General features: G+C 29.9%; 97 protein-coding genes, 7 tRNA genes, 3 rRNA genes, 2 other RNA genes and 2 pseudogenes (1 of these 111 only partly in view). 19 read left to right on the top strand and 92 right to left on the bottom strand.

The features are described 5' to 3' along the window. Positions 1 to 550: 550 nt before the first annotated feature. From AXE85_RS03610 to AXE85_RS03470, 30 genes are all read right to left on the bottom strand, one after another. Positions 551 to 1846 carry an ISL3 family transposase gene (locus AXE85_RS03610; RefSeq protein ID WP_062173169.1) on the bottom strand — a complete coding sequence of 432 codons (1296 nt, stop codon included), beginning with the start codon at positions 1844 to 1846 and terminating at the stop codon, positions 551 to 553. Between the two features lie 604 nt (positions 1847 to 2450). Beyond that, complete coding sequence (locus tag AXE85_RS03605; RefSeq protein WP_062173168.1) at positions 2451 to 2645, bottom strand: hypothetical protein; 195 nt, start codon at positions 2643 to 2645, stop codon at positions 2451 to 2453. Between the two features lie 576 nt (positions 2646 to 3221). Further along, the gene (locus tag AXE85_RS03600) at positions 3222 to 3431 is read right to left on the bottom strand and encodes a hypothetical protein (protein WP_062173167.1); all 210 of its coding nucleotides are present in this window, start codon (positions 3429 to 3431) and stop codon (positions 3222 to 3224) included. Then, on the bottom strand, positions 3432 to 3563 hold the full coding sequence (locus tag AXE85_RS08820) for a hypothetical protein (RefSeq protein ID WP_256386956.1): 132 nt from the start codon (positions 3561 to 3563) through the stop codon (positions 3432 to 3434). It abuts the gene before it with no gap. A 105-nt stretch (positions 3564 to 3668) separates the two neighbouring features. After that, the gene (locus AXE85_RS03595; RefSeq protein WP_062173166.1) at positions 3669 to 3854 is read right to left on the bottom strand and encodes a hypothetical protein; all 186 of its coding nucleotides are present in this window, start codon (positions 3852 to 3854) and stop codon (positions 3669 to 3671) included. A gap of 99 nt (positions 3855 to 3953) precedes the next feature. Continuing rightward, a complete protein-coding gene (locus AXE85_RS03590) occupies positions 3954 to 4187 on the bottom strand; it encodes a hypothetical protein (RefSeq protein WP_062173165.1) in 234 nt (77 codons plus the stop codon). Next, complete coding sequence (locus tag AXE85_RS03585; protein ID WP_062173164.1) at positions 4159 to 4452, bottom strand: hypothetical protein; 294 nt, start codon at positions 4450 to 4452, stop codon at positions 4159 to 4161. The genes AXE85_RS03590 and AXE85_RS03585 overlap by 29 nt, the downstream gene beginning before the upstream one ends. Before the next feature lie 818 nt (positions 4453 to 5270). Further along, on the bottom strand, positions 5271 to 8000 hold the full coding sequence (gene ileS / locus AXE85_RS03580) for an isoleucine--tRNA ligase (protein WP_062173163.1): 2730 nt from the start codon (positions 7998 to 8000) through the stop codon (positions 5271 to 5273). Between the two features lie 448 nt (positions 8001 to 8448). Then, positions 8449 to 9540, bottom strand: coding sequence for a cell division protein FtsZ (gene ftsZ / locus AXE85_RS03575; protein ID WP_021752684.1), 1092 nt, complete (start codon positions 9538 to 9540; stop codon positions 8449 to 8451). Positions 9541 to 9563: 23 nt separating this feature from the next. Next, positions 9564 to 10928 carry a cell division protein FtsA gene (gene ftsA, locus AXE85_RS03570; protein ID WP_231723807.1) on the bottom strand — a complete coding sequence of 455 codons (1365 nt, stop codon included), beginning with the start codon at positions 10926 to 10928 and terminating at the stop codon, positions 9564 to 9566. 277 nt (positions 10929 to 11205) lie between these two features. After that, entirely contained in the window at positions 11206 to 12189 is a 984-nt protein-coding gene (locus tag AXE85_RS03565; RefSeq protein ID WP_062173161.1) for a cell division protein FtsQ/DivIB, read from the bottom strand. Positions 12190 to 12191: 2 nt separating this feature from the next. After that, on the bottom strand, positions 12192 to 13529 hold the full coding sequence (gene murD / locus AXE85_RS03560; RefSeq protein WP_062173160.1) for a UDP-N-acetylmuramoyl-L-alanine--D-glutamate ligase: 1338 nt from the start codon (positions 13527 to 13529) through the stop codon (positions 12192 to 12194). Between the two features lies 1 nt (position 13530). Next, a complete protein-coding gene (gene mraY / locus AXE85_RS03555) occupies positions 13531 to 14514 on the bottom strand; it encodes a phospho-N-acetylmuramoyl-pentapeptide-transferase (RefSeq protein WP_062173159.1) in 984 nt (327 codons plus the stop codon). 56 nt (positions 14515 to 14570) lie between these two features. Next, the gene (locus tag AXE85_RS03550) at positions 14571 to 16607 is read right to left on the bottom strand and encodes a penicillin-binding protein (protein ID WP_231723806.1); all 2037 of its coding nucleotides are present in this window, start codon (positions 16605 to 16607) and stop codon (positions 14571 to 14573) included. 162 nt (positions 16608 to 16769) lie between these two features. Further along, a complete protein-coding gene (locus AXE85_RS03545; protein WP_021752678.1) occupies positions 16770 to 17096 on the bottom strand; it encodes a cell division protein FtsL in 327 nt (108 codons plus the stop codon). Between the two features lie 23 nt (positions 17097 to 17119). Next, positions 17120 to 18052: a 16S rRNA (cytosine(1402)-N(4))-methyltransferase RsmH gene (gene rsmH, locus AXE85_RS03540; RefSeq protein ID WP_062173157.1), complete on the bottom strand. Its 933-nt coding sequence runs from the start codon at positions 18050 to 18052 to the stop codon at positions 17120 to 17122. 14 nt (positions 18053 to 18066) lie between these two features. Beyond that, positions 18067 to 18498: a division/cell wall cluster transcriptional repressor MraZ gene (mraZ, locus tag AXE85_RS03535; RefSeq protein ID WP_062173156.1), complete on the bottom strand. Its 432-nt coding sequence runs from the start codon at positions 18496 to 18498 to the stop codon at positions 18067 to 18069. A gap of 185 nt (positions 18499 to 18683) precedes the next feature. After that, entirely contained in the window at positions 18684 to 19031 is a 348-nt protein-coding gene (locus AXE85_RS03530; RefSeq protein WP_062173155.1) for a DUF6568 family protein, read from the bottom strand. A 285-nt stretch (positions 19032 to 19316) separates the two neighbouring features. Next, a complete protein-coding gene (gene ftsY, locus AXE85_RS03525) occupies positions 19317 to 20378 on the bottom strand; it encodes a signal recognition particle-docking protein FtsY (protein ID WP_072520497.1) in 1062 nt (353 codons plus the stop codon). Then, positions 20378 to 23926, bottom strand: a complete 3549-nt coding sequence (gene smc, locus AXE85_RS03520) for a chromosome segregation protein SMC (RefSeq protein WP_062173154.1) — start codon at positions 23924 to 23926, stop codon at positions 20378 to 20380. Before smc ends, ftsY begins: the two co-directional genes overlap by 1 nt. A gap of 21 nt (positions 23927 to 23947) precedes the next feature. Further along, positions 23948 to 24658: a ribonuclease III gene (gene rnc / locus AXE85_RS03515; protein WP_062173153.1), complete on the bottom strand. Its 711-nt coding sequence runs from the start codon at positions 24656 to 24658 to the stop codon at positions 23948 to 23950. Between the two features lie 68 nt (positions 24659 to 24726). After that, complete coding sequence (hemW, locus tag AXE85_RS03510; RefSeq protein ID WP_062173152.1) at positions 24727 to 25860, bottom strand: radical SAM family heme chaperone HemW; 1134 nt, start codon at positions 25858 to 25860, stop codon at positions 24727 to 24729. Further along, entirely contained in the window at positions 25860 to 27677 is a 1818-nt protein-coding gene (gene lepA, locus AXE85_RS03505; protein WP_062173151.1) for a translation elongation factor 4, read from the bottom strand. Before lepA ends, hemW begins: the two co-directional genes overlap by 1 nt. A 13-nt stretch (positions 27678 to 27690) precedes the next feature. Next, on the bottom strand, positions 27691 to 28476 hold the full coding sequence (locus AXE85_RS03500; protein WP_062173150.1) for a regulatory protein RecX: 786 nt from the start codon (positions 28474 to 28476) through the stop codon (positions 27691 to 27693). Positions 28477 to 28649: 173 nt separating this feature from the next. Next, positions 28650 to 29534: a primosomal protein DnaI gene (dnaI, locus tag AXE85_RS03495; RefSeq protein ID WP_062173149.1), complete on the bottom strand. Its 885-nt coding sequence runs from the start codon at positions 29532 to 29534 to the stop codon at positions 28650 to 28652. Beyond that, entirely contained in the window at positions 29531 to 30913 is a 1383-nt protein-coding gene (locus tag AXE85_RS03490; protein ID WP_062173148.1) for a DnaD domain protein, read from the bottom strand. Before AXE85_RS03490 ends, dnaI begins: the two co-directional genes overlap by 4 nt. Beyond that, positions 30903 to 31901: a hypothetical protein gene (locus tag AXE85_RS03485; protein ID WP_062173147.1), complete on the bottom strand. Its 999-nt coding sequence runs from the start codon at positions 31899 to 31901 to the stop codon at positions 30903 to 30905. Before AXE85_RS03485 ends, AXE85_RS03490 begins: the two co-directional genes overlap by 11 nt. A gap of 149 nt (positions 31902 to 32050) precedes the next feature. Next, a 5S ribosomal RNA gene (gene rrf, locus AXE85_RS03480) occupies positions 32051 to 32165 on the bottom strand. Between the two features lie 72 nt (positions 32166 to 32237). Further along, a 23S ribosomal RNA gene (locus AXE85_RS03475) occupies positions 32238 to 35118 on the bottom strand. Between the two features lie 213 nt (positions 35119 to 35331). After that, positions 35332 to 36887: ribosomal RNA gene (locus AXE85_RS03470) — 16S ribosomal RNA — on the bottom strand. Together the 16S, 23S and 5S rRNA genes form the textbook arrangement of a ribosomal RNA operon. Positions 36888 to 37279: 392 nt before the next feature. Here AXE85_RS03470 and AXE85_RS03465 point away from each other — a divergent pair. Next, entirely contained in the window at positions 37280 to 38263 is a 984-nt protein-coding gene (locus tag AXE85_RS03465; protein WP_062174673.1) for a DDE-type integrase/transposase/recombinase, read from the top strand. A gap of 412 nt (positions 38264 to 38675) precedes the next feature. Here the strand turns inward: AXE85_RS03465 and miaA are convergent, their stop codons facing one another. From miaA to mutS, 3 genes are read right to left on the bottom strand one after another with little or no spacing between them, the layout of a single operon-like run. After that, on the bottom strand, positions 38676 to 39572 hold the full coding sequence (gene miaA / locus AXE85_RS03460; protein WP_062173146.1) for a tRNA (adenosine(37)-N6)-dimethylallyltransferase MiaA: 897 nt from the start codon (positions 39570 to 39572) through the stop codon (positions 38676 to 38678). A 9-nt stretch (positions 39573 to 39581) separates the two neighbouring features. Then, the gene (gene mutL, locus AXE85_RS03455; RefSeq protein ID WP_062173145.1) at positions 39582 to 41555 is read right to left on the bottom strand and encodes a DNA mismatch repair endonuclease MutL; all 1974 of its coding nucleotides are present in this window, start codon (positions 41553 to 41555) and stop codon (positions 39582 to 39584) included. A 4-nt stretch (positions 41556 to 41559) separates the two neighbouring features. Then, positions 41560 to 44232 carry a DNA mismatch repair protein MutS gene (gene mutS, locus AXE85_RS03450; RefSeq protein ID WP_062173144.1) on the bottom strand — a complete coding sequence of 891 codons (2673 nt, stop codon included), beginning with the start codon at positions 44230 to 44232 and terminating at the stop codon, positions 41560 to 41562. Positions 44233 to 44765: 533 nt separating this feature from the next. On the opposite strand from mutS, the gene AXE85_RS03445 reads away from it, so the two are divergent. Then, positions 44766 to 45953 carry an FtsW/RodA/SpoVE family cell cycle protein gene (locus tag AXE85_RS03445; RefSeq protein ID WP_072520181.1) on the top strand — a complete coding sequence of 396 codons (1188 nt, stop codon included), beginning with the start codon at positions 44766 to 44768 and terminating at the stop codon, positions 45951 to 45953. Positions 45954 to 46041: 88 nt separating this feature from the next. Here the strand turns inward: AXE85_RS03445 and AXE85_RS03440 are convergent. The 16 genes from AXE85_RS03440 to ssrA all read right to left on the bottom strand — a co-directional run bounded on the left by AXE85_RS03440 (position 46042) and on the right by ssrA (position 57901). Further along, positions 46042 to 46115, bottom strand: a tRNA-Arg gene (locus tag AXE85_RS03440). A 101-nt stretch (positions 46116 to 46216) separates the two neighbouring features. Then, complete coding sequence (gene rpsO / locus AXE85_RS03435; RefSeq protein ID WP_027130682.1) at positions 46217 to 46489, bottom strand: 30S ribosomal protein S15; 273 nt, start codon at positions 46487 to 46489, stop codon at positions 46217 to 46219. Positions 46490 to 46639: 150 nt separating this feature from the next. Beyond that, positions 46640 to 47554 carry a bifunctional riboflavin kinase/FAD synthetase gene (locus tag AXE85_RS03430; RefSeq protein ID WP_062173143.1) on the bottom strand — a complete coding sequence of 305 codons (915 nt, stop codon included), beginning with the start codon at positions 47552 to 47554 and terminating at the stop codon, positions 46640 to 46642. Positions 47555 to 47570: 16 nt separating this feature from the next. Continuing rightward, on the bottom strand, positions 47571 to 48494 hold the full coding sequence (truB, locus tag AXE85_RS03425; RefSeq protein WP_062173142.1) for a tRNA pseudouridine(55) synthase TruB: 924 nt from the start codon (positions 48492 to 48494) through the stop codon (positions 47571 to 47573). Then, positions 48494 to 48943 carry a Fur family transcriptional regulator gene (locus AXE85_RS03420; RefSeq protein WP_062173141.1) on the bottom strand — a complete coding sequence of 150 codons (450 nt, stop codon included), beginning with the start codon at positions 48941 to 48943 and terminating at the stop codon, positions 48494 to 48496. The genes truB and AXE85_RS03420 overlap by 1 nt, the downstream gene beginning before the upstream one ends. A gap of 12 nt (positions 48944 to 48955) precedes the next feature. Continuing rightward, positions 48956 to 49840, bottom strand: a complete 885-nt coding sequence (locus AXE85_RS03415; protein WP_062173140.1) for a deoxyribonuclease IV — start codon at positions 49838 to 49840, stop codon at positions 48956 to 48958. After that, positions 49840 to 51171, bottom strand: coding sequence for a DEAD/DEAH box helicase (locus AXE85_RS03410; RefSeq protein WP_062173139.1), 1332 nt, complete (start codon positions 51169 to 51171; stop codon positions 49840 to 49842). The genes AXE85_RS03415 and AXE85_RS03410 overlap by 1 nt, the downstream gene beginning before the upstream one ends. Before the next feature lie 356 nt (positions 51172 to 51527). After that, positions 51528 to 52166 carry a deoxyribose-phosphate aldolase gene (deoC, locus tag AXE85_RS03405; RefSeq protein ID WP_062173138.1) on the bottom strand — a complete coding sequence of 213 codons (639 nt, stop codon included), beginning with the start codon at positions 52164 to 52166 and terminating at the stop codon, positions 51528 to 51530. 24 nt (positions 52167 to 52190) lie between these two features. Continuing rightward, entirely contained in the window at positions 52191 to 53480 is a 1290-nt protein-coding gene (locus tag AXE85_RS03400; protein WP_062173137.1) for a thymidine phosphorylase, read from the bottom strand. Positions 53481 to 53497: 17 nt separating this feature from the next. Next, positions 53498 to 54046 carry a hypothetical protein gene (locus AXE85_RS03395; RefSeq protein WP_062173136.1) on the bottom strand — a complete coding sequence of 183 codons (549 nt, stop codon included), beginning with the start codon at positions 54044 to 54046 and terminating at the stop codon, positions 53498 to 53500. 19 nt (positions 54047 to 54065) lie between these two features. Further along, positions 54066 to 54395: a hypothetical protein gene (locus tag AXE85_RS03390; RefSeq protein ID WP_062173135.1), complete on the bottom strand. Its 330-nt coding sequence runs from the start codon at positions 54393 to 54395 to the stop codon at positions 54066 to 54068. Positions 54396 to 54397: 2 nt separating this feature from the next. Then, positions 54398 to 54883, bottom strand: a complete 486-nt coding sequence (locus tag AXE85_RS03385; RefSeq protein ID WP_062173134.1) for a hypothetical protein — start codon at positions 54881 to 54883, stop codon at positions 54398 to 54400. A 24-nt stretch (positions 54884 to 54907) separates the two neighbouring features. Next, positions 54908 to 55897, bottom strand: a complete 990-nt coding sequence (gene floA, locus AXE85_RS03380) for a flotillin-like protein FloA (RefSeq protein WP_062173133.1) — start codon at positions 55895 to 55897, stop codon at positions 54908 to 54910. Between the two features lie 25 nt (positions 55898 to 55922). Continuing rightward, complete coding sequence (locus AXE85_RS03375) at positions 55923 to 56549, bottom strand: NfeD family protein (RefSeq protein WP_062173132.1); 627 nt, start codon at positions 56547 to 56549, stop codon at positions 55923 to 55925. A 5-nt stretch (positions 56550 to 56554) separates the two neighbouring features. Continuing rightward, positions 56555 to 57274 (bottom strand): MBL fold metallo-hydrolase, encoded by a 720-nt coding sequence (locus AXE85_RS03370; protein WP_062173131.1) that lies wholly within the window; start codon positions 57272 to 57274, stop codon positions 56555 to 56557. Between the two features lie 268 nt (positions 57275 to 57542). After that, positions 57543 to 57901, bottom strand: a transfer-messenger RNA (tmRNA) gene (gene ssrA, locus AXE85_RS03365). A gap of 97 nt (positions 57902 to 57998) precedes the next feature. Between ssrA and AXE85_RS03360 the strand changes: the two genes are divergently transcribed. Further along, entirely contained in the window at positions 57999 to 59246 is a 1248-nt protein-coding gene (locus tag AXE85_RS03360; protein WP_062173130.1) for a replication-associated recombination protein A, read from the top strand. Positions 59247 to 59292: 46 nt separating this feature from the next. After that, positions 59293 to 59589, top strand: a pseudogene (locus tag AXE85_RS03355) (TfoX/Sxy family protein). A 99-nt stretch (positions 59590 to 59688) separates the two neighbouring features. Here AXE85_RS03355 and murB read toward each other — a convergent pair. From murB to AXE85_RS03325, 6 genes are all read right to left on the bottom strand, one after another. Beyond that, entirely contained in the window at positions 59689 to 60588 is a 900-nt protein-coding gene (gene murB, locus AXE85_RS03350; protein ID WP_062173129.1) for a UDP-N-acetylmuramate dehydrogenase, read from the bottom strand. Then, positions 60572 to 61102 (bottom strand): GrpB family protein, encoded by a 531-nt coding sequence (locus tag AXE85_RS03345; protein ID WP_062173128.1) that lies wholly within the window; start codon positions 61100 to 61102, stop codon positions 60572 to 60574. Before AXE85_RS03345 ends, murB begins: the two co-directional genes overlap by 17 nt. A 219-nt stretch (positions 61103 to 61321) precedes the next feature. Further along, on the bottom strand, positions 61322 to 61888 hold the full coding sequence (locus AXE85_RS03340) for a DNA-3-methyladenine glycosylase I (RefSeq protein ID WP_062173127.1): 567 nt from the start codon (positions 61886 to 61888) through the stop codon (positions 61322 to 61324). After that, positions 61878 to 65438 carry a transcription-repair coupling factor gene (mfd, locus tag AXE85_RS03335; protein WP_062173126.1) on the bottom strand — a complete coding sequence of 1187 codons (3561 nt, stop codon included), beginning with the start codon at positions 65436 to 65438 and terminating at the stop codon, positions 61878 to 61880. Before mfd ends, AXE85_RS03340 begins: the two co-directional genes overlap by 11 nt. Before the next feature lie 308 nt (positions 65439 to 65746). Beyond that, positions 65747 to 66304, bottom strand: coding sequence for an aminoacyl-tRNA hydrolase (pth, locus tag AXE85_RS03330; protein WP_062173125.1), 558 nt, complete (start codon positions 66302 to 66304; stop codon positions 65747 to 65749). 75 nt (positions 66305 to 66379) lie between these two features. Next, positions 66380 to 67330: a ribose-phosphate diphosphokinase gene (locus tag AXE85_RS03325; RefSeq protein WP_062173124.1), complete on the bottom strand. Its 951-nt coding sequence runs from the start codon at positions 67328 to 67330 to the stop codon at positions 66380 to 66382. Between the two features lie 207 nt (positions 67331 to 67537). Here AXE85_RS03325 and glyA point away from each other — a divergent pair, with 207 nt between their 5' ends. Further along, on the top strand, positions 67538 to 68755 hold the full coding sequence (gene glyA / locus AXE85_RS03320; protein ID WP_062173123.1) for a serine hydroxymethyltransferase: 1218 nt from the start codon (positions 67538 to 67540) through the stop codon (positions 68753 to 68755). Between the two features lie 135 nt (positions 68756 to 68890). Beyond that, entirely contained in the window at positions 68891 to 69361 is a 471-nt protein-coding gene (locus tag AXE85_RS03315) for an S-ribosylhomocysteine lyase (protein WP_062173122.1), read from the top strand. 72 nt (positions 69362 to 69433) lie between these two features. On the opposite strand, the gene yajC is transcribed toward AXE85_RS03315, so the two are convergent. The 8 genes from yajC to AXE85_RS03275 form a co-directional block, all read right to left on the bottom strand. Next, a complete protein-coding gene (gene yajC / locus AXE85_RS03310; RefSeq protein ID WP_062173121.1) occupies positions 69434 to 69697 on the bottom strand; it encodes a preprotein translocase subunit YajC in 264 nt (87 codons plus the stop codon). A gap of 78 nt (positions 69698 to 69775) precedes the next feature. After that, positions 69776 to 70930: a tRNA guanosine(34) transglycosylase Tgt gene (gene tgt / locus AXE85_RS03305; protein ID WP_062173120.1), complete on the bottom strand. Its 1155-nt coding sequence runs from the start codon at positions 70928 to 70930 to the stop codon at positions 69776 to 69778. 21 nt (positions 70931 to 70951) lie between these two features. After that, positions 70952 to 71980, bottom strand: a complete 1029-nt coding sequence (queA, locus tag AXE85_RS03300; RefSeq protein ID WP_062173119.1) for a tRNA preQ1(34) S-adenosylmethionine ribosyltransferase-isomerase QueA — start codon at positions 71978 to 71980, stop codon at positions 70952 to 70954. Positions 71981 to 72303: 323 nt separating this feature from the next. Next, the gene (locus AXE85_RS03295; protein WP_062173118.1) at positions 72304 to 73515 is read right to left on the bottom strand and encodes an FtsW/RodA/SpoVE family cell cycle protein; all 1212 of its coding nucleotides are present in this window, start codon (positions 73513 to 73515) and stop codon (positions 72304 to 72306) included. 3 nt (positions 73516 to 73518) lie between these two features. Further along, positions 73519 to 73803: a DUF1507 family protein gene (locus AXE85_RS03290; RefSeq protein ID WP_062173117.1), complete on the bottom strand. Its 285-nt coding sequence runs from the start codon at positions 73801 to 73803 to the stop codon at positions 73519 to 73521. Between the two features lie 9 nt (positions 73804 to 73812). Next, a complete protein-coding gene (locus tag AXE85_RS03285; protein ID WP_062173116.1) occupies positions 73813 to 74013 on the bottom strand; it encodes a YqgQ family protein in 201 nt (66 codons plus the stop codon). An 11-nt stretch (positions 74014 to 74024) separates the two neighbouring features. After that, positions 74025 to 75464, bottom strand: a complete 1440-nt coding sequence (locus tag AXE85_RS03280) for a hypothetical protein (RefSeq protein WP_062173115.1) — start codon at positions 75462 to 75464, stop codon at positions 74025 to 74027. A 35-nt stretch (positions 75465 to 75499) separates the two neighbouring features. After that, positions 75500 to 76003 carry a PTS sugar transporter subunit IIA gene (locus AXE85_RS03275; RefSeq protein WP_062173114.1) on the bottom strand — a complete coding sequence of 168 codons (504 nt, stop codon included), beginning with the start codon at positions 76001 to 76003 and terminating at the stop codon, positions 75500 to 75502. A 259-nt stretch (positions 76004 to 76262) separates the two neighbouring features. Between AXE85_RS03275 and AXE85_RS03270 the strand changes: the two genes are divergently transcribed. Continuing rightward, positions 76263 to 77639, top strand: coding sequence for an ISL3 family transposase (locus AXE85_RS03270; protein WP_062173096.1), 1377 nt, complete (start codon positions 76263 to 76265; stop codon positions 77637 to 77639). 95 nt (positions 77640 to 77734) lie between these two features. Here the strand turns inward: AXE85_RS03270 and AXE85_RS03265 are convergent, their stop codons facing one another. From AXE85_RS03265 to AXE85_RS03225, 9 genes are all read right to left on the bottom strand, one after another. Next, positions 77735 to 78673 (bottom strand): serine hydrolase, encoded by a 939-nt coding sequence (locus AXE85_RS03265; RefSeq protein ID WP_062173113.1) that lies wholly within the window; start codon positions 78671 to 78673, stop codon positions 77735 to 77737. 153 nt (positions 78674 to 78826) lie between these two features. Next, positions 78827 to 79585 (bottom strand): GNAT family N-acetyltransferase, encoded by a 759-nt coding sequence (locus AXE85_RS03260; protein WP_062173112.1) that lies wholly within the window; start codon positions 79583 to 79585, stop codon positions 78827 to 78829. Between the two features lie 93 nt (positions 79586 to 79678). Continuing rightward, the gene (locus AXE85_RS03255) at positions 79679 to 80353 is read right to left on the bottom strand and encodes a tRNA (adenine(22)-N(1))-methyltransferase (RefSeq protein ID WP_231723805.1); all 675 of its coding nucleotides are present in this window, start codon (positions 80351 to 80353) and stop codon (positions 79679 to 79681) included. 32 nt (positions 80354 to 80385) lie between these two features. Continuing rightward, the gene (locus AXE85_RS03250) at positions 80386 to 81597 is read right to left on the bottom strand and encodes a DNA polymerase IV (protein ID WP_062173110.1); all 1212 of its coding nucleotides are present in this window, start codon (positions 81595 to 81597) and stop codon (positions 80386 to 80388) included. Between the two features lie 64 nt (positions 81598 to 81661). Continuing rightward, positions 81662 to 83449, bottom strand: coding sequence for a ribonuclease J (locus AXE85_RS03245; protein WP_062173109.1), 1788 nt, complete (start codon positions 83447 to 83449; stop codon positions 81662 to 81664). Next, the gene (locus tag AXE85_RS03240; protein WP_062174694.1) at positions 83430 to 84218 is read right to left on the bottom strand and encodes a ribonuclease HII; all 789 of its coding nucleotides are present in this window, start codon (positions 84216 to 84218) and stop codon (positions 83430 to 83432) included. Before AXE85_RS03240 ends, AXE85_RS03245 begins: the two co-directional genes overlap by 20 nt. Next, entirely contained in the window at positions 84208 to 85080 is an 873-nt protein-coding gene (ylqF, locus tag AXE85_RS03235) for a ribosome biogenesis GTPase YlqF (RefSeq protein WP_062173108.1), read from the bottom strand. The genes AXE85_RS03240 and ylqF overlap by 11 nt, the downstream gene beginning before the upstream one ends. Before the next feature lie 587 nt (positions 85081 to 85667). After that, entirely contained in the window at positions 85668 to 86741 is a 1074-nt protein-coding gene (locus AXE85_RS03230; RefSeq protein WP_062173107.1) for a PTS sugar transporter subunit IIC, read from the bottom strand. 103 nt (positions 86742 to 86844) lie between these two features. Continuing rightward, positions 86845 to 87171, bottom strand: a complete 327-nt coding sequence (locus AXE85_RS03225) for a winged helix-turn-helix transcriptional regulator (RefSeq protein WP_062173106.1) — start codon at positions 87169 to 87171, stop codon at positions 86845 to 86847. A 179-nt stretch (positions 87172 to 87350) separates the two neighbouring features. On the opposite strand from AXE85_RS03225, the gene AXE85_RS03220 reads away from it, so the two are divergent. Next, on the top strand, positions 87351 to 87980 hold the full coding sequence (locus AXE85_RS03220) for an NAD(P)-dependent oxidoreductase (RefSeq protein ID WP_062173105.1): 630 nt from the start codon (positions 87351 to 87353) through the stop codon (positions 87978 to 87980). Positions 87981 to 88079: 99 nt separating this feature from the next. On the opposite strand, the gene AXE85_RS08760 is transcribed toward AXE85_RS03220, so the two are convergent. From AXE85_RS08760 to ffs, 5 genes are all read right to left on the bottom strand, one after another. Continuing rightward, on the bottom strand, positions 88080 to 88553 hold the full coding sequence (locus tag AXE85_RS08760; RefSeq protein WP_250636704.1) for a DegV family protein: 474 nt from the start codon (positions 88551 to 88553) through the stop codon (positions 88080 to 88082). Beyond that, complete coding sequence (locus AXE85_RS08755; RefSeq protein WP_250636703.1) at positions 88541 to 88924, bottom strand: DegV family protein; 384 nt, start codon at positions 88922 to 88924, stop codon at positions 88541 to 88543. Before AXE85_RS08755 ends, AXE85_RS08760 begins: the two co-directional genes overlap by 13 nt. Positions 88925 to 88939: 15 nt before the next feature. Then, positions 88940 to 89386, bottom strand: a complete 447-nt coding sequence (locus tag AXE85_RS03210; RefSeq protein WP_062173104.1) for a DUF1836 domain-containing protein — start codon at positions 89384 to 89386, stop codon at positions 88940 to 88942. A 151-nt stretch (positions 89387 to 89537) separates the two neighbouring features. Further along, positions 89538 to 90896 carry an MATE family efflux transporter gene (locus AXE85_RS03205; RefSeq protein ID WP_062173103.1) on the bottom strand — a complete coding sequence of 453 codons (1359 nt, stop codon included), beginning with the start codon at positions 90894 to 90896 and terminating at the stop codon, positions 89538 to 89540. 96 nt (positions 90897 to 90992) lie between these two features. Beyond that, positions 90993 to 91257, bottom strand: an RNA gene (gene ffs, locus AXE85_RS03200) — signal recognition particle sRNA large type. A 161-nt stretch (positions 91258 to 91418) separates the two neighbouring features. Here ffs and AXE85_RS03195 point away from each other — a divergent pair. The 7 genes from AXE85_RS03195 (at position 91419) to AXE85_RS03165 (ending at position 93346) form a co-directional block, all read left to right on the top strand. Continuing rightward, positions 91419 to 92402 carry a DDE-type integrase/transposase/recombinase gene (locus AXE85_RS03195; protein WP_062174691.1) on the top strand — a complete coding sequence of 328 codons (984 nt, stop codon included), beginning with the start codon at positions 91419 to 91421 and terminating at the stop codon, positions 92400 to 92402. Between the two features lie 428 nt (positions 92403 to 92830). Further along, positions 92831 to 92904 (top strand) — tRNA-Asn (locus tag AXE85_RS03190). 2 nt (positions 92905 to 92906) lie between these two features. After that, positions 92907 to 92994, top strand: a tRNA-Ser gene (locus tag AXE85_RS03185). 10 nt (positions 92995 to 93004) lie between these two features. Continuing rightward, a tRNA-Glu gene (locus AXE85_RS03180) sits at positions 93005 to 93079 on the top strand. A gap of 27 nt (positions 93080 to 93106) precedes the next feature. Next, positions 93107 to 93182 (top strand) — tRNA-Asp (locus tag AXE85_RS03175). Between the two features lie 4 nt (positions 93183 to 93186). Next, positions 93187 to 93259, top strand: a tRNA-Phe gene (locus AXE85_RS03170). An 11-nt stretch (positions 93260 to 93270) separates the two neighbouring features. Then, positions 93271 to 93346 (top strand) — tRNA-His (locus tag AXE85_RS03165). 176 nt (positions 93347 to 93522) lie between these two features. Here AXE85_RS03165 and AXE85_RS03160 read toward each other — a convergent pair. The 3 genes from AXE85_RS03160 to rapZ are packed head-to-tail and all read right to left on the bottom strand — an operon-like array spanning position 93523 to position 96742. Further along, on the bottom strand, positions 93523 to 94872 hold the full coding sequence (locus AXE85_RS03160) for a glucose-6-phosphate isomerase (RefSeq protein ID WP_062173102.1): 1350 nt from the start codon (positions 94870 to 94872) through the stop codon (positions 93523 to 93525). A 21-nt stretch (positions 94873 to 94893) separates the two neighbouring features. Continuing rightward, positions 94894 to 95877, bottom strand: coding sequence for a gluconeogenesis factor YvcK family protein (locus AXE85_RS03155; protein ID WP_062173101.1), 984 nt, complete (start codon positions 95875 to 95877; stop codon positions 94894 to 94896). Positions 95878 to 95881: 4 nt separating this feature from the next. Beyond that, entirely contained in the window at positions 95882 to 96742 is an 861-nt protein-coding gene (gene rapZ, locus AXE85_RS03150; RefSeq protein WP_062173100.1) for an RNase adapter RapZ, read from the bottom strand. 266 nt (positions 96743 to 97008) lie between these two features. On the opposite strand from rapZ, the gene AXE85_RS08620 reads away from it, so the two are divergent. Beyond that, positions 97009 to 97833, top strand: a complete 825-nt coding sequence (locus AXE85_RS08620) for an ISL3 family transposase (RefSeq protein WP_062172723.1) — start codon at positions 97009 to 97011, stop codon at positions 97831 to 97833. Further along, positions 97802 to 98410, top strand: a complete 609-nt coding sequence (locus tag AXE85_RS08615) for a transposase (protein WP_231723804.1) — start codon at positions 97802 to 97804, stop codon at positions 98408 to 98410. Before AXE85_RS08620 ends, AXE85_RS08615 begins: the two co-directional genes overlap by 32 nt. A 59-nt stretch (positions 98411 to 98469) precedes the next feature. Here AXE85_RS08615 and AXE85_RS03135 read toward each other — a convergent pair whose 3' ends face one another. Further along, entirely contained in the window at positions 98470 to 100902 is a 2433-nt protein-coding gene (locus tag AXE85_RS03135; protein WP_062173099.1) for a transglycosylase domain-containing protein, read from the bottom strand. A gap of 346 nt (positions 100903 to 101248) precedes the next feature. Between AXE85_RS03135 and AXE85_RS03130 the strand changes: the two genes are divergently transcribed. Next, positions 101249 to 101548, top strand: a complete 300-nt coding sequence (locus AXE85_RS03130; RefSeq protein ID WP_062173098.1) for a hypothetical protein — start codon at positions 101249 to 101251, stop codon at positions 101546 to 101548. A 157-nt stretch (positions 101549 to 101705) separates the two neighbouring features. On the opposite strand, the pseudogene AXE85_RS03125 reads toward AXE85_RS03130, so the two are convergent. The 4 genes and pseudogenes from AXE85_RS03125 to AXE85_RS03115 all read right to left on the bottom strand — a co-directional run bounded on the left by AXE85_RS03125 (position 101706) and on the right by AXE85_RS03115 (position 106078). Next, a pseudogene (locus AXE85_RS03125) lies at positions 101706 to 103495 on the bottom strand (ABC transporter ATP-binding protein). Next, positions 103488 to 104177 (bottom strand): ABC transporter ATP-binding protein, encoded by a 690-nt coding sequence (locus tag AXE85_RS08610; RefSeq protein WP_231723803.1) that lies wholly within the window; start codon positions 104175 to 104177, stop codon positions 103488 to 103490. The pseudogene AXE85_RS03125 and the gene AXE85_RS08610 overlap by 8 nt, the downstream one beginning before the upstream one ends. Then, positions 104128 to 105639: an ABC transporter permease gene (locus tag AXE85_RS03120; RefSeq protein WP_231723802.1), complete on the bottom strand. Its 1512-nt coding sequence runs from the start codon at positions 105637 to 105639 to the stop codon at positions 104128 to 104130. The genes AXE85_RS08610 and AXE85_RS03120 overlap by 50 nt, the downstream gene beginning before the upstream one ends. A gap of 4 nt (positions 105640 to 105643) precedes the next feature. After that, positions 105644 to 106078 (bottom strand): MarR family winged helix-turn-helix transcriptional regulator, encoded by a 435-nt coding sequence (locus tag AXE85_RS03115; RefSeq protein WP_062173097.1) that lies wholly within the window; start codon positions 106076 to 106078, stop codon positions 105644 to 105646. A gap of 171 nt (positions 106079 to 106249) precedes the next feature. On the opposite strand from AXE85_RS03115, the gene AXE85_RS03110 reads away from it, so the two are divergent. Beyond that, positions 106250 to 107626: an ISL3 family transposase gene (locus AXE85_RS03110; RefSeq protein WP_062173096.1), complete on the top strand. Its 1377-nt coding sequence runs from the start codon at positions 106250 to 106252 to the stop codon at positions 107624 to 107626. 128 nt (positions 107627 to 107754) lie between these two features. Here the strand turns inward: AXE85_RS03110 and AXE85_RS03105 are convergent, their stop codons facing one another. The 7 genes from AXE85_RS03105 to AXE85_RS03070 form a co-directional block, all read right to left on the bottom strand. Further along, positions 107755 to 108360, bottom strand: coding sequence for an ATP-binding cassette domain-containing protein (locus AXE85_RS03105; RefSeq protein ID WP_062173095.1), 606 nt, complete (start codon positions 108358 to 108360; stop codon positions 107755 to 107757). Positions 108361 to 108749: 389 nt separating this feature from the next. Next, positions 108750 to 108992, bottom strand: a complete 243-nt coding sequence (locus AXE85_RS03095; protein ID WP_062173093.1) for a hypothetical protein — start codon at positions 108990 to 108992, stop codon at positions 108750 to 108752. 379 nt (positions 108993 to 109371) lie between these two features. Further along, positions 109372 to 109773 carry a hypothetical protein gene (locus AXE85_RS03090; RefSeq protein WP_062173092.1) on the bottom strand — a complete coding sequence of 134 codons (402 nt, stop codon included), beginning with the start codon at positions 109771 to 109773 and terminating at the stop codon, positions 109372 to 109374. 247 nt (positions 109774 to 110020) lie between these two features. Beyond that, complete coding sequence (locus tag AXE85_RS03085; RefSeq protein ID WP_062173091.1) at positions 110021 to 111466, bottom strand: N-acetylmuramoyl-L-alanine amidase; 1446 nt, start codon at positions 111464 to 111466, stop codon at positions 110021 to 110023. 3 nt (positions 111467 to 111469) lie between these two features. After that, positions 111470 to 111922: a D-aminoacyl-tRNA deacylase gene (dtd, locus tag AXE85_RS03080; protein ID WP_062173090.1), complete on the bottom strand. Its 453-nt coding sequence runs from the start codon at positions 111920 to 111922 to the stop codon at positions 111470 to 111472. Between the two features lie 7 nt (positions 111923 to 111929). After that, positions 111930 to 114110 (bottom strand): RelA/SpoT family protein, encoded by a 2181-nt coding sequence (locus AXE85_RS03075; RefSeq protein WP_062173089.1) that lies wholly within the window; start codon positions 114108 to 114110, stop codon positions 111930 to 111932. Between the two features lie 181 nt (positions 114111 to 114291). Then, on the bottom strand, positions 114292 to 115343 hold the 3' portion of the coding sequence (locus AXE85_RS03070) for an amino acid permease (RefSeq protein ID WP_062173088.1). It continues 439 nt past the right edge of the window; only the last 1052 of its 1491 coding nucleotides appear in the window; its start codon lies beyond the right edge, outside the window; it ends in the stop codon at positions 114292 to 114294.

Below are 115343 nucleotides of genomic sequence, written 5' to 3'. Positions count from 1 at the left end.
TTAGCACATTATTTATAATATATCTTTTATGAGTAATTGTCAAGTTAATAAAGTAATAAAGTTCTGTTTTTTTTGTATTTTTTTAATTATATACTTCTAATGAACGGTTTTAGTTTTATTTTTTTATTTTAATATTTTACTTATTAGATTTTTATCAGTTTTTCACGAATTATTATGTTTTCTATTTATATTATTATTTAAAATAATTATTTCTTTATAAATATTAGCTTTTATGTCTTATATTGCTATTTATCTAAATTTTATATATTTTCTATAGAAAATAAAAAAGGAGCAACTCAAAAATCATAATTTAATGGTTCTTTGTCAATAGATGTTGATAAAAAAATTCATAAAAAAATATTTAACTCATAAAAAGATTGATATTACTAACTTAATTCAATCTTTTTTATGAGTTATTTCTTTGTTTTTTACCATATTTTTAAATTTTTTAACGACAAATAAACCTACCAAATAGAAATTTTTGACTTTTATTGACTATTTCTACTCTTATATAGGTTGACTTTATTTATTCTTTTTTATCTTCTATGTTTTATCCTGCCCTTATAGTTTTAGGTACTTTTTTACTATTTTTTACTTTTTCTTCTGATAAATAATTAAATATCATAAATATTCTTGTTCTGAAATTTTGAAAATTTCTATACCCACAAGCATTGTTTTTTAATCTTTTTATATTTCTATTTGCAGCTTCCACTACTCCATTTGAATATGGATATTTTATTGAATTTATTATATATTCTTGATATTTTATATATGTTTTTATTGTTGATTTTATTTTCCAATGGCTTATATTAGTATTTTGAAATATTTCATCTAATTTCTTTTCATTTTTTTTATCAAATATTTCAACTACTGCCTGCATTAAATAATATGCTTCTTCTAATTCTTCTGATAATGATAATATGTATTTTATTACATCATAATCTGAATAAAAGTTATATCCTCTGTATTTTCTATAATTAGTTGTTATTTTTTCTGATTTTAATTTTATCAAATTTCTAAATCTATAGAGAACTCTATAATTAAAATCAGTTACTTTATATTTATTCATAACTTCTATTCTTATCTTATTTAATGTTTCTATCGCTAATTTTATTATATGAAATCTATCTATTATTATTTTAGCGTTTTTAAAATGCTTCTTACCTGATGATATATAAGTATCCCACATATCCGTTACAAAATATTTTACTTGCTCTTTTGCTTCTTCTGTATAATTTGAAAAATAATTATCTAAATATTGCTTTCTACGTGTTATTAAAAAATCTTTTACTTTTCTTTTTTCTATATCATAGATTAAACAATTATATTTCCCTTGATATGTTTTAACTCCGTTTATTTCATCTATTCCTAAAACTTTTGGTAATGTATCCTTTCTAACTTTTATATTTTTCTTATATCTCGATATTTGTTTTTGTACATAAGACGTTGATATTTCATTACTATTAGCTATATCATTTAATGAATTTTTTGTCCTTGCTAATTGATAATCTACTATATTTGATACTACTCTTACTTTCCTACAATGCTTTTTACAATCTTTAAACCTTACACTAAAACAATAATTACATTTTGTACAAAGTATTCTTTGTTTTTCTAAAATTAAATAGGATTTTATTCCACATATATTAAGTATTTGTAATTTTACCGTATCTGTCCCATTTTTTAATAACTTTATTTCTTTACATTTAGGACATCTTTTTGGAACATAACTTATATTCCCATATATATAATTTACTTGCTTATTATCCTCTTTAACTTTTTCAGAGTGATATAATTTTAATCTTTTTTCTTTGAAGTTTAAAAGTTCTAATATATTTATCGGCATACTTCCTCTTTTCTTATTAACTAAATAAAAGTAAAGGGAAGGGTAAGAGTATTTTTTAAAATTTTTATTCACTTCGTTTCTAAAATTTTTAAAAAATCTTCCTTACTCTTCCTTGACTTTTATTTTTTTATGCCTTCTTTTCGCTTTGCGATAGCAGACGGAAAAACAAAAAATTTCCCTTCTATCGCTTTGCTATTTTACGGCATAAAACCGTAATTTTATTTTCTCTTTTCCTGTTTTTGCTCTAGCTCCGGAAAAAACTGGGTTGGGCTTTCTCTTTTATTTTAACACATTATATACTTTTTATATTTTCTTTACCTTAGTTTTTTAGTTTTTAAATAAAAAATTTAGAAAAATATATTTTAAAAAATTGTTTTAATTAAAAAAGAGAGTTTTTACACTCTCTCTTAATAATATTTACTTTCTATTAATACTTCACCTTCATTATAATGATTTAAATACTGAAAATCATTCAATTTTATATATTCTTTAATTGTTTTTCTAATCTTCTTCATCAAATTCTACATTACAAATTTTTACTTTTTATTACCATTCGCATAATATAACTTTTTATTTTCTAATTTTTACATTTTTTATTCTCTTTTTATTTTCTATTTTTTCCCAAATAATATACGTGAAGTTTTTTAGCAACTTTCAAAGTCATATTTTCAATAGAATATTTTCCACTTCTATAATTTTGAATAACACTTAACGCAATTCCAGTATCTTTTGATATTCTATAATCAGTTATTTTCAGATTAAATAATTTTTCTATATCCTCTATTACTTTTTCTATCATAAATCCTCCTAAGTAAATATTAAAATTATTGAAATTATAGTTGCTGCAATTCCTAATAGCAATATTAACATTTGTATTTTTTCTTTACCCATGCTATAATGTGAGTAATAGGGGTACTTGGAGCTGTTATTAAGCTCCTTTCCCTTATGATAATTTAGAAGATTTTATCAAGTAATTCTACTAACGTCTTGACTATTTGAGCAATCGCTAAGACTATCGAAATTTTAACTAGAATTTCTTGATTAAGATCTTCTTTTTTTTTCTCTTACTCACTTTCTCACCTCCTTATATTTATATTGTACATTATATAAGGTGCAAGGTAAATCCCTTTTTTTAAAATTTCCTAAATAACAGAAATACCTCAAAATGTTTATTTTAAAAACAAAAAATAACCCCTACACTGATCTGACCCCAAAAAGTTAGACTTAGGATAGCGTAGTAGTTGTAATGACTGCTACGCTATCTTTTTATATTTATACAGTCATATGTTTAATTCTATATTGCTTAGGACTTAACCATCCTAATTTCTCTTTTTCTCCTCTTTTTTAAAAAAAGAGGAATATGAGTTCAAAACTCTTATTCCTCTTCATCAGTCCTATATTTTGTAGACCCATAATATTTACTTTCTATTAATACTTCACCTTCATTATAATGGTCTAAATACTGAAAATCATTCAATTTTATATAATCTTTAATTGTTTTTCTAATTATTTTCGAATCTTCTTTAAAATTATCTTTTACTGGTTTTACTTCATAACTCATATAATTATAAGGGGTTCTTTCCACTCATATTTCCTGAATCCAAATACTTTTATCAGTCATTTTCACAATTTGATAAAAATCGCAATTTGTTTGCTCATATCCCCAACAACTTGATAAAATTTCTCCTACTTGTAATTTTTCTTTTTGTATTAACATTTTAAAACTCCTTTGAAATTATTTTTTTGTTAGCTTGTATTTATTGTTGTTTAGCTAACTTATATTTATATTATAACGTAATTACGTTGTTCTGTCAAGTGTTTTTTATAATTTTCTAGATATTTTTTCCTGAATTAATAATTTTTCTAATTCTAATAAATGTTCATCTGTAGCCATTTCTAAAAATCTTTTTGAACCACTTTTCAAATTCGTATATATTCTTTTTTTCTTAGTTTCTTCATTATTTCTATAAAGTTCTCTATCTCGCTTATTTCTTTTTTCTTTATCCATTTTAAAAACTCCTTTTTTCTAATTTACTTTATTATATCGTATTTACGTTAAATTTTGCAAATAAAAAAAGGATAAGGCTTTTACACCTTACCCTCTAGCCTAATTATCTTCAAGTTTTATTTCTAATTGCTCATATAATTTAACATCTTCTGTATATAATCTTTCATTAAAATCTACTTTTACTTTTCCTGTAGATAATAACTTTTTATTTACTCTATCTAAATCTTTATAATTATATTTTAAATTATCATATTCTACTATTTCATCAAAATAATATACATTATGATACTGAATTAAATAATCTTTAATATCTTGTCCATAAAAAAATATCATCTATAAAATCTTTATAATTTCCTTCACAAATAAACTTTTTCATTAAATTCCAATATTCATTCGCTTTTTCCGAATCTTCTTCAAACAATTTTTTATAATATTCATTATCAAATTGTTCTAAATCTTCAATAAATCTATCTTCTTGAAATGTAGGTTCCATTGAATTTAACATTTGATTTAATTCATAATACATTTCTTGAAATGTATCTCCTTGTATTTCTACTAATCTATTATATCCTCTGTGTTTAAATTTTAATTCTAACATTACTTTTTTCTCCTTAATTGCTTTTATTGACAAGTTAGAAAAAATAATTTAAAATTAACTTATTCAATTACTTGTTAATTGAATCCTTTAAATTTGAAGAATTAGTCTGTGATTGGTAGTTGCTTGGCTAATTCTTCTTTTTTTATTTTTTCTATCTTATATTTATATTATAGTACATTTACTATATTTTGTTAATACATTTTTTGAAATTATAAATTTTTTTTTATTTCTTTTAATACTGTTTGTTATTTATAACAACTTTACATTATATTTCTATAATGTTCGACCGATAAACGCACTTTAAAACTATTACCTACTTAAATAATTAAAACAATAGAGCTAGCGTCTTCTCCGTCTGCAAGTTTGATATAGGAATACTTGCTTTTCCTTTTTACTAATGTTATATTAATATTGTATTCATACTAGAGTGCATAAGTTATCTTTTTATTAATTTTAAAACTTATTTTATCTACCGGCAAGTATGATAGGTGTTTTATTTTAATAACTAGATAATCTTTACCAAAAAGTCTAGTCTTTTATTGATTAGACTTTTTTTAGTAATTAAATGTACAATTATTTAGTTCTAATCATCTTTTTAAAAATAAAAAAATAATTAGTATGGATTTTTCTTATCCACACTAATTATTATACACCCAATTTTTCATTAAAAATAGATTTTATTAAGTTGCTCCCTCACAGTTCATTAAATTAAATTTTGAAAAAATATTTTAAAGTATATTCTCAAATCAATGAATTACTTCCTAATACTAATAATAAGCAAATTTTATTAAAATTCTTAACCTTTATTTTTTATAACACTATGCTAAAATACTTTCACATCTATGACAAACATGTTCTTCATTAACAGTTTCAACAATATTCCAGCAACGTTCACAACGTTCACCGCTTGCTTTTGTTATTTTAACTTGTGAATAATCATAGTTTACGCCGTCATTTTCCTTAACTACTACTTTACTTGCAATAAATAATTGGTGTAAATTATTTACAGAATTCAACAATTCTACTATTTCTTTATTATCACTGTAAATTTCTACAGCTGCTTCTAATGATTTACCGATTACTTTTTCATTACGACTTTCTTCTAACGCTTTATTTACATCATCTCTTACTTTTAATAATTTATCCCACTTCGTTTCTAATACATCATCAACGATTACATTTTTAACAGGAAAATCCAATAAATGCACAGATTCCGCATCTTCATAAGGCATATTATCATAAATTTCTTCTGCAGTAAATGACAAAATAGGCGCCAATAATCGAACAGATTTATTTAAAATTGTATATAATACTGTCAACATGCTTAAACGTTTATGAGAATTTTCCGCTTCGATATATAAAATATCCTTACCGTAATCTAAGTAAAATGAAGATAACTCCACATTAAAGAAATTTACTAATTCATTCACTAAAGTATTAAATTGATATTTTTCATAATTGTCTAAAACATTAGATACAACTTTTTCAAATTTAAGAATCATGTATTTATCCAATTCTTCTAAATCAGCATAAGGCAATACATCTTTTCTATTATCAAAGCTACCGTTAAATAAATTTCCTAATAAGAAACGGAAAGTATTTCTTATTTTTCTATATGTTTCCGATACCTGTTTTAAAATATCATTAGAAATACGAACATCTTGTGTATAGTCAACACTTGCTGACCATAGGCGGATAATTTCCGCTCCTAATTGTTTACCTACATCGTTCGGAGAAATGACATTACCTAATGATTTACTCATTTTATTACCATTTCCATCCATAACGAATCCTGCTGATACTAATTCTTTATATGGTGCTACTCCTGACACTGCTACCGACGTAATTAATGATGAATTAAACCAACCACGATATTGATCACTTCCCTCAAGATATAAATCAGCCGGATACGTTAAATCGTCACGTAATGCACAACACCCTTGATGTGATGTACCAGAATCGAACCAAACATCCATAATATCCATCTCTTTTGTAAACTCTCCGTTAGGACTTCCTACATGGGTAAAGCCTTTCGGCAATAATTCTTTTGCATCTTTGTAGAACCAAACATTAGACCCCTCTGTTTCAAAAATTTTGGCTACATGCTCAATAACATTATTATCTAATATTGCATCACCGTTTTCAGCATAAAATACAGGAATAGGTACTCCCCAAACACGTTGTCTACTGATCACCCAATCTCCACGATCACGAATCATATTGTATAATCTCGGTTTCCCCCACTCACTATAAAATTTAGTATTATCCACCGCGTCTAAAAGTTGACCTCTAAATGCCTCAACTGAACAAAACCACTGTGGTGTTGCACGGAAAATAATAGGTTTTTTAGTACGCCAATCATGTGGATACGAATGGGTAATATTTTCTTGTTTTAATAATAATCCTAACTCATTTAAACGCTCAATGATGTTTTTGTTAGCATCAAAAACAAATTGTCCTGAAAATTCTCCCGCCTCTTTTGTTAAATTACCTTGATTATCAACGGGTGATAATACCCCGAGTTTATATTGTAATTGACCGACAAGGTAGTCATCAAGTCCGTGACCCGGAGCAGTATGTACCAAGCCGGTACCTGAATCCAATGTGACGTAATCAGCTAAAATTAATGTAGATGTTCTATCTAAGAATGGATGCTTACATAATAGATATTCCAAATCCTTTCCTAATAACACTTCACCTAATTCATATTCTTCCCAGCCGAATTTATCTGCCAAATATGCCACGCGTTCTTTCGCCACTAAGTAACTTTCATTATTATGTTTAATTACTTGGTACTCAAAATCCGGATGAACAGCAATACCTAAGTTAGCCGGTAATGTCCACGGGGTTGTCGTCCAAATAACAAATTTCGTTCCTTTTTCAACTGAACCATTTTCGCTAATTAACTCAAAAGTCACATAAATAGATGGCGATGTATGTTCCCTATACTCAATTTCCGCCTCTGCTAAAGCAGATTCTGATGATGGCGACCAATAAATAGGTTTCAATCCCTTATAGATATATCCTTTATCTACCATTTTACCAAATACACGAATTTGTTCAGCTTCAAACTTTGGATCTAACGTAATATATGGGTTATCCCAATCTCCTATAACGCCAAGCTTCTTAAAGTCTGTACGCTGTTTGTCAATTTGTTTCAATGCGTAATCTTTACATTTATTTCTAAATTTTGTAGCCGGCATAGATTTTCTATCAACACCGTTATTTACCAATACCTGTTCAATAGGAAGACCATGCGTATCCCACCCCGGTACATAATTTGATAAAAATCCGTTCATATTTTTATATTTAACGATAAAGTCTTTTAATATTTTATTTAACGCATGTCCGATATGAATATTACCATTTGCATAAGGAGGACCGTCATGTAATACATAAGTTGGTTTTTCTGCATTTTTTTCTAAAATTTTTCGATATAAATCCATTTCAGCCCAGCGTTTTAAAAATTCCGGTTCTTTATTTGGTAAATTTCCACGCATTGGAAATTTTGTTTTCGGCATTAATAAAGTATCTTTTAATTCTACCATTGTTAGCTCCTTTCAAATTAAAAAACCCTTAGTAATTTAGAAGAGGGCGGAAATATTCCACGGTACCACCTCACTTAACTCATACTAAGAGCACTCATTATTTATATAATTGTTAATGTCAAAAGTGATAATTACTACAATCTCATAAAGTTTTTCACCAGCCAACTTCTCTCTATTAATCAATTTATAATAATCATGTCTTTATCAAACTTGCTATAATTATATTATATTATCTAACAATTTTCAAGAGTTTTATAAAAATTATATATTTATATACAAATTTTTTAAACCAATCGTAAGTAATATAAGCACTTGTGATATATTTTTATTTACAATTCATCATAAATTTAAAATTAAAGTTCGTTACTAAAAGTACCATATCACTATAAACCTAACAATCAAAATAATTAGTATAGATATTTTTACCTATACTAATTATTTCATTTTATTATATCTCTCTTCTAGCACGTCTTCTTGGACGTGGGTACATTTCTTGTTCTACTTCGTTTTTACCATAACCGCTAGTAAATGAACTTGCTTCGGGTTGTGCCGGACGTTGTTGTAATATATCTCTTTCCACACTTACACCGTCTTCTTCAAATCCTGTAGCAATTACAGTAACAATAATTTCGTCTGTTTTTTCCAATTCATCGTTAAATACTGTACCAAAAATCATATTTACTTCATCATCACTGGCTTCTTGAACAATACTAGCTGCTGCTTGTGCTTCAAACAGACTTAATGAAGGTCCACCTGTGATATTTAATAATACACCTTTTGCTCCAACAATAGAAGTTTCCAATAAAGGAGAAGAAATAGCTCTCTTAGCAGCTTCAATAGCTCTATTTTCGCCAGAAGCTACCCCAATACCCATTAGTGCAGAGCCTTGATCTGCCATAATAGCTTTTACATCTGCAAAATCCAAGTTAACAGTACCTGAAACATTAATTAAATCAGAAATACCCTGAACCCCTTGACGAAGTACATTATCAGCTTCAATAAATGCTTGTAACATTGGAGTAGATTTATCAACAATATCCAACAATCTATCATTTGGAATAACGATAAGCGTATCAACCGCACCTTTTAATGAATTAATTCCTGCTGTTGATTGTACTTGTCTTTTTTTACCTTCAAAATTGAACGGACGAGTAACTACACCTACTGTCAATGCACCTAATTCTTTTGCAATACTTGCTACAATTGGTGCTGCACCTGTACCGGTTCCCCCTCCCATTCCGGAAGTGACAAATACCATATCAGCACCTTCTAACGCTGCTTCTATTTTATCTTTAGTTTCTTCAGCCGCTTTACGCCCTACTTCAGGATTCGCTCCTGCTCCAAGACCTTTAGTTAATTTTTCACCAATTTGAATCTTTACATCTGCTTTAGAACGTCTTAGTGCTTGTGCATCTGTGTTTACCGCAATAAATTCTACATTTTGAATTCCGCTCTCTACCATGCGATCAACGGCATTTCCACCGCCACCACCGACTCCAACTACTTTAATTACTGCTGATTGATCAAATGCTTCTAACATAATTTATATTTCCTCCTAAATTATTACTCAAAAAATGAATTATACATTTTTGTTAATTTACTAAATATTCCTTTTTCTTTGTTTTCTTTTTCATTATCTTCATGATATTCTTCCGCATGAACATTATCGGTCACCTTTGAAGTTTCTTCAGATGCCGACATTCTTGGTATTTCTTCTATAACCTTTACATTTTCAAATGTTGTATTAGTATCTTTTATCGTAGTAGCCTCGTCTACCAATTGATAACCAAATAATGATTCAATTTTGTAACTACTTGTTAAAGTACCGACAACTACTGAAAGTTCAGGTGAATTTGCACCTATAATTTTAGGCGATCCTATTCTGACATTCATTTTTCTCAACATATCTTTTGCCAATTCCAAAACGCCGGGCATAAGAGTTGTTCCACCTGTCAGAACAACGTTACCTTTTACTCTGTTTATCCCCGCTTTTCGTAAAGCATCAAATGAACGTAAAATAATTTCCTCAACAACTTCTTCTATGTAATCTGCTAATTCTTTTTGAGTATACGGTTCTTCATCCGGCTCTAAATTTTCAAGTTCTATCACTACTTGAGAAGATGCAGTATCATAAAAAGCATGTCCTTGTGTTACCTTTATTTCTTCCGCTCTTTTCATTGGGACGTTTAAAACATCAGATATAGTTCTGGTAATATCTTCACCTGCCAACTCTATTGATTGCGATAATTGAAGTATTCCATCTTCAAAATAACTGACGGTTGTAAGTCCTGCACCTATATCAATAATAACCGAACCATAATCTTTCTCTTCATCATTTAGAAGCAATTCTCCTAATGAATGTGATGTACAAAATGTTTCATTACAGTCCAATCTCAAATTTTCTATACACTTATAAATAGTATGAAGATGCGTTTTAGAAGTTAATACTCTATTCCCCGTCACTTCAAAAGAATTATGAACCGTCATTCCTTTCGGCTTTCTAATACGCTCAATATCATCAAGTCGATAATAATCCGGTATCACTTGAACTACTTCTCTTTCCCTAGGCAACGGTAATATTTTTGCTTCTTCTATTACCTCTTCTATATCTCTACCATCTATGTCATGTTTTGTATCAAATTTAATTTCCGCTACACTTTTTTTTATATGAGTGTGTATACTTGGAACAGCTACATATAATGATCGTATATCCTTATTAGCTTCACTTTTAGCAATATCAATCGCTTTTTGAATATCTCTTGTTGCAGACTCAACATCAATAATATTTCCCCGCTTAATTGCAGTAGTCTTTACAACACCGACACCGAGAATATTCAATTTTTCATATACAACATCTGCTATAATCACCTTAATACTAGATGAACCCAGATCAATCGAAGTATATAATTGTGAACTCAAGTCAAACACTCCTTCCTTATGTTTCTAGTTATATAATTTATAAAATTGTAAATACTCGCCAATTCTATTTACACATACTAAATTATAACACAAATTTCAAAAAAAAAATATCAAAAACAATAAAAAAATTAAAATTTATTAAATTATTTGTTTCTTATAATAAAAAATTTATTTAGTAGTTATTTAATTTTAAAATACTATAAAATTTGGCTTTAATATCTTCTTTCTTATAAACAAAAAGATTTGAAAATAGATAATACTTTTTATTCTCTATCTTCAATCTTTTTTATGGATTATATGATTTTTTCTTAGATTTTTTTTGTTTTTGCGACTTTGTTTGATTTTTTTTTGTATCTGTTTCAGCTGACCTTTTTTCTGTACTATTTTCTTTATTGTCATCTGAATTTTTTAAAGTATTATTTTTTGTACTGAAATTACTATTGTCACTATTTACAGTGTACTCACCGTTACCGGATTTACTTAACAAATCTTTTATTTTTTTTGTTTTTTCTTTATCCGTTTTTTCAGTTTCTAAATATGCTCCATTAACTAAGTTTAATATAGTTTTATTTTTATCTTTAATATATTTAGCCATGCTGTCATAATAATTTAATTTTTCAGAAAAAGATGAGCTTAATGCTTTTACTTTTTGACCATCTTTCATATAAATAGTAATAGTTTCTTTCCCTTCATCATTAATTATTTCTGAAATTTCGCTTAATATTTCTTCTTTTAATTGTGCCAAATTATTATATACTGCTGAAACTTTTGTTCTATCATTTTTAAAATTTTCTAAAATTGGCAAACTATAATTATTTCTAATTTCACCATTATAAGTTTCACCATTCTCCATTATAACTTCATACTGCCCATCTTCTTTCTTGTTTTGTGCAACAAGTTTATATTCTTCCACTTCAATAGTTATATTATTCGGCATTTTTGAAGTTACTTTAACATTTTTTAAAATATTATATTTATTTTTTATATTTTTGGCTATTTCATCATCTTTTATTGACCAAGTTCTTAAATTTGTATCAACCGCTCCTGCAGATAATATTTCTTCTTCTGTCGTTTGATTATAGCCCGAAACATTTATATTTTTTAATTTTGTATATGGGCTAAACATATAACCAATAAACAGAAATACTATTAAAAATAAAGAGGTTATCAAAATCAATTCGATATGTTTTTTTCTTTTAATTTTTTTTAGTGAAGTCTGTTTTTTTTCGCTATTTATTTTTGAAAGCAATTTTTTATTTTTTGCATTCATATCTATCTATCCTTTATATTATTAAATGTTTCTATAAATTCATCTCCACGTTGTTCAAAAGATTTATACTGATCCCAAGAAGCACAAGCCGATGATAATAATACTGTATCACCTGCCTCCGCTAAGATACTTGCAAGTATCGTGGCGTCTTTTATTTTCACAGCACGCTCACATCTTACATTATTCGCCACAGCAAGATTATAGAGTATTTCTTTACTTTCACCGACAACAATCATCATCTTTATTTTATTAAAATAAGGCACTAACTCTTTAAAGTCTATTCCTCTATCAGTTCCACCACATAATAAAATTACATTTTTTTCAAAACCTGATAAAGCATTGGTCGTTGCCACCGGATTAGTTGCTTTTGAGTCATTATAATATTTTATATTTTTATACTCACCAACGTATTGTAATCTATGTTTTACTCCTTTAAAATTATATAAAACTTCTTGAATGGTTTCTACGCTTGCACCTTTTTTATAAGCTATCCATGCAGCATTAATTGCATTTTCTATATTATGGTTTCCCGGTAAAGTTATTTTACTAACATCAAATAATTCCATACCCTTATAAATAACTTTTTTGTTTTTTACATCAATATCAGCATCATTATTTTCTTTTGTATCGTAAAAGACAACTGTTGAATTTATATTTTCTAAATTGAATTTTTCTTTCTCTTTGATATTTAAAATTAAATAATCCTCCTTTGTTTGATTTTGATAAATTTTTCTTTTAGCCTTATGATAATTTTCTAAACTACCATGATAATCCAAATGTCCAACTCCTAAATTTGTTATCGCTGCTATTGAGGGTTTAAAGTCGATTGTTCCCTCTAATTGAAATGATGATACTTCCGTTACTATTAACGAATTTGGATAATTATAAGCAACCTCAATAACCGGAAATCCGATATTCCCTGCTAAATGAACATCTTTACCATCTTTTTTTAAAATATCATAAGTCATCTGAGTTGTTGTAGTTTTTCCGTTAGTTCCTGTTATTGCCACCATATCAACATTAAATAGAGTACTTGCCAATTCCACTTCTGTTATTATATCGATACCTTTTTCTAATGCTTTTTGTAATATTTCTATTTTATAGGGTATACCGGGATTTTTTACTATAATATCAATATTTTCCAATAAAGATAACGGATGAGAGCTATCTACTATTTTTACACCTAAGTTTTTTAATTCTTGTGCTTCTTTATTATTGGATAAATCGTCTTTGGCATTTAATATTACATCAAAATTTAATTTTTTTAAAATTTTTGCTGTAGCATAACCGCTTTTTGCAAAACCCAGAACTAATACCCTTTTATTTTCCAAATCTTTCATTTTACATTACTCCTATAAAATATCCAACAGCTGATGATATTACAGCTATAGCAACAAATAAATATACTGTCTTCACTTCTCCATATCCTGATAATTCAAAATGGTGATGTAGTGGTGACATTTTAAAAATTCTCTTTCCTGTTTTTTTAAAATAAGCTACTTGGATTATTACTGATGCTGTCTCTAATATGTAAATCAGGCCAATAAACAGGAATGCTATTTCTTTATGCAAAATTATAGAAATGGCTGCCAATATTCCACCAAGTGCGAGTGATCCTGTATCACCCATAAAAATCTTTGCAGGGTTTCTGTTAAAAATTAAAAATCCTAATAATGCTCCAACAATCATTAAACAAAATACAAACACCGGAAAATTATTTTCTTTGTATGCAATCAAAGCAAATGTGGAAGTAGTAATAATAGTCACGCTGGAAGCTAAACCATCCAAACCATCTGTTAAATTTACAGCATTTGAAAAGCCGGTTTGCCAAAATATAACAAATAATACATACAACCAAGATATATTTAATTGATAATTTACAAATGGTATTTCTATATAGTTTATATCAACATATATAATTTTAATTAAAACATAGAATACTACCGAAAACAATATTTGTAACATTAGTTTTTTCCTAGGTGACAGACCGTCATTTTTCTTCTTAACAACTATCAACATATCATCTATATAGCCAATCAATGCAAATGATATTGCTGTATAAATAAACAGTAAATAATATTTGAAATTCTGAAAGTCAACAAACGATGCTACTATCAAAGAAATTATAATTGCTAATATAAAAGAAATTCCTCCCATTGTAGGCGTTCCTTTTTTATGCTTATGACTTTCCGGTCCTTCTTTTCTTATTTCCTGACCAAATTTTAAATAATGTAAATACCTAATAAGTTTAGGTAACATCAATACTGTTAGCAAAAAAGCAATCGCTAAAAATATAACCGCCTTTTTGATAAATAAATTATCCATTATTATCTCCTTATATAATTAGCCAAGTTAAGAAATTTAACCCAACCAATTAATATCTAACTAAATTTTACTTTTATTTTTTCATTTTTTGTTACTATTTTCTGTGCTTGAATATTTTGACTTGTCGCATATCCATTTCCTTCAACCTCTATATTAAGTCCTGCTAATTTAGCATAAGCTAATACGTCAGTTTTTGACCACCCCTTAAAGTTAGGCAGTTTTATGTTTTCTGTAGATAATACTAAAAATACTTTATCATCTTTTTTAAATATATTCCCTTTTGATGGATATTGTCTAGTTACAGTTGTCCCTTCCCCTATTGTAATTACGTTTTTTGTCTTAGCACTTAACCCAGTAATAGCTGCGTTTACATTGCTGTTTTCATAATTATCCATGGTAAATTTTTCTTCCATTTTTTCTTCAGAATTTTTCTTGACATCCAAATAATTCAGAGTATTTTCCATTATTGGTTTAAATAATTCTGATACAGCTTTTGCGTTACTTTCTCCTAAATTTTTAGTTGGCACTTTCATTCCAACATACAAAATTACTTCAGGATTTTCGCTCGGTGCATAGCCTAAAAATGAATGAAAAACTTTATATGGACTCTTGTAATAAGTACCGGTTTTAGGATCAACCACCTCGGCGGTTCCCGTTTTTCCTGAAATACTATAATTATCAACTTGGTATCTTCTACCACCTTGTGCCCATTGTCCATTAACAACACCATACAATTCTTCTTTCATGGTATCAGCTGTAGATTTTGATATTGGTGTTCCTACTATTTTTTTACCACCAATATTTACATCTTTATTAATAGTTTTGTCATGAATTTTTTGTAAAAAATATGGCGCCAGCATCTGACCGTCATTTAAAATTGCTGTTTCCGCTTGGATCATCTGCATAGCCGTAACCGTACTACCTTGTCCAAAGACTGTTGTAGAAGCGGAAACTTTGTTGTTAAATACCAAATCTCCCGATGCCTCATTATTAAATAATGAATTGGTTGATTTCCCAAAACCGAAGTTTTCTAAGCCGGTTTTTAATTTTTCAGTTCCCAATCCTTGAAGAAGGGTTAACATTAAAGTATTTGAAGATTGTTGAAATCCATGTCTATGAGTAATAGTTCCCCATCCTGTTTTATTCCAGTCATAAATTGTTGCATCTTCCACTTTGTACGAACCAGATTTGTAGTAACTATTAGGATTATACAGGTTATTTTCTACCATAATAGACATTGTAAATGTTTTAAGCGTTGAACCGGGTTCATATGCTGAATTGTAAAATATATTTGCCCAAGCATGTTCAAGATTTTCTTGAGTATTAGGATTAAATGCAGGGCTTTGTCCCAAACCTAATATTTCTCCGGTTTTTGCGCTCACCGCTATAGCAAAAGCACTTTCCGGTTTATATTTTTCTTGAATATCTTTTAAACTATTATCTATATAACTTTGAATATTTTTATCAATTGTTAAATGTATATCCGCACCGTCTACCGGCTTAATCTCAACCTTAGGAATATTTGATACAACCTTCCCCCACGCATCTTTAGCATAGGTGATATGACCTTCTTTACCTCTTAGATAGTAGTCAAAAGTTTTTTCTACACCTAATCTACCCGTTATTAAATCGCTATCCGGTGAATTTTGAGCAAATCCTAAAAAATTTCCTAACATACTGCCGTTTGGATAATAACGTTTTGTGGTTGCTATAAACTGTATCCCGGGAAGTTTTAGTTCTTCTATTTTTTTCTTATTTTCTACACTTATATCTTTACCTTGACTTCCAAATTCTACCTGATAGACACCTTTTTTCTCAAGAATTTCTTTTATTTTGCTCTTATCTAATTTTATAAATTTAGCCAATTCCTCCGCAGTTTTATCAACATCTACAACATGATGAGGATCATTATTATCCTCTGTTGCTTTATCGGAAACAACTGCAACAAGTTTATATGATTCTATGTTATCCGCTAAAATATTACCGTTTCTATCATAAATTTTCCCGCGATTAGGTTGAAGATTAGTATCTATTTTATATTTTTTATCAGCTAATTCCATTAAATTATGACCACGAACACTTCCAATCAACATCATTTGTCCTATGTTTATTATTACAACCCATACAAAGAAAAAAACAAAAATGAATAAAAATACAATTTTTGTTCTTCCCCTCGAGATATGGTCTTTTCGTTCCAGACTTTCTCTATCTATAAACAGACTTATTACAGATTTCTTCTTAGAATTTTTCTTCAATTATCTCACTACCTTTGTGTTATCTTTTTGAATTTTCATTCCCAGTGCTTCTGCTACTTTTTTTACTCTCTCATATGATGATAAATTATTAATAACAACCTTTTGTTCATTATTATCTTTTTGTTTTTCTGAGATTACCACTTCATTTTTTTGCTGAGCACTTTTTAAAGAATATAACTCTCCTTTATAGTTTAACATAACTACATTAGCAAGTAAAATAACTCCTATAAAAATTCCGTAAGTTGCTTTTTCCAACAAATTAAATTTTACTTTTTCCTGAACTTTTCTTGTACCATATTCTCTACTGTATACTTTTAGTGTTGCCATTTTTTCTTATTTCCCCTAACATTTTAACTTTGTACCTGTGCTATTCTAAGTTTTGCACTACGTGATCTATTATTTTCCTCTAATTCTTTATTACTTGGATAAATAGGTTTTCTAGTAATTATTTTTAATTTTGCCAAACTGTCCTGTGGCAATATTGGAAGATTTTTTGGAATATCTTTATTTTTAGCATAAGAATTAAAAATTTGTTTACAAATACGATCCTCCAGTGAATGAAATGTAATAACAGAAATTCGCCCCCCTACATTTACTATATCAATAGCTTGTTCCAGTGAATTTTCAAAAACCGATAATTCGTTATTCACGGCTATCCGTATCGCCTGAAAGATACGTTTTGCCGGATGTCCGCCGGTTCTGCGTGCTGCCGCAGGAATTGATTCTTTTATCACATCTACTAATTCAAATGTTGTTTCTATTGGCTTAATTTCTCTCTTTTTTTCTATATTTCGTGCTATTTTCTTTGAAAATTTTTCTTCGCCATAACGATAAAATATTCTTACCAAATCATTATAGCTATACTCATTAACAATTTCATATGCACTGATTTTTGCATCTGTATCCATTCTCATATCCAGTCGTGTATCATAATTATAACTAAATCCACGTTCCGGAGTATCCAGTTGAGGAGATGAAACACCTAAATCATATAAAATACCGTCTACTTTTTCTACACCCAATTCCGATAATTTTTCTTTTAAATATTCAAAATTCGATTTTATAAAGACAACTTTATCACTATAATCAGCCAATTTTACCTTTGCATTTTCTAATGCTATATTATCTTGATCAAAAGCATAGAGTTTTCCGGTAGTTAACTTCTTTAGAATTTCTAAACTATGCCCCGCACCCCCTAAAGTACAATCAACATAAATTCCGTCTTCTTTTATATTTAACCCGTCTACCGCTTCATTCAATAACACACTATAATGTTTAAACATCTAAATTCTCCATTTTAAAAATCAAAATCTTCCAATTCTTCTGCAATCTCTTCTACACTCTCTTCACTTTCAATAAGTAAGTTTTCCCAACGTTGTTTATCCCAAATCTCTATTCTATTTGATAAACCATTTACTACGCACTCTTTTTTTAATGTTGCATGTTCTATCAGTGAATTAGGTATATTTATTCTTCCTTGTCTATCAATTTCAACTTCGACTGCACCGGAAAAGAAGAATCGTTGAAACGTACGAGCATTTTTTTTAGTAATAGGTAGTGATTTTATTTTACTTTCAACTTTTTGCCACTCCTGTAGTGAATAGCCAAATAAACAAGAGTCCAATCCTCTTGTTATAATAAATTTTTCTCCCAACACTTCACGAAATTTTATTGGGATACTAAGTCTTCCTTTTGAATCCATTTTATTATTATATTGACCTATAAACACTACTTTCACCACCTTACTTCTATAATTTACCACATTTCCCCACTTTTTTCCACTATTTTATGGTAATTATTAAAAAATTTTTTTTATTTTTTACTTTTTACACTTTTCGAATAATTATTCCGTTTTTTAAATAAAAAAATAAGAGTATCTCTTTCGAAACACTCTTATTATGGTAGTTTTTAAATTTAATTAATAAATTCTTTTATTTCTTCTTTTGATAATCCCGAATTGCACACAACTTTTACTACATTATTCTTTGCTACCAAAAGTCCCGGAACTGTCTTGATTGAATATTTTTCTCTTAATTTTTCTATATTTACTATATCATCAGAATTTTGACTATTAATAAAATATGCCTTAAAATTATTCTCAACCACTACTTCACTGAGTTTTGGCATAAACTTTCTACAAAAAGGACAACTTGATCTTCCGATAAACAAAATGAATTTATCTTCTGTATTTATTTTTTCTAAGGCAATTTCTGCTGTTATTTCAGTAAAATTCTCTAAATGTTGCTCAAACGTTTTTTTCATCTCTATCATTCCTTTATTATTAATAAATTTCCTATCACTACTAATATTTTACTTTATATATAAATACTCATCTAGTATTTTGCTCAAAAAAGAGATGATTCAAAAATTATGATTCCTTGAAGCATAATTCTAGAAAGTCATCTCTCAAAATTTACTGAATGATAAAAATTTTTGTAAAACAAACTTTGATACCTATAAACTATTTATCTAACTTTAATATTAGGAACTTTCATAACAAATTAACCCCTTTGGAATAGTCTTTTTCAAAATATAAATTATATATTTTTACTCGTTTTCATTTTCTTTTGAATTTTCTTCTTTTTCCTTATAAAATAAACCGTAAATATATTGTTCAGGATCAAATACTTCTAAGTCATCAATGTTTTCTCCAAGACCAACTAATTTCACAGGAATGTTTAATTCTTTTTTTATGGCAATTACAATTCCACCTTTTGCAGTTCCGTCCAATTTCGTTAAGATTACCCCCGTTACATCACTGACTTCTTTAAAAGTTTTTGCTTGTAAAATTCCGTTTTGACCTGTTGTTGCATCAATAGTCAACAATACTTCATGCGGAGCTTCCGGTATTTCTTTTTTTATAACTCTAACTATTTTTTCCAACTCTTTCATCAAATTATTTTTATTTTGAAGTCTCCCCGCTGTATCACATAATAAAACATTATATCCTTTTGCCTTTGCCGATTGAATAGCATCAAAAATCGTTGCTGCCGCATCAGCACCTTCATGTGATTTTATAATATCAGCACCGCTTCTTTTTGCCCAAACATCAAGCTGATCAATCGCTCCTGCTCTAAATGTATCCCCGGCAGCAATTAGAACTTTTTTCCCTTCTTTTTTCAAATTATGAGCTAATTTTCCTATTGATGTTGTTTTTCCCACTCCATTTACTCCAACAAATAAGAAAACTGTTAATTCTTCATTTTGTGCATAGTTTAATTCCGACTTTACTGTTCCTTCCATATACACATCAACTAATTTTTCAATAATCATATCTTGAAGCTCACTGGGTTCTTTTAAATTTCTTTTTTGTGATTCTTCTTTTAAATAATCAACCAGCTCCAACACAGTATTATAACTTACATCGGACTGTATAAGAAGTTCTTCCAAATCTTCAAAAAATTCTTCATTTATTTCCCTATAAGAACTTATTAAATTATTAAGTGCATTCGAAAAATTATCACGTGATTTTTTCAAACCTTTTTTAAATTTTTCTGTAACGAGTTGCGTTTCAACAAACTCTTCGTACTCATCCAAAGAAATTAATTCTTCATTTAGCTCCTCTTTATTAGCAAACTTATTTTTTAACTTTTCAAAAAAACTTGCCATTAGTTATATTCTCCTTTCTCTACTATATCCTTTAATTCCAACTCTAATATATAGCTAATACCTTTTTCTTTCATTGTAACACCATAAAGTTTATCCATAACTTCCATTGTTCCTCGTCTATGAGTAATTATCAAAAATTGATTATTAGTAGAATAAATTTTTAAAAACTTCGAAAATCTATTTACATTTTCCTCATCCAACGCAGCCTCCACCTCATCTAATACAACAAATGGTGGATTTTTCACTTTTAATATTGCAAATAATAAGCTAATTGCTGTTAACGATTTTTCGCCGCCGGAAAGTAACGAAAGATTTTGTAATTTTTTCCCGGGCGGTGATGCTTCAATTACAATTCCGGTATTTAATATATCATTCGGAGTTTCTAATGACATATTTGCATATCCACCTTTGAATAATTCCTTAAATATCTTATTAAAATTTTCTGTCACTTGAACAAAAGTTCCTAAAAATCTTTCTTTTACTTCTTTATCTATTTCTATAATTGTTTTCTCAAGTTTTTCTTTAGCATCGATTAAATCTGTAATTTGCTCGCTATAAAAATCGTAGCGTTCTTTAATCTCCTCAAATTCTATTATTGCATTCATATTTACATTTCCAAGATTAAGTATATTTTTTTTCAGGTTTTCCACCTCATTTTTATAAATATGAATATTCAATCTATCTTCTTCACCGAGTTTTTCCTTTACACTTTCATATGTTACATTGTAATTAGAAATCAGATTTTCCAAAAATTCATCAATTTTCACTTCTATTTTTGTTTGAGAAATAGTTAGTTGCTCAAAATGAAATGTTTTTTCCTTAAGTTTCTCATTATTAACTTGTTGTTCTTGTGTAATTTCTTTTTCCTTTTTAAACAAATCACTTTTCTCAAAATCTAAATCTGTCAATAAACCTTTTATCATATCCAATTTATCATTATATTCAATAATAAGGTTACTATTGTTTTCGAAAATTTCTTTTTCTTCTTCAACACTAAGTATCTCAGTTTTCTTAGAAATTTCTAATTTTTCCAGCTGCTCATCTATATCTATAATATCAGCAGTTAAATTTTCTATAGTTTCATTTGAGTACTTTAAAGTTTCTGCTATTTTTGATTTTTCTATTTTAAGCTTTGCTATTTTTTCTAAATATTCATTTTCTTCAAGTTCTACATTTTCCCTTTTTAATTTTTCTTTTTCTAATTCAACGCTCAATTCTTTTAAAGTTATTCTTGTTTCTTTTAGTTTTTTAACTAAAAACGAAATATTTTCAAATTCACTATCTGTATTTTTATATCTTAATAATTTTTTCTTATTTATTTCAATATTGGCATTTAGAGGTATTAATTCATTTTTCAAATGTTCTATCTTCAGTTCTGTTTCCTTTTGTTTCAGATTTAAATCTGATTTTTTTTTCTTTTCATTATCTATCTTAACTACTATTTCTCTGTTCAAGTTTACTATGTTTTCATATTTTGCAGTTAATGTTTCAATTTTTGAATTTATTTTTATCAAATTATTTTCTAACTCTTCTAATTCTGAATTAGTTTTTATAAGAGAATTACTATTTTTGTTAACAGCCCCACCGGTAATAGAACCACCACTATTAATTACTTGCCCGTCAAGGGTAATAATACGATTTTTAAAACCTATTTTTCTTGCAATGCGATTCGCATTATCAATATTATCCACAACGATAACTAACCCTAACAAATAGGAAATTATGTTTTTATAACAATCATCTGCCTTAACCAATTCTTCTGCTATATTAATAAAACCCTCTTCATTAACAAGAATCTTATAAATATCTCTATTTATCACTTTTGACTTAATATTATTTAACGGTAAAAATGTAACCCTACCCTTATTAGTTTTCTTTAATTGTTCTATACATTTTTTAGCAACATTTTCATTATCAACAACAATATTTTGTTGAGAATATCCCAATGCCATATCCAAAGCGATTGCGTATTCATTATCAATTGTCATTATATTAGCAACACTATTATGAATACCGGAGATTATATCTTTATTGGTCAAAATTTCTTTAACACCAATATTGTAAAAACTAAGATTATTAATTTGATCCTCTAAAAATTTTTTGCGATTTATCAAATTACTATGAAAACTATATCCTGTTTTTAACTGTTCATCAAATTGTTTTTCTTCTTCTAAATATTGAATGTTTTTACTAAGTAGTTTTGAAGTAATTTCATCATGCTCTTTTAATTTGTTATTTATACTTCCTAAATCATCAATTAGCACAGAAAGATTATGATTTTTTTCTTTGTAACTCTTTTCCAAAGTTTCAATTTCACTAACTAAATTTTTATAATTTTCATCAAAATTTTCAAAATCTCTTTTTGCTGTTTCTATACTATTTTCTAATTTTGTTTCTTCTATGGTAAGGCTGTAATATTTATCTTTAATATCTTCTATATTTTGTGTTATTATTTCTGATATATTATTATCTTTATTTTCTAACTTGGAAATTTCTAAAGACAGTTTTTTTATTTTCTCCAATAATTCGCTTTCCGTTAATTTTCTCTCTTTTAGTTTAATTTCAAAATTTTTCTTTCTTGTCCTCAAATATTCTTCATCTTGTTCCAATTTTTCAGTTCTAAGATTTCTGTTGTTTTTTCGTTCCTCGATAACTCTCAGTTCTGACTGAGTACTTTCTCTTTTTTGAACTAATTCCAATTCCTCGTTATGATACTTTAAATATGTCTTATCTAAATACATCAAACTATTTTTATTATATTCTAAATTCTTTATTAATTCATTTTGCTTTTTTTCAAAGATTTCTTTTTCGTTTTGAACATTAGCTTTTTCATTTAATATTTTTTTTAATTTTTTGTTGTACTCATCAATATTATAAATATTAATCAAAATATCCTTTTTTTCAAGTTCTTTAGTATATGCTAAATAATTTTCAGTTTTATTTTTTTGTCCTTCCAACGTTATATAACGTTCTTTTATTTCTGAAAAAATATCATTTAGCCGATTAATATTATCCGTTGTTTTTTCAAGTTTTGTGTTAGTTTCTTTCTTCTTATTTTTATACTTTAACACACCGGATGCTTCTTCAATTATAGCTCGTCTGTCAATCGGTTTTGAAGATATAATATCCTCCACTTTCCCTTGCGTGATAATACTGTAACTTTCTTTGTTAATACCGAAATCAAGATACAAATCACTAATATCTTTCAGTTTAGCTCTTTTATTATCAATAAAATATTCACTATCCCCGTTACGATACAAACGTCGTTTTATTTCTCTATTACTCTGTTCATTACTAAAAGTCAGTGAAACTTCTGCGAAATTTTTCTTTTTAGCTTGTTCTGTTCCTGAAAAGATAACATCTTTCATGCTACTACCACGTAAATTTTTAGCCGATTGTTCTCCTAGTACCCATCTAATAGCATCAATGATATTACTTTTTCCAGAACCATTCGGGCCTACAACACCTATCAAATTGTTATCAAATTTGAATATTGTTTTACCCTGAAATGATTTAAAACCCGTTATTTCAACTTGTGATAATTTCATATCCTACCTCCTTTCTTTTTATTACCGTACTTCTCCTAATTTTTTCAGTGCTTGCTTAGCTGCCTGTTGTTCAGATTCTTTTTTCGTTTTTGCACTACCAATTCCAAAATTTTCCCCTTCAATAGTAACACTGCTAGTAAAAGTTTTTAAATGTGATGGTCCGCTGGAATCTATTACTTTGTATTCTATCGTTCCCATTTTTTCTCTCGATATAAATTCTTGTAATATAGTTTTATAATCAACAAAGCTGTGATATTCGTAATCCTTTACTTCCGTATATAGAGTATTTTCTAAAAACACCCTGACAGAACTTAAATTAGTTTCTAAATATAATGCTCCTGTAAAAGATTCAAATATATCAGCAAGCAGGGCAGGACGTGTTCTTCCGCCCATTTTTTCTTCACCTTTTCCCAGAAAAATACATTTATCTAAACCTAAAGATAAGGCATATTTAACTAATGTTTTTTCACAAACAATAGAAGCTCTCAGTTTGGTAAGTTCACCCTCCGACAATGTAGGAAATTTTTTAAATAAAAACTCACTTGTGACAACTTCTACAACAGCATCTCCTAAAAATTCTAAACGTTCATAACTAATATGTTTAGCGAACCTGTGTTCATTAGTATATGATGAATGTGAAAATGCCATTTTAAAATTTTTGCCATACCGTAGATTAAAATTAAATTCTGAATTTAAATTCAATAATAACTGTTTTATTCGTTTTTCTTGCATATTATTCTCCTTTCTGCTATTTTGAATATTGGAATGAAATACAATTATTCTTCATTCCAATATTACTATCAATCAAGTAAAAAATCTGAAAATACATCATTACCGTAAAATAGCCCTTTATTGGTAAGGCGAAGATGCCCATCTATAACTTCCAAATATCCTCGCTTAATATTATTTTTATATGCAGCGGGAAACACCTCATCAATATTACTACCATAATGTTCTTTAAAGTATTTCATATCAACACCGTCAAGTAATCTAAGACCTAAAAACATTTCTTCTTCAAGATGTTCCTTTAAAGATACAATATTTTCTTCACGTCTAGCATGACCTTTTCTTTCTATGCTGTCAATATAAAATTTTAACGCTCCTTGATTTGCATAACGAACACCGGCTACATACCCATGAGCTCCGGCACCAAGCCCATAATATTCTAAATTACGCCAATAATTACTGTTATGAATACTTTCATGGCCTTTTTTAGCAAAATTACTAATTTCATATTGCTTATAGCCATTAGCCGTTAAATAATCAATAACGGCACGATACATTTTCTCTTCTGTTTCATTAGTCGGCAGTATAACCTTTTTATCCCGAACTTGATTATATAATTTGGTTTTTTGTTCCAAAATCAAAGAATAACATGATACGTGGCTAATATTATAATCTAATATCTTTTTCATACTGCTATATAAATCTTCCATAGTTTGCTTAGGTAACGAAAACATTAAATCAACGTTAATATTTTCTATATTATATTTTTTGCAGTTAGCAATAGCCGTATCTACATCGTCAGCAACATGACCGCGTCCTAAGATTTTTAACAATTCATTATTAAAAGTTTGTACTCCCATACTAACACGATTTACACCATAGTTTTTTATCAATGCCACGCGAGAATCCGTCAAATCTTCCGGATTCGCCTCAAATGTAAATTCTGTTAATTCTTGTGGAATTTTTTTCCTTAATGCTGTGAGTATGCGATGCAGTTGCTCATTATTCAAAGCACTTGGTGTCCCACCACCGATATAAACTGTTTCTATATTTTTTACGTTCGGCATATTATTAATCTCTATTATTAAGCAATCAATATATTTGTCAACAGGTTGGCGTTGAATATAAAATTTATTAAAATCACAATATGAACAGATATACTTACAAAACGGTATGTGTATATAAACTCCTCTAGGTGTGATTCTCATTATTCTTCATCCATTTTTAAAACTGCCATAAAAGCATCTTGGGGTACTTCTACGCTACCTACAGCTTTCATACGTTCTTTACCTTTTTTCTGTTTTTCTAACAGCTTACGTTTTCTACTAATGTCACCACCATAACATTTTGCAAGAACATTTTTACGCATCGCCTTAATAGTTTCACGAGAGATAATCTTATTACCAATAGCTGCCTGAATAGGAATTTCAAACTGCTGTTTTGGAATTAATTTTTTAAGTTTTTCTACAATTACTCTACCACGCTGGTAAGCAAACTCTCTATGAACAATGAAACTTAAAGCATCAACTTGTTCACCATTTAAAAGAATATCCATTTTTACAAGATTGCTGTCTTTATATCCTGTTAATTCATAATCAAATGATGCATATCCTTTTGTATTAGATTTTAACTGATCAAAGAAATCAAAAACAATTTCTGATAGCGGAATATCATAAGTAATATTTACTCTCGTATCGTCAATATATTCCATATTTAAGAAAATACCACGTTTTTTTTGGCATAAATCCATTACCGCCCCAACATAATCATTTGGAACCATAATACTTGCCTTGACAAATGGCTCTGTAATTTTATTAATTTTTTGTGGATCCGGCATTTCTGACGGATTTGAAACATCAATCATCGTACCGTCGGTTTGTTCAACCTTATAAATAACCGATGGTGCCGTTGCAATAATATCAATATTAAATTCACGCTCTATACGTTCTTGAATAATTTCCATATGTAACATTCCTAAAAATCCACATCTAAAACCAAATCCAAGTGCTTGAGATGTTTCAGCTTCATATTGTAATGCCGAATCATTAAGTTCTAATTTTTCCAATGCCTCACGTAAATCATTATACTTAGCTGAATCTATAGGATATAATCCACAAAATACCATAGGATTTAATTTCCTATAGCCCGGCAATGCTGATTTAGCCGGATTATTTGCCAATGTAATTGTATCCCCAACTCGTGTTTCACTAACATTTTTAATTGAAGCACAAATAAATCCTACATCGCCGGCTGTCAATTCCTCAACAATCTGTTCTTTAGGTGTGTGAATTCCAACCTCTGTTACTTCAAAGACACCTCCGGTTGCCATCATTTTAATTTTATCACCAACTTTTACCGTACCGTTTTTTATACGTACAGAAACAATGACCCCACGGTATGCGTCATATAGAGAATCAAAGATAAGTGCTTGTAACGGCTCATCGGCATCCCCGGTTGGAGCCGGTATATATTCGACGATTTGTTCAAGTATCTCATCAATACCTATTCCCGCTTTAGCAGAGGCAAGAACTATATCATCGGTTGGTAGCCCTATTACATCTTCAATCTCATGTTTTACTCTTTCCGGATCTGCTGCCGGTAAATCAATTTTATTTATTATGGGTATTATTTCCAAGTTGTTATCCAACGCTAAGTACACGTTAGCTAATGTTTGAGCCTCAATTCCCTGAGCGGCATCAACAACCAAAATAGCTCCCTCACAAGCCGCTAATGATCTTGATACTTCATAAGTAAAATCGACATGCCCCGGTGTATCAATTAAATGAAAGATATATTCTTCGCCATTCTTTGCTGTATATCTCAACTGAACTGCATTTAGTTTTATCGTTATTCCACGTTCACGTTCGATATCCATTGAATCAAGTAACTGTGCTTTCATCTCTCGACTTTCTATTGCTTTAGTTTTTTCTAAAATTCTATCCGCAAGTGTTGATTTTCCATGATCAATATGCGCAATAATAGAAAAATTTCTAATCTTCTTTTGTCTTTCGTTTCTTTTGTTCATCCTATTCTTCCTTCTACAAATCTTTTGTTTCTAAAAAGTTTTTCACATCATAATAAGAGAAACCATCCCTTACCAATTTTTCAATGATTTTTTGTTTCAGCATATAACCTTCATACCTATTTAAATAATTACGATAAGCACGATTAAAATAAGTTTCTAATACATCATTTTCATCAACATCTTCGTAATCTTCAAAAAATATGTCAAATACCTTTCTAATTATATCAAAAGAATAACCATTTGTATAAAGTTTATGCGTTATTTTTTGAATTTTTTTATTTTTCGACTCTCTTTTCGCATTAAATTCACGCTCTATTATGCGATAAAGTGTATCAATCATACGCTCTTCAGTACAAATTTTTTGAATATTCTCTTCAACAACTTCCTTATTAAGACCTTTACCTAAAAGTTTCCTTTTTATCCAATAGGGGCCTTTTTTATTAAGATTAAAATAATCGGTAACAGCTGCCTCAATATAATAAATATCATTTATATATCCCATCACTTTTAAACGCTCAATTACCTCGTCTATTATATCAGAAACTATTTCCTTTTTCTCAAGATATTCTCGCATATCCCGTTCTGTTCTTAAACCGTAATTTAAGTAATTTATAGCTTTAGTATATGCTTTTTCTATATTCTCATGTGATAATATTTCTTTAAGCTGCTCTCCGGACAATTCTATTTTTTTTATCAAACCATATTTTATTACTGTTTCTTCTGATACATAAAAATGTTTCCCATTATCCAATTCAATTTTGTATTTGATTTTTAATTTTGTTATATTCTCTATTTTCAATTTTCTACCTACTTAAAAATTATTTACTTTATTACATAAAAAATTATTTTTTCTGAACTGGTCAAAAATAAATTTCACAACATAAACCACATATCTATTATATCAGATTTATGTTGTGAATATCTATTTTTGTTAATATTTTATTTTTAAATCATGTAACAACTCTAATATTTTTAGTTATATAATTCTCTTTCATTTTGTCCTTTTAATAAAAGCGGGGTACTAAGAGATTTAATTCTTTCTACTATACGTAATGCTTTAGTTTGATCTACCGAATTTTTGGTTTTAGATAACACTGCCAACAAATCCGAAAATGAAAGATTAGATGAGAAAAACGTAGGTAAATTTTCTGCTTCTCTGTAGTTAATTATCGGTCCTAAGATTTCATCTCTTATAAACTCTGTAATATTTTCCGCACCTATATCATCTATTATTAAAATTTTTTCTGCTCGGATAATATCTATATACTGTTCATATTCATTATTACTAATCTTTGTTTTTATTTTTCTTACAAATTCGGGATAATAAATAATGGCAGGTTCTATTCCGTTTTCTTTAAAATGATTATATATACATCCCATAAAGTATGTTTTCCCAACTCCTGTAGATCCGTATATATACAATCCTTTCATATTTACTTCGTTTAAAATTGAATTACATATTCTTATGCACTCAATGGCAACCTTTGCTTTTTCCTTATTTTTAGACAAATTTTCAAAAGTATAAGTTAAAATTTTTGACGGCACAAATTCTGTCTTAATTTTACTATTCAATTGCAAACTTTGTCTGTAATTTCTATATTCATCAGTTTCATTGTAAGTAATATAAACTTTATTATCTCTGTATAGTAATTTTGGAATATGGTTTAAATCTAAATTTTTATCTTTTGAAATATAATATTGATAGAATATTTCGTGATTTTTCTCTATATCTTCAAGCGTAAAATAATTTTCTTTTATAAACTTTATTATTTCTTTATCACTAAGGACTTTTTCAGAAATAAATTTTTTATAACTTTCTTCTGTATTTGTTAATAGCACATTAGATAATTTCTTCATTTATTATCCCCCTTTTTATATAATTCCGCCAACATTTTTTTATAAGCATCTTCATCTTCCGAGGTTACAGTTCTTACTGAAATATTATTATCAGTAGCTGATAAATTTTCTATTCTATCCTTAAAGTATTCAGGAACCGGTGCCGTATACAAATCACTTTGTTTTTGATTTTTAATATAGTCACGTTTTTTATTATTTTTAGAAGATTTTTTTCTATTATCTCGAATTCTTCTGGCATAATTTATAGCATCTCTCGCCCCAAGTAGTTTTTGTGAAGACCAAGAGCTTGCTATAGCATCAATGTAATTTTTATGAGGTACACCATCCCCATTACTTTCTGATATTGCATAATCCAATAAAATATTTAAAACTCCTGTCGGAAAATTATATTTATTTTGTATTTCGACTATAGATTTTGCATTAGCTTCTGATAAAATTATTCCGCGTTGCTTATTAAGGTATTCTACATAGTTTATATTATCTACCTCTTTTATAAACTTCTCCTCTCTTGTCAATTCCTCTTTTACATCTTCTTCTAATAATTTTTTATTAATCATTTTGTTAAGTATAGGGATTTCCTGTTTTCTGACATTAATAAATAATTGAAGTAAATAATCCTTCAATAAATTCATATCTAAACTCATTGTTCCGCTCGAAGTATTTACACTTTTTTCTATAGCTTTTGCCATATCGTTCGGTGTTACTTTATATAAATGCGCCAAACCTAAAATAGAACTTTTTATTGACTTATCATCAAGTAACTCGCTCAAATAGCTATTTGCCAATAAGTAATTTAATTTAGAAAAATCAAAATAATATTCGTCAAAGTTAGGAGTGTCGGTTGCCGTTTTTTCTAACATATTTTCGAAGCTATAATCATCTAAATTTTCTAAAGTAAACACTTCCGAAAACTTAGCAGTTAAATTCTCGAAATTTTTAAAATTAAGTTTATTATTACCATATTTATTTTTAATATCATTATATTGCTTTAATCCAATAGTATTTTCAAGTAGTTGGTCAAGAGCAGGTATTTCAAAAAATTCATTAAAATCTAACGCACTTCTTATTTTATACAAATACTGATTTACTCCATCGCTATTTATAAAATATGTATAGAGTAAGCCTATCGCTTCCAGTTTTTTTCGTGCAATATTGAATTTTGTACTATCCAACATTAAATTATCAAAAATGTCATAATGTAAAAAGTTGCCGGAAATATTTTTATCACCTGTTATTTTTGTACCCAAAAATTGATACAGTCGCACCGCCTCACTTCCTATAAGTGGAAGATACAGCAAATTAAGTTCTCTCGTTCTTAAAGAAATATCAAAATCGTTATATACACAATAAAAATCTTTTGAGGTTAACTTATTTTCCATTATTTTCGTCCATTACTTCTATAATTATTTGAGTATATTCAAGAGCAAATATAAATTCAGGATTATACTCATATTTTATTTTATCGTCATTTCTAAGTGGTGCATAAAATGATTTAACCAAAATAGGATAAATATTATCAAGCAACAATTTAACATTGTCATTTTCATATAATTCTTTTAAAAATGAAAAAACTTTTCTTACACTATAAATAAATTCTTCTTTGGTTGGTGTACTTGTTTTGGTATAACTTTCCAATTTTGTTGAAAAACTTAAAATATTCTTTTTATCTTTCTTCGTAGCAAAAGTTCTAAGATCATCAATTAATTCATACATATAATTAAAGAAATTCTCAACATTTTCAAGGTATTCATTATTTATTATTTTAGATTCATTTTTCAATAATAAACTATTAATATTATAATCTGTCACAAATAAATAAATTTTGTATAAATCAGCAAATTCAATATCGGTTAACTGACAATAATCGGTAATAATCGATTGTAAACTTTTCTCTTCCTTATAAATATTATATATTGTATTTAACCAAATAAATTCTTCTAATTGTTTATCATTAATAAGAGTTATTAAATAATTGTTAAAATTATACTTTTTCTCCTCTTCAAATAACACAGCCGTTCTATTTTCAATTTTTGTTAATATAGAATAAAATTCCTCCTCAATTTCTTTGTTATAATTTTTACTATCAAATTCTGATTTTAAACTTGCTTTAATTCTAATAAATTCATCTTTACTGTTATCAAAATTTTCTATTCTTTCCTTATATACTTCATTAAATTCCGGTTTTTGAGAATGATAAAATAATTCAATAGCTTTATTAAAATCCAATAGTTTATTCAGTATTTTTATATATGCTACTTTTATATTTTTATCATCTGATATATAATTAATTTTTTTCAATGCTTTCAGTATATCTTTTTTATTCTCGCCGGTTAATACCAAAGTTTTTTCGTCTTCCAAATAAAACATTTCTCTACCTCCATTAGTAGTTTACTCTAATATAATACTCCATTTTCTCTTTAAAATCAAAATAAAAGTAAAACCATATAATAAAAAATCACACTTATTATCTATATAAGCATGATTTTTATCCCAAAAGGTTTTTCTTAATTTCAAAAGCCTGGCAACGATCTAGCCTCGCAGGGCGTAAACCCAACTACTCTCGACGCTAAAGAGCTTAACTTCTGTGTTCGGTATGGGTACAGGTGTGTCCTCTTTGCTATCGCCACCAGACGAAAACTTTATACTCATATTATATCAATTCCTCTCCTTTTGTCAACTTCTTTACTTCTCTGCTTCTACTCTCTGATTAAGTCCTCGACCTATTAGTTTTAGTCAGCTTAATGTGTTACCACACTTACACTCCTAACCTATTCTCCTTGTCGTCTTCAAGGGGTCTTACCTTTGTGGGAAATCTCATCTCGAGGGGGGCTTCATGCTTAGATGCTTTCAGCTCTTATCCCTTCCATATTTAGCTACCCAGCTATGCCACTGGCGTGACAACTGGTACACCATTGTTATGTCCATCCCGGTCCTCTCGTACTAAGGACAGCTCCTCTCAAATTTCCTACGCCCACGACGGATAGGGACCGAACTGTCTCACGACGTTCTGAACCCAGCTCGCGTACCGCTTTAATGGGCGAACAGCCCAACCCTTGGGACCGACTTCAGCCCCAGGATGCGATGAGCCGACATCGAGGTGCCAAACCTCCCCGTCGATGTGGACTCTTGGGGGAGATAAGCCTGTTATCCCCAGGGTAGCTTTTATCCGTTGAGCGATGGCCCTTCCATTCGGTACCACCGGATCACTAAGTCCTGCTTTCGCACCTGCTCGAGTTGTCTCTCTCACAGTCAAGCTCCCTTGTGCCTTTACACTCTCCAAATGATTTCCAACCATTCTGAGGGAACCTTTGAACGCCTCCGTTACTCTTTAGGAGGCGACCGCCCCAGTCAAACTGCCCACCTGACACTGTCTCCCGGTTTTCTATTCCGTGGGTTAGAATTCCAATACACAAAGGGTAGTATCCCAACATCGCCTCCTCATACACTGGCGTGCATGCCTCTTTGGCTCCTACCTATCCTGTACATTCTGCATCAAAATTCAATATCAAGCTACAGTAAAGCTCCATGGGGTCTTTCCGTCCTGTCGCGGGTAACCTGCATCTTCACAGGTACTATGATTTCACCGAGTCCATCGTTGAGACAGTGCCCAAATCGTTACGCCTTTCGTGCGGGTCGGAACTTACCCGACAAGGAATTTCGCTACCTTAGGACCGTTATAGTTACGGCCGCCGTTTACTGGGGCTTCAATTCTTACCTTCGCTTGCGCTAAGCAATCCTCTTAACCTTCCAGCACCGGGCAGGCGTCAGCCCCTATACTTCACCTTTCGGTTTTGCAGAGACCTGTGTTTTTGTTAAACAGTCGCTTGGGCCTATTCACTGCGGCCTACTCTCGTAGGCACCCCTTCTCCCGAGGTTACGGGGTCATTTTGCCGAGTTCCTTAACGATGGTTCTCTCGCTCACCTTAGAATTCTCTTCCCAACTACCTGTGTCGGTTTGCGGTACGGGCACCTCTTATCTCGATAGCGGCTTTTCTTGAGAGTTTGGCTTCATTGACTTCGCTACTTTTTTTCGCTCCCCATCACGCTTCAGTCTTATAAGTAGCGGTTTTGCCTACTACTTAACCTTTGCGCTTAGGCGCCCTATTCCATCAGGGCACTCAATTAGCCTCCTCTGTCCCCACTTCTCTCAATCGATATTCGGTGGTACAGGAATTTCTACCTGTTGTCCATCGGCTTCACCTGTCGGCTTCACCTTAGGTCCCGACTTACCCAGAGCGGACGAGCCTTCCTCTGGAAACCTTAGTCTTTCGGTGGATAGGATTCTCACCTATCTTTCGCTACTTACACCGGCATTCTCACTTCTAACTTCTCCACTTCGCCTCTCGGCTTAACTTCTACGACGTTAGAACGCTCTCCTACCATATAACATCTGTTATATCCGCAGCTTCGGTTGTATGTTTAGCCCCGGTACATTTTCGGCGCGATGTCACTCGACCAGTGAGCTATTACGCACTCTTTAAATGGTGGCTGCTTCTAAGCCAACATCCTGGTTGTCTGTGCATCATCACATCCTTTTCCACTTAACATACAATTTGGGACCTTAGCTGGCGGTCTGGGCTGTTTCCCTTTCGACTACGAACCTTATCACCCGCAGTCTGACTCCCGTTTATATTTATCCGGCATTCGGAGTTTGTCTGAATTCGGTAACCCGGGATGGGCCCCTAGTCCAAACAGTGCTCTACCTCCGGTAAACTCTTTAACGAGGCTAGCCCTAAAGCTATTTCGGAGAGAACCAGCTATTTCCAAGTTCGATTGGAATTTCTCCGCTACCCACACCTCATCCAAACACTTTTCAACGTGTCCTGGTTCGGTCCTCCATTCAGTGTTACCTAAACTTCAACCTGGACATGGGTAGATCACTTGGTTTCGGGTCTACTCCATCATACTATCTCGCCCTATTAAGACTCGCTTTCGCTTCGGCTCCGTGTCTTCCACTTAACCTTGCATGATATAGTAACTCGCCGGTTCATTCTACAAAAGGCACGCCATCACCCCTAAGGGCTCTGACTACTTGTAAGCACACGGTTTCAGGTTCTTTTTCACTCCCCTCCCGGGGTTCTTTTCACCTTTCCCTCACGGTACTGGTTCACTATCGGTCACTAGGTAGTATTTAGCCTTACCAGATGGTCCTGGTCGCTTCCGACGGAATTCCTCGTGTTCCGTCGTACTCAGGTGCTCTCTCTTGCTTACTTAGCATTTCGTATACAGGTCTTTTACCTTCTTCGGCTCACTTTTCCAAGTGCTTCTACTATACTTCGTAATACAATTTCTTGAGAGTCCTTCTACCCCTATATGCATGCATATCGGTTTGGGCTTCTTCCTTTTCGCTCGCCGCTACTTGGGAAATCGATTTTTCTTTCTCTTCCTGCAGGTACTTAGATGTTTCCGTTCCCTGCGTTACCTCGCTTTTGCGTACCGCCTTTTTATTTGCGGTGGGTTCCCCCATTCGGATATCTACGGATCTTTGCTTACTTACTGCTCCCCGTAGCGTTTCGTCGTTTGTCACGTCCTTCTTCGGCTCCTAGTGCCAAGGCATCCTCCGTGCGCTCTTTTCTACTTAATCGTGTGTAGCTTTTTGCTTCGTTTTCTTCCTTGAACTCTTTTTGTGAATAAGTTTTTCTTACTTACCTTATTCTTCTGTTTCTCGGTTTTGTAAATCTGTTTTCTTTTCTAGAAATTTTTTGATCTAATATTTGTATTCAGTTTTCATTGTGCTTGAGTATTACTTGAACACTCAAAACTAAACGAATTCCCCAACATATCCTTTTTTCCTTAGAAAGGAGGTGATCCAGCCGCACCTTCCGATACGGCTACCTTGTTACGACTTCACCCCAATCATCTGTCCCACCGTGACCGGCTCCTCCCTTTCGGTTAGGTCACCGTCTTCAGGTGTTACAAACTCTCGTGGTGTGACGGGCGGTGTGTACAAGACCCGGGAACGTATTCACCGCGACATTCTGATTCGCGATTACTAGCGATTCCAGCTTCATGTAGTCGAGTTGCAGACTACAATCCGAACTGAGAATAGTTTTATGAGATTGGCTTACTTTTACAAGCTCGCTTCTCTTTGTCCCTATCCATTGTAGCACGTGTGTAGCCCAAGTCATAAGGGGCATGATGATTTGACGTCATCCCCACCTTCCTCCAGTTTGTCACTGGCAGTCTATCTAGAGTCCCCATCTTACTGCTGGCAACTAGATATAAGGGTTGCGCTCGTTGCGGGACTTAACCCAACATCTCACGACACGAGCTGACGACAACCATGCACCACCTGTATCTGTGTTGTCTCAAAGAGACAAACAACGTGATCTCTCACGCCCTCACAGTATGTCAAGACTTGGTAAGGTTCTTCGCGTTGCTTCGAATTAAACCACATGCTCCACCGCTTGTGCGGGTCCCCGTCAATTCCTTTGAGTTTCAACCTTGCGGTCGTACTCCCCAGGCGGAGTGCTTAATGCGTTTGCTGCAGCACTGATCTCTTTTGAGACCAACACTTAGCACTCATCGTTTACGGCGTGGACTACCAGGGTATCTAATCCTGTTTGCTCCCCACGCTTTCGCGCCTCAGTGTCAGTTGCAGGCCAAAAAGCCGCCTTCGCCACTGGTGTTCCTCCTAATCTCTACGCATTTCACCGCTACACTAGGAATTCCACTTTTCTCTCCTGCACTCAAGTTTATCAGTTTCCAATGACCTTCCACGGTTGAGCCGTGAGCTTTCACATCAGACTTTCTAAACCACCTGCGCGCGCTTTACGCCCAATAATTCCGGACAACGCTTGCCACCTACGTATTACCGCGGCTGCTGGCACGTAGTTAGCCGTGGCTTTCTGGTTAGGTACCGTCTGTTTTGTGTATAGTTACTACACAACCTTTCTTCCCTAACAACAGAGCTTTACGAACCGAAATCCTTCTTCACTCACGCGGCGTTGCTCCGTCAGACTTTCGTCCATTGCGGAAGATTCCCTACTGCTGCCTCCCGTAGGAGTTTGGGCCGTGTCTCAGTCCCAATGTGGCCGTTCACCCTCTCAGGTCGGCTATGCATCGTCGCCTTGGTAGGCTTTTATCCCACCAACTAGCTAATGCTCCGCAAAGCCATCTTATAGTGTCAGCATGACCGACTTTTAAATATCTCCCATGCGGAAAATACTGTTATCCGGTATTAGCTACAGTTTCCCATAGTTATCCCGGTCTATAAGGCAGGTTCTTTACGTGTTACTCACCCGTTCGCCGCTAAGAATTATCGGTGCAAGCACCAATAATTCTTCGCTCGACTTGCATGTATTAGGCACGCCGCCAGCGTTCGTCCTGAGCCAGGATCAAACTCTCCAAATATTTTCTTATTTGTTTGCTTGATTTAGCTCTTTTTAAAGTTTTATAGTTCCTTTTTGAACTGTCCTTTTTTGGAATTACGTTGACTTAATTCGTTTAGTTTTCAATGTTCAATTTGTTGCTTTAGCAACTTTTCTATCTTATCATTTTATTTCAGGTTTGTCAAGTTTTTTTCTTTTCCTTAACTTTTCCTACTTTAAAATCTTTTATCGTTCGTCTTCTTTCTTGAAGACGTGTACTAGTTTATCATTTTTACTTGTTGTTGTCAATACTTTTTTAAAATTTTTTTGGTTTATAATGTAGTGTTACAATAGATGTGAGACATATAATAAAAAAAGAAGAGTAAATCCTGTATAATGAAGTTACCTACAAATCAAAAAAAGGAATTTACTCTTATGAAAACTATTATAACAGAAAATATAGAAAAAACACAACGATATATACCTCATACTTTACAAACAAGAATAGCTGCAGTTAAAACTTATAGAAATGGTAACTCTATTCGTTTTGTTTGTAGGCGCTATAAAATATCAAAAGCCTCTCTTTTGCGTTGGAATAAAAAATATGACGGTACTAAAGAGTCTCTTATAGATAAGTCTCATAGACCTCATTCCATTCACCCTAACGCCCATACAGTTGAAGAATTGTCTTGGATTAAAAATCTTATTAAACGTAATCCTAATATTTCTATGATTGAATTATATGCTAAACTTAAATTCAACAAAGGTTATAAAAGACATCCTTGTTCTTTATTTAGAGTGCTTAGAAAATTAGGTTTTTATAAAGATACTAAGAAAAAAGTAATTCCTTATAAACCTAAACCCTATAATACACCTACTGAAATTGGTAAAAAATGGCAACTTGATGTGAAATATGTTCCTAAACGTTGTTATGTAGGAGAAATTCCTGATAAATTTTATCAATATACTATCATTGATGAAGCTACTAGGGAAAGATTTATTTTCCCTTTTAAAGAACAATCATCATACTCTACTGTTCAATTTGTTAAAATGGCTATTGATTATTTTGGGTATAAACCCAAGATAATTCAAACTGATAATGGTTTTGAATTTACGCATTTTAAAGATACTAAACGAATACACCCTTTTGATGTATTGTGTAATAATCTTGGCATTAAACATCAACTTATTAGACCTAGAACTCCTAGACATAACGGTAAGGTTGAACGTAGTCATAGAAATGATAATGAACGTTTTTACAGGCATTTATCTTTCTTTTCGTATGATGATCTTGTATCTCAGATGAAAAAGTATCTATATCGCTCTAACCGTCTTCCTATGCAGACTTTAAATTGGCTTTCTCCTGTTGAAAAAAGAAAAGAGCTACGGAAAGAGTCTATAAAAATATGCAGGCTTTAATTCCTTGTTAGATAATAGATTTCACAACTTATTTGTCAAGGACAAGGGCTACGCCTTTTTCAAATCCTTGACAAATAAGTTTTAGAAATCTGAAATGTTCTCTAAGGAATTAAAGCTGGCAAATCTAATCAAATAATGTATTTTACGTCGGGGGCTTCATACGGTTTACATAGAAGCTAGCTTCTATGTAATTCTATTATATCCAGTATTTATTTTTTACTTTTTTGTCTCACATCATTTACAAATGTACATTTTTAAAATTTTTTTGGTTTATAAATAAAATATATGTTGTAGTTTGTAAAATAACAACTGTTTTTTAAGTTGCTAGAATAGTATACTTACATATAAAGTTTTTTATCAAGAAGTAATTTACGGAGAATTTTTCGACATTCTCCGTATTTATCACTTAGTATTAATTTATTTGAAAAAACTTTCTAATATCACTTTCTATATTTTCCGTTATTTTTTCATCACTTACATTATACCAAGTACCATTCATCTTATTTCTAAACCACGTTAATTGACGCTTAGCATAATGGCGAGAATTTTTCGCAATATTATTTATCGTTAAATCTTTATCCACTTCACCTGCCAAGTATGGTAGCATCTCTTTATACCCTATTGCGCCCAGCGGTTGAAGATTTTTCCCATATTTTTCTATAATATCTTTAACTTCCTGTTCTAAACCTGTTTCAAACATTATTTCTACTCTACGATTAATTCTCTTATATAGTTCTTCTCTATCTCTATTTAAAATTATTATATAAGGGTTATATTTTTCAAAAATTTTATTTCCGTTTTTATTATGTACAATAGACTTTTTTTCTGATATTGCATAGTTATAAGCATTAATAACTCGACGACTATTTTCCAGATCAATACTTTTATATGTTTCCGGATCATTTTCTTTTAAATAATCCTTTGCATCCTCCGGTGTAACTTCTTCAATATAAGCCAATTCACTGAAATTATAATCATTCAACACTGCATTCATATAAAAACCTGTCCCACCGATTAATAAAGGCAACTTTCCTTTATTATGAACTTCTTCTATTTTTTTTCTTGCCAATTTTTGAAAATCATAAACAGAACAACTATCTGACGGTTCTAATTCATCTATTAAATGATGACTTACTCCCCCCATCTCTTCCTTAGTCACTTTTGCAGATCCTATATTAAAATATTTATATATTTGAACACTGTCTATAGAAATAATTTCACAGTTTAATTTTTTTGAAAGTTTTATGCTTTGTTCTGTTTTTCCTACAGCTGTTGGGCCTACCATTGCAATTAAAGGTATTTTATTCATCGCTACCTCCTAGACGATCCGCTTAAACATTTTTTCTAAATCTTTTTTATCCATTTTAGTAATAATCGGTCTTCCATGCGGACAGGTAAATGGATTTTCACATTTGTAAAGGTCACTTATAGCTTTATTCATTTCTACTTCGTTTAGCACCTGATTAGCTTTAATAGACATTTTACAACTTGCCATTGCCAACGCATCATTACGTAATTCTACTAATGTTATATTTCTATTATTTAAAACTTTATCGACTACTGTCTTAATAACTTCTTCGCTTTCTTCAGCAGCCCAAAGCGGAAATTCACGTACCACATACGAATTATTCCCAAATTCTTCAAACTCTATACCTAGTTCCTTGAATTTTTCCATATTACTCTTTATATCAGCAACTTCCTCTACAGAAAAATTAAACATAAGTGGGACTAAAAGTTGCTTTTTGTAATTAGCCTTTTGAGAAAATTCTTTTTGTAATTTTTCATAATTATAACGTTCCGCAGCTGCATGCTGATCTATTAAAAATATTTTATTGTCAGCTTCTGCTAATATATATGTTTTAAATATTTGTGCAAGAACCTTTAAATCAGGTAATATTTTGGTTTTAGTTTCCGGTTCTTGTTTATAATCTATTCCCTTGTTTATCTCAAAATCAGCAGCAACATTTTTAATCTCATCACTGCTATTATAATCATCAAATTCTTCGTTCTTAGAAAAATTCATAAAATTTTCAATTTCTTTTACTGTAGGTTTTTCATTACTTGAATTTTTTCTTCTTAGTTGTGGATTTGGTGTGAATTTTAATTTTGAATCTGTCGTATTATAAATTGAATTTTCTTTGTTATCATAATTTCTTTTTATTAATTCTAAATCTTCTTTATCTCCGAAATTAAATTCATTTTCTTTTATAATATACTTATTATCTAATTCTTCTAAAAAATTTATTTTTTCTATATGTTCTTTCTCTTTTTTTGTCAATACATTGTTCATTCCCTGCGGAATATAAGTATAGTTACTTAATCTATCAAAAATAACTCGTTTTATCAAAGTTACCAACTCTGTTTCTTTTGATAATCTCACTTCTTGTTTTGTTGGATGAACATTAACATCAAGTAAAACCGGATCCATTCTTATATCTATGATACAAAGCGGATAACGATTTTTCATAAGTAAAGTACCATAGGCGGCTACAATTGAATTTTGAATAATATAATTTCTTATATATCTCCCATTAATAAATATATTAATATAGTTCTTACTGGCACGTGTTTCTTCCGGAACAGAAATATATCCTTTTATTTCATAATCATCATTGTTACCGGAAAATTCTATCATATTTTTAGCTACAGTCATACTATATATTTTCGATATAATCTTATGAATATTACCGTCACCATAGGTTTTTAATAATATTTTCCCATCTACATGCACCTCAAAGGCTATATTTGGGTACGAAAGAGCGAATTTATTAATAACATTCATTATATTAGCCTGTTCAGTGTGCGGATTTCTTAAATATTTTAACCTTGCAGGCGTGTTATAAAATAAGTTTTCAACACTTATGTCAGTTCCTTTTATAGGAGCATACCATTCATCTTTAACAACTTTACCTGACTCCAACGTCATCATCTTCCCTTGCATTTCACCACTACAGCTTTTTATAATGACTTTACTTACAGAAGCTATACTCGCAAGTGCTTCACCTCTAAACCCTAATGTATCTATATGAAACAAGTCATAGTCATTATTAATTTTACTTGTGGCATGTCTTAAAAAAGCTTTTCCTAAATCATCGTTGCTAATACCACTACCGTTATCAATAATTCTTATTTGTTTAATTCCGAATTCTTTTATTATAATCTTAATATTTGTACTACCGGCATCAATCGAATTTTCCAATAATTCTTTAACAACGGAAGAAGGTCTTTCCACCACTTCTCCGGCTGCTATTTTATTTGATAATTCCGCAGACAGTATATTTATTTTTCCCAATACATTATTCCCCCTTGTTTATTTTTTTTTGTAATTCATATAACAAATTAAACGCTTCAAATGGAGTTGTTTCCATAAAATTTACAGAATTTAATTTTTCCTTAACAAATTTTAATTCTTCACTTTCTTCCCCTAAGTCTAATTGCAATTTAGTATACTCTTTTTTATTTTCTTTAACTCTTTTCTGAATATTTTTGTTCAACTCATTGGCATGATTTAATTGTTTTTCTAATAATTCAATTTTACTTTGTTGAGTTTCAATAATTTTCACTTTATTAGAAATCTCATTAATTTCTTCTGTATTTTTTTCAACAACTTTCCTTACAACATCATTATTATCTAATACGCCCTCTTCTAATTTTGTTAAAATATTATTTGCACAGGTTATTATATCATCCGGTAATTGTGCTAATTTAGCTACATGAATACCATAGCTTTTTTCTATTGGTCCTTCTTTTATTTTATATAAAAATATCAGCTCCCCACGATCCTCTTTTGCCGATACATGAATATTTTTTATCCCTTGTACTTTATCTTCTAATTTTGTAAGCTCGTGGTAATGCGTCGAAAATAATGTTTTACATTTAATAGTATTATTAATATATTCTAAGATAGATTGTGCAAGTGCAATACCGTCATAAGTTGAAGTACCTCTACCTATTTCATCAAAAATTAGCAATGAGTTTTTGGTTGATTCTACCAAAGCGTTCTTTGCTTCCATCATTTCAACCATAAACGTAGATTTCCCCCCTGCTAAATCGTCACTTGCCCCTATTCTTGTAAATATCTTATCGAAAATCGGAAGATTTGCCATCGTAACAGGTACAAAAGAACCTATCTGAGCTAATATTACTATAAGTGCAAGTTGCCTCATATATGTAGATTTCCCCGACATATTTGGACCTGTTATCAATAAAATATTATTATTGGAAGATACCGTACAATCGTTACTTATATAACTATCTGCACTGACATTTCTTTCAACAATAGGATGACGTCCCTCAATTATTTTTATTTCATTATTATCATTAAAAATAGGTTTTACATAATTGTATTCTTCCGCCACATCAGACAACGAAATAAAAACATCAATATCACTTAATGTATTTGCAACTTTTTGAAGCCTTGGTATAAAACTGTAAATCATTGTTTTAATCTCTTGAAATAATTTTAATTCCAATTCTTCAATTTTTGTTTTCGAATTAATAATATGTTCTTCAACCTCTTTTAATTCTTCTGAAATAAACCTCTCACAATTTGACAAAGTTTGTTTTCTATGATAACCGAATTCTGTTGGATCTACACTTTTAAGCCCTACTTTAGATATTTCTATATAATGACCGAAAACTTTATTATACCCTATTTTTAAATTTTTTAAACCTGTTCTTTCTTTCTCACGCTTTTCGATTTCAAGAAGTGTTTTACTCCCATTCTTACTGGCATTTTTATAACTGTCAAGTTCAGCGTTAAAACCTGCTTTTATAACACTGCCTTCTTTTACAGTCTGTCCGGCATCATCATCGATAGTATTTTCCAAATAATCCGCAAGATCTGCTAATTCATCAATTCCGTTCGCTATCTCAACTAATTTTTTTGAATTAAAACTCAACAGTAAATTTTTAATATTTGGAATTTGCTCCAATGTTTTTTTCAAATTCAAAAGTTCTCTGGGGCTAACCATATTATAAGACACTTTTGTTGCTATTCTCTCAAGATCATAAACTTCTTTTAAATACATTTTTACATCAGATTTCTCAAAGTAATGTTTAACAAAATCTTCTACTAATTGTTGACGAATTTTTATTTCGTTGATATTTAATAATGGATTTTCCAACCATTTTTTCAATTTTCTAGAACCTGCTGCTGTTGACGTTTTATCAATTATACTAAGCAATGAACCCTTTTTACTGCCATTTGCCATATTTTGCGTTACTTCAAGATTTTTTATTGAATAGTTAGTCATATACATAAATTTATTTTTAAAATATATTTCAAATTTTTTCAAACTTGATACATCTTTATATTGAGTTTTTTCTATATACTCCAATAAAGTATTACAACACAATCGAAGATTATTATCTTCTATATCGGCAGTAACATTTTTTTCTACAGACGGATTAAACTCTACTTCTGTTATATAAGCACTAATGTTCAGTTTTTGCCCCTTAATACTAACTATTTCTTTAATATTATTTTTAAAAATCTCATCTTGCAATTCCGTCATATTATCAAGAACAGTACAACTACTATCGCCCGTCATAATATCGCAAAATGAAAAATAAATTTTATTATCCTTTACATAAACACAACCTAAAAAATTATTTTCATCATAATTCTTATAATTCATATAAGTACCGGGGGTAACAACTTGAACGACTTTTCTTTCTACTATTTTACCCTGTCCCGGCTCTGATACCTGTTCACAAATAGCCACTTTGTATCCATTATTTACCAAAATATCAATGTAACTTGCTGAAGAATGAAAGGGAACACCGCACATCGGTATTTTCTCAGCTCCTCCTTCACGTGCCGTTAATGTAATTTCTAAAATTTTTGATGCTTTAATCGCATCATCAAAGAACATTTCATAAAAATCACCAAGACGATAAAATAAAAACATGTCTTGATAATCTTTTTTTATTTTTAAATACTGCTCCACCATTGGTGTATATTTCATATATTCCAACCTTTCTTCATATCACTTTATAATCTACTATATCATATCTTTCATAATCTATACCACCTATAAATACGACTTAATTACGTAGAATACTTAAAACATCTTACTATGAATAACCACAAACATTAAAATATTTGTAGTTAAACTCTTTATATATTTTGTTTTTCATTAATTGTTATTATAGCTTTACCATTTTTTCATTATATATTTTTAAAAATACTTTACTAATATACTTTAATTTTTATATTTTCAAGTATTAAACATATATATAAAATTTACAATATCTATTCACTTATTCTATTTATCATAAATCAAAATAACTTCTAATTTATTAATACTTACTATATTATTTTCTGGATTTTAAACTTATTAAAAAATATTTCTACACTTGATTATAACATATATTTTCTTAATTTAAAATTATTAATAATACATCATAACAAACCCTATAAACTATTTTTATTAACTAAAATATCAAAATTTGCCAAAATATTCTTGTTATTGTATAATTACACAAAAGGAGTTGTATTATGCGAAATTTTATAAAAGATAAAATTAATCTATCAATACTTATATTTTATTTTATATTCTCTCTATCAAGTTTAATATTGATAGCCTTAGCTGAATATAATAACAACATCACACCAACTTTATTTTTAAAACAACTGCTGTTTTATATTTTAGGATTTTTTATTATTTATTTTTTACAAAAAATTCCGATTGATTATATAGAACGCTTAACACTGCCATTTTATTTATTTTCTTTAGTTTTACTGGTTGGAATATTTTTAGTTCCTAATAACCTTGCTCCCATCGTTAACGGTGCTCGCAGTTGGTATAATCTTAAAATATTCACATTACAACCATCCGAATTTGCAAAAGTTGCTACAGTTGCAATGATTAGTTTTCTTATTAAAGAAAATAGTTTTAAAGAAAGTAGCGATAAAATCAAACTATTAAAAATATTATTAATTATCGCACTTCCTTTTATTTTAGTTTTAAAAGAAAATGATTTAGGAAACGGTTTGTTTTTTATATTTTTATTCTTAGGATTGGTCTTTTTGGTTAGTACACACAGAAAAACTTTATTAAATATTTACTCAGTTGTTCTTGTTATCCTTGGTATCATTATTTTAGCCGCACTTTATTTCCCGCGACTGCTTTCTTTGGTTGGTCTAAAATCTTATCAACTAAATAGAATATTATCGTGGTTAAATCCTGAAGGCTATAGACAAGACTATTCTTATCAAATAACTCAAGTTATAAGCGAAATTAATCGTGGCGGCGTTACCGGTACATTTGCTAAAAATAAAAACTATATTGACGAACAATTTAATGATTTTATTTTTTCTATTGTTGCTAAAAACTTTGGATATATCGGTGCATCGTTATTTCTTATATTGTTCTTTATTTTTATATTAAGATTATTTAGTATTGTAAAAAAATGCGAACAAGGAAACTACAGTTACTATTTTATTCTTTTAGCAATTTGTAGCTTCTGCTTTTCATTTTTTATAAATATCTTTTCTACTTTGAGTATTATTCCCGTTATTGGAATTAGTATGCCGTTTATAAGTTATGGCGGTAGTTCTCTCATCGCAAATGCACTTCTCTTCGGTATTATTGTAAAAATAAACGCCACCATTTATGAGGAATATTTAGAAGATGAATATTCTGAAGAACAAAAAGATGAATACAATCATCAATACTATGAATAATGGCTGCATAATAAGTACAGAGTGTTTACTATACTCTATACTTATTATGCAGCCAAAAAAAATAGAACCAAAAGTTCTATTTTCATTACGTCCCAGAAGGGATTCGAACCCCTGACCGACGGCTTAGAAGGCCGTTGCTCTATCCTGCTGAGCTACTGAGACAACTCACTTCTTACAAAGCACTATAATAGTATATCAATAATACAATATTATGTCAATACCTTTTTGAAAAATTTGAAGGAGAACAACTCCTTCAAATTTTACTATCGTCTTAAACCTAAAGATTTAATTAACTCACGATATCTTTGAATATCTTTTTTAATTAAATAGTCTAACAAGTGACGACGACGGAAAACTTTTTTTAGCAATCCACGACGACCGGCATGATCTTTTTTATGAGTATTCAAATGCTCAGTTAAAGCATCAATTTCTGCTGTTAACACCGCAATTTGCACTTCCGGAGAACCGGTATCTGATTCATGAGTACGGTATTTAGCAATAATTTCTTGTTTTTTTTCTTGACTAATTGCTGCCATTCTTTATTCCTCCATATATTATTTTTTTCCTTAATCCTAGTAAAGAATCTGGAGTGTTTCCATACCACGACTAAGGCACATTGATTATTCTACATTATTTTTATACTTATTTCAAGTAAAAGATAATAATTTTACAATTTTTTATAAAATCTATATTTCTTTTTGCTCACAAACCATTTTGTCTTTTTGTAATTGTTTTTTTAAATGATTAAAACTTTCAAATTTTTGTTCTTTTCTTAAAAAATCGTAAAAATAAACCTCTATCATTTCTCCATAAATTTCAGCATCAAAATCTAAAATATGAGTTTCTATAAATTTTTTATCTTTAACTTCCGACACTGTCGGGTTATAACCGATATTGGTAATTGATTTATATATTTTATCCCTTACTTTCGTTTTGGTAATATAAACACCATTAGTTTTCGGAAGCAAATACGAAGATTCCATTTTTAAATTTGCTGTCGGAAAATTTATAGTTCTTCCTAGTTGACGTCCCTTCACTACTACTCCGGATATTGAGTAATATCTACCGGTAAAATCATAATACCCGGTAAAATTTGCACTTTCCACAAATTCTCTTAGTACTGTTGTTGATATTTTTCTATCTCCAATCATCTCTTCTTCTAAAATATTTACCTCTATATCACCATAGTCAACCATTAATTTCGGCGTCCCTGCTCCTTTATATCCAAACTTATAATCATAACCGCAAAATATTTTCTCCACGTTTAATTGTTTTAATACTTTATCAATATAGCTTTCTGCACTTAATGTTTGTAGTTGTTTATTAAAACTTAAATAGTACACTTCTTGTACTCCAAGTGCTTCAAATATTTCTGATTTTTTCTCAAGCGGTGTTAAACATTCAACACTTGTATGACCAAAATACTCCTTTGGACTTTTGTCAAGTGTTATTACTATCGGAATTATATCTGTTTCTTTCAGCATTTCCGTTATTATTTTTTTATGTGCTTTATGAACACCATCAAAAAAACCTAACGCTGCCACTCTTCTTTTATTATCTTTTTTTATTTGTCCCAAATTAGAAATATTAAAAATTTCCATAATTTACCTTTCTTAACTACTCTATTATCTTCGGAAATATCGTTTTTACCGATAACAATTCATCTTCACTATGTTTTAAATAGTATACCGCTATCGCTTCTTTGTTATAAGTAAATACCACAGACGTTGAAAAATCATAATCGGGGAATTGCTCTTTTCTAAAACGCAAGCCATTCATTACTTGCTTAGCACGACACATCGGAAGTTCTAAAAATTGATATTCTTCCAATGCATATTCTTTTGGTAATAAATATTTTATTAAATTCCCTTCTTTTATTGCAAGTTCTACTTCTGATAATTTTAAACAATCATCAACACCTATTTTCCCACTCCGTGTCCTTGTTAATTTACTCATTGTACTAGGAATATTTAATAACGCACCGATTTGTGTTGCTATCGTTCTTATATACGTTCCTTTTCCACAACTAATATCAAGTGAAAAATAATATCGTCCATCTTTGTAATACTCACTGCCATCTATAAAATCAATATTGAAAATATTTACCGTTCGGCTTGGTATTTTTACATCAAATTTCCCAATTCGTGCATATTCATATAGTTTCTTTCCTTTGACCTTGACGGCTGAATATATAGGTGGTATTTGCTCTATTTTGCCAACCATAGTCATAAGTTTTTCCTTAATGTCCGCTATATTTACATCGGTTACCTTCTGCTCTTTTACAATTTCACCGGTTAAATCTTCCGTTGTTGTTTGTACTCCTAAACAAATTTCCGCACGGTAACTTTTACCTAAATTCATAGCATAATCACTAACCTTAGTTGCACCGCCTAATAGTAATAAAAGAACTCCATCCACTTCAGGATCTAATGTACCGGCATGACCTATCTTTTTCATCTGCAATATTTTTCTTGCTTTAAAAACCACATCATGGCTTGTCATTCCACGCTCCTTATAGATTGGTAGGATACCATTGTACATTATTTATTCTCCTTTTTTTCAAGGCACTTAGGACACAAGCCGTAAATCTCAAACTTATGACCGTCAATTCTATATCCTTCTAACTCAGGAACTTTTAAATCTGCACAAACATTAATATGAACTGTCTTCGCCTTACCACAATTTAAACAGATATGATGATGGTGATGATGATCAACATTTAAACAACCTATTTTAAAATATTTTTCACCTTTTATTTCTGTTGCTTCTAAAATACCTAACTCTTCATACGTGCTTAAATTTCTATAAATAGTATCAAAACTTAACCCGGGGTATTCTTTTCCTACTGTTTCAGAAACATATCTTGCATTAATATACCTATCTTCACTAACGAACAATTCTACCATTGCCCTACGCTTATCGGTATATTTATACCCTTTTTCTTTTAAATACTTCATTATCTCATCGACTTTTTCTTCTACCGTACTCATAGTCCTTCTCCTCTATGTTTCTTTTTTAAAATCTATATCGAATATTCCACGACGCAACATATCAATTTCATATTTATAAGGAGCAAACTCCTTATTTTCACCATACCACGGAGTTTCTAAAATTTTTGGAATATGCTTAAATTCACTAAGATGAACAATACGATTAATCGCATCAAATCCAATCCCGCCATATCCTATATTCTCATGTCTATCTTTATGAGCCCCTAAAGAATTTTTACTATCATTAATGTGTAATACTTGGATACGCTCAAGCCCTACTATCTTATCAAACTGTGTTAAAACCTCATCAAGATTATTTACAATATCATACCCGCCTTCAAAAACATGACAGGTATCAAATGTAACAGTCAATCTATCATTTAACACCACGCCGTCAATAATTTGAGCAATTTCTTCAAAACTTCGTCCACACTCACTACCTTTACCAGCCATTATCTCAAGTGAAATATTTGGTACCATATCTTCAGTAAGTACCTCGTTTAATCCCTTAATGATACTTTTAATCCCCTTATCTTCACCGGCTTTTACGTGAGAACCGGGATGTAAAACAATATTCTTTGCCCCAATTTTTTCAGTACGCTCTATCTCCAGGCGTAAAAAATCTATCGCAAGTTTATAAATTTCCGGTTTTATTGTATTTGCCAAATTGATGATATACGGTGCATGAACAACAATATCACTAATATTATACTCTTTCATCAAATTTTTCGCCTCAGAAATACGAAGTTCTTCTATAGGTTTTCTTTTTGTATTTTGCGGTGCACCTGTATAAATCATAAATGTATCACTACCATAACTTGCAGCTTCTTTTACAGAACCAAGCATCATTTCTTTACCCGACATTGATACGTGTGACCCTATTTTTAAACTATTCATCAATTACCTCTATTTGTCCTATTCATTCTTTTCGCAAATTTTCTGCGTTCTTTTTGTTTTAATTTATCCATTTTATATTTATATTTTTTCTTATAACCCGGTTTTACTTTCTTTGATACTTTTACTTTTGATTTTAATTTTTCCGTTAAATTATGATCAGCTACTATTTTCTTTCTACTCTGACGTTTGTTTCTATCCTTTGTTTCAATAAATTGTCCGTTTTTAATATCTACATGATTAAATTTTATACCACGATTTTCTAATATTTGCAGTTTTTCTTCATCCTTACTGTTATAAATCGTAATACATTCTCCACTCAACCCTGCACGACCGGTTCTACCTGCTCTGTGAATAAAAAAGTCTAAATCATTAGGAATATTAAAATTAATAACATGACTAATTCCTTCGATATCAATACCTCGGCTCATTAAATCACTAGCAACTACATAAGTAAAATCTAAATTATTAATTCTGCGTTGCATTTGCTTTCTCTCACGTGGTGTTAAATCACCATGCAACACACCAACATTAAGTCCTTGTTTAATTAAATAATTACTAATTTCCTCTACTTCTGTTTTTTTATTGGCAAAAATCAAAGCTAAATATGGATTGAGCACCGTTGTTATTTCATACAATTTCTCAAAACGTGTAGAACTTTTTTCTGGTACTAGTATATAGTTTATTTTCCCAAATTTTGCATTATCCACATCAATATGTTGTGCATTGTTTAAATATTTTTTTAAAAAATAACTCATTTGTGTTGGGATAGTTGCAGAAAAAACTAGAAATTGACAATTTGTTGCTGCACGTTTAGATAATTTATCTATATCTTCCATAAAACCTAAATCAATCATCATATCACATTCATCAATAACCAACGTTTCTACTTCTTTTATCGATAAAGCACTGGCTCTATCCAATTCTAAAACCCTTGTCGGTGTTCCGATAATAATATGCGGTGCATTCGATACACGCTCTATATCACGGTTTAAATCTTGACCCCCGATACACAAAGTAATTTTTATTTCTTTTTCACTAAATGTTGCAATATGCACTGCCATTTCATATAACTGGCGTGATAACTCACGTGTCGGTGCCAAGATAATACTCTGTGTTTTCTTCCTATCTAAATCCAGCTTACTAAAAATCGGCAATAAAAATGAATGACTTTTTCCACTACCTGTTTGTGACCTTGCCACAATATTTTTTTCTTTCAACACCGGAGAAAATACTCTCTCCTGAATTTTTGTCGGATTTTTAAATCCTAAATCAATTATCGCCTTATTTACAAAGTCTTTAAATCCATATTGTTCAAATGATTTTGATAACATTATATCTCCTTTATACTATCAACACTTACTATCCACTCAATACTACTACATATAATAACTATTTTATTTATAATAAACCATTTTTTATTATACTATAAATGCTTATTTTTAGCCATTAAAATTATTTTTTATTAATGTTATATTAAAAATATATTTATTATATATTATGCTTTGATATAATAATTTATCTTTTTTTATAAACATTATAATAAAAAATTACACTGAATTTATTTTTACAATTTAGTTTTCAAAATAATTTTAAAATTAATAATAAAAAACTAAGTAACGTAATGTTGCTTAGTTTTTTCTCATGTTACGTATTTAACACAGAACCATCAAAATAGCTCTTTTTTAAATTATTTTATTATTTCTATTCCTGAACTTGTTCCTAATCTTTCCGCTCCAAGTTCTATGTATTTTTCCGCAGTTTGTTTATCCTTCACTCCACCGCTTGCTTTTACCTTAGCTTTATTACCGACAACATCTTTCATAAGTTTAACATCTTCAAATGTTGCACCGCCGGTACCGAAACCTGTTGAAGTTTTCACGAAATCAGCTTTAGCATCTAATGATAATTCACACGCTTTTATTTTTTCTTCATTTGATAAATAACAAGTTTCTATAATTACCTTTAAAATATTTTCTCCTATAGCATCTTTTATTTGTTTGATTTCGTTTTTTACATAATCATATTTACCATCTTTTAATTTTGCTACATTAATTACCATATCAATTTCCGATGCTCCTTGTTCAATTGCATCTTTAGCTTCAAAAACTTTTGCTTTTGTTGACATCGCCCCTAGAGGAAAACCTACCACAGCTGCTACTTTTACATCACTACCTTGTAACATTTTTTTTGCATCATTAACATAGCAACCATTAACACAAACACTATAAAACTTATGTTTTTTCGCTTCTTCACAAAGTTTTTTTATATCATTCTCTCCTGCTGTTGCTTTTAAAATTGTGTGATCTATGTATTTATTTAATTCCATATATACCTCTCTATTCTATTATTTCTAATATATTATTAATTTTTTTGGTTTTTCTTTTTTAATTATATAAGATTTTAATACCATATTTTTACTATTTAAAATATTTTCATCATTATTGTAATAAATTTTAGCAAGAACTTCTCCTTTTCTCACAAAATCTCCTACTTTTTTGTTTAGTTTTATACCGACAGCATGATCTATAATATCATCTTTTGTAGCACGTCCCGCTCCAATTACCATAGCCGCTTTTCCTATTTCTTCAGCTTTAATTTTGGAAACATAACCTTCTTTATCCGAAGTAATTATCAAGGTTTCATTCGGTATAGGGAGTAAAGAATAGTTATTTATTATCTCTCCATTTCCTCCGCTTAATTGTATAAATTCTTTCAATGCGTTTAGAGCTTTTCCACTTTCAATCACTTTATCAATTTTTTTAGAGGCTTCATCAAAAGTTTTTACCTCCCCTTTGTATTTTAAAGCAAGGTAAACTATCTCGTAAACAATTTCTTTAAGATCTGTTGCCCAATTTCCTTTTAATGCTTCTATTCCCTCTATTATCTCACTAGCATTACCAATATTAAAACCTAACGGTTCATCCATATTTGTAAGAACCGCTATTGTTTTTCTGCCTACAACATTTCCTATTTCAACCATTCTTCGTGATAATTCTCGTGCCTCTTCTATTGTCTTCATAAAAGCACCATCTCCAACCTTAACATCTAAAATTATAAGATTGGATTGAATAGCTAATTTTTTACTCATAATGCTACTGGCTATAAGCGGTATACTATCTACCGTTGCAGTCACATCACGTAAAGCATATATCTTTTTATCCAACGGAACTATTTTATCACTATAACCCATTAATCCTATTCCCGTTTTACCGGCAATATCCATTAATTCTTCTTTTGTTGTACTAAATTCAAAATTTTTTATTGATTCAAATTTATCAATAGTTCCACCTGTATGTCCTAACCCTTTTCCGGATAATTTTGTAGTAGCCATTCCCAGTGCTGATAAAATGGGGCCTAAAACAACAGTTACCTTATCTCCGACACCACCGGTAGAATGTTTATCCACCAGATAAGAATTAAGGTTATCAAAGAAAATTGTATCTCCGGAATCTCTCATTGTAATAGTAAAATGGGCAAGCTCATCAGTTGTCATATTATTAAAATAAACCGCCATTAAAAATGAACTTATTTGGTAATCAGGAACTGTTCCATTCAAATATCCATGTAACAATGTTTCAATTTCCGATTTAGACAATTCATGATTTTTCTTCTTTTTATCAATAATGTCAACAATACGCATAAAATTCTCCTCTTTATTTAATAGTCTTTACAATAAAAATTCTTCAAATTATACTTCTCTTTTTCTATGTAAATATTATCTGATATTTCAATAATTTGCAATGATTTTCTTTCTTTTAATATTAGTGATAATTCTAAATAACTTTTTTTGCTGTATATTAACTTATCACGTATATTATATACTTTATAACCCAATAATATTAAAGTATAAGATTTAAATTTGAATTTTAATGTTGTTAGTAAGAAAAACACTATCGCAAGAATTATTAACTTTATATTTATATTCATTTTATCATGAATAATTAAAAAAGTTAATATGATACTAAGAATTAAATAAATATAATCAATTTTTTTTACAGATATTATCTCCTTTTGAGAACAGACAAAAACGTTTGTCGGCTCTTCTAATCCTTGTTTTATAATACCAATAAAACATAATATTAATAAAATAATTATCAAAACTACATTTTCAATATCCTGTTTAATAAATGAATAAATAAGTAAAAAAAAATAAAGAGGTATAAATGAACAGATACAATAACTTAAATAGTTATAAACTCTTTTCATAGATTATACCTCCTGATACTTAGCGTTTACTCTTAGGTTTAGACAAAATCTCCGAGAAAATTATATCATTTATAATTTTTTCTTTATCCATAATGCTTGAATTTGATAAAATTTCTTTTTCTTTATCAACTATAACTCTATTTTGTCTTTGAATAGTTCTATTATAATTCATACTATCCTTTTCATCAATAGTAATATCGCTTTTTATTAAATTTTTTTTATTTTGTCTTTGTCCTTTAACTTTACTTTTTGAGACTTTTTTACGTTCGGTCTTCTTATTTTCTTTTTTAAAACTATTAATAGTTAAACCAATCACAAATATTATAATAGAAATAATTACAGAATTCATAACTAAACTCTTTTCCTTGTATTTTTTCTATTCAAATATTCTTTTGCTATAAGTCCTCTTACAATATTTTCTTTAGAATAGACCAGCTTTTTAGAATATACTTCTTTGGATAACCGAGTATTATTTATCGGCTCGAACAAAGTCTTTTTAGTTTCATTATGTTTTTTATTATAATATTGTTCATATTTATTTAAAGTTCTCTGTTGTTGTAAAGTTTTTCTTTTTATAGTAGCAACTTCTTTTTTAGGCTCTCTATTTGTATTAGGTAAATTCTGCCTACTCAGTGATTTTTGAGCATCATATCCACTTCTAATCTTTTTAATTTCTTCAATTGTTTTCAGAGCAAATTCTCTGGCTCTATCAAGTTCAATCTGTTTAGAATTATTTAAACGTTTTTTATATTTTTTACTATCTGATAAAAATACGGCAGCAAAAATAATTAATATAACAATAAATATTATAGGTACAGCGAAGAGTACAAATGTCATACTACTACCCCCTCTGTTTCTTTATTATTTATTTTCTGTTGCTTCCGGTTGTGACATTCGTTTTATTGAATCTCTCATTCCGGTATCAGCCTCTAGGTTTTTATAATTCATGTAATCCATAACCCCAAGATTACCTTCTTGGAACGCTTTTGCCATTGCAAGCGGTAATTCCGCCTCTGCTTCAACCACTTTAGCACGCATTTCTTGAATTCTTGCTTTCATTTCTTGTTCAGCCGCTACCGCCATAGCACGACGTTGCTCTGCTTTTGCTTGGGCAATATTCTTATCTGCAATCGCTTGTTCTGTTTGAAGATTTGCACCTATATTTTGACCGATGTCAACATCAAGAATATCAATCGATAAGATTTCAAATGCAGTCCCCGCATCAAGGCCTTTATCAAGAATTGTTTTAGAAATTCTATCCGGATTTTCCAAAACAACAGTATGTGACTCGGAAGAACCAATGGTAGAAACTATACCTTCACCTACACGGGCAATAACCGTTTCCTCTCCTGCTCCCCCTACTAAGCGTTCTATATTAGCACGAACGGTAATTCTAGCTTTTGCTTTTACCTCAATACCGTTAATCGCGACACCTGCAATATATGGTGTTTCAATAACCTTAGGATTAACACTCATTTGAACAGCTTGGAGTACATCACGTCCTGCAAGGTCAATCGCAGCACAACGTTCAAACGTTAAACTAACAATATTGGCACGATGAGCAGCTATAAGGGCATTAATTACCCTATCGACATTCCCTCCTGCTAAGTAATGACTTTCCAATTGATTAATAGTCACATCAAGCCCGGCTTTATGTGCTTTAATCATCGGATTGATAACACGACTTGGAATAACACGTCTTAGACGCATTCCTACCAATGTAAAAATGCTAACTTTTACACCGGCCGCTATAGCACTAATCCACAATCCCAACGGAAAAAATGTAAAAAATATTGATAATACAATAAGTACTATAACTAAAATTATACCTGTAAAAATTAATTCCGGCATAATACGCCCTCCTTATATTATAAAATTATTTTTTTCTCACTACGATACGCATACCTTCAACATGCGTAACTTCAATAATATCACCTTTTTTAATAAAATCTCCATCGGTAACCACATCAAACTTTTCATCATTCAATACAGCTGTCCCGGCAGGTCTTAAGTCAGTATATGCTACTAAACTTTTTCCAAGTAATTCCGCTCTGCTTTCCATAGCTACATAACCGTCTTTTGTTGTAATAGCATCCTTTAATACTAACGCATTTAAAAATACTAACTTTTTGTTCAATATATGTCTATTAAATATGTACAAACCAATAAATAATATTATCGCTATAACCATAATAAATGTAACGCTATAAGTAGCGTTGTTGATATAAATTATCGCACTTATCAAAGTTATAATTCCTATCGTTCCTATTATTCCGCCCGGAACAAACATTTCTAAAACAACAAGAGCTATTCCACTTAAAAACATCACTAAAACAAATATATTTATATCTGTATTATATGAATGTAAAGCTATATAAACTGCCAAACTAAGAATAGATATTATTCCATAAAGATTAAATTTCTTTGAAAATAATTGTTGACAAAATGTAAGTGACATTAATATTAAAAGGATCCAATCAAGATACAAATACATATTTTCCATTTTGATTACCTCAGCTTATCATATTCTTTTTCTAAATAATCCAACAGTGCTTTTCTTGAAAAAATATTTCCATGCCCCGGTATAGCAAACTCAAAATCTAAACCTTGAATTTTGTCAATGTAATTTCTTAATTTTTCTTTATTATAACTCATAGGTTTTGTGTAATAATTTTTGGCATGACTATCACCTAAAAATAAAACTTTTTCACCAGGAACATAAACAATAAAAGCATCATTAGAATGAGAATTATCACTATATAAACAAGTGATTTTATCATTTCCGATATTAATAATAATATCACCGGATTTTGGAATATCAGGTATCCTTATTTTTACTTGACAATTTTCATATACTTTTTCAAAAACATCTGCACTATATCTTATTTCCGCTCCGTTTTTCACCCTTTTTTCAATGCTGGCAATATCCCAACTAAGTTTTGATAGCTCTATAAGAGCTTCTTTAGCCTTAGTTGTTGCAATAACCGGCATATCCAAATAACTTGCACCGAAACTATGATCCCAATGATGATGAGTTAATATTACGTAACTTGGCATTGGTAAATTTTCTTTTTTTAAATCATTTAAAAATTCTTTCACCTGCTTTGGACCGTTTCCTGCATCTATCATCACGGAAAAGTTATCTCCTCTTATATAGCCAAGTGCAGGTTCTAAATACATATACCTTTGTTTCGAGTAATATATTCTATCTGAAAATTTTATTAACATACCTGTTTACTTCCTTGAAATGATAACCTTATTATAGCATAATTTATTTTTCTAGTAAACATTTTCAAATTTACACAAACTGTATTAATCTAACGTATTGTCTATTTATATAAATTTTACACTTAAAATCCTAATAATATTATAACTAACATAAATAATATCCGACAATAACTTATAATATAAAGTTAAAAGATAAAAAGAGAGCGACTCAAAAATCGTGATTTCATTAAAAATTGATTTTTTCGAGTCGCTCCGTATAATTTTTTAGATATGGAGATGGCGGGATTTGAACCCGCGTCCAAAAACACCTCCCCTTAGTTTCTACATGTTTAGTTTATCTATTGAATTTAATTTTCTACATAAGCCGATAAACAGGCAATAGAAAACGAGTTTGATTTATCTCTTAATAAACTTTACAAACGGAAAAGTATATTCGTAGACTGCTATTTAATGAACCGATTAACATTGCCGCAGTCGAACAAAGTAACCAGCCTTTAGCCTATTAAGCTGCTAAAGCGTAATTTGTTTTTTCGCCAGTTATATTTAACTGAGTGTGTTGTTAAAGAAGTCAACCCTCCTACATGCCGCCAAGAAGACCAGTATCCCTGTCGAATCCTAAACATCCCCTAACTGATGCTATTATTCTATCATAATTTTTAAAATATGTAAAACTTTATTAATTTTTATGCTATAATTATCTTAACTATTTATTTGGAGGTTTCTTATGCAAACATTAATAAATAAACTACGCCCCCAAAAAATTAATGACATAATAGGTCAGAGTCATCTTATTGGGGAAAATAAAGTTCTCACTAAAATAGTTGACAGCAAAAAGATGTTCTCTTTTATCTTATACGGCCCACCCGGAACCGGGAAGACATCTATCGCTTCTGCTCTAGCAAACGAACTTGACTATAAATTCAAAATACTTAATGCTGTGAATTGCACAAAAAAAGATTTGACAACCGTTATTGAAGAATCAAAACGTTTTAAAAAAGTTATTTTGCTATTAGATGAATTTCATAGACTTACCAAACCGATGCAAGATATACTCTTACCGGAAATTGAGTATGACAATATTTATGTTATTGGTTGTACCACCAATAACCCTTATCATACTGTTAATCCTGCAATTCGCTCCCGTCTAATTATTTTTGAATTAAATCCGATTTCTGAAGAAAATATTTATAATCATTTAAAAAAAATATCAGCAGATAGAGAATTATTTTCTAAAAATCTTAATATAGATGATAATGTTTTTAGAACTATCTCACTTAATTCCGCCGGAGATTTACGATTTTCTTTAAATGTATTAGAAATACTATATAATCTGTCTGATGAAAACTCTCATATAACTAAAGAAGATCTTTTAAATCTTTCTTTGGGACATAATACCCATTATGACGCTGACGGAGATAGTTTTTATGATATAATAAGTGCCTTTCAAAAATCAATTCGTGGTAGTGATGTTCAAGCATCTCTATATTACTTAGCCTTATTAATCGATAGCGGTGACTTAGATACTATTTATCGTAGAATGACCGTTATCGCTTATGAAGATGTTGGGCTTGCCAATCCTAATATCGGTGCATTTGTTCACTCTGCTATAGAAAGTGCAAAAATGCTTGGGCTTCCTGAAGCACGTATTCCTCTTGCCAATGCTGTTATTCAATTAGCACTGTCAATAAAATCAAATAGTGCTATCACAGCAATTGATAATGCACTAACAGAAATTAAAAATAATCCAAAATTTGTTATTCCTACACACTTAAAAGATAATCACTACAGCGGAGCTGAAAAGTTAGGTCATGGCGTAGGATACAAATATCCACACAACTCTCCTAATGGATATATTAAACAGCAATACTTACCTGATAACTTAGTAGGTGCAGAATTTTATTCTCCAAAATTAAATAATAAAAATGAACAAAATCTGGCACAATATAAAAAATTTGTAGATAATTCCAAATAAAAAATTAGAAAGTTGAGATAATAATACAGCTTCCGGCAAAAAATATTTGAATTTTATTTTAGAACAGTTATCATCACTGGAAAATATAAAATATCGTGAAATGATGGGTGAGTATATTTTGTATTACAAAGATAAAATTGTTGGCGGAATATATGATGACAGATTGCTCGTTAAACCCATAAAATCGGCTATAAATTATATGGAAAATTAAAATATAAATTACCATATGCTAATGGAAAAAATGATATTAGTAGATAACGTAGATAATAAAGAATATTTATCAGGATTGTTTGATGTTATGTTTTATGAATTACCCGCTCCGAGAAACAAAAATAAAGGATAAAATCTATATCAAATAAAATTAATAAAACATAACTTCACTTTGTATTCAACTGCATTACAAAAAGAGTTAGTCATTTTAAAAAAGGACTAACTCTTTTACCTATTCTCCTAAAATTTTCACTTCACATTCCAATTTAACACCGGAATTTTTTAGAACTTCTTCTTGAACTTTTTTTATTAAATTTTTATAATCTTCACAAGTTGCATTACCGATATTCACCATAAAACCTGCATGTTTTTTAGACACTTGTGCCCCGCCGACAGTTACCCCCTGTAAATTTGCATCTTGAATTAACTTCCCTGCAAAGTAACCAACCGGTCTCTTAAATACTGAACCGCATGAAGGATATTCGAGCGGTTGTTTTTCACCTCTTAACTTATTCAATTCATCAACTTTGGCGATTATATCATCTTTATTACCTTTAGTCATTTTAAAATATACTTTTGAAATAATTTCTTTTGTTTCTTGAATAGTAGAATGTCGATAACTAAAATTCATTTCATTATTTGAATAAACTTTTTTATTACCGTTTCTATCAAAAACTTCTACCTTTAAAACAACATCTTTCATTTCACCACCATAGGCTCCCGCATTCATAAATATTGCGCCTCCTATGCTACCGGGTATTCCACACGAAAATTCTAAATTTGTCAATGAGTTTTTTATACAAAAATCTGTAAGTTCTTTTAAAGTTACACCAGCATAACATGATATTATATCATTATGTAGCTCTATAGCAGTCATTTCACTAGTTATAACGACTATACCTTTTATTCCGTTATCAGAAATAAGAACATTAGAACCGTTTCCAAGAACAGTTAACTCTACTTTATTTTTGTTACTGAAGCGAATAACATTTTGAAAGTCTTTCTCACTTTTTACTTTTACAAGTATTTGAGCATTTCCTCCGGTTTTTGTAAAGCTATACTTCCTTAAAGGTTCATTTTCCAATACTTCACTATCACTTAATAATTTTCTTAATTTATCTACTTCTATCATCTACTCTAACCTTCTTTAAAATTTCACCAATAAATTTTGCTTTTTCATTTGAATACTCTTTAAATGATAATTCTAAACATCTTTTCTTAAAGTCATTATACTCTACTTTTATATTATCATAAGAAAGTAATTCTATACTTTTCAAAAAATCGTTATAAATATTCGTATTTCTTTGAACGACATATAAAACAACATCGTAATTCATACTAAAATAATCAGTAAGACGTGCATATTTTATAACACCCTTGATGCTATTGTGAGCTATTCTATGATAATTTATATTATTTAATCTCTTTTCATCAAAAGTTGTTATTTCATGTAAATTTTCTACTATGACCAAAATATCGACAATATTTTCTCCTAATACATTTGTCATACTGGTTGCTCCGATATGTTTAAACTCACAGCTAGGCATTTTGGGAATTGCTTTTATTTTTTTTATTTCAGCATAAAACAATTCCTTGTATTGTTTCCCATTACTTATATTTTCAATTCGTACAATTCTTTTGTTCATTAAAATTTATCCAATCACCTATTTCAAATACTTATCCATTATACTTTCTTATTTCGATAATGTAAAGTTAAAAAGTATTAATAAATATCTAATAACTAAATAAAATAATCAGTATATGTGGATAAACAGTAAATTAGCAATAAATATTTTAAATGGAAAATTGTACCTAATTTTTACTTATATGTTTAACTTTTTCTAAAATTAATTCTAATTTGCTTTCTAATTTTTACTGCATTCTTTATAACAAAAACACTCTCCAGTATGATCATTTAACATTCCTATAGCCTGCATAAAACTGTAAATAATCGTACTTCCGACAAAAGTAAAACCACGTTTTTTCATATCTCTACTAATCTTATCCGATAAATCACTGGTGCTCGGCACTTCACTACTATTGTTAAAATTATTTTGTATTGTTTTATAATCTGAAAATTTCCAAATATAATTATCAAAAGTTCCAAATTCTTTTTGTATTTCTAAAAATGCTCTAGCATTTTTTCTAACACTGTAAATTTTTAATTTATTTCTAATTATACTTTCATCCTGACGTAAATTTTCTAAATATTCATCTGAGTAATTTGCACAAATCTTATAATCAAAGTTATTAAAAGCACGTTTAAAATTTTCTCGTTTTTTTAAAATTAATGACCAGCTAAGGCCTGCTTGCATTCCTTCTAACACCAAATATTCAAAAAATTCTCTTTCATTATGTGTAGGTCTACACCATTCATTATCATGATATAAAATATCTAATTCATTCTTCGCCCATAAACATCTATTTTTCATCTTCTTTTTCCTTTATTAAATTATCATTTACTATTCTTAGCAGCTTTGTAAGACGTCTAATATTATAATTATCTTTTTTATCAACTTCTAAATAGAAACCATCTTTTGCAACAATTTTAACATCTCTATATACGTTTAATGCCGTAAATAACTCCTTACCGTTCAAACTATTAAAAATATCTTTATTAAAGGTAATCACTACCTTATTAGCGAGCTCTTTTATACTTTCTACATAAGTATCTTTAGCTATTATACGAAGATAACATATATCAATAAGATTTTCCACTTCACTTCCGAAATCTGAAAATCTATCAATTAAATCTTCTACCACTACTTCTATTTCTTCAAATGTTTTTGCATTGTTTAATCGTTTATAAAAATCAATTTTATCTCCGTCACTATTAATATATTCTTTAGGAATAAAAGCATCAACGTTTAATTTTATTTCTACATTATCCTTTTCTACTTCAAATATATCTGTTTTAATTTTTGGAGCTGTTTCTTTTATAATATTTTCATAGTATGCAATATCTTGATTTTTATCTCGGGATAAAATCGGTTCTAATATTTCTTTTTTCAACATAAGTTCCTGCTCCAGCATTTGCGAGTATAGTGTATAACCTACCGAATCAATAAAGCCGTGTTGCCGTCCCCCCAGTACATCTCCGGCACCTCTGATCGATAAGTCTTGCATAGCTATTTTAAAACCGCTACCTAATGTTGTAAAGTTTTTTATCGCTGATAACCGTTTTTCTGAAGATTCTGTTAAGGATTTAAAAGGTTTGTACATTAAATAAGCATATGCTTCTCGTGTACTTCTTCCTACTCGTCCACGCAATTGATATAGTTGACTTAACCCAAATTTGTCCGCATCTTCTACTATTAAAGTATTAACATTCGGAATATCAATACCTGTTTCTATTATAGTAGTTGTTATTAAAACATCGTATTTTTTATCGATAACATCTGCCATTATATTTTCCAATTCTTTTTGACTCATTCTTCCATGTGCAAAAGCGATATTTACATCCGGAAGCATTTCTTTTAGTTCAAGATATTTTTCATCAATAGTTTCTACCCTATTATAAACGTAAAAAATTTGACCTCCTCGTGCCACTTCATTCAAAATCGCCTCTTTTATTATCATTTTATTTTCAGCTGCAACAAAAGTTTGAATGGGCTGACGTTCTCTCGGAGGTGTTTCTATTACCGACAAATCCCTTATTCCTATTAAGCTCGTATGTAATGTCCTTGGTATAGGGGTTGCACTTAGAGTTAGTACATCAACCGTATTTTTCAAATATTTTATTTTTTCCTTATGTTTTACGCCAAAACGTTGTTCTTCGTCTATTATTAATAACCCTAAATCACGATACTTAAATTTATCGTTAAGAAGTTTATGCGTGCCTATTATAATATCAATCTGCCCCTCTTCAAGTCTTTTAACAATTCGGGTTATATCTTTGATTGTATTAAACCTACTTACAACTTCAATATTAATTGGAAAGTTTTCAAATCTTGTAACAAAATTTTCATAATGTTGCTCAGCCAACAAAGTTGTCGGAACTAAAATAGCAACTTGCTTATTGTCCATAACCGCTTTAAACGCTGTCCGCATAGCAACTTCCGTCTTCCCAAATCCAACATCACCACACAAAAGTCTATCCATAGGACGCTCTTTTTCCATATCCCGTTTTATTTCTTCCGTTGCTTTTATTTGATCGTCAGTCGGAATAAAATTAAAATCAGCCTCAAACTCACCTTGTTCAATGCTATCTAAACTAAAAGCATAACCTTTATTTAATTCTCGTTTAATATATAATTTTATTAAATCTTCTGAAATATCTTCAATTTCTTTTTTAACTTTTGACTTAACTTGTTGCCATTTTTTAGTACCAAGTTTATTTAATGCCGGCTTTCTATTATCAGTAGAGGCTGTATATTTCTGGATATAATTCATATTATGAATATCAACATAAATTATATCTCCACCATCATAAATTATTTTTAAAAAATCTTTGTACACGCCACCGACTTCAACATTTTCTATACCTTTATATAATCCTATCCCATGACTTACATGAACAATATAATCCCCAATATTTAATTCTTGGTAATTTCTTATTTTTTCAGAATTTTTATATTTGAAATTGATTCTACGTTTTTTCTTACCTTCTTTTACAAAAAGTTCATAAGGTGTAAGTAATAATATTTTATCTTTACTATCTTCAAAACCTTTCAGATTAAATTTATTTATATCTACAAATATCTTACCTTCTTTTATTCCATAGTAAATATCATCATAAAAGTGATTATCAAAAAGTATTTTTTCTATATAATTTTTTTGTTTTTGATTATTCAAAGAAATAATAACCTTATATTTATTATTTAATTTTTCTCTAATTTCTTTAACTAAAAACTCTTCATTTGCGTAATAAGTCAAATCTATAACATCTAAATTATAATTTTTTTCAATTATTTTATCACTTAACTTTAAATTTGACAGATAATACTTCGTTGTATTAATATTTAATAATTTTTCGAAAGCAATATTATCAATAATATCTTGAAAAATATAATTTCTATTCATCTCCGATAAATTTACCAAAAAATATTCTTTAAGATTTTCTTGTTTTTCTACTATTTTATTATAATTATCAAAGAAAATTATACTATCCTCGGGTAGGTAATCTATTACACTGTATGTTTTATCATAAATTAAATTTGAAAAATTTTCTAATTCACTAAAATCATTTGTTGCCTGATATAGCTCTATCTTTTGATTAAGGTACTCACTAATTTCTTTATAATTTTCTTTTTTATGTAAAACTTTGTCGTCCAATTTTTTCACTATATTATTAATAACCATATTTTTTTCTCTGTTGGTTAAAAAGAAATCGCTAGTTGGATAAATATAGGTTTTTTCCTGCTTTTTTAATGATTTTTGCGTAACAATATCAAACTCTCTTATACTGTCTAATTCATCATCAAAAAAATCTAACCTGATTGGATTATTACTTAACGGACTAAATACATCAACAATACTCCCACGTTTAGAAAATTCTCCGACTACATCAACGCTATTAACTCGATTATATCCCATATTAACTAATCTTTTTTGAAGATCTTCAAAAGAAATAACGGTATTAAGTGTAATTTCAAAACTATTATTTTTAAAATCCTCCGGTTTTTTTATAGTTCTATATATTGCTTCTATCGGAATAATAATAATGCTGGGAATATTATTTACAAGATTTTCCAACACTTGTATTGAATTTTGAATCAAATCATTACTTTTAGTTACAAAACGTTTTAGCACATCAATTTCCGGATATAAATAAGTTTCTTCTTCGAACTCACTTATTAATGAAAAAATTTCTTCTGCTTCCGCTTTCCCTTGAGTGAATACTATGGTCATCTTTTTGTTTTTTTCAAATTCATTAAAAATTTGTAATGCTTTTGTAGTAATATTATGACCATAAATTCCTATATTTTTATAACGTTTATCAAAATTTAAATCTACAATTTCAAATAAATTTTTAAGTAACATTTCATCCTCCTTTTTACAAAAATTTTTACACGGCAAATAGGGTGTGGATCTAAAATCGTAACTTTATAGAAATCAATCTATAGATCTACCCCTACATAATATTTTAAACATAACATATATAAATATTTTATAGTAAGAAAGTTTTATACAAATTATTTGAAAAATGAAACACTTTAACACTAAAATAATTAACAGTTCTTCATTATATATAAAATTCTGTATATAATCTGCATTACTTTCCAATAAATTACATTACTATGTTACTTATTTTTGAAATACTTTCGATACTTTAATTATAATAATTCTTTTTAGTTATACTTATTCATTAATTCTACTATATTCATTTTTGAAAAATCTTCTATAGCATCAATGCTTTTTTTATAAATTTTTTCTATTTCATTCATTTCTTCTTTTGAAAATTTCCCGAGTACATAGTCAACAACTTTCATTGGAGGTGTCGGTCTATCTATCCCAATCTTTAACCTATTAAAATTTTCGGTGCCTAAATGTGAAATAATACTTTTTATACCGTTATGCCCACCGCTACTTCCTTTTGCCTTCAATTTAAAACTTGCTGTTTTAGTATCTAAATCATCATAAACTACAAGTATATCATCTATATCTATTTCAAAATAATCATAAAATTTCCTTAAAGCCTCACCTGATAAATTCATATAAGTTGTCGGCTTTATTAATAAATACCTTATCCCGTTATAATAAGCAACCGTATAATCAGCATTAAATTTATTTTTATCAAAACTGACTCCCCAGTTTTTTGCTAATTCATCTAAGATCATAAATCCTATATTATGTCTTGTATTTGCATATTGTTTACCGGGATTTCCAAGCCCAACAATTAATTTCATTTTTTCTCCTTTCTTAATTAATATTTAAAAAGGCAACGAATTCGCTGCCTTTTTTTAATCTTCAAAAACTTTATATTAATCAAAAAGAACACTTACCGGTTCGTTGTGATGAATTCTATAAATTGCTTTAGCAATCAATTCACCGACACATAACGGAACCATTTTATCTAATTTTTTCTCTTCCGGTATATGAATTGTATTTGCATATACCAACTCTTTAATTGGAGAATCCTCTATTCTTTCCAACGCTTGCCCACTTAATACAGCATGCGAACAACTTGCATACACCTCTTTTGCACCCATATTTTTAAGTGCTTTAGCTCCCAGTGTAATAGTTCCTGCCGTATCTATAATATCATCTATAAGAATACACGTTTTCCCTTCGATATTACCTACAATATTCATTACCTCCGCAACGTTCGGTTTAGGTCTTCTTTTATCTATTATAGCTATCGGCGTATTCAACGAATCCGCTAATTTTCTGGCACGTGTAACTCCTCCATGATCGGGGGAAACAACAACAACATCGTCCATATCCGTTAACTTGTTTTTAAAATATTTCGCAATAATCGGTACTGCCATAAGATGATCTACCGGAATATCAAAGAAACCTTGAATTTGAAGTGCATGTAAGTCTAAGGCAATTACTCTGTCAGCTCCAGCTACTTCTAAAAGATTAGCTACCAATTTAGCAGTAATCGGTTCTCTACTTCTCGCTTTTCTATCTTGTCTTGCATATCCATAATATGGAATTACTACATTAATAGTATCTACAGAAGCACGTTTTAAAGCATCAATCATAATTAAAAGCGTCATTAAATTGTCATTTACAGGTTCACTTGTTGATTGAATAACAAATACCTCACAACCTCTAACACTTTCTTCAATATTGATAGAAACCTCCCCATCGCTAAACTTTTTAACACTACATTTACTAAGTTCCACCCCTAGTGAATTTGCAACTTGTTTTGCCAGTGGAATATTAGAATTCAATGAAAATAGCTTCAACGGTTTATCTACAAGCATTTTAAATATTCTCCTTAAATTTGGTTCGATATAGTAATACAGCCGTATTCCTCTATAATTATAGCACAAATAATTTCGATTTTCTACCTAAACCCCGAACTTAATTTCAATTCATTTGTTTTGATTTCAATTTATCATATGTTAAAATATTTCTATAAAAATTGAGAAACTATCATCTCTACAAATCTAATTATAAAGGAGCTCTTAATGGATAAAATTTTTGAACTTATTGAAAAAGAAAAAGATCGTCAAAATACAAATATTGAACTCATTGCTAGTGAAAATTTTGTTTCAGAAAATATACTAAAAGCAACCGGAAGTATTCTTACCAATAAATATGCCGAGGGTTATCCCGGAAAAAGATATTATGACGGCTGTGAAGTTATTGATGAAATAGAAACTCTTGCTATTGAAAGACTAAAAAAATTATTTAATGCTGAATTTGTCAATGTTCAAGCTCATTCCGGTTCTAGTGCTAATATTGCAGTTTACATGGCTTTACTAAATCCGGGGGATACTGTTCTTGGTATGAGCATGGATTCGGGAGGACATTTAACACATGGTAGTCGTGTAAACTTCTCCGGAAAAATATTTAATGCTATCTCCTATGGCGTCACTAAAGATACTCATCTTATCAATTATGATGAAGTGTTAAAACTTGCAAAAGAGTATAAACCTAAAATGATTATAGCCGGGGCGAGTGCTTATTCTCGTATAATAGATTTTAAAAAATTTAGAGAAATTGCCGATGAAGTCAATGCTTACTTAATGGTTGATATGGCTCATATCGCAGGGCTTGTTGCTACTAAATTACATCCTTCTCCATTACCTTATGCTGACGTTGTAACTTCTACCACACATAAAACTCTTCGTGGCCCTCGTGGAGGAATTATATTAACCAATAACGAAAAAATAGCTACTAAAATCAACAAAATGATTTTCCCGGGAGCCCAAGGCGGTCCGTTAGAGCATATTATTGCAGCAAAAGCAATCTGCTTTAATGAGGCTTTACAACCATCATTTAAACTTTATCAACAACAAGTTCTAAATAACATGAAAGCTATGGTTAAAACTTTTAAACAAAATAATATTCCTGTTGTAAGTAACGGAAGTGATAATCACCTTTGTTTAATAGATACCTTTACTACTTACGGTATTAACGGTCATGATGCCAGTGATTTACTAAGTAAAGCATATATCACATGTAACAAAAACGGTATCCCGTTTGATACGTTACCGCCGGCAAAAACAAGCGGACTTCGTTTAGGTACAGCGGCTATGACTACTAAAGGGTATGTTGAAGAAGATTTTATTGAAATCACCAACATTATCTGCAACTTACTGAAAAATGGAAAAAGCTATCTCCCAGCAGCTCAGTTGGAGGTAAAAAAAATAACAAGTAAAAAAAGAAAAGAATTTAGATAAATCTATCCGTTACCATAAGTCAATTTTATTGTATTTTTACACAATTTTTTATATTAATTATACACTTTTTTATTTAGAAAAAATATAGTATAATTACACTACAATCGAAAATTTATTTTTTAATGGAGAATAACGATGACTAATAAAAAAATGAATGTTGAAAGTTTTAACCTTGATCATACTAAAGTAGTTGCACCTTATATTAGGCTTGTTGGAGTATATAGCGGAGAAAATGGTGATAAAATATATAAATATGATATTAGATTTTGCCAGCCGAATAAAGAACATTTAGCAATGCCAAGCCTTCATTCTCTTGAACATTTAATTGCAGAATTAATTCGTAATCACCTTGATAATGTTTTGGATTTTGGACCAATGGGTTGTCAAACAGGGTTTTATTTATCAGTAATAAATAATGATAGCTATGAGGCGGTAGTAGAAGCTCTTACCAAGACGTTGGAAGATGTTCTTGTTGCTACTGAAGTCCCGGCTTGCAATGAAATACAATGCGGCTGGGCAGCTTCTCACTCCCTAAAAGGCGCTAAGCAAGAAGCTATAAAATTCCTAGATAAAAAATCTGAATGGAAAAACGTATTTGGTAAGTAATAAATTTATTTTTTAAAATATTATAAAATAAAAATCGAAGATTAGAAAATTTTTCTATCCTCGATTTTTATTTTATTTAGCCGCTAAACTACGAATAGCATTTCTGTCCAACTCAATTTCTACTTTAGGTGCTATTCTTACCTTAACTGTCAGTGTTCCTACTTCTATTATATCTCCGTATATCCCGGCGAATGTGACGATTCTGTCACCTTCTTTTAAAGAATCCTGTAATAATTTTAATTCTTTATTTCGTTTTGATTGCGGTCTTATCACTATAAAATACATAAAACCAAATAATGCAACTATCATTATTATATTAATATATTGACTTGGCATATTTTTTACCTCCGAATTTCTGTATATGTTTATTCTACTATAATGTTTTAAAAAAATAAACTATAAATATTAGTATTATTAGAAATTTTTAGGATTTTCCTGATTTAAACCATATTTTTCGAAAAATTCTTCTTTATAATCTAATAATCTATCTTCCATAATTGCCTTACGAATATTTTTCATCATATTAATTAAAAAATGTATATTATGTGTTGATGTAAGCCTTGCTCCAAATATTTCATCTGCTTTAAATAAGTGGCGAAGATATGCCTTAGTATAATTTTTACAACAATAACAATCACACTCCGAATCCAGCGGGGTAAAATCTTCCGCATATTTTGCATTTTTTACAACAACTCTTCCCTGCGACGTCATACATGTTCCATTTCGTGCAATACGCGTAGGTAATACGCAATCAAACATATCAACACCACGTAATACACCCTCAAACAACGCATCAGGAGATCCTACACCCATTAAATATCGTGCCTTATTTGTAGGTAATAACGGTGTTAGATATTCTAATACCCTATACATTTCATGCTTAGGTTCCCCAACTGAAAGCCCTCCAATTGCATATCCCGGAAAATCTAAACTCACTAAATCCTTTGCACTTTGTTTTCTTAAATCATCGTATCCTGCACCTTGCACAATCCCAAAAATACTCTGCGTTTTCGGATTTTTATGTGCTTTTAGACAACGTTCTGCCCAACGTGAAGTTCTTTCAACAGATTGTCTAATATATTTATAATCATGATTAAAATCAGGACATTCATCAAATGCCATCATAATATCAGAACCAAGTGAATTTTGAATAGCCATAGCTTTTTCAGGAGATAAAAATAATTTTTCACCCGATAGATGATTTCTAAAATGAACTCCTTCTTCTTCTATTTTTCTTAAATCACTTAATGAAAATACTTGAAATCCTCCTGAATCGGTTAAAATACTCCCATCCCAATTCATAAATTTATGAAGACCTCCGGCTTTTTCTACTATACCCTCTCCGGGTCTAAGCCATAGATGATATGTATTGGATAAAATAATATTTGCTCCCATACTTTTAACTTCTTCCGGCGACATTGCTTTAACTGTTGCCTGTGTCCCTACCGGCATAAATACCGGAGTTTCAAAACTACCATGCGGAGTATGAACTATACCAAGTCTTGCTCCTGACTGTTTACAAGTTTTAATATGCTCATACCAAACTGCATTTTCTCTTACATCTCTCATTACATAATCCTTTCTCAAACATCATATTATCATCATCGCATCTCCAAAACTAAAGAAACGATATTTATTGTCCACTGCAATCTTATATAATTCTAACACTTTTTCTCTGCTATAAAATGCACTAACCAACATTATTAGTGATGATTTCGGCAAATGAAAGTTAGTTATCAAACCGTCTACACATTTAAACTCAAATCCCGGATAAATAAATATATTTGTCCATCCGGAAGCCGCAACTATCTTTCCATTATTATCTCTAGCAATAGTTTCTAAAGTTCTTGTAGAAGTTGTTCCAACCGAAAAAACTTTATTACATCTTTTTTTTGTTTCATTGATTATATTTGCAGTTTCTTCATCAATTGTATAATATTCAGAATGCATATCATGATCTTCAATATTTTCAGTCACAACCGGGCGAAATGTTCCAAGACCTACATGAAGCGTCAAATAAGCAATATTTACACCTTTTTCTTTTATTTTTTTCAACAATTCTTCTGTAAAGTGTAACCCTGCCGTTGGAGCCGCTGAACTGCCGATTTCTTTTGAATAAACCGTCTGATAACGTTCTTTATCAATTAATCTTTCTTTTATGTACGGTGGCAGTGGCATTGTTCCCAGTTCATCAAGACGTTCTTGAAAAATTCCCTCATAGCTAAACTTAAAATACCTAAAGCCATCATCCATTACTTTGATACACTCCGCTTCCATAACTCCGTCACCGAATGAAACAATACTTCCTATTTTTATTCTTTTGGCAGGTTTTACTAAACACTCCCAAATATTATGTTCTTTAGTTTTTAAAAGTAGTACCTCAATAGCTGCACCGGTTCCTTTTTTCTCCCCATATAAGCGTGCCGGCATTACACGGGTATTATTAAGAACTAATGTATCTCCGGGATTAAAATAATCTATAATATCAGAGAATACCTTATGTTTATAATTATTGTTTTTTCTATCAACCATAAGTAATTTACTAGTATCTCGTTTTAACAACGGAGTTTGTGCTATCAACTCTTCTGGTAAATTAAAATTAAACTCTTCTAATTTCATTTAATATCTCCTTTAAAAGTTACTTTACTATTATAGCTTGAATGTTAAAACTTATCAAGTTAACCATCAAATTTATTTCTTTCTCAAATAAAAAAATAAACCTAAAGTTAAAATTCTAGGCTCTCCTAGAAATACGGGTATGAAATTTTTTCATTTATTAATTTCATTAAAAATAGCTCCCCAAAACTTATCCAAGTTTCGGGGGCTAGTACCTATCCATATTTATTATACAACCCAAAAAACTAATTTAAAGACAAAACTCTAAAAGTAACAGAGCATATTCTTAAACTTTTAGTAAAATTTTCACTTTAAATTAGTTATTTTTATAAATTTTGTTTATCTTCTCTTAAAGATTTAACATGAGCAAGAATATTGGTAACTATACCAAGTCCTATACTAAGAATTAAAAGCGAACTTCCTCCATTACTTACAAAAGGAAGTGGTACTCCTGTCATGGGAATGGAAGCAGTAACCCCTCCAATATTTATAACAGTTTGAACTGATAAAAGTGTTGCAAAACCTATTGCATACATGGCACCAAACGTATTTTTAGATTTAGTCCCCGCAAAAACAGCTTTTCCCACCAATATACAAAGTAACAGAATTACAAATAACACTCCTATAAGACCGAGTTCTTCTGCAATAATTGCTAAAATAAAATCTGTATGAGCTTCCGGCAGATAACCGAGTTTTTGAATAGAGTTTCCTAAACCACGACCCACTAAGCCACCATTACCAAACGCTATATAGGAATTTATTACCTGATCGGCCGCTGCACTAAGATTCTCTGAAAAAGGATTCAAAAATACCTTTATCCGATTAGTTCTATATGAGCTTCCGGAAAACAACCCTGTAATAAATAAAATACCTATTAACATGACACTCGCCAATAATGCAAGTGTTATAATTTTCCTAATATTTTTAAAATTCATATTGGAACAAAGCGCCATAATTCCAACAACACTAAGAGTTATTAAAACCATTCCGGTATCATTTTGAGCAAATATAACCGCTGTTAAAAATAACGGTATTCCAAAAATATTAATTAACTCACTGCTTGTTAAGACTTGTCTTAATTTTGTCTTTCTTGTTTCTAAAATAAATGCCATATAAATAATAATAAATAGTTGTGCTAAAGTTGACGGTTGAAAACTAAATGCCCCTAATCTTATCCATGATCTTGCACCATTTATACTTGGTAATGCAAACGGAATTAATAGTAATCCTAAAATAATGAACTGCCCATATTTTAATAAATTTTTACTTCTAAAAATTTCGAATGGAATTACTACTGAAAAGATTAAAAACGCCACGTAAGATAATGATGCCCAAATCGCTTGCCTTATTAAAAAATAATTTGCATCTACCGGTATAGACGATGTGAATGTTCCATACTTATTCCCAATCATACTGGCGCTATAAACCATTATACAACTTAAAATAAATAAAATTAATAATGTTAAAGCTACTACAAGATCTAATTTTACATGACGTCGTTCATGTTTTATACTTTGCTGTAATCTTATTATCTTCATAACCTAGTTTGCTTTGCTTTGGTTGTCAACACTGCCATACATCATACCGGCTTTATCTTCAAGATCGGTCAAAATTTTCTTACCTGCCTCCGCAGTGATACACCCTATTTCTACCGCAAGATTTATTTCTTTCGTTAATCCAAAAATTTGTGTATCAATTACATCTTGATATAATGGACATTTTTTTTCACCTTTAACTGAAAGACACGCTTCAATCATATCTTCGATTTTCATAATATCTTCTTCTATTCTCTTTCTAACTTTTATAAATATAAGACTATTTTCCATTTTTCTCACCTATCCTTTCGCTAATTCATAATTCATCTCATGTTTTATAATAGCAATCGCTCTTATAAAATCTTCTTTGGAAATTAATTCTAATCTTTTTAATTCTCTTACTTCATACTCTACCATACTTAAAGTATGCTTTCTATCTTTCATATATATTATTATACCAAAAGATTTTAAAAATTGTTGTAAATCATAAAAATTTATCATCATCTTCACCCTTAATAATTACTAAGTTCTTCCACCAAGTTTTTATATTTCTCAAGATTACTAATTTTTAATGCCTTATCTGCATATTCCTTAGATTTACTATAATTACCTTCTTGTCTTTCTATTAATGCCAATTTGTAATAAAGCGGTGCAAAACTGCTATCAAACTGAATTCCCTCTAAGAATACTTTTTTAGCATCATTAACTGAAAGGTTTGTCATTTTAATCATACCTAACTCATAATATGTAAGTGCCGATTTATTTCTGGAAGTCAATTCTTTTTCTAAATTAAAAATATCCTCATCACTTCTCGGTTTTTCCAACCTTTTATCAATTTTTCTAACTAAGTAAGTATTAACTTTACTTTTTGTATCAATATTAGCAATTTTTACAACTATCCCGGACACCATAATCAATACAAAAGCTATTGATAATATATAAATACTCCTTTTATTCAATAATAATAGTTGCAAAAACACCCCAACTATAAATGAAAAAATATAAAGAGCAACGTTGGTGTTTAGTAGTATAGCACTTCCCAACAAATACACTAATGATAAAGAAACAGCGTACATAAATTGCAAATTATTACTTTTTTTACTTAACTGCGTTAAAAATATAGAACCTAAAACTGCCAGATAAGAAACAACAGGAATATTTAAATCTCCCGAATAACCAAACAGCAAAAACAGATTAAAAATGATAGCTGTAGTTATTAATATTACCGACGATTCACGAATATTCAAATTCTTATTAAATAATAACGATGATACAAAAATACTCACTACTACTATAAATAAGCTCATAAAATCATTAACAACAAAAACACTCGTTATTAACCTATAAAATTGTCCGCTAATAATTCCTTGATAATCATATCCTAAAAATTTATAAATTGAGAAACTTCCGTTACTTGCATAAATACTAACATATTTTAAGAAAAACAATAATAAATAGCATAACGAAATTATGTTAAATTTGACATCAAATACTGTTTTATTTAAAGTTTGTTTTTTGTATAGTTCTACAACTCTGGTTTTATAACGTGATGTATCCGGAGAATCTTCAATAAATTTTAAATCACGTTCTTTCACGAATAGCTTACTATTTTTTTCATTAAATAAAACTCTTTCTATTATCAAATCACTTGAAATTTTATACTTTTTATAATCTGTAATTATCTCATCATATTCCGGTGAAACAAATATTATTTTAATTTTTAAATTTTTCAATTTAAACATTTTTTTCAATCTTGTTTCGTTCCGAATTATATTAGAAATTACACTATCTATTTCAGTTGTTTTAAAATTATTGCTATAAATAAATCTTACCAACTCATTATCATCATTTATTAACCAAACATCTTTCTTCTCCGGACGATAATAAAGTATATTATAATTATATTTAACAATATGCAAATATACTATTTTCCAAAATTTTTTATCATTCATAATATTATACTATTAAAACTTAAATAGACTCGCATCTATTTAAGTTTTATTTTTGCCACTTCTTGTGAAAAATCTACGGTTTCATTTAGTTTTAAAACACTAATATCTTCAACAATATCCATATTTGTAACTACACAAGGGGTAATGATATCTTTTGCTTTTTCTTTTACTAATTCTAAATCATAAGTTAATAATGTTTGACCGACCTCTACTTTATCCCCGGCTGACACTAAAACATCAAATCCTTCACCTTTCATAGATACTGTCTCTAAACCAACATGGATAAGTAACTCTACATCTCCTGTCTTTATTCCGAAAGCATGTTTTGTCGGAAATACTTGGATAATTTCTCCCGAAACCGGTGACAGCAATTTTCCTTCTTCAGGGATAATTGCAAAACCATCACCCATCATTTTCTGTGCAAATACCGGATCCGGAACTTCAGTAATGGCTACTACTTTTCCTTTCATATAAGAATTTATTACTAATTCTTCTGTTTTTTTATCTTCTTTTCCGAATAATTTTGATAAAAATCCCATTTCAATCCTCCGTACTAAAATATTACCCTAATATACCTATTATATACTTTTATATAGCTTTTTTCAATTATTTTTATCAAATTATTTTCAAAACATTATCTCACTTAATCGCAAAAAAACATCTAATTTTTATGGTTGTATAATAAATACGGGGCATGGAAAAAAATCCATACCTCGTATTATTTTTTAATATACAAAAAGACAAATATCCAATATAATTAAAGTGCAAAAAAAAATAAACTATGAAAGGATATCTGTCATGAATAATTTTAACACAAAAACAAAAGAAATAAAAGAGGGAGAATTCATTAAAAACCTACTACAAATAAAAGATAAAAATATAACTATTGAGAAAACACATAACGAAACTATAAAAAATAATCAAAAGTACTTTGTATTCAAAGGTACCTTAACATATAAACCCAAGAAGTGTGAATGCTGTGGTTGTCTTAATAAAGGTTATACTGTAGTTAAAAACGGCTTTAATGAACTTACTAGAATTAATCTATTAAAAATATCAGGTATCCCTGCTTATTTGGAACTAAGAAAGCAACGTTTCAAGTGTAAAACTTGTAATAAAAAATTTGTAGCTACTACTTCTTTTGTAGATAAATACTGTAGTATTTCTAAAAATGTTAAGTTTTCTATAATGAGTGATTTAGCTGATACTTTATCTTTTAAACAAATAGCCAAAATGAATAATGTATCGGTTAATACTGTTATAAGAACTCTTTATAAATGTAAATCCCATGTAGACATTCTTAACTATAATACCTTACCTGAGTATTTATGCTTTGATGAGTTAAAGTTTACTAAAGATAGTAAAAATGGTATGAGTTTTATTTTTTTAGATGCTTTAACTCATGAGATTATTGATATAGTTGATGGTAGAACTGAGTATATTTTAAATAATTATTTTTCCAGATTTTCTAAAGAGGCTAGAAGTAATGTTAAGGCTATTTGTATTGATATTTATACTCCTTATATGAAGTTGATTAGAAATAAGTTTCCTAATGCTGAAATTGTTATAGATAGGTTTCATATTATTCAAAATGTTAATAGAGAACTTAATAGAACTAGAGTTAAGCTAATGAATATTTACAAAAAACAAAAAGGTATTAATTATACTCTTTTAAAAAATAATTGGAAGTTAATATTAGAAGATGAAAGTAATGTTACTCATGGTAGGTTTTTCTTTAATAGGAGTTTTAGGAGTTTAGTTACTAGACGTGATATTTTAGATTATTTATTAGGATTAGATTGTATATTTAAGGCTAGCTATGAGAGAGTTCAGGATATTAGATATGCAATAAGGTATAGAAATGAGTTGGAGTTTAAAGAATTAATTGAAAAATCTACTATCGATTTATCTGATGGTGTTAGTAAGGCTATTAATACTATGAGAAAACATAAAGGGTATATGCTTAATAGTGTTAGGTATTCTATTTCTAATGGTTCTTTGGAGGGTATTAATAATAAGATAAAGGTTTTAAAGAGAGTTTCTTATGGTTATAATAGCTTTTATAACTTTAGATTACGCATTTTAGTTGTTTCTAGGTTATTTGTTTCTGAGTATAAAAATAATATTTCTTTTAAGGGCGTTTTGAAAAATGCCAAGCAACACTGCATTGCTTAGCATTTTATCCTTATTTTTTCTCATGCCCCGTATTTGACACAGAGCCATTTTTATCAAAGTTAGATGTTAATATTGTCGAAATAACTGTAATTACTTTACATATTATTATCAGTAAGATTATTTATCTCTTTTGCCATTTCTGAAATACTATTTCCTGAATTTGACAAATTATTTGTATATATGAGCAGCATATAGTCTTGATCACCAAATACTATAGCAGTGTCGTGCATATTGGCATCTATTCCGCCATACTTACTCGCTATTTTTTTATCTTGAATACCTTTTTTTATCCATTCACTATCTTTTGTGTCTTGCAAATATTTTAATAATTCAGGGTAGTTATCTCTTTCTGAATATAATTTACTCCATGCTGCCTCCATCATTTTTGGAGTTACTTTATTTTTTTGTGCTTGCGCTACAGGTAGAGAAACACCTAATTGTGCAAAATATTTAGTAAGAACATCGCTGGCTGTCGCACTGTTCCCAATGAGCATTCTGGTAGCTGTATTATCAGAATATTGAATCATATTTCGAATTACATACTCTAATTCATAACTATCCTTTTTAGGTTGATTGGTTATTTCTCCCCCACCTTCTTCTAAAAATTTCTTATTATAATAAATCGGCTTATCTTTAGATATTTCTCCTGCTTTTATTCTATCATAAATCTTCATAGCATATACAACTTTAACGGTACTCGCCGCTGTAAAATATTTATCATCTGCTACCGCAAATCTGTAACCGGTTGAAAAATTTTTATAAACAACACCAATTTCGTTATTTCCTTGATATTTGCTAACTATATTATTCATAGCCTCATCAAGTTCCGCTTGATTTAATTTTTTCTTTTCTTGACTTTCTTCTTTGGACTCATTATTTTTTTGAACCTGTTCCTGTTTTGAAACTTCTACTTGATTATCTTTATGTTTTTTAGATTTCACATAACCACCGGCAGAAAAAACTCCATAAATAATAAGGACAACTACTGAGGATTCTATAATAAATTTTAATATTTTTTTAACTACCTTTTTCAATTTTATTTACCTACTCTCTTCTATAAAACCACCACTATTAGTTTACTACACATAACAAAATTCATCAATATTTTAAAAATATTTTCCAAAAATATTCGGTTGTACTTATCCTCTTTAATTCTATAATTAGCCAAATATTTATTAAAGCATTTCTTAATTAACATTCGATTTTAGATAAAAATCTTGCTTTGATATTTTTTTAAATCCAATTTTTTCATACATATATTTAGGTGTATCATTACTATCAGCAACCAATACTACATTTTCTTTTCTCATATTTAACACTGCGTAATTTAAAAGATGTTTAGCAACTCCTTGTCTTCTGTACTCTTTGGCTACATACAGATTATCAACTTCAAAAAAGTCTGTTTTCATTATTACATTCATCGTTCCTATAATTTTATCATTATCTTTTGCTATTAATTGAAGTATATTTTCTGAACGAATATTTTCATAAAGCAACTCTTGATTATGAATTGCCCATCGACTATCACCCAGTTCCGAATCTATTTTATATTGAAACTCTAAATATTCACTGTTATCTTTTTTCTGTAAAAATTCTACTTTATAATTACTCAGATTTTGTTCAACAAATTCTTCTCTTTTCAAATGGTACAAGTCAAAATTTATCTCATTATATCCATCTTTTTTTAGATATTTTTTTAATTTTTTAGAAAGTTCTTTTTTCTCCGGTGTAGCTATATGAATAAAATTAATACCGGCATCTTTAAAAAATTTATAACAAGAAGCTATATAATATTCCAACTCATCAACAATTTCCGGCATTTGTTTTATAAGTAAATAATTTCCACTAAAATTTAATTTCGATTTTAACATTTGATAAATAACATATCTATCTGTTTCTACTGCTACTTTTGATCTAGAATACATATCTTTAAAACTATATTCCATTTTCTTACACTCCTATCTTGTGTCTATCCAAATCAATTATGATTTATAAATTATAAATACCGTTCTAATAAATTTTTTTGTAAATCTTAAAAACTACTGAATTAGCGCTTCTATTTTTTTATATTTTTCTTCCTGCACCTTTATTTTCTCTAGCTGAGTATTGTTAGATTTTTTTAGTTGTGCTAATATATAATTTATTTTTTCTAATTCTAAATTTTGTTTCTTTATATATAGTTCCGGTTTTTCTTTTGTTAAAAATTTTCCAAAATTTATCTCATCTTCTGTTAAATTCATTTTTCCAAAACTAGCTACTATTATTTCATAAATATGCCCATCTTCTTCTATTATGTCTTCTGCATCTATTTTATATCCTAATTCTTGCAATTTAATGCGAACGAAATTTTCTCCAACATTTGGTTGTAAAATTAAACTCGGCTTGCTTTTTAATTTTCCTTTTCCATTTTCCAATATTTCAGCTATTAATTTTCCACCCATTCCACAAATAGTAATTACTTCTATATTGTCATCAAGTGATATTGCATCTAATCCTGCTGCTTTCCGACATTCAATAATTTTTGAAAAACCTTCTTGTGCTACATTTTTTTGAGATACTTTATATGGACCTTCTACTATTTCACCGGCTATAGCAAAATCTATTTTTTTATTTTTGACCAAGTATAAAGGTAAATATGCATGATCACTTCCTATATCTGCAAGCCTTCTACCCGTAACATATGTTGCAACTAATTCTAATCTCTTATTAATCATCAGCATTTTTCTTCCTTTCTTTTAGGTTTTTATTAATCTAAAAAATCTTTACTAAAGCTTGTAGTTATTATAGTCTTTTTGTTTTTATTATCATTTTTTTGAGGACTTGTAAGAACTTTATCACCAAATTGTTCTTTTAAACTTCGTGATAATTTTCTTAACTTTTCTTCTTTTTTATAATTTTTTTCATCAAAAATATCTAATTGAATGTTTAAATCTTTTAATTTTTTTATCTCATTTAATGACACTCCCAATAACCTTATCCCTACATTAAAATCATAATTTTCGGATAATAATTCCCAGGCATAACCAAAAATATCTTTTTCAGCATTTATGTACTCAGAAATTTTTTTCGAACGTGTCATAACCTTAAAGTCAGAAAATTTAATCATTATAGAAATATTATTCCCTACATAATCTCGTGATACAGCTCTTTCACTTACCTTTTTACTTAATTTTTTTACTTCTTTTAATATTTCCTCTTCTTCTATTAAATCACTGGAAAATGTTTTAGAATTTCCTATTGATTTTCTTTCTACGGTGTATTTTAACACTCTACTATCTTCTCCATTGGCTCTTTTTTTTAATCTTAAACCTTGAATTCCAAGAATACTATGTAAAATAACCTCATTAGCAGTTGCAACATCACCTATTGTATTAATTTTTAGTTTTTTTAATTTTTTTGTTGCAGCTTTTCCACAACCGTGCATCTTTTCTACATCAAGATTCCACAATATTTCCTTATAATTTTTTTTATTTATTATCGTAAAACCAAGCGGTTTTTTTAAATCCGATGCCATCTTTGCAAAAAATTTATTATAAGAAATCCCTATACTCGAAGGTATTTTCAGTTGTTTATATATTCTTCTTTGAATTACAGCAGCGACTTTTATCGGATCTTTTATTTCACTTAAATCTATATAAGCCTCATCTATAGAAACTATTTCAATTTTATCAGTATATTCCCTTACTAAATCAAAAATCCTTTTTGATTCTATTTGATATTTTTCAAAATCAGGACGTACTATTTGCAAACTTGGACATAATTTTCTGGCTTCTCCTACTCTCATTGTAGTTTTCACTCCAAAAGATCTTGCCGGATAATTGGAGGTAACTATTATTCCATGTCTTTTCTTAACTTCTCCTGCAACTGCCAACGGTCTTCCCTTTAATTTTGGATTATACTTTTCTTCGACACTTGCATAAAAACAATTCATATCGATATGAGCAATCACTTTAGACATAAGCTACCTCCTTTTTAGTTAGTTATAAGGGGACAATTAATTTATTATCCCCTTTTATTTTTTATTAAATTAATGTAAAGTTGACTATAATTATAGGTTTTCGTTTTGTACTATCATAAAGTAGACTGGATAACATACTTCTAATTTCTGATTTTATTGTTGAACAATCACGAATACTCTTTATAGGATTATTAATTAAGTATTCTGTGACTTTTTCTTCAGCTTCTTTTATGAGTTCAGCACTTTTTTTAACATAGACAAAACCCTTTGTTTGAATACATGGTCTTCCGACTAAACTTTTAGTTTTTCTGCTTATTGCATACGAGGTTACAAAAATACCGTCATTTGACAACAACTTTCTATCTTTTAAAACACTGTCTTCTACATCTCCAATTCCACGACCATCTACAAGAATATTTCCAACCGGAATATTTTTTAATAATTCTTTTGCCTTATTACCTGAAATTTCCAACGTAGTACCTTTTTCCAATATGTGAATATTTTTTTTGTTAACACCTGTTTCCGCTGCTATTTCTGCATGTTTTCTTAAATTCCTAAATTCTCCTTGAACAGGAATAAAGTGTTTAGGCATTAACATATTCAAAATCAATTTTAATTCTTCACGTGTAGCGTGACTTGCAGCATGAAGACGTTTAGAGGCGGTAACAACATTAGCACCTAATTCTACAAGAAGATTTAATGTTTGGAATAACATAACTTCCATGTTAGGTGATGGAGTTGCCGCTATCATAATAGTATCTCCTTCTTCTATTTGAATATTGGTAATAGATTTCTCTGCAATATTTTTCATCGCTTCAATGGGTTCTCCTTGTTCTCCGGATGAAAGAATACATATTTCATTTTGTGGATAGTTTTTTAAATCGTCTATACCAATTAATTTATCGTCTTCTATTTCTAGGTAATTCATATTTCTTGCACTATTTATAGAATCTTGAATAGCTTGACCCAGTAATAATATTTTTCTATTTTGACCTAATGCGGCTTTAACAATATGAGAAATTGTTAAAAAATTAGAGGCATAACACGTAACAATAATTCTTTTATTAGCTTGATAAAATGCGTTATCAATCTGTTCTGCCGCCTCATTTTCCGGCACATTATATCCCTTTACATTAGCATTACTGGAATCACTTAGTAATACCATAACACCTTTTTGACCTAGTTGGCTAATTTTTAACATATCTGCTCTGTATTCTTTACTTACAGATTGGTCAAACTTAAATTCTCCGGTATAAACTATATTTCCTTGTGCGGTAGAAATGCAAATACCTAGTGAATCCGGCATAGAATATGTCGTTTTAAAAAATGTTATATGAGCATTATTAAAATCATATTTATTATTCTCTCTAACATAATAAAATTTAATACGACGTCTGATATTTAATTGTTTTAAATGATTTTTTAATAAATCAATCGTTAATTTAGAACCATAAACAGGACACTTCAGCTTATCTATTATATAAGGAACAGCCCCCATAGAACTTACACGTCCATTAGATAAAAAGATACCTTTTACCCTATTCTTATTCTTAATCAAGTAACTAATATCCGGTATAACCGCATCTATCCCTATCATTTCAGTTTCAGGGAACATAAGACCGGCATCTAAAACAAATATCTCGTCACCAATTTCTACCATATACATGTTTTTAGCTACTTCTTCTACTCCCCCTAACGGAGTTATACTAACCTTTGGATAATTTTTTCTTGATTTACTTGGTTTTTTCTTTACTTCTTTACTCTCAATGTTATTTAATTTATTTTTCACAACATTATTTTTTTTATGTACGCTGATCTTCTGACCATGATTATTATTTTTTTCGTTGTTCATTTTTTCCTCCTTGTATTATTGTTTTTATCGGTTCAAAATCTCTTCGATGTATTGGACAAATTCCATATTTATCTAAGGCTTCCAAGTGTCTCTTGGTGCCATATCCTGCATTATTTTCAAAATCATAATATGGATATTTTTTTGAATAATCTTCCATTAAGCGATCACGATATACTTTAGCTATAACGGAAGCCGCCGCTATTGAAACGCTTTTTTCATCACCCTTAACCATACTAAAATTTGAAATTGGATAATTTCCAAATGGCATGGCATCAATTAAAAGAAAATCCGGCGTCTGTGATAACTTTTCAACAGCTTTTTGCATTGCTATTCTGCTGGCATTATAAATATTATATTTTTCTATTTCTCTATTATCTACTTCACACACCGCATATGCTAATGCTTCAGCTTTTATTTTATCGTACAATTCTTCACGTTTAGTTTTTGATAATTTTTTTGAATCATTTAATCCTTCAAAATAATTATCCGGTTTTAAAATTACCGCAGCTGCTACTACCGGACCCGCCAAAGGTCCACGACCTACCTCATCTACTCCACAAATATACTTATACCCACTATTATAACACTTATTTTCATAAAATGACTTTTTTTCGTATTCTTTTTTTAGAAAATTTTTCTTTTCTTGTTTTTTATTATAACTAAGTAATATTTTTTTTACACCTATTCTCTCATCTTTTTGCAATGTTTCTATTATTTCTTTTTCTACTATCTCTTGTGAAAAAATTTCTTTTATTTCGTTAATTTTCATCATTAATTTCCACCATTTCTTGATAATTATCTAAGGTAATTAATCCGAATTTTTGTGTTCTGAAATCTTGGATAAGTAATTTTATAGTAGAATCATAGTCATAATCTCCGGCAATCTTTTTAAATTTCTTCTCAGCAATTTTTTCCATAATAAAAACATTGTCATCATCTTGTGACACATTTATTTTATAAAGGTTATTTAAATTTTCTAAATAATTTGTTTTTAATAATTCTATTAAGTATAAACATACATCATCAAGTGGTGTTATATCATCTTTTATTGAAGCAATTAAACTTAATTTTTTACCTATTTTTTGATTGTCAAATTTGGGCATTAAAATTCCCGGTGTATCCAACAACTCAATATCTTTATTCAATTTTAACCACTGTTGTTTTTTAGTAACACCTGGTTTATTAGCAGTATTTGCTACATTTTTTTTTATCAATTTATTGATAAATGTTGATTTTCCGACATTAGGAATCCCTATTACCATAGATCGAATTGCTCTTGGTTTTATACCTTTTTCTACTTGGCGAGCAATTTTTTCTGCTAATTCTTCTTTAGCCTTACCAATTACTTTATTTAAGTTATTGCTATTTTTTGAATCAGTGTAAACAACAACATATCCTTTATCTTCAAAATAATTTTTCCATTTTGCAGTTTCTTTTCTATCACATAGGTCAACCTTATTAAAAATAATAATTTTCTTTTTGTCTTTCACTACTTCATCTAAGTACATGTTGTGTGATGATAACGGACAACGAGCATCTACAAGTTCAAATACAATATCTACTAATTTTAATTTTTCTTTTACTTCTCTTGTTGCCTTTGCCATATGCCCGGGAAACCATTGAATAACCATGCAATTTTAACTCCTTTTGTTATTTAATTATATATTATTTTACAAATATTCCAGCAATGGTTAGTAGTGGTATGGACGCCTACAACTAACCTACTACGTAGGTGGATTTTTCGGCTAGAATTTTAGCCAAGGTCTAAAATTCTCCAAGTAAAATGCTTTTAGCATTTTACTATTACCACTACAAACATTGCTATTAAGTTCGTTGCTGTTCAAAGGTTAATTTTTAAGGGTAACATACTACTATAAAATCAGCAAAAAATAATATTTTGTATATAAATATATAATTGTATTTACAGTCCTATTTATTTTACCATATTTTAATGACTTTTGAATACTATTTATATGTATTTACAATTTTTTATATTTTAACTTTTCATAGTATAATATTTATTATCTCGTTAAAACAGCAAAAAACAATCTCAACGTCAGTCATATAACATTGAGATTGTTTTTAAATTGCACTAATTTTTTTGAGCGGTATTTTTATTTTATCCGTCTTTTTGCATATTCATCAAAATTCTTGCACCTATCTTAAATACTTTATTAATTAACTGTACATAATATATATATGTATGATGTATTATTTATTATAATGCAAGTTGGTAATCTGATGATTTAACATATCCTTTTTTTTCCATGTAATAATAAACTGCATACGATAATATCGCCGGCAAAATAAAATGCAGTAGCAATATTTCTACAAGAAGTATCATATGGTTAGTATGCCCAGCCATTGTTTGCCATGTCATAAGTTGTCCAACAAGACCTGATGTCCCCATACCACCACCGGCAGGGTTATTCTCCATTGCACATACAAGTGTTGCTACCGGACCAAGTATAGCACTTGCTATAATAGGCGGTATCCATATAATAGGTTTTTTCATAATATTCGGAACCTGAAGCATTGATGTTCCTAAACATTGTGCAAGTAATCCGTTCCAACCATTTGCTTTAAAACTAATTACCGCAAATCCTACCATTTGCGCCGCACACCCGACAGTAGAAGCTCCTGCCGCTATACCCGACAATCCTAAAATTATAGATAATGCCGCCGAACTAATCGGTAATGTTAAAATAATTCCCATTACAACTGATACAACTATTCCCATTATAAATGGTTGTAATTCTGTTGCCTCTCGAATAAATGAACCAAGCATTTTCATACCACTAATTAAATATGGACCGGTATAATAAGCCACAACGGCTCCAATAATAATCGTAACAAAAGGTGTTACAATAATATCTATTTTTGTTTTTCCTGAAATTAATCGTCCACACTCAGCCGCAATAACGACAGCAATAAAAGCCCCAAGCGGATCACCTGAACCACTAATAGAAAGTTTCCCCTGTTCAATTAGATGGTTTGTACCAAGGTTAGAACCAAATGCTCCAAGAAATCCAACAACACCTGATGCTAAAATTACTAACTTAGGTGCTTTCAACGCATGTGCTACTCCTATACCGATTACAGGTCCTGTAAGTGCCATGGCTATCGTCGCTACAGCAACTAAAAATCCTGATAACCCTCCACTTAAGCTTAATGCTATCTGTTTAATAATAAGCCCGATTATAAGAGTACAAAACAACCCAAGAGCCATACCGTTTAGTGCTACAATGAAGTATCTATGAAATACTTTTGACAACAAACTATTTTTATTCATAGTTATTCCCCTTTAATATATATTAAAATAATAGTGCATACTTATGCACCTTGACTATATTATAACTCATAAACAATTAATTATCATCTAAATTATTTTCTTTTTATAAATTTTCCAGTTTATTTCTATATGTCATTCCCCAAGAACCTAATGAGTTTATCACTAGTTCTAAAGAATTTCCTAAATCCGTTAACGAATATTCAACACGTGGCGGTACTTCTGCATAAACTTTTCTATTAATTAATCCGCTTTTTTCCATTTCACGTAAATTGGCGGTAAGAACTTTTTGTGATACATTACCTACAGATCTTTTTAATTCTCCAAAACGTTTAGTTCCCTCTAATAAATCACGAATAATAAGTATTCTCCACCTATTACTTATAAGAGTTAGTGTCAGTTCCACAGGACATGCCGGTAAATTTTTTTCCATAATTAATTACCTCCGAAAAAATTAAGTTTTATATCTAATAAAACTTATAATACACAATAGTTTCTTTTAAGTAATTATATTACCTTAAAGTGCGTACTTTACATTTAGTTTGTATAAGTATATTATATTATTATCAAAACAAAAATTCAATAATAGATTTAAAAACGGAGGTCATTGAAATGAAAATAGCAGTTATAGGAGCAAACGGTAAAGCAGGTAGTTTAATTGTAAAAGAAGCAGTAGAACGTAATCACGATGTTACAGCAATCGTTCGTTCAACCAACAAAACAGTAACAAATGAAGTTATTGAAAAAGATTTATTCGATTTAACTAAGAATGATTTAAAAAAATTTGATGTTGTAATTAGTGCAATAGGAGCATTTACCCCTGAAACTTTTCCTATTCACAGCAAATCAATAGAATACCTTACAACTCTACTAGCAGATAGCGATATCCGTTTCTTAGTTGTGGGTGGTGCAGGTAGCTTATATATTGATAATACACATACTACTCGTCTATTGGATACATCTACTTTCCCGGAAGAATTTAAACCATTAGCTACTGCGCAAGCTGATGAATTAGATCTACTAAGAACCAAAAATAATGTAAAATGGACATTTATAAGTCCTGCTGCCAATTTTATTGAAAATGGAGAAAAAACCAATAAATATGCAACTGCCGGAGAGGTATTTACGGTAAATCAAAAAGGGGAAAGTTCTATAAGTTATGCCGATTATGCCAGTGCAATGCTTGATGAAGTAGAAAATGGAAATCACATTCAACAACGTATCTCAGTTTATAGATTATAATACTCACAAAAAATAAAGGTATAAAAGAAATAAGGTACTAACTCCAAAACTTGTCAAAGTTTTTGGGTTAGTACCTAAACGCTATTCCACCTTTATTTTTTAATTAATTTCGTATCCTAGTAAAATTCCGCCTTCTTCTGCATAAAAGCTGCACAAACCTGAAGTTCGTATAATTGAAAAAGTTATATTTCCATAAAATTCTTGTAATTTACTTTCCAATTTTTTACAAATTCCTTCATTATTCCTATGAGTTATAACTACTTTTCCACCTTTATAACCATGTTTTTTCATTTCATTTATAATCTCAGTAATTGCTTTTTTTTCACCACGAACTTTATGTAATAAATGAAGCGTCCCTTCATCACTTGCTTCCCCAACCATACGAATATTTAAAAGTCCGACAACGGTTGCCGCTAGTTTACTAAGTCTTCCGTTTTTTACTAAATTATCAACTTTTTCCAATACAAATAATAATTTTGAATTTTTATGATACTCTGTTATTTTTTCCACTATCTCCTCAAAATCATATCCTTGACCTATTAAACTATTTAACTTCAAGACTAATAAATCCATATGCCCCCTGCCGATAAGCTATCTATTACATGTATATTAGCTGCCGGGTTGATTTCATATAACATTTTCTCAGCGATTTTTGCACTATTATAACTGCCTGATAATCCGCTGGTTAGTGTTAAAACGAATATATTATCTGTATTTTTATATGCTGATAAAAACGCATTAGGACTAGGGCATGCAGAACGTGCTACTTTTTCACTTGAATAAATTTCTTCCATCATAAAATCTATATCTAAATCTAAAGTATCTTTGTACTCTTTCTCCCCTATTTGAATAGAAAATGGAATTCTTTCAAAAACTGTATTCTCTGCTAAATTAGGTATTTCCCGTAAGTCGCAGCCGGTATCTACCACTATTTTCCAATTCATTATTTCTCTCCTTTACTATACTTCTTCTTGTTTTTCTAAATCTTCTACTATCATATGAGTTTGTTGATATAAACGAATGGTTCTACAAGCCAAAATAATGGCAGCCGGTATATCATCGCTTTCTTCACCATTCATGCAACGAACAAAATTATCATACATTTTTTCTGATTGATTGTTTTTGGTTAATAATTTCACCGTTTTACTGACCTCTTGAATTGAGAAAACATTTTTTAAACACGTTATAACTATAAGGCGTGCTAATTGTCTTCTTGTATATTTTTTTTTAATGGGTTTATCTAAATATCCATGTTTAACATAATTATTTATCATTGCTGAGGTTAAGCCCTTTTCTCCATGAACAACTGCTGTGCTATCTAGTTGATTAACATAAAGCAATACCTGATCTAAATATAAATCAAACTCCGGTAAATCAATCCATTTTGGATATATATTTTCTTTCAAATTACCATCACCTTTTTATCTAGTTTTGATAACTACATTATATGGTTTTTATAAAATATTGTCAAGAAAAAAATTACGCTTTCAACTAAAAACAGCTAAATTTAACACTTTATTGCTTTTAAAGTTGATTACGTAATTTTAGATTATAACATTATATTGAATAAATTTTCCTGTTAATCTTTCTTTTCATATACCAATAATAAATTAAAATACCGATAGCATAAAAGGTTAAACCGATAATCCAGCCTATCCATAGACCATCAATTCCTATATTGCGAACGAATACCAAATAATAAGATATAGGTATTCCTATTAAATAATATCCTATCCCCATTGTCACACAAATAGGAACAGCCTTTTTATAACCACGCAAAACCCCTGCTAAACATGAAGCAAAAGAATCACAAATGGCAAATCCTATTGCATACAATAACAAATGCGCTGTTAAATTTATTACCCCTTTATCATTTGTATATAGATAAGGGATTTTTGAATCAAATATATAGACCATAAGTCCTGATATAAATGAAAAAACCATACCTATGCCACACCCAATAAATGTATATCTCTGAGCCATCTTATAATTTTTTGCTCCAACATGAAATGCTACAATAATTGTTACAGTATTTGCTACACTAACCGGTAAACTATACAAAAAACCCGAAAAATTTAATGCTGATTGATGGGCAGCAATTATAGTTGTATCGAACCTTGATACCATAAGTGATAATGTTGAAAACACTACTGTTTCCAATGCTGCTGCAAACGCTATAGGTACCCCAAGTCTAAAAATTTCTCCCCAGTGATTAAGTTTAATACTCTCTTTTTGAAATATTTTATATTTATTTAATTTTGGATGTTTTATTGTAAGGACTAATGCAATAAAAAACAATGCAGTATATGTTACCGATACGGCTACAGCATTTCCGGCTCCACCTAACTCCGGCATTCCAAATTTTCCAAAAATAAAACTATAAGCAAAAAATACATTAATCGGAACTGAAATTACCATCATAATCATTGATAAACGGGTTAAGCCTAAGCTATCCATAAAACCACGAAGTACAACGTAAAGAAATATTGATAATACTCCAAAACTCTCATAAAATAAATATTTTTTAGTAACTTTAGCTATACTTTCCTCTAAACCTAGTGAATTTACTACCGGTGTAGCTAAAGTATTTAGCCCAATTATTAAAATTATACTAATCGCTATAGCTATATACAAAAATTGACGAACTTTCGTCGGAATTTCATCCTCTCTTCCCTTTCCAATTAGCTGTGATACTATCGGAATAATGGCAAGTACTATTGCATTAAGCGTGTACATAATTGGATTCCATATATTAACTCCCATACTTACCCCTGCTAAATCTGTCGGGCTGTAATGTCCTGCCATAAACGTCCCTATCATTCCCGATGAATATGAAATAATTTGATAAATCAATACCGGAATAAGTAATTTTATAAATATTATTGATTGCTCTTTTATATTTTTTCCTTGATACATAAAATCCCCTTTTTCACTAATACAATTTCTATTTCTATAGTTTAAACATTAAAAAAATCCAAAAGTTAACACTTTCAGATACTCATCGATTTATAAATATGCAACCAAGACTTGAATAAACTAAAAGACCGTTAGTCTAATCGCCAACTCAACCTTGACAAAAACTCACACCCACAATAAACATACTTAATGCTGCTTCCTTCCGGACCTGACATGGTTCATAAGCACTGCGTCGTAAGGTGCCTCAGTCTCAACATTACGTGTTAAACTCGACATCCCCTAATTTACCCGCATCTCGGTATTCAGTCTTGCTAAAGCGGATTGCAAGTACAGGGCACCGCTAACTCCCCACCTAGCATTTCTATATTATAGCAAATTTAAAAATAAAAAGCAAGAGCTTTTATTTATACTTTTTTTGTCTCACTGTAGTGTTACAATAGATGTAAGACATATAATAAAAAAAAGAAGAGTAAATCCTGTATAATGAAGTTACCTACAAATCAAAAAAAGGAATTTACTCTTATGAAAACTATTATAACAGAAAATATAGAAAAAACACAACGATATATACCTCATACTTTACAAACAAGAATAGCTGCAGTTAAAACTTATAGAAATGGTAACTCTATTCGTTTTGTTTGTAGGCGCTATAAAATATCAAAAGCCTCTCTTTTGCGTTGGAATAAAAAATATGACGGTACTAAAGAGTCTCTTATAGATAAGTCTCATAGACCTCATTCCATTCACCCTAACGCCCATACAGTTGAAGAATTGTCTTGGATTAAAAATCTTATTAAACGTAATCCTAATATTTCTATGATTGAATTATATGCTAAACTTAAATTCAACAAAGGTTATAAAAGACATCCTTGTTCTTTATTTAGAGTGCTTAGAAAATTAGGTTTTTATAAAGATACTAAGAAAAAAGTAATTCCTTATAAACCTAAACCCTATAATACACCTACTGAAATTGGTAAAAAATGGCAACTTGATGTGAAATATGTTCCTAAACGTTGTTATGTAGGAGAAATTCCTGATAAATTTTATCAATATACTATCATTGATGAAGCTACTAGGGAAAGATTTATTTTCCCTTTTAAAGAACAATCATCATACTCTACTGTTCAATTTGTTAAAATGGCTATTGATTATTTTGGGTATAAACCCAAGATAATTCAAACTGATAATGGTTTTGAATTTACGCATTTTAAAGATACTAAACGAATACACCCTTTTGATGTATTGTGTAATAATCTTGGCATTAAACATCAACTTATTAGACCTAGAACTCCTAGACATAACGGTAAGGTTGAACGTAGTCATAGAAATGATAATGAACGTTTTTACAGGCGTTTATCTTTCTTTTTGTATGATGATCTTGTATCTCAGATGAAAAAGTATCTATATCGCTCTAACCGTCTTCCTATGCAGACTTTAAATTGGCTTTCTCCTGTTGAAAAAAGAAAAGAGTTACGGAAAGAGTCTATAAAAATATGCCGGCTTTAATTCCTTGTTAGATAATAGATTTCACAACTTATTTGTCAAGGACAAGGGCTACGCCTTTTTCAAATCCTTGACAAATAAGTTTTAGAAATCTGAAATGTTCTCTAAGGAATTAAAGCTGGCAAATCTAATCAAATAATGTAATTTACGTCGGGGGCTTCATACGGTTTACATAGAAGCTAGCTTCTATGTAATTCTATTATATCCGGTATTTATTTTTTACTTTTTTTGTCTCACATCATTTACAAATGTACATTTTATTTATACTTTTTTTGTCTCACATCATTTACAAATGTACATTATTATTTATACTTTTTTGTCTTACATCTATTGTACCTATGCAATACAATATCATAATTTTTCTAAAAAAGTGTTGACTTTATATATATATTTATGTATAATAATAAATGTTCATTGCAACTGAACATTTATCCACAGTAGCTCAGTTGGTAGTAGCATCTGACTGTTAATCAGAGGGTCGCAGGTTCGAGTCCTGCCTGTGGAGTTGGAGTAGTACTCAAGAGGCTGAAGAGGCGCCCCTGCTAAGGGTGTAGGTCGGGAAACTGGCGCGAGGGTTCAAATCCCTCCTGCTCCGTTTTTTTTGTGGCCCGTTGGTCAAGCGGTTAAGACACCGCCCTTTCACGGCGGTAACACGGGTTCGAGTCCCGTACGGGTCACCATTTTTTTGAGAGTAAGAGTATAAAGTAGGTCCCGTGGTGTAGCGGTTATCACGCCTGCCTGTCACGCAGGAGATCGCGGGTTCAATTCCCGTCGGGACCGCCATTTTGCCTTGATAGCTCAGTTTGTAGAGCAATGGATTGAAGCTCCATGTGTCGGCAGTTCGACTCTGTCTCAAGGCATTTTTTTTATGGCGGCTGTGGCGAAGTGGTTAACGCATCGGATTGTGGTTCCGACATTCGAGGGTTCGATTCCCTTCAGCCGCCCCATTTTTTGAATATTGTATTTAATATGATGATACATGTTATTATCATATTTTTATTTTATAATATATATTCTTTTATTTATGTATAAGTTACATAAAACATTTCCCAATATGTTTCGGTACTTCACAAAACTTAAAAGTGAACTGATTAAAATTTATTATCAGTTCACTTTTTATATTTTATTTTAATCTCTCCTCCAATTCTTTTCTTAAATCTTCAAAGCCAGGTTTTCCTAATAGAGCAAACATATTTTTCTTATACGCTTCTACCCCCGGTTGATCAAACGGATTTAATCCTTGCATATATCCGGAAATAGCAACAGCTTTTTCAAAGAAGTATACTAAATATCCAAATGTAAACTCACTCATATCCGGTAATTCTATTACAAAGTTCGGTACACCACCATCAGTATGAGCAAGTAGTGTTCCTTCAAAAGCCTTTGTATTTACAAAATTCATTGTTTTACCTGACAAGTAGTTTAAACCGTCTAAGTTGTTCTCCGCTTCTTTTAATTCAATATCTTTGTTAGGAGTTTTCACTTTAAGAATAGTTTCTAACAAAATTCGACGCCCCTCTTGAATATATTGCCCCATTGAATGTAAATCCGTTGAAAAACACACACTTGCCGGATACAACGCTTTACCGTCTTTACCTTCCGACTCACCGAATAACTGTTTCCACCATTCATTAAAGTATACCATCGACGGTTCATAAGAAACTAAAATTTCTATCAATTTACCTTTTTGTTGTAAAATATTTCTCATTACCGCATATTGATAGGCAATATTTTTAGATAAATCAGCTGTTGCCAGTTCATTTTGTGCCAGTTTAGCCCCTGACATTATTTTGTCAATATCAATACCACTCACAGCTATTGGTAATAACCCTACTGCCGTTAATACTGTAAAACGTCCTCCTACATCATCAGGTACCACAAATGTTTCATATCCTTCATCGTCAGCTAATGATTTCAATGCACCTCTTCTTCTGTCAGTTGTAGCAAAAATTCTTTCTTTTGCACCCGCTTTCCCATATTTTTCTTCTAACAACTCTTTAAAAATACGAAACGCAATTGCCGGTTCTGTTGTCGTTCCTGATTTAGAAATTACATTTACTGAAAAGTTTTTATTGGTAGTTTTTAAGTAGTTCACTAATTCTTGCGTATATGTAGATGAAATAGTATTTCCTACAAAAAACACCTGCGGAGTTTTTCTACCTTTATCATAAAAATTATAAAAACTGTCATTCAACATTTCTATTGCCGCTCTTGCTCCCAAATATGAACCACCTATACCGATTACTACTAATACATCTGAGTTCTCTTGAATTTTTTTAGCCGCTATTTTAATGCGTGAAAATTCTTCTTTATCATAATTAGTCGGTAAATCTAACCAGCCCAAAAAATCATTTCCTATTCCCGTTTTGTTATGCAAAGTATCATGTGCTACTTTTACATAACTTTCCATATTTTTCATTTCTTGTTTATCAAAAAAATTTAACGCTTTTGAATAATCAAAATTTAAGTGCATTCTTCTTCTCCTTATATTTTATTACCTTTTATTATAAATAATTGTTGGTTTATCGTCTATAATATAATTGTAAATTAATTCAGATACCTTATCTGCATTGTGCCGAATTACATTATTTTCAACGATACCGACGTTTTTATTTTCTATTAATTCCACCCCAAGTGTAGCAATTTCTTCTTTGTCTATTTCCACTGCGGTTTGTTGTTCTTCTTTGTAACGTTCCAAAATTTCTTTTGAAAATACATTTGAATTTGCAATTACAATATCAAAAATATTTTTCCCAATATGTTTATTTATTGCTTTTATATGATCTGATACAGTGTAATTATCCGTTTCGCCATGTTGGGTCATAACATTACAAACATACATTTTTTTTGCACTGCTTTTAATAATAGCCTCTGATACTCCTGATATCATCAAATTGGGAATAATAGATGTATATAAACTACCCGGCCCCATCACAATATAATCACAATGTTCTATTGCTTTAATAACATCCGCATTCGCCTTTACTTTCGATGGCGTTATATAGACATTGTCGATTTCTCCACCTGCTTTTGTAATTGATGATTCACCTCGAATAATTTCTCCACTTTTAAGCACTGCATTTAATGTTGCCATCTCATTGGTTGTCGGTAAAACTGTTCCACTGACATTTAAAATTTTACTCATAATTTGAACAGCTGTACTAAAATTCCCATATATATCCGTCATTGCCGCAAGCATTAAATTACCTACCGGATGCCCCTTTACTTCGCCAGAATCAAAACGATACTGAAACATTTTTTCAAGATATGGTTCTACATCTGACAAAGCAGCTATTACATTTCTGACATCTCCGGGGGAAGGAATATTCATATCACTGCGAATTTTTCCGGAACTTCCTCCATCATCGGCAACAGTCACAACAGCCGTTATATCCAATGGATATTTTTTTAAACCACGGAGCAAAACCGACAAACCGGTTCCACCACCGATAGTTACTACTTTTACTCTATTATTCATTATTCTACCTACCCTTATTAATATCTCTGTGTTCAAGATACACTCTATAACCTAAATTTTTTACATCTTCATGTAATTTTCTTGCAATACTAACCGAACGATGTTTCCCGCCGGTACAACCTATTGCTATTGCTACTTTATCTCGCCCTTCGTATTGGTATTTATCAATCATATAAAAAATTAATTCTTTAAATTTATCATAAAATTCAGCGGTTACTTTATCTGAAAAAACATAATTAAATACTTCTTCTGAGCATCCGGTCTTTTCTCTCAACTCTTTAATATAGAAAGGGTTTTTAAGAAATCGAACATCAATGATATTATCCGCATCAATAGGAATACCGTACTTATAACCGAAACTTGATATTGTTACATGATAACTGTTTCTTTTTTCAATACCAAAATCTTCTAAAATTTTAGTTTGTAAATCTTTAACGGTAAAATTAGAAGTGTCATAAATATAATTTGCCACTTCTTTTACATCTGCCATTACTACTCTTTCTCGCTTTATTCCTTCAAGTAAACTATATTTAACAGATAGAGGATGATTTTTTCGTGTTTCTTTAAAACGATTAACAAGGACTTGATCATCGCTATCTAAAAATATTATTTTTACATCAAAATATTCACTGGTTTGTACTTTTTTTAATAATTCTTTCAAATCAACAAAAAGGTGTTTACTTCGAATATCAATACTCACTGCTATTTTATCTATATCTTTTTCTTCAATAATTCTAAGAAAATCTTCTAATAACAATCCCGGTAAATTATCTGTACAAAAGTATCCCTGATTTTCAAAAATCTCCAAAGCTGTATTTTTACCGGCCCCGCTTATTCCTGTAATGATTACTAATTTTTTTTTCATAGTTTCACATCCATTGAATTAATATTTTTTCTTTTATAAGTTAAAAAGAAAAATTTATATATACTATTGTACACTAAATTTATTTTTTTGTGTAGTATTAAAAAAGTAGAGCAATTTTATCTTGCTCTACTTTGTATATCGGGTTGTATAATAAATACGGGGCATGAAAAAAAATCCATACCTCGTATTGTTTTTTAATATACAAAAAGACAAATATCCAATATAATTAAAGTGCAAAAAAAATAAACTATGAAAGGATATCTGTCATGAATAATTTTAACACAAAAACAAAAGAAATAAAAGAGGGAGAATTCATTAAAAACCTACTACAAATAAAAGATAAAAATATAACTATTGAGAAAACACATAACGAAACTATAAAAAATAATCAAAAGTACTTTGTATTCAAAGGTACCTTAACATATAAACCCAAGAAGTGTGAATGCTGTGGTTGTCTTAATAAAGGTTATACTGTAGTTAAAAACGGCTTTAATGAACTTACTAGAATTAATCTATTAAAAATATCAGGTATCCCTGCTTATTTGGAACTAAGAAAGCAACGTTTCAAGTGTAAAACTTGTAATAAAAAATTTGTAGCTACTACTTCTTTTGTAGATAAATACTGTAGTATTTCTAAAAATGTTAAGTTTTCTATAATGAGTGATTTAGCTGATACTTTATCTTTTAAACAAATAGCCAAAATGAATAATGTATCGGTTAATACTGTTATAAGAACTCTTTATAAATGTAAATCCCATGTAGACATTCTTAACTATAATACCTTACCTGAGTATTTATGCTTTGATGAGTTAAAGTTTACTAAAGATAGTAAAAATGGTATGAGTTTTATTTTTTTAGATGCTTTAACTCATGAGATTATTGATATAGTTGATGGTAGAACTGAGTATATTTTAAATAATTATTTTTCCAGATTTTCTAAAGAGGCTAGAAGTAATGTTAAGGCTATTTGTATTGATATTTATACTCCTTATATGAAGTTGATTAGAAATAAGTTTCCTAATGCTGAAATTGTTATAGATAGGTTTCATATTATTCAAAATGTTAATAGAGAACTTTATTCAAAATGTTAATAGAGAACTTAATAGAACTAGAGTTAAGCTAATGAATATTTACAAAAAACAAAAAGGTATTAATTATACTCTTTTAAAAAATAATTGGAAGTTAATATTAGAAGATGAAAGTAATGTTACTCATGGTAGGTTTTTCTTTAATAGGAGTTTTAGGAGTTTAGTTACTAGACGTGATATTTTAGATTATTTATTAGGATTAGATTGTATATTTAAGGCTAGCTATGAGAGAGTTCAGGATATTAGATATGCGATAAGGTATAGAAATGAGTTGGAGTTTAAAGAATTAATTGAAAAATCTACTATCGGTTTATCTGATGGTGTTAGTAAGGCTATTAATACTATGAGAAAACATAAAGAGTATATGCTTAATAGTGTTAGGTATTCTATCTCTAATGGTTCTTTGGAGGGTATTAATAATAAGATAAAGGTTTTAAAGAGAGTTTCTTATGGTTATAATAGCTTTTATAACTTTAGATTACGCATTTTAGTTGTTTCTAAGTTATTTGTTTCTGAGTATAAAAATAATATTTCTTTTAAGGGCGTTTTGAAAAATGCCAAGCAACACTGCATTGCTTAGCATTTTATCCTTATTTTTTCTCATGCCCCGTATTTGACACAGAGCCGTATATCGTAAGATTATCCGTCATTATCTCCGTTACTGTCATTTATATTATTTCTCGTGGTATTATTGCCACTTGATTGATTTCTTTGATTTCGATTATTATCATTGTTTGAACTATTATTTCGACTGTTACCGTTATTTAAGTCACCATCTCTTCTTTGTGATTCTTGATTTCGCTTAGTTCTCTCTTCTATTTCTCGTCGTTCACTATCACTTATTACTTTGACAGTTCCATTCACAGAACCCACATCTTTTGGTACAGTAAATCCTTTAGGTGGGTGTATTTTAACAATATTCTGCATATTAACTCTATACAACATCTGTGTTTTTTGTGTATCTTGTTGTGTCATGTATTTAGTTGGACCATCTATGGTATCAAACCCTTGCCACACCGCCAAAGTATAATTACTTGTATAACCAATTGTCCAAGAATCTTTGGAGTAGTTATTTATATCAAAACCATACTTTGTTGCTTCTCCTTCTCCAAAAGTTGTAGTCCCGGTTTTCACAGCCATATCAGCACCTGACACTCTGGCATATTGTGCCGTTCCATTAACCACATTTCGGAGCATTGAAGTCATTATATAAGCTGTTGATTCTTTTATTACTCGTTTTTTATCATCTTTGCTGAAGCTTCTTACTTCATTTCCTTCATTATCATATACTTTTTTTATAGTTTTAGGAGTAGCGTAATAGCCTCCGTTACTAAACGGGACATACGCAGCTGCCATTTGAAGCGGTGAAAAACCATCTTTACTACCGCCTATAGGTGTTGTTAGTGAATCATCCGTTATATCAATTCCAACATTCGCCGCATATTGTTTTACTTTATCAAAGCCTACTTGCTGATATGTTCTAATAGCCGGAATATTGTACGACATTGTCAAGGCGTTATTCATAGTGACTTTCCCATGATAAACTCTATCCCAGTTTTGAATATTGGAACCTTGAATTTTTGTATCATCAATTAATTGCCCCGAATTCCACCCTAAATATTCTATCGCCGGTCCGTATGCCAGTATAGGTTTTATAGATGACCCCGGTTGCAGTTTCGCCTGCGTCGCAATATTATAACCATTAAATTTCTGATTTTTTCCTCCATATAATGCCGCTATTCCACTATTTTCATTATTTAACACAACCATAGAAACATTGCTTGCTTGTTTTATACCGACATAGTTTGAAGTTACACTGTCACTTAGTGTACTTTGTATTTTCGGATCAAAGTTTGTGTATATTTTTAATCCTAAATTCAATACATCCCCCTCATAATCCTTATACTCTTTGCTGTTTCTAAGCTCATTAACAATTTGGTTCATATAAGATGTATATTTAGAATCGAACTCGCTTGACAATATCACCCTACTGGTTTCATCACGTTTTACAATTCCGGACATAACATCCGTATTCTGTGCCGCCGTCAATTCTTCCTGTGTTATTTTACCGTGACGTTCCATCAAATGAAGTACAGTATCACGTCTGGTTTTTGCCGCTTCCGGATTATCATAAGGATTATAAGTGTTAGGATGTTGAGGTAGTCCGGCAAGTAATGCCATCTGCGGTAAAGTAAGCTGATTAACATTTTTATTATAATAATATTTAGCCGCTGTTTTTAATCCATATACTCCGTCAGAATAGTAGATTCTATTAACATACATCGTGAAAATAGTTTCTTTGTCATAATTTTGCTCTAGTTTATAAGCAAGATATGCCTCCTGAACCTTACGTTTAACACTCTTATTATCATCTAAAAATGTTCTTTTTATAAGTTGCTGAGAAATTGTCGAAGCACCTTGCGAACCAAATCCGCTTGTTAAATTTGATACAACAGCCCCGATTAGACGTCTATAATCTACTGCACCGTGTTCAAAGAATCTATTATCCTCAGTTGCCAAAATAGCATTTTGCATTTGTTCCGGTATATCTTTAGTTTCTATATTTTCTCCGACCTGATTACCTAATTTAGCTACTTCGTTGTTGTTTACATCATAAACAACTGTTCTGGAATTATTATCTAAAATTTTAGAATCAAATGCCGGTGCTTGAAAAATCCAAAATACGCACAAGAAAAACACCGTTATTATGAAAATACTCGTTGCATACAATCCGTATCTTAATACCTTAGCCCAGACTGAATTTTTTTTCTTTTTATTATTAGGATTACTTATTCTATTAGATTTTCTTATCGGTGGTTTATTTCCACCTGAATAATTTTGATTATTTTCTGAATTATTACCGTTACGCCCTTGAGATACCCTACGGCTACCATTAGGCACACCGCCACCCAAACGTTGAGATTTTCTTCTCATTACCTCTTCTCCCAACGCTCTAGGACGTTGGTTTGGGTTATTATTTCCACGTGAAATATAACCTCCCGGTGTAACATTTTTTTTATCATTTGAATGTCTATCTCTTCTTGATAAACGCTCATTGTTATTTTCTGTCATAATATATCCTTTCTCTTTATTATGTTAAATACATTATACATCATTAATTTTAATGTATATCAAAAAAAAAATCAATTTTATTTAAACAATTTTTAACATATTAATATTCTTTTAATATTTTTGTAACAATACATCTTTAATAAATTAAAATATTCTGGTTTTCTTATTCAATACTAAAATTATATTTTATATACTTTAAACTGAATTTACAAACTAAAATTTCTATTTGTTACCTAGTATATATTATATAAATATATAATTTAAAATCTTAAAAAATAAGTGTTTTTCTTGCAAAAACTACCATTATTTTGTATAATGGTAAAAAATAAAACTAAAGGAGATTTTTATGTATACTATGAACTTATCTAGTTTGGAGTCACCAGACCTCTGTTTCTCACAAGACGATGAATATTCCCAGGATTTTAATACAGAAATAGATTATGAGGACGAAGTTTTATCAGATTATGCTGATGAAAGTTTTAACGAGGTTGAGTTTTTAACGGCTGATGATGACAAATTTTTAGATTACTCTAATGAGATGTTTCTTTATAAAGAATATTCATATGATTTTGATGAGGACTTCGAGTACGATGAAGTCAGTATATCTAATGATCAGATAATGTTAGAAAATATAGGCGAAGCCTAAATTTAACAGATGAATATAAAAATTCCATAATAAATATGGAGTATAAAAAACAAAACGAAATACTAAGCGGATTGGTCTGCTTAGTATTTTTCTTATATTTATTAATTCTTACAATTAAAATTCTCAGCATCTAAATCTAAAAGACGCTGAAAATTTTTTATTCTGCAAATTGGCTTTGATATAATTCTGAATAGAAACCTTTTTTCTCTAACAGTTCATCATGACTACCTTGTTCAATAATATCTCCATCTTTTAAAACAAGAATTTTATCTGCATTTCTAATAGTTGATAATCTATGAGCAATAACAAATGTTGTACGCCCTTCCATCAGCTTGTTCATCGCTTTTTGAATTAACACTTCTGTTCTTGTGTCAACACTTGAAGTTGCCTCATCAAGAATTAAAATCGGTTTATCTGCCAAAATAGCACGTGCAATAGTTAAAAGTTGTTTTTGACCCTGCGAAATATTTGAAGCCTCTTCATTTAATTCCATATTGTATCCACCCGGTAATGTTTTAATGAAGTGATGAATATGAGCCGCTTTAGCCGCAGCTATTACCTCTTCATCAGTTGCATCTAAACGACCGTAGCGTAAGTTTTCCATTATCGTACCTTTAAATAACCATGTATCTTGAAGTACCATTGTAAAGTAAGAACGTAAATCTCCTCTATTAAATAATGAAATATCCTTACCGTCTATTGTAATTTTACCACCATTAATGTCGTAAAAACGCATTAACAACTTAACCATAGTGGTTTTCCCTGCTCCCGTCGGCCCGACAATTGCAACCATTTCTCCTTTTTTAACATCACTTGTAAAATTTTTAATAATTATTTGATCTTCAATATACCCGAATCTAACATGATCAAACACGACGTTACCTTGTTTTTCAGTTATTTTAATAGGATTAACTACCGGCTGTTCTTCAGTGGCATCTAAAAACTCAAAAACACGTTCTGCCGCTGCAGTCAGACTTTGCACTTGCGTCATTGATTGAGCAATTTGTCCTATAGGTTGCGTAAAACTGCGAATGTATTGAATAAATGCTTGAATATCACCTACTCCAATTTTTCCGTTTGCAACCAATAACCCTCCTGAAAACACTATTCCCACGTAGCCTAAGTTTCCTACAAAGTTTATAATAGGAAACATCATCCCAGAGAAAAACTGTGACTTCCATGATGAACCATATAATTCACTATTTTTTTCTTAAATTCTTTTATACTTTTATCTTTATGATTAAATGCTGTAATAATATTTTGCCCTGAATAACTTTCTTCCACCTGTCCATTAACATCCGATAGTGATTTTTGTTGATTGACAAAGTACTTTTGACTCATTTTAGTTAAACTCCCTAATAAAATTGCAGATATCGGGATTATTACAAGAGCGATTAAAGACATTACCGGACTGATTGTGAACATCATTACTAATATTCCCAACACCGTCATTACACTTGCTATAAGTTGAGTAAAACTTTGGTTAAGCCCTTGCCCAAATGTGTCAACGTCATTTGTAATACGAGATAAAGTTTCTCCAACTGTTCTTTGTTCAAAATACCCCATCGGTAATTTATTGATTTTCACACTAATATCTTTTCTCATATCATAAGTTAATTTTTGAGAAACATTACTCATCAACCAACCTTCCAGAAATATAAATAATGATGAAATAGCATATAAACCTAATGTTGTCAAAAGAATACCGGCTATTTTACCAAAATTTATTTCGCCTGTATTGTTTATTTTAGCAACCAAACCTTCAAATAACTCAGTAGTTGCACGCCCCATAATTTTAGGACCTATAATTGAAAAGATTGTTCCGGCTATTGAAAAAATAATAAGAAGTATCATAGGTATAGTGTATGTTTTAAACATCATCATCATTATTCTTTTAAATGTTTTGCCGAAATTATCAGCTTTTCTTACTTTTTTTTCATTACCCATGGCGCTTACCTCCTTTTCCCAATTCTTCTTCACTAAGTTGACTTTCTGCAATTTCTAAATATGTTGGACAATTATGAAGTAATTCTTCATGGCGTCCTATTCCTACTATTTTCCCTTCATTCATTACAATAATTTTATCGGCATTCATAATGGTTGCTATACGCTGTGCAACAATAATTGTAGTAATGCCCGACATTTTTTCTTGTAGCGTACGACGTAGTTTAACATCTGTTTTATAATCTAATGCTGAAAAACTATCATCGAACAATAATATTTTAGGTTTTTTCGCCAAAGCACGGGCTATGGATAAACGTTGCTTTTGCCCACCGGATACGTTACTTCCACCTTGAGCAATAGAACTAGAAAATTGTCCTTCTTTTTCAAGAACGAACTCACTAGCTTGGGCTATTTCCGTTGCTAATTTCATATCAGTATCGCTGATATTTGCATCACCAAACTTAATATTAGATTCAATAGTTCCACTGAATAAAACACCTTTTTGTGGTACAAAACCTAAAATGCTACGTAGTTTACTCATACTGACATCTTTAATATTCACTCCATCAATCGTAATTTGACCTTGCTGAGCGTCAAAATAACGAGGTATTAAATGAAGTAGTGTCGATTTCCCACTACCGGTGCTTCCTATAATAGCTGTTGTTTCCCCGGCTTCCCGCTTCAAAGTTTATATCAGTCAAGACCGGATTATCCGCACCTTCAAACGTAAATGTTACATTTTCGAAACGAAGTGTTCCTTTAACATCATTTAATTTATTATCATCAACTTCTTTATTATCAACTACACTAATTGGTGTATCCAATACTTCATCAATACGTGTAGCCGCTACTGTAGCACGTGGTAATTGCATTACTAAAAATGTAAAAAACAGAAATGACATAACGATTTGCATTGTATAGGTAATAAATGCCATCATATCACCTACTTGTATAGAGCCGTTATTAATATTTTTACCACCGACCCAAATTATTAACAGAGCAATAGCGTTCATAATTAACATAATTGCCGGAAATAAAATTGACATAACACGATTAACAAATAGCTGATTATCCATTAAGCGTTTATTTTCTACATCAAAACGTTCTTCTTCATGTTTTTCGCGCCCAAAGACACGAATAACCGAAATACCCGTTAGCAACTCACGACTTACTAAATTAACTTTATCAATTAATTTTTGCATTATTTTAAATTTAGGAATTGACACTGCCATTATAAGCCCGATAATTAAACCTAGAACTCCGATACCGACAGCAATAATCCATGTCATACCGGTATCTGTTTGCATAACTTTGTAAATTCCCCATATCGCCATTATCGGTGCATAGAATGCAATAAAAAGTAACATATTTAAAGCATTTTGAATTTGTTGGATATCATTCGTAGTACGAGTTATTAATGATGCCGAAGAAAATTTATCAATATCTTGTTTTGAAAATGATAATACTTTGGTAAATAGTTTTTCACGTAGATTATATGCCACTTTTGCAGATACCCTACTCGAAATTAAACTTGAAAAAATACTTGCCACACCGCCAATCAATGTTACTAAAATCATTTTCCAACCGATATTTTTTAAATAATTTGTACGAATATTATTCGTATCAATATCAACTTTTTTATATTCTTCTTTTACGAAAGCTATTCCTCCTTGTTTAGTCATCATATTAGCAGATTGCCCTAAATCCTCAATAGCTTTTTTTCGTTGTTCTACCAATGTATCTTTTTGAACAACTCCGGCACTAACACCTTGTACCATTTGTTCTAAATTAATATTTTTATTTTTTGCTCCAAGCACAACAGTCATAGTTTCTTTAAAAATATTATTTAATTCATCTCGTGTTTCTTGTGAGATATTCTTTAATGTGTAAATATTGTTATTTTCTTCATAATTATTTTCTACCTTTTCAACTTCTTCAACAGTCATAAATACTTCTAATGTTTTTAATGACTCCTTGCTAATCTTAGTAGGTACTGAATCTTCAATACCACTTTGCTGAATTCCCGTATCTACTATTTTACTGGTATAAGTTGGTAATTCCAACTCCGTCATAGCCCTGACAGCAAGCAAGGATACTAAGATAATCATCGGCACTAAAAAACTTTTTAAATACTTAAATAATCTCATAGTATTACTCTTCCTCCTCTAAATCTCCTTTAACTACTTTGTTAATTTTAGCTATTAAATGTATCCAATTAATTTGTTCTTCTAAAGTAAATTTATCCCAAAGTTGTTGAAACCATTCTTCATATTTGGTACGTTCGCTCACCATATATTCTTCTCCAACTTTAGTTAATTGCAATAATTTTTTTCTTTTATCTTTAGTATCCGGCACCTGTTCAACAAAACCTTTATCCGTTAATTTTGAGATTATTGCCGTAACTCGAGATTTAGTAACACCGAGTTCCTCTCCAAGTTTTTGCATTGTTATACTTTGAAATTCCAATATAATTAATAATGCGTGGAATTCAACCTTTCGAAAAGGTTTATTTTCTTTGTTATGAAGTTTTTTCATCGTTACCCTAAGGTCATCCATAACATTCATAGCTTTTTTATAATTATCCATCTTATCACCACCCTATAAAAATAGTTCACATTATTAACTAAAAAGGGTTGTATAATAAATACGGGGCATGAAAAAAAATCCATACCCCGTATTGTTTTTTAATATACAAAAAGACAAATATCCAATATAATTAAAGTGCAAAAAAAAATAAACTATGAAAGGATATCTGTCATGAATAATTTTAACACAAAAACAAAAGAAATAAAAGAGGGAGAATTCATTAAAAACCTACTACAAATAAAAGATAAAAATATAACTATTGAGAAAACACATAACGAAACTATAAAAAATAATCAAAAGTACTTTGTATTCAAAGGTACCTTAACATATAAACCCAAGAAGTGTGAATGCTGTGGTTGTCTTAATAAAGGTTATACTGTAGTTAAAAACGGCTTTAATGAACTTACTAGAATTAATCTATTAAAAATATCAGGTATCCCTGCTTATTTGGAACTAAGAAAGCAACGTTTCAAGTGTAAAACTTGTAATAAAAAATTTGTAGCTACTACTTCTTTTGTAGATAAATACTGTAGTATTTCTAAAAATGTTAAGTTTTCTATAATGAGTGATTTAGCTGATACTTTATCTTTTAAACAAATAGCCAAAATGAATAATGTATCGGTTAATACTGTTATAAGAACTCTTTATAAATGTAAATCCCATGTAGACATTCTTAACTATAATACCTTACCTGAGTATTTATGCTTTGATGAGTTAAAGTTTACTAAAGATAGTAAAAATGGTATGAGTTTTATTTTTTTAGATGCTTTAACTCATGAGATTATTGATATAGTTGATGGTAGAACTGAGTATATTTTAAATAATTATTTTTCCAGATTTTCTAAAGAGGCTAGAAGTAATGTTAAGGCTATTTGTATTGATATTTATACTCCTTATATGAAGTTGATTAGAAATAAGTTTCCTAATGCTGAAATTGTTATAGATAGGTTTCATATTATTCAAAATGTTAATAGAGAACTTAATAGAACTAGAGTTAAGCTAATGAATATTTACAAAAAACAAAAAGGTATTAATTATACTCTTTTAAAAAATAATTGGAAGTTAATATTAGAAGATGAAAGTAATGTTACTCATGGTAGGTTTTTCTTTAATAGGAGTTTTAGGAGTTTAGTTACTAGACGTGATATTTTAGATTATTTATTAGGATTAGATTGTATATTTAAGGCTAGCTATGAGAGAGTTCAGGATATTAGATATGCAATAAGGTATAGAAATGAGTTGGAGTTTAAAGAATTAATTGAAAAATCTACTATCGATTTATCTGATGGTGTTAGTAAGGCTATTAATACTATGAGAAAACATAAAGGGTATATGCTTAATAGTGTTAGGTATTCTATTTCTAATGGTTCTTTGGAGGGTATTAATAATAAGATAAAGGTTTTAAAGAGAGTTTCTTATGGTTATAATAGCTTTTATAACTTTAGATTACGCATTTTAGTTGTTTCTAGGTTATTTGTTTCTGAGTATAAAAATAATATTTCTTTTAAGGGCGTTTTGAAAAATGCCAAGCAACACTGCATTGCTTAGCATTTTATCCTTATTTTTTCTCATGCCCCGTATTTGACACAGAGCCCTAAAAAGTTAACCATGTGAACTATTATATATAAAATTCTCCTTTTTGTCAAGGTTAGTTAATATATTTTTTTATAAAAAAACTATAAATATATTACCTCATCACATAACATATCTATATCCATTTTTATATGAGTTGTAAGAATAATTAAACGATTTGGATTTATATAATTTTTAATATATTCCCTTGTTTTATTTGCAGAAACCTCATCTAATCCATTGAAACATTCATCTAAAATAAGAGTTGTGGGATTTGACATAAAAGCCTGTATTAATAGCATTTTTTGTTTTGTTCCAAGCGATAACTGTCTATATTCTCTATCCTTATACTTCTCTACATTATAAAATTTCAACCAATACGATATATCAATTTCTTTTTTACTGTCGGACAAATTTTTTATAATATTCAAATTTTCATAAAGGGTAAAATCTTCCGTAAACTTTGGATTTTCTATAATAATTCCTGCATCTTCTATAAAATTATTTTTATTACGTATTTTTTTATTATCTTGAAAAACATTACCGCTTGTTAAAGTAGTATATCCACATAAACATTTCATTATTACAGTTTTTCCACTACCATTTTCTCCAACCAAACCGTAAATTTTACCATTCAAGAATTTTAAATTAAGATTTTCAAAAATAATCTTAGATCCATATTTTTTTAAACCATTTTGTATTCCTAACATATTTAAACCTCTTCATTCAACAATATTTTTTTTATTACTATCATTATTACAACTATTATATATATCCAAAACAAAATCATAGTACTTAAATAATTAATGAAAAATATATACAATATAATTAATATGTATATCAACGAAAATCTTTCTGTTTTTTTAATATTGAAAAACGTAAATATTATTAACCCAAGTAACAATAATAAAGGCAACTTTGCTATATCTACAATACCGTTGTAATAGTTATATAAATTTATATCTTTTGTTTTAATCGTATACGCTATTATCAATACAAATAAAAATATTACTGCATCCCTAAAGAATATTTTAAAGAAAAAAGAAAATGTCTTTATTTCTAAATCCAATATACTTGTACATTTATATCTTATCATTTTTTAAAAATTTTCTATATTTACTGATAAAACCTTACTATATACATAAAAAAACGCCATATATAAAGCTAACAATAAGATTACTTGTTCAATAATTATCTGTCTATCTTCATCAAAAATTTTGTGCATATCATATCTGATAAACTTACTAAAAGTTATTTGTGAAATTTCCCTAACATTAAACATCAGTCCATAAAAGACCGGTATTGCTATACTATATCCATATAAATTTTTCAATCTACTCATTTTAAAATTCTTTCTTATGCGTTAATTTAAACAATAAATATATTATCCCCATATAAATAAACGAAATAAACATCTGAATATTGCTAAATGCAACTCCACTAAACCAAGAAATAGACCCTTCTATCCCCAGTGATCTTGATATATACATTTTTAGAAAATCGCTAACTACATAAAGTGATAGAATATATGCTATTATTAAATAAATATAATTATACCCATAATCTATCAATGTTATTAAAAGCATTGTTGTAAAAAATATGTACATTCCGGTAAATATTACCAATAGAACAATATATCCGAAAAATGGCCCATTAACAAAACTAAAGATATTATTTTCCGGTACAAAATCATCAAAATTAGCACCTTTTCTTACTTTAAATCATGTCAGAATATAGCATACTACGGTGTATGCCAATAGTACAACATAGAAAAATACAACCGGTAAAAAAGTAAGTAAATATTTATTTATACTTCTACTTTTTCCAATTAAATATTTAAAACTCTTATTTTTTATTTTATTATATTTATATAAAGCAACTACTATCATCGAAGGTAATAATAAAATAGTATAATCAATTATCGCTCTGTACATTACAGCCGGATCATAACTTGAGGAGAAAAAACTATTTCTCAGTGACACCCCATCAGCTGTTAAATCCGATGCATTTGTATCAAATTGGTAAAATTCAACTAATTCTTTTAAATCTCTTAATACAAAATATAATATCAAGAAAAAAATAGAATAAAAAATTATTTCTTTTATTTTAATATATTTACTCATGTTATTCTCCTATATTTCTCACTTAAGTATTTGATAAATGAGTTGCTCCTTCCATTCCAAATAAAACTACTATTATTAAAATTGTTTAAAATATTTTACTCACCTTTAATTTTTCTTTAATATGTTTATCTAACTTTCACTTCAAATATATCATATATATATCAAACGCTTTTATTTATAGTTATTAAATACATTTAAAATTCTTAAAAAATAGTAGGAACAGAAAAATTTCTGCTCCTACTATTTTTTATTTGCTGAATGCCCACGCTTGTAATAAATTATTTTCCACATCATTTTTGGTAAATCCGTTATAACTATTCAACTTAACATCATCATCATTTGGATCATTAATATAAAATTTTTCATCTTCATAACCACGAATAACTTTATACGTTGCCTTATCCCCAAACAATCCACTCTTCATTCGTACTAAAATAGGTTTATTATCTTTTAATGCCTGCTCAATATCTTCTATTTTACCAATATCAACTTTTTCCACTTTTAGATTATACTTGTCTGCAAATGCTGAAACAATACTTCCATATGTTCCTTGATTTTTAATATAATACTTATTACCTGCCCAATTCACAATATCATCAACACTTGGCGAATTATCTTCAATTAAATAATTAGCTATCATTGCTAAGGAAACAATCGCATCTCCATTTTCTTCTATTGTTTTCTTACCGTCTAAACCATATGAAATATTTCTATAATTATCTTGTTTAGTATAATACATCGGTATATTCAACCCTTTTTGTGGAAGATTTAGGAGCTGCTCTTTTCTCTTGGCATTGTAATTATCAATATTAATAAGATAATATAAATAAGATTCAACACCTTCTTTTAATGCTGTAATATACTGTTCATTAAATATTTTATCATTTAGTATATCTACATCAACCTTATCAGCTAAATTACCTGATATAATTTTTACTTGTGGTAAATTTTCGCTTAATTGATCAAAGTTACTTTGTTTTTCCGCTGAAGATATTTTAGAAATATATCTTGTTTTTAAGTTTTTTTCTAATGCACGGGCTATCCTTGATGATTCTGTTGTTAAATAATGTATTTTAAGTCCCTCACTATTTTTATTTGTTGCATTGTTTACATCAAATTCAAGTAATACATCCGCTTTATTATCTACTGAAATTTTCTTAATTTCATCTTTTGTCGGAATAACATCGTTATTTTCTCTCGTTAATATTACTTTTACACCGTCATTCGATAATTTTTTTTGTAATTTTTTTGCTATTTCTAAATTATAATTTTTGGGGTAAATATTTTTATAATCAGGCTGTTCTTCTTTTTTTATTATTGGATTTATTACTACGGTGTACGTAGCAAGTTTTTCTTTATTTTTATCTTCCGGACTTTTTATATCACTTCCTAATATCGCCCACCCCGGTATCCAACCTACATACTTATCGTTAGTTTCCACTTCATACCAAGCATCCATTTTGCTTAACATTTTCACATTGTCACCGGCAAAAATCTTTTTAAGCGACGGATAGGAGTCATCAGGTCCTGTCCTAACTTCTATTTCTTTAGATATAGCCAGATTATTTTCTTCATTCATGTTTTGCGGATTTATTTTTTTTGAAAAATAATACATTCCTCCAAACAAACAAAATAAGGTAATCAACCCTAACATTAATAATAAAATTGAATTATTTGTTCTTCTTATTTTCATACATTAATTTCCTGCCGATAATTTTTCATAAATAATAGTAACCGGACCGTCATTTACTATATTTACTTCCATCATAGTTTGAAATATTCCGGTTTCTACATTGACACCTTCTTCCCTTAAATATCCATTAAAGACTTCATACAATTCTTTTGCTTTTTCTGCCGTTGCCGCATTTGTAAAACTAGGTCTTTTACCTTTTTTAGTATCAGCATAAAGGGTAAATTGAGATACCGATAAGATGCTTCCTCCAACATCCTTTAATCCCAAATTTAATTTTTCATTTTTATCTTCAAACAATTGAGCTTCCGCTATTTTTTTCGCAAGATACTTTGCATCTTCTTTCGTTGACCCTTTATGAACTCCAACTAAAAGACAATACCCTTTACCTATAGTACCGACAATTTTCTCATCAACACTGACACTTGCTTTTTTTACTTTTTGTAATACTATTTTCATATTTCACCTATTTTACTATTCTTTCCACATTATAAACATCCGACAATTGTCTTAGTTTTTTTATAATAAAATCACATTCATCAACATTTTTTACATAGATTCCTAAATTAATCACGCATGTTTTATTAAGTTTAGATTCAGAATTAAGTTTTTTTATTTCTACCCTACTCTCATTTAATGTCAATAATACTTGCTGTAATAATAAATCTCTATCAAAAGCATGGATTTGTAATGTAACGCTATAATGTCTATGATTAAGACTTTGTACCCATTCCACATCTAAAAATCTATCTTTATCTTCTTCACTAAGATTCGGACAATTACTTCTATGGACTGTAACACCACGCCCCTTTGTTATGAAACCGACTATTTCATCCCCCGGAATTGGCTGGCAACATTTAGATAGTCTTACTAAAATATTATCAACACCCTTTACATAGACACCGGTTTCCGTAATAATATTTTTATTATCATCTTCCGCATTTACCAATTTCTCCAGTTTAGCTTGTGCCATTCTTTCTTTCCGAAGTTTTTCAGTTAAACGAGTTACAACTTTATTGGCAGTAAGACCACCATATCCGATCGCAGCATAAAGTTCTTCAATACTGGCAAATTTATACCGAGATAAAACAATTTCTATATTTTCTTGCGTTAACACTTCATCAATATCAAAATTATTTGCCTTAATTTCATCTTTAAGAAGTATCTCACCTTTTATTAGGTTTTCTTCTCTAGCTGCTTTTTTAAAGAACGATTTTATTTTTGATTTTGTCTGAGAAGATGTTGCTATATCAAGCCATGAACGTTTCGGACCGGTAGAATTTTTACTCGTTCTAATATCACAAATTTCTCCTGTAGATAATTTATAATCAAACGGTTCTATCTTATCATTTACTGTCGCTCCGATCATTTTATTTCCGACTTCTGAATGAATAGCATAAGCAAAATCAACAATACATGAGCCTTTAGGTAATTCTATGATATCGCTATTCGGTGTAAAAACATATATTTTATCACTTAATAAATCTACTTTTAGAGATTCCATAAAACTTTCGGCTGTAGTTTCAGTTTCATCGTTAGCAGCCATTTGTTGAAACCAATTTAATTTTTCATAAAAATTATTTTTTTTATTGACTTTTTTACCTTCTTTATATGCCCAGTGAGCAGCAATACCTTTTTCAGCTATTTCGTGCATTTCATAAGTTCTAATTTGTACTTCAAGTGTTTGTCCGTCAGGTGCTATTACTGTCGTATGTAACGACTGATACATATTCGGTTTAGGCATCGCTATATAGTCTTTAATCCGCCCGGGGATAGGAACCCACAAGTTATTTACAAGTCCTAAAGTTGCATAACAATCAGCAATGCTATCTACCAATACACGTACAGCTAATAAATCATAAATTTGATCAAACGTTTTATTTTGTTTTATCATTTTTTTATAAATACTGTAAATATGTTTCGGTCTTCCGTTTACTTGAGCTTTAATATTATTCTCCCTTAGCAATTCGGTAATACTAAAACACGCCTCTCTTATGCTCTCTTCTCTTGCGCTACGTTTTTGTTTCATCATACCGACAATAGAAAAATATTGTGCGGGATACATATATCTTAATGATGTATCTTCAAGTTCCCATTTTATCGAACTTATCCCTAATCTATGAGCAAGTGGTGCATAAATTTCTAATGTTTCGCTGGCTATTTCACGTTGTTTTTCTTCCCTCATGTATTTAAGGGTTCTCATATTATGAAGTCTGTCGGCTAATTTTACAAATATTACTCTTAAATCTTTAGCGATTGCTACAAAAAGTTTACGATGATTTTCTGCTTGAGATTGCCTTTTAGAGCGAAATTTTACCTTATCTAATTTTGTAACGCCGTCCACTATTACGGAAATATCTTCGCCAAACTCATTTTGAATATCTTCTAATGTAAATTTAGTATCTTCTACTACATCATGTAAAAAACCTGCACATATAGTGGCATAATCTAATTTAAGTTCCGTCAAAATCCCTGCAACTTGAATAGGGTGCAAGATATAAGGTTCTCCTGATTTTCTAAATTGATTCTCATGTGCAATTTTTGCAAATTCATATGATTTTTTTATAATATTTATCTGCTCTTGCGATAAATATTTTCTTGCCATATCTTCAACATTTTTATAGTCATAAGGGTATTCAAGATTCACAGAAATTCCTCCTTCTTTAAAATTTTCTTTATCCCTATTATCATACCACAAAAACTAACAAATTTGTTATATTTTATTAAATTTTAAGTTAAAACACCTTTGAATACATCGCCCCAAAAAGTTAGACCAAGAAAATCTAACTTTTTGGGGTCGATATAAAATCAAAGATGTCTATTATTTATTATTTAGTTTCCACATCTTGAGATAAGTCAACCTCGTTTAGTGGAATAATTTTAGTTTTATATTTTACTTTGTGATATATATAGAAGAATAAAAATATCGGAATTCCCATATACGTGGTTAGCATACCGCTCCAATTTACTATACCTTTTGTTATTAATTCTGTATCCTGTCCAACAATTACAATAATACAAAGTACTAAAGCAATAATTGGACCAACCGGGAACCATTTTGCACGATATTTCAAATCTTCTAAATTTTTCCCTTGGGCTGTATATGCTTTTCTGAAACGATAATGACTAATTGCTATTCCTAACCAAGCAATAAATCCGGTAAGCCCGCTGGCTGCCACGATATAAGTATACGCATTTTGATTAGTAAGTTGAACCAGAAAAATTACAAACACTACCGCAGCGGTAGTAAGCAAAGAAATAACCGGTGTACCATATTTAGTTACTCTACTAAATATCGGATATGCTAATTTTTCTTTACTCATAGCATAAAGCATTCTTGTTGAAGCATACAATCCTGAATTACCTGCTGATAAAATAGAAGTTAGTATAACCGCATTCATTACACTGGCGGCTAAAGCAAAACCGGCGTTTTTGAACACTATGGTAAACGGTGATTTTGCTATTTCTTCTGTACTGCCGGCACCTAATAAGTCCGGTGAAGTATATGGAATAAGTAATCCTATTACCAAAATAGCCAGCACGTAAAAAATTAATATTCTCCAAAAAACTTGTTTTACAGCTCTTGGGATACTTTTTTCCGGATTTTCGCTTTCTCCAGCTGTAATACCGATTAATTCTGTACCTTGGAAAGAATATCCGGCAATTAAAAATACACCGAGTGTTGCTAAAATCTGTCCTGATAATGAATTATTTTCTCCAATAAACGGAGCATCTCCTATAGTCAAATTTTTAAATCCGATATAAGGACCGCCCAAAATTCCAAAAATTGTTAAACAACCTACTACTAAAAATATTATAACTACTACTACTTTAATTAATGCAAACCAATATTCACTTTCACCGTAGACTTTTACACTCA

The sequence above is a fragment of the Gemella sp. oral taxon 928 genome, assembly GCF_001553915.1.
Lineage (GTDB): Bacteria > Bacillota > Bacilli > Staphylococcales > Gemellaceae > Gemella > Gemella massiliensis.
Note: the sequence above shows the minus strand (reverse complement) of the source record. Positions and strands in the feature narration are given on the sequence as shown.

Excerpts from the sequence above, each read along its gene's own strand:
- AXE85_RS03610 (WP_062173169.1), bottom strand. The coding sequence starts at position 1,846 with ATGCCGATAAATATATTAGAACTTTTAAACTTCAAAGAAAAAAGATTA.
- AXE85_RS03605 (WP_062173168.1), bottom strand. The coding sequence starts at position 2,645 with ATGATAGAAAAAGTAATAGAGGATATAGAAAAATTATTTAATCTGAAA.
- AXE85_RS08820 (WP_256386956.1), bottom strand. The coding sequence starts at position 3,563 with ATGTTAATACAAAAAGAAAAATTACAAGTAGGAGAAATTTTATCAAGT.
- AXE85_RS03595 (WP_062173166.1), bottom strand. The coding sequence starts at position 3,854 with ATGGATAAAGAAAAAAGAAATAAGCGAGATAGAGAACTTTATAGAAAT.
- AXE85_RS03590 (WP_062173165.1), bottom strand. The coding sequence starts at position 4,187 with ATGATATTTTTTTATGGACAAGATATTAAAGATTATTTAATTCAGTAT.
- AXE85_RS03585 (WP_062173164.1), bottom strand. The coding sequence starts at position 4,452 with ATGTTAGAATTAAAATTTAAACACAGAGGATATAATAGATTAGTAGAA.
- ileS (WP_062173163.1), bottom strand. The coding sequence starts at position 8,000 with ATGGTAGAATTAAAAGATACTTTATTAATGCCGAAAACAAAATTTCCA.
- ftsZ (WP_021752684.1), bottom strand. The coding sequence starts at position 9,540 with ATGTTAGAAGCATTTGATCAATCAGCAGTAATTAAAGTAGTTGGAGTC.
- AXE85_RS03565 (WP_062173161.1), bottom strand. The coding sequence starts at position 12,189 with ATGAATGCAAAAAATAAAAAATTGCTTTCAAAAATAAATAGCGAAAAA.
- murD (WP_062173160.1), bottom strand. The coding sequence starts at position 13,529 with ATGAAAGATTTGGAAAATAAAAGGGTATTAGTTCTGGGTTTTGCAAAA.
- mraY (WP_062173159.1), bottom strand. The coding sequence starts at position 14,514 with ATGGATAATTTATTTATCAAAAAGGCGGTTATATTTTTAGCGATTGCT.
- AXE85_RS03550 (WP_231723806.1), bottom strand. The coding sequence starts at position 16,607 with ATGTTGATTGGAAGTGTTCGTGGTCATAATTTAATGGAATTAGCTGAT.
- AXE85_RS03545 (WP_021752678.1), bottom strand. The coding sequence starts at position 17,096 with ATGGCAACACTAAAAGTATACAGTAGAGAATATGGTACAAGAAAAGTT.
- rsmH (WP_062173157.1), bottom strand. The coding sequence starts at position 18,052 with ATGTTTAAACATTATAGTGTGTTATTGAATGAAGCGGTAGACGGGTTA.
- AXE85_RS03530 (WP_062173155.1), bottom strand. The coding sequence starts at position 19,031 with ATGAAAAAAACGTTTGAGCAACATTTAGAGAATTTTACTGAAATAACA.
- ftsY (WP_072520497.1), bottom strand. The coding sequence starts at position 20,378 with ATGGCAAGTTTTTTTGAAAAGTTAAAAAATAAGTTTGCTAATAAAGAG.
- smc (WP_062173154.1), bottom strand. The coding sequence starts at position 23,926 with ATGAAATTATCACAAGTTGAAATAACGGGTTTTAAATCATTTCAGGGT.
- rnc (WP_062173153.1), bottom strand. The coding sequence starts at position 24,658 with ATGCAAGAAAAACGAATAAAACAGTTATTATTGAATTTAAATTCAGAA.
- hemW (WP_062173152.1), bottom strand. The coding sequence starts at position 25,860 with ATGAGAATCACACCTAGAGGAGTTTATATACACATACCGTTTTGTAAG.
- lepA (WP_062173151.1), bottom strand. The coding sequence starts at position 27,677 with ATGAACAAAAGAAACGAAAGACAAAAGAAGATTAGAAATTTTTCTATT.
- dnaI (WP_062173149.1), bottom strand. The coding sequence starts at position 29,534 with ATGAAGAAATTATCTAATGTGCTATTAACAAATACAGAAGAAAGTTAT.
- AXE85_RS03490 (WP_062173148.1), bottom strand. The coding sequence starts at position 30,913 with ATGGAAAATAAGTTAACCTCAAAAGATTTTTATTGTGTATATAACGAT.
- AXE85_RS03485 (WP_062173147.1), bottom strand. The coding sequence starts at position 31,901 with ATGTTTTATTTGGAAGACGAAAAAACTTTGGTATTAACCGGCGAGAAT.
- AXE85_RS03465 (WP_062174673.1), top strand. The coding sequence starts at position 37,280 with ATGAAAACTATTATAACAGAAAATATAGAAAAAACACAACGATATATA.
- miaA (WP_062173146.1), bottom strand. The coding sequence starts at position 39,572 with ATGAATAAAATACCTTTAATTGCAATGGTAGGCCCAACAGCTGTAGGA.
- mutS (WP_062173144.1), bottom strand. The coding sequence starts at position 44,232 with ATGAAATATACACCAATGGTGGAGCAGTATTTAAAAATAAAAAAAGAT.
- AXE85_RS03445 (WP_072520181.1), top strand. The coding sequence starts at position 44,766 with ATGCGAAATTTTATAAAAGATAAAATTAATCTATCAATACTTATATTT.
- rpsO (WP_027130682.1), bottom strand. The coding sequence starts at position 46,489 with ATGGCAGCAATTAGTCAAGAAAAAAAACAAGAAATTATTGCTAAATAC.
- AXE85_RS03430 (WP_062173143.1), bottom strand. The coding sequence starts at position 47,554 with ATGGAAATTTTTAATATTTCTAATTTGGGACAAATAAAAAAAGATAAT.
- truB (WP_062173142.1), bottom strand. The coding sequence starts at position 48,494 with ATGTACAATGGTATCCTACCAATCTATAAGGAGCGTGGAATGACAAGC.
- AXE85_RS03420 (WP_062173141.1), bottom strand. The coding sequence starts at position 48,943 with ATGAGTACGGTAGAAGAAAAAGTCGATGAGATAATGAAGTATTTAAAA.
- AXE85_RS03415 (WP_062173140.1), bottom strand. The coding sequence starts at position 49,840 with ATGAATAGTTTAAAAATAGGGTCACACGTATCAATGTCGGGTAAAGAA.
- AXE85_RS03410 (WP_062173139.1), bottom strand. The coding sequence starts at position 51,171 with ATGTTATCAAAATCATTTGAACAATATGGATTTAAAGACTTTGTAAAT.
- deoC (WP_062173138.1), bottom strand. The coding sequence starts at position 52,166 with ATGGAATTAAATAAATACATAGATCACACAATTTTAAAAGCAACAGCA.
- AXE85_RS03400 (WP_062173137.1), bottom strand. The coding sequence starts at position 53,480 with ATGCGTATTGTTGACATTATTGATAAAAAGAAGAAAAATCATGAATTG.
- AXE85_RS03395 (WP_062173136.1), bottom strand. The coding sequence starts at position 54,046 with ATGAAAAGAGTTTATAACTATTTAAGTTATTGTATCTGTTCATTTATA.
- AXE85_RS03390 (WP_062173135.1), bottom strand. The coding sequence starts at position 54,395 with ATGAATTCTGTAATTATTTCTATTATAATATTTGTGATTGGTTTAACT.
- AXE85_RS03385 (WP_062173134.1), bottom strand. The coding sequence starts at position 54,883 with ATGACATTTGTACTCTTCGCTGTACCTATAATATTTATTGTTATATTA.
- floA (WP_062173133.1), bottom strand. The coding sequence starts at position 55,897 with ATGCCGGAATTAATTTTTACAGGTATAATTTTAGTTATAGTACTTATT.
- AXE85_RS03375 (WP_062173132.1), bottom strand. The coding sequence starts at position 56,549 with ATGGAAAATATGTATTTGTATCTTGATTGGATCCTTTTAATATTAATG.
- AXE85_RS03370 (WP_062173131.1), bottom strand. The coding sequence starts at position 57,274 with ATGTTAATAAAATTTTCAGATAGAATATATTACTCGAAACAAAGGTAT.
- AXE85_RS03360 (WP_062173130.1), top strand. The coding sequence starts at position 57,999 with ATGCAAACATTAATAAATAAACTACGCCCCCAAAAAATTAATGACATA.
- murB (WP_062173129.1), bottom strand. The coding sequence starts at position 60,588 with ATGATAGAAGTAGATAAATTAAGAAAATTATTAAGTGATAGTGAAGTA.
- AXE85_RS03345 (WP_062173128.1), bottom strand. The coding sequence starts at position 61,102 with ATGAACAAAAGAATTGTACGAATTGAAAATATAAGTAATGGGAAACAA.
- AXE85_RS03340 (WP_062173127.1), bottom strand. The coding sequence starts at position 61,888 with ATGAAAAATAGATGTTTATGGGCGAAGAATGAATTAGATATTTTATAT.
- mfd (WP_062173126.1), bottom strand. The coding sequence starts at position 65,438 with ATGTTACTTAAAAATTTATTTGAAATTGTAGATTTAAATTTTGATAAA.
- pth (WP_062173125.1), bottom strand. The coding sequence starts at position 66,304 with ATGAAATTAATTGTTGGGCTTGGAAATCCCGGTAAACAATATGCAAAT.
- AXE85_RS03325 (WP_062173124.1), bottom strand. The coding sequence starts at position 67,330 with ATGCTTGTAGATAAACCGTTGAAGCTATTTTCATTGAATTCTAATATT.
- glyA (WP_062173123.1), top strand. The coding sequence starts at position 67,538 with ATGGATAAAATTTTTGAACTTATTGAAAAAGAAAAAGATCGTCAAAAT.
- AXE85_RS03315 (WP_062173122.1), top strand. The coding sequence starts at position 68,891 with ATGACTAATAAAAAAATGAATGTTGAAAGTTTTAACCTTGATCATACT.
- yajC (WP_062173121.1), bottom strand. The coding sequence starts at position 69,697 with ATGCCAAGTCAATATATTAATATAATAATGATAGTTGCATTATTTGGT.
- tgt (WP_062173120.1), bottom strand. The coding sequence starts at position 70,930 with ATGAGAGATGTAAGAGAAAATGCAGTTTGGTATGAGCATATTAAAACT.
- queA (WP_062173119.1), bottom strand. The coding sequence starts at position 71,980 with ATGAAATTAGAAGAGTTTAATTTTAATTTACCAGAAGAGTTGATAGCA.
- AXE85_RS03295 (WP_062173118.1), bottom strand. The coding sequence starts at position 73,515 with ATGAAGATAATAAGATTACAGCAAAGTATAAAACATGAACGACGTCAT.
- AXE85_RS03290 (WP_062173117.1), bottom strand. The coding sequence starts at position 73,803 with ATGGAAAATAGTCTTATATTTATAAAAGTTAGAAAGAGAATAGAAGAA.
- AXE85_RS03285 (WP_062173116.1), bottom strand. The coding sequence starts at position 74,013 with ATGATAAATTTTTATGATTTACAACAATTTTTAAAATCTTTTGGTATA.
- AXE85_RS03280 (WP_062173115.1), bottom strand. The coding sequence starts at position 75,464 with ATGAATGATAAAAAATTTTGGAAAATAGTATATTTGCATATTGTTAAA.
- AXE85_RS03275 (WP_062173114.1), bottom strand. The coding sequence starts at position 76,003 with ATGGGATTTTTATCAAAATTATTCGGAAAAGAAGATAAAAAAACAGAA.
- AXE85_RS03270 (WP_062173096.1), top strand. The coding sequence starts at position 76,263 with ATGAATAATTTTAACACAAAAACAAAAGAAATAAAAGAGGGAGAATTC.
- AXE85_RS03260 (WP_062173112.1), bottom strand. The coding sequence starts at position 79,585 with ATGGAATATAGTTTTAAAGATATGTATTCTAGATCAAAAGTAGCAGTA.
- AXE85_RS03255 (WP_231723805.1), bottom strand. The coding sequence starts at position 80,353 with ATGATTAATAAGAGATTAGAATTAGTTGCAACATATGTTACGGGTAGA.
- AXE85_RS03250 (WP_062173110.1), bottom strand. The coding sequence starts at position 81,597 with ATGTCTAAAGTGATTGCTCATATCGATATGAATTGTTTTTATGCAAGT.
- AXE85_RS03245 (WP_062173109.1), bottom strand. The coding sequence starts at position 83,449 with ATGAACAACGAAAAAAATAATAATCATGGTCAGAAGATCAGCGTACAT.
- AXE85_RS03240 (WP_062174694.1), bottom strand. The coding sequence starts at position 84,218 with ATGAAAATTAACGAAATAAAAGAAATTTTTTCACAAGAGATAGTAGAA.
- ylqF (WP_062173108.1), bottom strand. The coding sequence starts at position 85,080 with ATGGTTATTCAATGGTTTCCCGGGCATATGGCAAAGGCAACAAGAGAA.
- AXE85_RS03230 (WP_062173107.1), bottom strand. The coding sequence starts at position 86,741 with ATGAATAAAAATAGTTTGTTGTCAAAAGTATTTCATAGATACTTCATT.
- AXE85_RS03225 (WP_062173106.1), bottom strand. The coding sequence starts at position 87,171 with ATGGAAAAAAATTTACCGGCATGTCCTGTGGAACTGACACTAACTCTT.
- AXE85_RS03220 (WP_062173105.1), top strand. The coding sequence starts at position 87,351 with ATGAAAATAGCAGTTATAGGAGCAAACGGTAAAGCAGGTAGTTTAATT.
- AXE85_RS08760 (WP_250636704.1), bottom strand. The coding sequence starts at position 88,553 with ATGGATTTATTAGTCTTGAAGTTAAATAGTTTAATAGGTCAAGGATAT.
- AXE85_RS08755 (WP_250636703.1), bottom strand. The coding sequence starts at position 88,924 with ATGAATTGGAAAATAGTGGTAGATACCGGCTGCGACTTACGGGAAATA.
- AXE85_RS03205 (WP_062173103.1), bottom strand. The coding sequence starts at position 90,896 with ATGTATCAAGGAAAAAATATAAAAGAGCAATCAATAATATTTATAAAA.
- AXE85_RS03195 (WP_062174691.1), top strand. The coding sequence starts at position 91,419 with ATGAAAACTATTATAACAGAAAATATAGAAAAAACACAACGATATATA.
- AXE85_RS03160 (WP_062173102.1), bottom strand. The coding sequence starts at position 94,872 with ATGCACTTAAATTTTGATTATTCAAAAGCGTTAAATTTTTTTGATAAA.
- AXE85_RS03155 (WP_062173101.1), bottom strand. The coding sequence starts at position 95,877 with ATGAATAATAGAGTAAAAGTAGTAACTATCGGTGGTGGAACCGGTTTG.
- rapZ (WP_062173100.1), bottom strand. The coding sequence starts at position 96,742 with ATGAAAAAAAAATTAGTAATCATTACAGGAATAAGCGGGGCCGGTAAA.
- AXE85_RS08620 (WP_062172723.1), top strand. The coding sequence starts at position 97,009 with ATGAATAATTTTAACACAAAAACAAAAGAAATAAAAGAGGGAGAATTC.
- AXE85_RS08615 (WP_231723804.1), top strand. The coding sequence starts at position 97,802 with ATGTTAATAGAGAACTTTATTCAAAATGTTAATAGAGAACTTAATAGA.
- AXE85_RS03135 (WP_062173099.1), bottom strand. The coding sequence starts at position 100,902 with ATGACAGAAAATAACAATGAGCGTTTATCAAGAAGAGATAGACATTCA.
- AXE85_RS03130 (WP_062173098.1), top strand. The coding sequence starts at position 101,249 with ATGTATACTATGAACTTATCTAGTTTGGAGTCACCAGACCTCTGTTTC.
- AXE85_RS03120 (WP_231723802.1), bottom strand. The coding sequence starts at position 105,639 with ATGAGATTATTTAAGTATTTAAAAAGTTTTTTAGTGCCGATGATTATC.
- AXE85_RS03115 (WP_062173097.1), bottom strand. The coding sequence starts at position 106,078 with ATGGATAATTATAAAAAAGCTATGAATGTTATGGATGACCTTAGGGTA.
- AXE85_RS03110 (WP_062173096.1), top strand. The coding sequence starts at position 106,250 with ATGAATAATTTTAACACAAAAACAAAAGAAATAAAAGAGGGAGAATTC.
- AXE85_RS03105 (WP_062173095.1), bottom strand. The coding sequence starts at position 108,360 with ATGTTAGGAATACAAAATGGTTTAAAAAAATATGGATCTAAGATTATT.
- AXE85_RS03095 (WP_062173093.1), bottom strand. The coding sequence starts at position 108,992 with ATGAGTAGATTGAAAAATTTATATGGATATAGTATAGCAATACCGGTC.
- AXE85_RS03090 (WP_062173092.1), bottom strand. The coding sequence starts at position 109,773 with ATGAGTAAATATATTAAAATAAAAGAAATAATTTTTTATTCTATTTTT.
- AXE85_RS03085 (WP_062173091.1), bottom strand. The coding sequence starts at position 111,466 with ATGAAAATAAGAAGAACAAATAATTCAATTTTATTATTAATGTTAGGG.
- dtd (WP_062173090.1), bottom strand. The coding sequence starts at position 111,922 with ATGAAAATAGTATTACAAAAAGTAAAAAAAGCAAGTGTCAGTGTTGAT.